The organism is Methylorubrum sp. B1-46 (assembly GCF_021117295.1).
In the GTDB taxonomy this organism is placed as follows: Bacteria; Pseudomonadota; Alphaproteobacteria; order Rhizobiales; family Beijerinckiaceae; genus Methylobacterium.
In genome coordinates this window covers 3,587,403-3,700,024 of sequence record NZ_CP088247.1, presented here as the reverse complement: position 1 = coordinate 3,700,024, position 112,622 = coordinate 3,587,403, and the positions used below count along the sequence as shown (strand labels likewise).

At 69.9% G+C, this 112,622-nt stretch carries 100 protein-coding genes, 1 tRNA gene and 1 pseudogene (1 of these 102 only partly in view); 40 read left to right on the top strand and 62 right to left on the bottom strand.

What is annotated here, in order from left to right:
* Positions 1–366 precede the first annotated feature (366 nt).
* From LPC10_RS17150 to LPC10_RS17135, 4 genes are all read left to right on the top strand, one after another.
* Positions 367–1,905, top strand: a complete 1,539-nt coding sequence (locus tag LPC10_RS17150) for a PAS domain-containing sensor histidine kinase (protein WP_231343651.1) — start codon at positions 367–369, stop codon at positions 1,903–1,905.
* 3 nt (positions 1,906–1,908) lie between these two features.
* Positions 1,909–2,535, top strand: a complete 627-nt coding sequence (gene fixJ, locus LPC10_RS17145) for a response regulator FixJ (RefSeq protein ID WP_231343650.1) — start codon at positions 1,909–1,911, stop codon at positions 2,533–2,535.
* Positions 2,536–2,710: 175 nt separating this feature from the next.
* A complete protein-coding gene (locus LPC10_RS17140; RefSeq protein ID WP_231343649.1) occupies positions 2,711–3,100 on the top strand; it encodes a response regulator transcription factor in 390 nt (129 codons plus the stop codon).
* A gap of 399 nt (positions 3,101–3,499) precedes the next feature.
* Positions 3,500–4,198: a helix-turn-helix domain-containing protein gene (locus tag LPC10_RS17135; protein ID WP_231343648.1), complete on the top strand. Its 699-nt coding sequence runs from the start codon at positions 3,500–3,502 to the stop codon at positions 4,196–4,198.
* 36 nt (positions 4,199–4,234) lie between these two features.
* Here LPC10_RS17135 and LPC10_RS17130 read toward each other — a convergent pair whose 3' ends face one another.
* Positions 4,235–5,095, bottom strand: a complete 861-nt coding sequence (locus tag LPC10_RS17130) for a universal stress protein (RefSeq protein WP_231343647.1) — start codon at positions 5,093–5,095, stop codon at positions 4,235–4,237.
* 282 nt (positions 5,096–5,377) lie between these two features.
* Between LPC10_RS17130 and LPC10_RS17125 the strand changes: the two genes are divergently transcribed.
* From LPC10_RS17125 to LPC10_RS17115, 3 genes are all read left to right on the top strand, one after another.
* Positions 5,378–5,614 (top strand): hypothetical protein, encoded by a 237-nt coding sequence (locus tag LPC10_RS17125; protein WP_231343646.1) that lies wholly within the window; start codon positions 5,378–5,380, stop codon positions 5,612–5,614.
* A 32-nt stretch (positions 5,615–5,646) separates the two neighbouring features.
* A complete protein-coding gene (locus tag LPC10_RS17120) occupies positions 5,647–6,291 on the top strand; it encodes a BON domain-containing protein (protein ID WP_231343645.1) in 645 nt (214 codons plus the stop codon).
* Between the two features lie 111 nt (positions 6,292–6,402).
* Positions 6,403–7,218: a universal stress protein gene (locus tag LPC10_RS17115; protein WP_231343644.1), complete on the top strand. Its 816-nt coding sequence runs from the start codon at positions 6,403–6,405 to the stop codon at positions 7,216–7,218.
* A gap of 22 nt (positions 7,219–7,240) precedes the next feature.
* Here LPC10_RS17115 and LPC10_RS17110 read toward each other — a convergent pair whose 3' ends face one another.
* From LPC10_RS17110 to LPC10_RS17095, 4 genes are all read right to left on the bottom strand, one after another.
* A complete protein-coding gene (locus LPC10_RS17110; protein ID WP_133090264.1) occupies positions 7,241–7,690 on the bottom strand; it encodes a host attachment protein in 450 nt (149 codons plus the stop codon).
* Positions 7,691–7,971: 281 nt separating this feature from the next.
* Entirely contained in the window at positions 7,972–8,784 is an 813-nt protein-coding gene (locus tag LPC10_RS17105; RefSeq protein WP_231343643.1) for a universal stress protein, read from the bottom strand.
* A gap of 241 nt (positions 8,785–9,025) precedes the next feature.
* Positions 9,026–9,502 (bottom strand): Hsp20/alpha crystallin family protein, encoded by a 477-nt coding sequence (locus LPC10_RS17100; protein ID WP_231343642.1) that lies wholly within the window; start codon positions 9,500–9,502, stop codon positions 9,026–9,028.
* Between the two features lie 256 nt (positions 9,503–9,758).
* Positions 9,759–10,691 (bottom strand): helix-turn-helix domain-containing protein, encoded by a 933-nt coding sequence (locus LPC10_RS17095; RefSeq protein ID WP_231343641.1) that lies wholly within the window; start codon positions 10,689–10,691, stop codon positions 9,759–9,761.
* A 683-nt stretch (positions 10,692–11,374) separates the two neighbouring features.
* Here LPC10_RS17095 and LPC10_RS17090 point away from each other — a divergent pair.
* Positions 11,375–15,718 (top strand): flagellin hook IN motif-containing protein, encoded by a 4,344-nt coding sequence (locus LPC10_RS17090; RefSeq protein ID WP_231343640.1) that lies wholly within the window; start codon positions 11,375–11,377, stop codon positions 15,716–15,718.
* A 342-nt stretch (positions 15,719–16,060) separates the two neighbouring features.
* On the opposite strand, the gene LPC10_RS17085 is transcribed toward LPC10_RS17090, so the two are convergent.
* The 3 genes from LPC10_RS17085 to LPC10_RS17075 all read right to left on the bottom strand — a co-directional run bounded on the left by LPC10_RS17085 (position 16,061) and on the right by LPC10_RS17075 (position 18,330).
* Positions 16,061–17,062: a hypothetical protein gene (locus LPC10_RS17085; protein ID WP_231343639.1), complete on the bottom strand. Its 1,002-nt coding sequence runs from the start codon at positions 17,060–17,062 to the stop codon at positions 16,061–16,063.
* A 409-nt stretch (positions 17,063–17,471) separates the two neighbouring features.
* Entirely contained in the window at positions 17,472–17,882 is a 411-nt protein-coding gene (locus LPC10_RS17080) for a hypothetical protein (protein ID WP_231343638.1), read from the bottom strand.
* 187 nt (positions 17,883–18,069) lie between these two features.
* A complete protein-coding gene (locus LPC10_RS17075) occupies positions 18,070–18,330 on the bottom strand; it encodes a hypothetical protein (protein WP_231343637.1) in 261 nt (86 codons plus the stop codon).
* 300 nt (positions 18,331–18,630) lie between these two features.
* Between LPC10_RS17075 and LPC10_RS17070 the strand changes: the two genes are divergently transcribed.
* A complete protein-coding gene (locus LPC10_RS17070; RefSeq protein WP_231343636.1) occupies positions 18,631–18,912 on the top strand; it encodes a hypothetical protein in 282 nt (93 codons plus the stop codon).
* A gap of 39 nt (positions 18,913–18,951) precedes the next feature.
* Here the strand turns inward: LPC10_RS17070 and LPC10_RS17065 are convergent, their stop codons facing one another.
* From LPC10_RS17065 to LPC10_RS17040, 6 genes are all read right to left on the bottom strand, one after another.
* The gene (locus LPC10_RS17065; RefSeq protein WP_231343635.1) at positions 18,952–19,701 is read right to left on the bottom strand and encodes a Crp/Fnr family transcriptional regulator; all 750 of its coding nucleotides are present in this window, start codon (positions 19,699–19,701) and stop codon (positions 18,952–18,954) included.
* Positions 19,702–20,368: 667 nt separating this feature from the next.
* Positions 20,369–20,845, bottom strand: a complete 477-nt coding sequence (locus tag LPC10_RS17060) for a four-helix bundle copper-binding protein (RefSeq protein WP_231343634.1) — start codon at positions 20,843–20,845, stop codon at positions 20,369–20,371.
* Positions 20,846–21,220: 375 nt separating this feature from the next.
* Positions 21,221–22,498 carry a DegT/DnrJ/EryC1/StrS aminotransferase family protein gene (locus tag LPC10_RS17055; RefSeq protein WP_305080612.1) on the bottom strand — a complete coding sequence of 426 codons (1,278 nt, stop codon included), beginning with the start codon at positions 22,496–22,498 and terminating at the stop codon, positions 21,221–21,223.
* 238 nt (positions 22,499–22,736) lie between these two features.
* Positions 22,737–22,811, bottom strand: a tRNA-Gly gene (locus LPC10_RS17050).
* Between the two features lie 116 nt (positions 22,812–22,927).
* Positions 22,928–23,404: an NUDIX domain-containing protein gene (locus LPC10_RS17045; RefSeq protein ID WP_231343633.1), complete on the bottom strand. Its 477-nt coding sequence runs from the start codon at positions 23,402–23,404 to the stop codon at positions 22,928–22,930.
* Positions 23,405–23,442: 38 nt separating this feature from the next.
* Entirely contained in the window at positions 23,443–24,138 is a 696-nt protein-coding gene (locus LPC10_RS17040) for a fumarylacetoacetate hydrolase family protein (RefSeq protein WP_231343632.1), read from the bottom strand.
* A gap of 196 nt (positions 24,139–24,334) precedes the next feature.
* Between LPC10_RS17040 and LPC10_RS17035 the strand changes: the two genes are divergently transcribed.
* The 3 genes and pseudogenes from LPC10_RS17035 to LPC10_RS17025 form a co-directional block, all read left to right on the top strand.
* A complete protein-coding gene (locus tag LPC10_RS17035; protein ID WP_231343631.1) occupies positions 24,335–25,789 on the top strand; it encodes an FAD-binding oxidoreductase in 1,455 nt (484 codons plus the stop codon).
* Positions 25,790–26,201: 412 nt separating this feature from the next.
* Complete coding sequence (locus LPC10_RS17030) at positions 26,202–26,495, top strand: DUF2218 domain-containing protein (RefSeq protein ID WP_231343630.1); 294 nt, start codon at positions 26,202–26,204, stop codon at positions 26,493–26,495.
* A 156-nt stretch (positions 26,496–26,651) separates the two neighbouring features.
* Positions 26,652–27,827 (top strand): annotated as a pseudogene (locus LPC10_RS17025) (aminopeptidase); the annotation flags it as partial.
* A 169-nt stretch (positions 27,828–27,996) separates the two neighbouring features.
* On the opposite strand, the gene LPC10_RS17020 reads toward LPC10_RS17025, so the two are convergent.
* The 3 genes from LPC10_RS17020 to LPC10_RS17010 form a co-directional block, all read right to left on the bottom strand.
* Positions 27,997–28,950, bottom strand: coding sequence for a lipid A biosynthesis lauroyl acyltransferase (locus tag LPC10_RS17020; RefSeq protein ID WP_231343628.1), 954 nt, complete (start codon positions 28,948–28,950; stop codon positions 27,997–27,999).
* Between the two features lie 152 nt (positions 28,951–29,102).
* Positions 29,103–29,831, bottom strand: a complete 729-nt coding sequence (gene phbB / locus LPC10_RS17015; protein WP_231343627.1) for an acetoacetyl-CoA reductase — start codon at positions 29,829–29,831, stop codon at positions 29,103–29,105.
* A 275-nt stretch (positions 29,832–30,106) separates the two neighbouring features.
* Entirely contained in the window at positions 30,107–31,291 is a 1,185-nt protein-coding gene (locus LPC10_RS17010) for an acetyl-CoA C-acetyltransferase (RefSeq protein ID WP_231343626.1), read from the bottom strand.
* 322 nt (positions 31,292–31,613) lie between these two features.
* On the opposite strand from LPC10_RS17010, the gene phaR reads away from it, so the two are divergent.
* Positions 31,614–32,225, top strand: a complete 612-nt coding sequence (gene phaR, locus LPC10_RS17005; RefSeq protein WP_231343625.1) for a polyhydroxyalkanoate synthesis repressor PhaR — start codon at positions 31,614–31,616, stop codon at positions 32,223–32,225.
* A gap of 610 nt (positions 32,226–32,835) precedes the next feature.
* Here the strand turns inward: phaR and rpmF are convergent.
* From rpmF to LPC10_RS16985, 4 genes are all read right to left on the bottom strand, one after another.
* Complete coding sequence (gene rpmF / locus LPC10_RS17000) at positions 32,836–33,024, bottom strand: 50S ribosomal protein L32 (RefSeq protein ID WP_003601373.1); 189 nt, start codon at positions 33,022–33,024, stop codon at positions 32,836–32,838.
* A 181-nt stretch (positions 33,025–33,205) separates the two neighbouring features.
* On the bottom strand, positions 33,206–34,105 hold the full coding sequence (locus LPC10_RS16995) for a transglycosylase SLT domain-containing protein (RefSeq protein ID WP_231343624.1): 900 nt from the start codon (positions 34,103–34,105) through the stop codon (positions 33,206–33,208).
* Between the two features lie 250 nt (positions 34,106–34,355).
* The gene (locus LPC10_RS16990; protein ID WP_231347081.1) at positions 34,356–35,159 is read right to left on the bottom strand and encodes a Cof-type HAD-IIB family hydrolase; all 804 of its coding nucleotides are present in this window, start codon (positions 35,157–35,159) and stop codon (positions 34,356–34,358) included.
* A 5-nt stretch (positions 35,160–35,164) separates the two neighbouring features.
* Positions 35,165–35,713, bottom strand: a complete 549-nt coding sequence (locus LPC10_RS16985) for a gluconokinase (RefSeq protein ID WP_231343623.1) — start codon at positions 35,711–35,713, stop codon at positions 35,165–35,167.
* Positions 35,714–36,014: 301 nt separating this feature from the next.
* On the opposite strand from LPC10_RS16985, the gene LPC10_RS16980 reads away from it, so the two are divergent.
* Both LPC10_RS16980 and LPC10_RS16975 read left to right on the top strand, forming a co-directional pair.
* Positions 36,015–37,181, top strand: a complete 1,167-nt coding sequence (locus LPC10_RS16980; RefSeq protein WP_231343622.1) for a polysaccharide biosynthesis/export family protein — start codon at positions 36,015–36,017, stop codon at positions 37,179–37,181.
* 30 nt (positions 37,182–37,211) lie between these two features.
* Positions 37,212–37,889 carry a phosphorylase gene (locus LPC10_RS16975; protein ID WP_231343621.1) on the top strand — a complete coding sequence of 226 codons (678 nt, stop codon included), beginning with the start codon at positions 37,212–37,214 and terminating at the stop codon, positions 37,887–37,889.
* A 176-nt stretch (positions 37,890–38,065) separates the two neighbouring features.
* Here LPC10_RS16975 and hpnH read toward each other — a convergent pair whose 3' ends face one another.
* A complete protein-coding gene (gene hpnH / locus LPC10_RS16970) occupies positions 38,066–39,229 on the bottom strand; it encodes an adenosyl-hopene transferase HpnH (RefSeq protein ID WP_108941242.1) in 1,164 nt (387 codons plus the stop codon).
* Between the two features lie 772 nt (positions 39,230–40,001).
* On the opposite strand from hpnH, the gene LPC10_RS16965 reads away from it, so the two are divergent.
* Positions 40,002–42,650, top strand: a complete 2,649-nt coding sequence (locus LPC10_RS16965) for an MMPL family transporter (RefSeq protein WP_231343620.1) — start codon at positions 40,002–40,004, stop codon at positions 42,648–42,650.
* A 22-nt stretch (positions 42,651–42,672) separates the two neighbouring features.
* Here LPC10_RS16965 and LPC10_RS16960 read toward each other — a convergent pair whose 3' ends face one another.
* From LPC10_RS16960 to LPC10_RS16935, 6 genes are all read right to left on the bottom strand, one after another.
* Positions 42,673–43,188: a hypothetical protein gene (locus LPC10_RS16960; RefSeq protein ID WP_231343619.1), complete on the bottom strand. Its 516-nt coding sequence runs from the start codon at positions 43,186–43,188 to the stop codon at positions 42,673–42,675.
* 267 nt (positions 43,189–43,455) lie between these two features.
* Entirely contained in the window at positions 43,456–44,298 is an 843-nt protein-coding gene (hpnK, locus tag LPC10_RS16955; RefSeq protein ID WP_231343618.1) for a hopanoid biosynthesis-associated protein HpnK, read from the bottom strand.
* A gap of 125 nt (positions 44,299–44,423) precedes the next feature.
* On the bottom strand, positions 44,424–45,848 hold the full coding sequence (gene hpnJ / locus LPC10_RS16950) for a hopanoid biosynthesis associated radical SAM protein HpnJ (RefSeq protein WP_231343617.1): 1,425 nt from the start codon (positions 45,846–45,848) through the stop codon (positions 44,424–44,426).
* A 58-nt stretch (positions 45,849–45,906) separates the two neighbouring features.
* Entirely contained in the window at positions 45,907–47,103 is a 1,197-nt protein-coding gene (gene hpnI, locus LPC10_RS16945; protein WP_231343616.1) for a bacteriohopanetetrol glucosamine biosynthesis glycosyltransferase HpnI, read from the bottom strand.
* A 255-nt stretch (positions 47,104–47,358) separates the two neighbouring features.
* Entirely contained in the window at positions 47,359–47,979 is a 621-nt protein-coding gene (locus tag LPC10_RS16940) for a phospholipid-binding protein MlaC (RefSeq protein ID WP_231343615.1), read from the bottom strand.
* Positions 47,970–49,103, bottom strand: coding sequence for an HpnL family protein (locus tag LPC10_RS16935; RefSeq protein ID WP_231343614.1), 1,134 nt, complete (start codon positions 49,101–49,103; stop codon positions 47,970–47,972). Before LPC10_RS16935 ends, LPC10_RS16940 begins: the two co-directional genes overlap by 10 nt.
* A gap of 211 nt (positions 49,104–49,314) precedes the next feature.
* On the opposite strand from LPC10_RS16935, the gene LPC10_RS16930 reads away from it, so the two are divergent.
* Positions 49,315–50,508 carry an amidinotransferase gene (locus LPC10_RS16930; protein WP_231343613.1) on the top strand — a complete coding sequence of 398 codons (1,194 nt, stop codon included), beginning with the start codon at positions 49,315–49,317 and terminating at the stop codon, positions 50,506–50,508.
* 234 nt (positions 50,509–50,742) lie between these two features.
* On the opposite strand, the gene LPC10_RS16925 is transcribed toward LPC10_RS16930, so the two are convergent.
* From LPC10_RS16925 to LPC10_RS16900, 6 genes are all read right to left on the bottom strand, one after another.
* Positions 50,743–50,955 carry a hypothetical protein gene (locus LPC10_RS16925; RefSeq protein WP_108941233.1) on the bottom strand — a complete coding sequence of 71 codons (213 nt, stop codon included), beginning with the start codon at positions 50,953–50,955 and terminating at the stop codon, positions 50,743–50,745.
* Positions 50,956–51,023: 68 nt separating this feature from the next.
* Positions 51,024–51,635 carry a glutathione S-transferase gene (locus tag LPC10_RS16920; RefSeq protein WP_231343612.1) on the bottom strand — a complete coding sequence of 204 codons (612 nt, stop codon included), beginning with the start codon at positions 51,633–51,635 and terminating at the stop codon, positions 51,024–51,026.
* Between the two features lie 43 nt (positions 51,636–51,678).
* Positions 51,679–52,821 (bottom strand): alpha/beta hydrolase fold domain-containing protein, encoded by a 1,143-nt coding sequence (locus LPC10_RS16915; protein ID WP_231343611.1) that lies wholly within the window; start codon positions 52,819–52,821, stop codon positions 51,679–51,681.
* A gap of 124 nt (positions 52,822–52,945) precedes the next feature.
* Positions 52,946–53,167, bottom strand: a complete 222-nt coding sequence (locus LPC10_RS16910) for a hypothetical protein (protein ID WP_133090985.1) — start codon at positions 53,165–53,167, stop codon at positions 52,946–52,948.
* 96 nt (positions 53,168–53,263) lie between these two features.
* The gene (locus LPC10_RS16905; protein WP_231343610.1) at positions 53,264–54,112 is read right to left on the bottom strand and encodes a metallophosphoesterase; all 849 of its coding nucleotides are present in this window, start codon (positions 54,110–54,112) and stop codon (positions 53,264–53,266) included.
* A gap of 35 nt (positions 54,113–54,147) precedes the next feature.
* The gene (locus LPC10_RS16900; RefSeq protein ID WP_231343609.1) at positions 54,148–54,768 is read right to left on the bottom strand and encodes a cation transporter; all 621 of its coding nucleotides are present in this window, start codon (positions 54,766–54,768) and stop codon (positions 54,148–54,150) included.
* Between the two features lie 218 nt (positions 54,769–54,986).
* On the opposite strand from LPC10_RS16900, the gene croR reads away from it, so the two are divergent.
* From croR to LPC10_RS16885, 3 genes are all read left to right on the top strand, one after another.
* Positions 54,987–55,460, top strand: coding sequence for a 3-hydroxybutyryl-CoA dehydratase (gene croR / locus LPC10_RS16895; RefSeq protein WP_056203233.1), 474 nt, complete (start codon positions 54,987–54,989; stop codon positions 55,458–55,460).
* 69 nt (positions 55,461–55,529) lie between these two features.
* Positions 55,530–56,345 (top strand): RNA methyltransferase, encoded by an 816-nt coding sequence (locus LPC10_RS16890; protein ID WP_231343608.1) that lies wholly within the window; start codon positions 55,530–55,532, stop codon positions 56,343–56,345.
* 112 nt (positions 56,346–56,457) lie between these two features.
* A complete protein-coding gene (locus LPC10_RS16885; protein ID WP_108941227.1) occupies positions 56,458–57,960 on the top strand; it encodes an ATP-binding protein in 1,503 nt (500 codons plus the stop codon).
* 17 nt (positions 57,961–57,977) lie between these two features.
* On the opposite strand, the gene LPC10_RS16880 is transcribed toward LPC10_RS16885, so the two are convergent.
* Positions 57,978–59,021 carry a suppressor of fused domain protein gene (locus tag LPC10_RS16880; RefSeq protein ID WP_231343607.1) on the bottom strand — a complete coding sequence of 348 codons (1,044 nt, stop codon included), beginning with the start codon at positions 59,019–59,021 and terminating at the stop codon, positions 57,978–57,980.
* 269 nt (positions 59,022–59,290) lie between these two features.
* Here LPC10_RS16880 and crtI point away from each other — a divergent pair, with 269 nt between their 5' ends.
* The 11 genes from crtI (at position 59,291) to LPC10_RS16825 (ending at position 72,091) form a co-directional block, all read left to right on the top strand.
* Complete coding sequence (crtI, locus tag LPC10_RS16875) at positions 59,291–60,883, top strand: phytoene desaturase family protein (protein ID WP_231343606.1); 1,593 nt, start codon at positions 59,291–59,293, stop codon at positions 60,881–60,883.
* Positions 60,883–61,311, top strand: a complete 429-nt coding sequence (locus tag LPC10_RS16870; RefSeq protein WP_231343605.1) for a DUF2141 domain-containing protein — start codon at positions 60,883–60,885, stop codon at positions 61,309–61,311. The genes crtI and LPC10_RS16870 overlap by 1 nt, the downstream gene beginning before the upstream one ends.
* 10 nt (positions 61,312–61,321) lie before the next feature.
* A complete protein-coding gene (locus LPC10_RS16865) occupies positions 61,322–62,287 on the top strand; it encodes an ABC transporter ATP-binding protein (protein WP_370644502.1) in 966 nt (321 codons plus the stop codon).
* The gene (locus tag LPC10_RS16860; RefSeq protein ID WP_231343604.1) at positions 62,284–63,495 is read left to right on the top strand and encodes an ABC transporter permease; all 1,212 of its coding nucleotides are present in this window, start codon (positions 62,284–62,286) and stop codon (positions 63,493–63,495) included. The genes LPC10_RS16865 and LPC10_RS16860 overlap by 4 nt, the downstream gene beginning before the upstream one ends.
* A gap of 99 nt (positions 63,496–63,594) precedes the next feature.
* Positions 63,595–64,482: a type 1 glutamine amidotransferase gene (locus LPC10_RS16855; RefSeq protein WP_231343603.1), complete on the top strand. Its 888-nt coding sequence runs from the start codon at positions 63,595–63,597 to the stop codon at positions 64,480–64,482.
* A 69-nt stretch (positions 64,483–64,551) separates the two neighbouring features.
* Entirely contained in the window at positions 64,552–66,090 is a 1,539-nt protein-coding gene (locus tag LPC10_RS16850; protein ID WP_133090995.1) for an NAD(P)/FAD-dependent oxidoreductase, read from the top strand.
* 11 nt (positions 66,091–66,101) lie between these two features.
* On the top strand, positions 66,102–66,914 hold the full coding sequence (locus tag LPC10_RS16845) for a lysophospholipid acyltransferase family protein (protein WP_231343602.1): 813 nt from the start codon (positions 66,102–66,104) through the stop codon (positions 66,912–66,914).
* Positions 66,911–68,083 (top strand): glycosyltransferase family 2 protein, encoded by a 1,173-nt coding sequence (locus tag LPC10_RS16840; protein ID WP_231343601.1) that lies wholly within the window; start codon positions 66,911–66,913, stop codon positions 68,081–68,083. Before LPC10_RS16845 ends, LPC10_RS16840 begins: the two co-directional genes overlap by 4 nt.
* Before the next feature lie 147 nt (positions 68,084–68,230).
* On the top strand, positions 68,231–69,358 hold the full coding sequence (locus LPC10_RS16835; RefSeq protein ID WP_108941218.1) for a Ppx/GppA phosphatase family protein: 1,128 nt from the start codon (positions 68,231–68,233) through the stop codon (positions 69,356–69,358).
* 122 nt (positions 69,359–69,480) lie between these two features.
* On the top strand, positions 69,481–70,197 hold the full coding sequence (locus LPC10_RS16830; protein ID WP_231343600.1) for an RlmE family RNA methyltransferase: 717 nt from the start codon (positions 69,481–69,483) through the stop codon (positions 70,195–70,197).
* A gap of 88 nt (positions 70,198–70,285) precedes the next feature.
* Positions 70,286–72,091, top strand: coding sequence for an adenine deaminase C-terminal domain-containing protein (locus tag LPC10_RS16825; protein WP_231343599.1), 1,806 nt, complete (start codon positions 70,286–70,288; stop codon positions 72,089–72,091).
* Positions 72,092–72,221: 130 nt separating this feature from the next.
* On the opposite strand, the gene LPC10_RS16820 is transcribed toward LPC10_RS16825, so the two are convergent.
* Positions 72,222–73,109 (bottom strand): DUF3313 domain-containing protein, encoded by an 888-nt coding sequence (locus LPC10_RS16820; protein WP_231343598.1) that lies wholly within the window; start codon positions 73,107–73,109, stop codon positions 72,222–72,224.
* Positions 73,110–73,399: 290 nt separating this feature from the next.
* On the opposite strand from LPC10_RS16820, the gene LPC10_RS16815 reads away from it, so the two are divergent.
* Positions 73,400–74,944, top strand: a complete 1,545-nt coding sequence (locus LPC10_RS16815; protein WP_231347079.1) for an MFS transporter — start codon at positions 73,400–73,402, stop codon at positions 74,942–74,944.
* On the opposite strand, the gene LPC10_RS16810 is transcribed toward LPC10_RS16815, so the two are convergent.
* Positions 74,901–75,422, bottom strand: coding sequence for a DoxX family protein (locus tag LPC10_RS16810; RefSeq protein ID WP_231343597.1), 522 nt, complete (start codon positions 75,420–75,422; stop codon positions 74,901–74,903). The two genes, LPC10_RS16815 and LPC10_RS16810, sit on opposite strands and share 44 nt — an antisense overlap.
* Before the next feature lie 385 nt (positions 75,423–75,807).
* Here LPC10_RS16810 and LPC10_RS16805 point away from each other — a divergent pair, with 385 nt between their 5' ends.
* Genes LPC10_RS16805 through LPC10_RS16795 form a run of 3 tightly spaced genes read left to right on the top strand, consistent with a single transcriptional unit; the run spans position 75,808 to position 78,888 of the window.
* Positions 75,808–76,059 carry an acyl carrier protein gene (locus tag LPC10_RS16805; RefSeq protein ID WP_096486293.1) on the top strand — a complete coding sequence of 84 codons (252 nt, stop codon included), beginning with the start codon at positions 75,808–75,810 and terminating at the stop codon, positions 76,057–76,059.
* Between the two features lie 19 nt (positions 76,060–76,078).
* A complete protein-coding gene (locus LPC10_RS16800; RefSeq protein ID WP_231343595.1) occupies positions 76,079–77,605 on the top strand; it encodes an AMP-binding protein in 1,527 nt (508 codons plus the stop codon).
* Positions 77,602–78,888: a type III PLP-dependent enzyme gene (locus LPC10_RS16795; RefSeq protein WP_231343594.1), complete on the top strand. Its 1,287-nt coding sequence runs from the start codon at positions 77,602–77,604 to the stop codon at positions 78,886–78,888. Before LPC10_RS16800 ends, LPC10_RS16795 begins: the two co-directional genes overlap by 4 nt.
* Positions 78,889–78,930: 42 nt before the next feature.
* On the opposite strand, the gene LPC10_RS16790 is transcribed toward LPC10_RS16795, so the two are convergent.
* Together LPC10_RS16790 and LPC10_RS16785 are read right to left on the bottom strand one after the other, a co-directional pair.
* Entirely contained in the window at positions 78,931–79,239 is a 309-nt protein-coding gene (locus LPC10_RS16790; protein ID WP_231343593.1) for a hypothetical protein, read from the bottom strand.
* Positions 79,240–79,278: 39 nt separating this feature from the next.
* Positions 79,279–80,094: a recombinase family protein gene (locus LPC10_RS16785; protein ID WP_231343592.1), complete on the bottom strand. Its 816-nt coding sequence runs from the start codon at positions 80,092–80,094 to the stop codon at positions 79,279–79,281.
* Between the two features lie 116 nt (positions 80,095–80,210).
* On the opposite strand from LPC10_RS16785, the gene LPC10_RS16780 reads away from it, so the two are divergent.
* On the top strand, positions 80,211–81,299 hold the full coding sequence (locus tag LPC10_RS16780; protein ID WP_231343591.1) for a substrate-binding domain-containing protein: 1,089 nt from the start codon (positions 80,211–80,213) through the stop codon (positions 81,297–81,299).
* Between the two features lie 205 nt (positions 81,300–81,504).
* On the opposite strand, the gene adh is transcribed toward LPC10_RS16780, so the two are convergent.
* Both adh and LPC10_RS16770 read right to left on the bottom strand, forming a co-directional pair.
* Positions 81,505–83,028 carry an aldehyde dehydrogenase gene (adh, locus tag LPC10_RS16775; protein ID WP_231343590.1) on the bottom strand — a complete coding sequence of 508 codons (1,524 nt, stop codon included), beginning with the start codon at positions 83,026–83,028 and terminating at the stop codon, positions 81,505–81,507.
* Positions 83,029–83,237: 209 nt separating this feature from the next.
* Positions 83,238–85,082 (bottom strand): serine hydrolase, encoded by a 1,845-nt coding sequence (locus tag LPC10_RS16770; RefSeq protein ID WP_231343589.1) that lies wholly within the window; start codon positions 85,080–85,082, stop codon positions 83,238–83,240.
* A gap of 211 nt (positions 85,083–85,293) precedes the next feature.
* Here LPC10_RS16770 and LPC10_RS16765 point away from each other — a divergent pair, with 211 nt between their 5' ends.
* Both LPC10_RS16765 and LPC10_RS16760 read left to right on the top strand, forming a co-directional pair.
* Complete coding sequence (locus LPC10_RS16765) at positions 85,294–85,887, top strand: hypothetical protein (protein ID WP_231343588.1); 594 nt, start codon at positions 85,294–85,296, stop codon at positions 85,885–85,887.
* Between the two features lie 244 nt (positions 85,888–86,131).
* Positions 86,132–87,298 carry a multidrug effflux MFS transporter gene (locus tag LPC10_RS16760; protein ID WP_231347078.1) on the top strand — a complete coding sequence of 389 codons (1,167 nt, stop codon included), beginning with the start codon at positions 86,132–86,134 and terminating at the stop codon, positions 87,296–87,298.
* A 10-nt stretch (positions 87,299–87,308) separates the two neighbouring features.
* Here LPC10_RS16760 and LPC10_RS16755 read toward each other — a convergent pair whose 3' ends face one another.
* From LPC10_RS16755 to LPC10_RS16745, 3 genes are read right to left on the bottom strand one after another with little or no spacing between them, the layout of a single operon-like run.
* Entirely contained in the window at positions 87,309–88,202 is an 894-nt protein-coding gene (locus tag LPC10_RS16755) for a transglutaminase family protein (protein ID WP_231343587.1), read from the bottom strand.
* Positions 88,199–90,739, bottom strand: coding sequence for a circularly permuted type 2 ATP-grasp protein (locus LPC10_RS16750; protein ID WP_231343586.1), 2,541 nt, complete (start codon positions 90,737–90,739; stop codon positions 88,199–88,201). Before LPC10_RS16750 ends, LPC10_RS16755 begins: the two co-directional genes overlap by 4 nt.
* The gene (locus LPC10_RS16745; protein WP_231343585.1) at positions 90,736–94,020 is read right to left on the bottom strand and encodes a DUF2126 domain-containing protein; all 3,285 of its coding nucleotides are present in this window, start codon (positions 94,018–94,020) and stop codon (positions 90,736–90,738) included. The genes LPC10_RS16750 and LPC10_RS16745 overlap by 4 nt, the downstream gene beginning before the upstream one ends.
* A 322-nt stretch (positions 94,021–94,342) precedes the next feature.
* Between LPC10_RS16745 and LPC10_RS16740 the strand changes: the two genes are divergently transcribed.
* On the top strand, positions 94,343–95,503 hold the full coding sequence (locus LPC10_RS16740) for a putative zinc-binding metallopeptidase (RefSeq protein WP_231343584.1): 1,161 nt from the start codon (positions 94,343–94,345) through the stop codon (positions 95,501–95,503).
* 158 nt (positions 95,504–95,661) lie between these two features.
* Here the strand turns inward: LPC10_RS16740 and LPC10_RS16735 are convergent, their stop codons facing one another.
* The 11 genes from LPC10_RS16735 to LPC10_RS16685 all read right to left on the bottom strand — a co-directional run bounded on the left by LPC10_RS16735 (position 95,662) and on the right by LPC10_RS16685 (position 105,464).
* Positions 95,662–96,351, bottom strand: a complete 690-nt coding sequence (locus LPC10_RS16735; protein ID WP_231343583.1) for a DUF2147 domain-containing protein — start codon at positions 96,349–96,351, stop codon at positions 95,662–95,664.
* Between the two features lie 237 nt (positions 96,352–96,588).
* A complete protein-coding gene (locus tag LPC10_RS16730) occupies positions 96,589–96,798 on the bottom strand; it encodes a hypothetical protein (protein WP_231343582.1) in 210 nt (69 codons plus the stop codon).
* 490 nt (positions 96,799–97,288) lie between these two features.
* A complete protein-coding gene (locus LPC10_RS16725; RefSeq protein WP_231343581.1) occupies positions 97,289–98,671 on the bottom strand; it encodes an FAD/NAD(P)-binding protein in 1,383 nt (460 codons plus the stop codon).
* 27 nt (positions 98,672–98,698) lie between these two features.
* The gene (locus LPC10_RS16720) at positions 98,699–99,661 is read right to left on the bottom strand and encodes an aliphatic sulfonate ABC transporter substrate-binding protein (protein WP_231343580.1); all 963 of its coding nucleotides are present in this window, start codon (positions 99,659–99,661) and stop codon (positions 98,699–98,701) included.
* Between the two features lie 142 nt (positions 99,662–99,803).
* Entirely contained in the window at positions 99,804–100,793 is a 990-nt protein-coding gene (locus LPC10_RS16715; RefSeq protein WP_231343579.1) for a sulfonate ABC transporter substrate-binding protein, read from the bottom strand.
* Positions 100,794–100,809: 16 nt separating this feature from the next.
* Positions 100,810–101,985 (bottom strand): FMNH2-dependent alkanesulfonate monooxygenase, encoded by a 1,176-nt coding sequence (gene ssuD / locus LPC10_RS16710; RefSeq protein WP_231343578.1) that lies wholly within the window; start codon positions 101,983–101,985, stop codon positions 100,810–100,812.
* A 29-nt stretch (positions 101,986–102,014) separates the two neighbouring features.
* Complete coding sequence (locus LPC10_RS16705; RefSeq protein ID WP_231343577.1) at positions 102,015–102,785, bottom strand: ATP-binding cassette domain-containing protein; 771 nt, start codon at positions 102,783–102,785, stop codon at positions 102,015–102,017.
* A 24-nt stretch (positions 102,786–102,809) separates the two neighbouring features.
* Positions 102,810–103,655 carry an ABC transporter permease subunit gene (locus LPC10_RS16700; protein WP_231343576.1) on the bottom strand — a complete coding sequence of 282 codons (846 nt, stop codon included), beginning with the start codon at positions 103,653–103,655 and terminating at the stop codon, positions 102,810–102,812.
* A gap of 8 nt (positions 103,656–103,663) precedes the next feature.
* Positions 103,664–104,641, bottom strand: coding sequence for an aliphatic sulfonate ABC transporter substrate-binding protein (locus LPC10_RS16695; RefSeq protein ID WP_231343575.1), 978 nt, complete (start codon positions 104,639–104,641; stop codon positions 103,664–103,666).
* Between the two features lie 7 nt (positions 104,642–104,648).
* Positions 104,649–105,227, bottom strand: coding sequence for an FMN reductase (gene msuE, locus LPC10_RS16690; RefSeq protein ID WP_231343574.1), 579 nt, complete (start codon positions 105,225–105,227; stop codon positions 104,649–104,651).
* A gap of 27 nt (positions 105,228–105,254) precedes the next feature.
* Positions 105,255–105,464 (bottom strand): hypothetical protein, encoded by a 210-nt coding sequence (locus LPC10_RS16685; RefSeq protein ID WP_231343573.1) that lies wholly within the window; start codon positions 105,462–105,464, stop codon positions 105,255–105,257.
* A 187-nt stretch (positions 105,465–105,651) separates the two neighbouring features.
* Here LPC10_RS16685 and LPC10_RS16680 point away from each other — a divergent pair, with 187 nt between their 5' ends.
* Positions 105,652–106,827 (top strand): MFS transporter, encoded by a 1,176-nt coding sequence (locus LPC10_RS16680; protein ID WP_231343572.1) that lies wholly within the window; start codon positions 105,652–105,654, stop codon positions 106,825–106,827.
* A 6-nt stretch (positions 106,828–106,833) separates the two neighbouring features.
* Here LPC10_RS16680 and LPC10_RS16675 read toward each other — a convergent pair whose 3' ends face one another.
* The 7 genes from LPC10_RS16675 to argS all read right to left on the bottom strand — a co-directional run.
* A complete protein-coding gene (locus LPC10_RS16675; protein ID WP_231343571.1) occupies positions 106,834–107,532 on the bottom strand; it encodes a metal ABC transporter permease in 699 nt (232 codons plus the stop codon).
* 161 nt (positions 107,533–107,693) lie between these two features.
* Complete coding sequence (tatC, locus tag LPC10_RS16670) at positions 107,694–108,494, bottom strand: twin-arginine translocase subunit TatC (protein WP_108941192.1); 801 nt, start codon at positions 108,492–108,494, stop codon at positions 107,694–107,696.
* Entirely contained in the window at positions 108,491–108,952 is a 462-nt protein-coding gene (gene tatB, locus LPC10_RS16665; protein ID WP_231343570.1) for a Sec-independent protein translocase protein TatB, read from the bottom strand. Before tatB ends, tatC begins: the two co-directional genes overlap by 4 nt.
* A gap of 118 nt (positions 108,953–109,070) precedes the next feature.
* Positions 109,071–109,358: a twin-arginine translocase TatA/TatE family subunit gene (locus LPC10_RS16660; protein WP_231343569.1), complete on the bottom strand. Its 288-nt coding sequence runs from the start codon at positions 109,356–109,358 to the stop codon at positions 109,071–109,073.
* A gap of 297 nt (positions 109,359–109,655) precedes the next feature.
* Positions 109,656–110,672 carry a beta-N-acetylhexosaminidase gene (gene nagZ / locus LPC10_RS16655; protein WP_231343568.1) on the bottom strand — a complete coding sequence of 339 codons (1,017 nt, stop codon included), beginning with the start codon at positions 110,670–110,672 and terminating at the stop codon, positions 109,656–109,658.
* A gap of 244 nt (positions 110,673–110,916) precedes the next feature.
* A complete protein-coding gene (locus LPC10_RS16650; protein ID WP_231343567.1) occupies positions 110,917–112,359 on the bottom strand; it encodes an SPOR domain-containing protein in 1,443 nt (480 codons plus the stop codon).
* Between the two features lie 29 nt (positions 112,360–112,388).
* Positions 112,389–112,622, bottom strand: partial view of an arginine--tRNA ligase gene (gene argS, locus LPC10_RS16645; protein WP_231343566.1) — the 3' portion only. The gene runs 1,536 nt beyond the window's last position; only the last 234 of its 1,770 coding nucleotides appear in the window; its start codon lies beyond the right edge, outside the window; its stop codon occupies positions 112,389–112,391.

Here is a 112,622-nt window from a genome sequence, read left to right as displayed (position 1 = left end):
GGCTGGGACTCCGATCTGAAGCGCTCCATCGTTGAATGGGCCGGAACCGGTCGGCCTTGATCCAGCGCAAGGGCGAACCGCGATCCGGGACCGGCTCGCTCCGCTGGCGCGTGCCGTCATCGCCAGTGCCTATTCACATAGCAAAAGTTGTGCTGAGACAATCTTTATCTGACATGGATGGCCGATTCTCCGCATATGGCGCCTTTCCATGCAAGCAAGAATTGCGTAAATTTTATCGATGAGCCTTCTGTTTTCATGGGTGATGAACGGAAGTGCTGACAGTACTTTATCAAATGACACGATTGGCTTTGGCTTCGTGTGGCAATGAGCTTTATGTTCCGTGCAGCGACTTCCGGGATGGAATCGATGACGCTCCCTCTTGCAGCGTCCGGTACGGCTCAGGTTGGCGACGAGGGGCTGACCGTCGAGGATTTCCGTCAGACCCTTCATGAGGTCGGCGTCTGCCTCTGGTCTCTGGATATCCCGACCGGCCGCGTCAGCGCCTCGCAGGGCTGTGCCTGCCTCTTCGGTGTCCCATCCGACCGACTGACGAGCTTCGCTGCCACCCAGGACCTGGTGCATCCGGACGATCGCCGCGCCCGCGCCGAGGCCATCGAGAGCGTGCTGCGGGCCGGCGGCAGCTACGAGGTCGATTACCGCGTCAGGCCGCCGAACGGGCGGGGCGGCTGGCTGCGCTCGCGGGGGCAGGTGCATCTCGATGCCGAGGGGCGGCCCCGTCGGCATCGGGGCGTCGTCTTCAGCATCGATGAGCAGAAGCAGGTGGAGGCGGAACTGCGCGCCCGCGAGGCGCATCTGCGCTCAATACTCGACACCGTGCCGGAGGCGATGGTGGTCATCGACGAGGCGGGCGTGATCCACTCCTTCAATCCGGCGGCCGAGCGACTGTTCGGCTACGCGGCCGACGAGGCGATCGGGCAGGATGTCGGCCTCCTGATGCCGGAATCGATGCGGGACCAGCACGATGCCGATCTCGCGCGCTATCGGCAGACGCGTCAGCGCCGCGTCGTCGGCACCACGCGGCAGGTGACGGGCCGGAGGCGCGACGGATCGACGTTTCCGATGGAGATGGCCATCGGCGAGATGAGTTCGGGAGAGCAGGTCTTCTTCACCGGCTTCATCAGCGATCTCACCGAGCAGCGGCGGACCGAGGCGCGGCTCCAGGAACTCCAGTCCGAACTGGGACACGTCTCCCGCCTGAGCGCCATGGGCGAGATGGCGACGACGCTCGCCCACGAACTGAACCAGCCGCTCGGCGCCATCAGCAACTATACCAACGGCTGCCGTCGCCTGCTGGCTCAGCCCGACCCCGAGACGATCGCCAGGGCGCAGGAGGTTCTCGACAAGGCGTCCCAGCAGGCGCTGCGGGCCAGGCAGATCATCTCCCGCCTGCGCGAGTTCGTCGCCCGCGGCGAGACCGAGAAGCGGGTCGAGCCGGTGGCGATGATGATCGAGGAGGCCGGCGCCCTGACCCTGCCGGGTGCCGGCGAGCAGGGGATCACGGCGCGCGTCGTGCTCGATCCGCGGGTCGGATCGGTGCTGGCCGACCGGGTGCAGGTGCAGCAGGTTTTGGTCAACCTGCTGCGCAACGCCCGCGAGGCGATGCAGAGCAGCAGCCGGCGCGAGCTGGCGGTCGAGACGCGGCGGGTCTCGCCGGAATGGGCCGAGATCGCGGTGTCGGATACCGGCACCGGCATTGCGGAGGAGGTGGCGGACCGTTTGTTCCAGCCCTTCGTCACCACCAAGGCCGCCGGGATGGGCGTCGGGCTCTCGATCTGCCGCACCATCGTCGAGGCGCATGGCGGCCGCCTCTGGGCCGAGGGCAATGCCGCCGGTGGCGCGACCTTCCGCCTGACGCTGCCCATCGCGCCCGAGGGAGAACCGTGATCGATGGCGCCTGCTCTCGCTCCCGCCCCCGTTCCCGCTCCAGCCCTTGTGCACGTGGTGGACGACGACCCTGCCATGCGGGACTCGGTCGCCTTCCTCCTCGACACGGCCGGCTTCGACGTGCGGCTCTACGAGGCAGGCGCGGTGCTGCTGAAGCGGCTCGCGCCGGCGGTCAGCGGCTGCATCCTGACCGATATCCGCATGCCCGGCCTCGACGGGCTGGAGCTGTTCCGCCGCCTGCGGTCGGCCGGCCACACGCATCCCGTCGTGATGATGACGGGGCACGGCGATGTGCCGCTCGCGGTGCAGGCGATGAAGCTCGGCGCCTGCGACTTCATCGAGAAGCCGTTCGACGGCGAGGCGCTGCACGCCGCCCTGGAGCGCGGCGGCCATAGCGGGACGGCCGACCCGACCCTTCAGGAATTCGTCCGGCGGCGGTCGACGCTGAGCGAACGAGAGCGTCAGGTTCTCGATCATCTGGTGGCCGGCGGCACCAGCAAGGAGATCGGACGCATGCTCGACATCTCTCCGCGAACCGTCGAGATTTACCGGGCCAAGGTCATGGCCAAGACGCGGGCGGGGAACCTGCAGGAACTGGTGCGCTGGGCAGTGCTGGCCGGTTGCGCGTAAGAGTCCCTCGCAAAGCTCCCGGCCACCGTCGTTCTTCTCCCGGCAACAACGGCGCGACGGGAGTTTTTCCCGAGAGACAGTCAGGCCGACTTGAGGTCGATCAAGGTGGACGGTGGGGCGGCGCCCATGATGGGGGCTCGACCCGCGTGATTCTCGCAGCCCCTCGGGCCGACCGATGCCGCTGTCTCTCCCAAGCCTCATCTACGTCGTGGACGACGACCCGGCCGTCCTGCACTCGACCTGCTTTCTCCTGGAGTGCGCGGGGCACCGGGCTGCGGCCTTCCCCAGCGGGGAGGCGTTGCTGACCGCCTTTCCCGGACCGAGCCCGGCTTTCGTGCTGCTCGATCAGGTCATGCCGGGCATGGACGGCATCGAGGTGTTCGGCCGCCTGCGGGACCTCGATGCCCGCGTGCCCGTCATCCTGATCACCGGGCATCCCAACCCGTCCATTCGCACGAGGGCCCGCGCGGTCGGGATTGCCCTGGTCGAGAAGCCGCTTGCCCTCGAGGATCTTCCGGGGCTGATCGCCGCCGGGAAGCGCTCGGGAGCAGCCATGGTCGACTGAGGCACAGCCCGCTGCGGGACTTCGCGGGCGCAGCGGCTTGCGCGGATCGGCCCAGGGCGCAACGTGGGGGGACACGGCGTGCGCCTTCCCTGATCCGGCTGATCGCGGAAGCTGACAGGCGGCGCGGCGCAGGGCGTTGATCTTGCGCAACCCATCCCGAGCGAGGTGCGGTCGCGCTCGGATTCTCCGGCGGAAGCGGGATGTCTCGTATCACCGCACCGGATAGGGCGCGCCCGGGATTGCGGCGGCGCAGGCTTACGGAGCAACGTCCGAGCCGAGCTCCTTCTGCACCTCTACGTAGTTGTGCGTAAGGGAAGCCACTTAAGAGAGTGCCCTGAATATCGTCGGCACGAGCGCGGGGCCACTCTTGCTCCATCGAGACGGACGAGGAGCGAACCGATGGGCATCAAAGCGACGCCGAGATCGACCCCTGCCGCCGCGCGCTCGCGCACGCCGCGGAGCATCCACGCGAGCGACCATCGAACCGGCCTCTTCGCCGATTGTCCCGACCTCATCGGCACGCCCTTCTCCTATGCCCGCGAGGAAGAGATCTACGGCGAGGGCGAGGAGGCCGAGTTCGTCTACCGTGTCGTCGAGGGGGCGGTGCGCTCCCACAAGGTGCTGAGCGACGGCCGGCGCCAGATCACCGGTTTCCACTTGGCCGGCAGCCTGTTCGGCTTCGAGCAGGGCGATGTCCACTGGCACACGGCGGAGGCCCTCTCGGACACAAGGGTGCTGATCTTCCAGCGCCGCCCGATCGAGCGGGCCGCCACCCGCAGCGCCGAGGTCGCCTGTCAGCTCTGGAGCATGGCCACGGCCAACCTGCGCGATGCCCAGGATCTGACGCTCCTGCTCGGTCGCCGTTCCGCCCAGGAACGCCTCGCCGCCTTCCTGATCGAGGTCGACGGACGCTTCGGCCGCACCGGGACTTTCGCCCTGCCGATGACCCGGCGCGACATCGCCGATTATCTCGGCCTCACCATCGAGACCGTGTCCCGGACCTTCTCGCAACTCGAAGAGGAGGGCGCGCTGCGGCGCGCGGGCGGCCGGCAGATCACCCTCCACCGGGCTCGCCTGCGCCACGTGGTCGAGGCCTGAGCGGCCCGGCGGCGTTTTCGGACGCCGCCGCGGCGGTCAATGAGCAAGGAACAGCGGCACCGGCGGGCGTGTCAGGAGGGCGTGCGTCACGCCGCCGAGGAACCACTCCTTCAGGCGCGAATGCCGGTAGGCGCCCATCACCAGCATCTCTGCCCTGAACAGGCCGACCTGCCGTCTCAGGGTCTCCGCGGCATCGCCCTCGACCGGCACATTGGTCACCGACACGGTCACGCCGTGGCGGGCGAGGTGCGGCGCGAACTCGGCGCCCGCGACCGTGGTCGAGAGATCCTTCTCGCCGACCACCGACACGATCTCGACCGCCTCGGCCGCGCGCAGGAACGGCAGCGCGTCATTGGCAGCCCGCGCGGCCTGGGCGCTGCCGTCCCAGGCTACGACGATCCGGCGGGCCGAGAACACGTCGCAGCCGGCGGGCACCACGAGGAGCGGCCGCCCGCTCCCGAACAGGACCCCGTCGATCAGGTCGCGGTCGAGATCGACCTCCCGCGCCTCGGCGTCCAGAATGGTCAGATCGCTGAGACGGGCGCGGGCGGTGAGCCGTCCGACGAGCTCCGGATAGACCAGCGCGGGCACCTCGATCGAGCAGGTCACACCCTCCAGCGTGGCCTCTGTCGCGGCGCGCTCGGCGATCGCCCGCGCACGGGCGCTGAGGCGCCGGTTCTCCTGTGCGACCAGATCGTTGACGAAGCCCCATCCCGAGCCGCCGACGAGGGTCAGGCGGCGGGCGGCCGATTGGACGGTGAGGTGGGCGCCGCTCATCCCGGCGAGCGATAGGGCGAGCCCGAGCGCACTCGCCGTCTCGTCGCCGCGGCCCTCTTCGGTCAGCCCGACGAGGATGTCGCGCAGGCCCGCGAGGGGGGCGGGCGGTGGGTTCGGCATTGTCTTCCTCCGAGGCGAGAACGGCCGGGAGAGTGCCGCACCGACGGCGGGTCGCCTTGATCCAGCGCAAGTCCGGCCTTCTGCGGCGAAGGTGGGGGAAGACCGGCGGAGGAGGCCGTCTTTCGCTGCGTCCGGCCCGGTCCTGCGGAGCCTCGATCCCTCGCTCGATCCTTCGGGCCGGCGATGCTGCCGCGGGTCGGCGCTTGCAGCCTTGAGGTGGATCAAGGCACCGCGTGCCGGGCGCGCCAGGATGCTCCTGTCATCCAAGGACGGGAGCGAACGATGAGTGTGGTGCTTCAATCCATCGACATCGAGACGGTGCGCATCGTGCGGGTTCCGGCCGGATCGGAGCCCCGCGACGAGGCGGCTTCCAGGCCCGGCGCCGGGCTTGCCGGTCCGTCCGCGGCGCGCGTCGTCACGAACATCGCACGCTACCACACCATCCCCAGCCTGCAGGCGCTCGCCCTGGCCGCTCTGGCCTCGGCGGTGACACCGGCGCTGATCTGGCTGGTGCTCTGACTCGTCGAGATCGTGTAGCGAGGAGGCGGGAGATGGACGACGTCACCGTGCGCCAGCACGTCCTCGACGAGCTGGAACTCGCGCCGATGATCGATGCGGCACAGATCGGGGTCGCGGTCGAGAACGGCATCGTGACCCTTAGCGGGCATGTGCGGAACTACGCCGAGAAGGGGATCGTCGAGCGGGTCGCCCTCCGGGTTCGCGGCGTCCGTGCCGTGGTCGAGCAGATCGAGGTCCGCTATCCGGACAATCCGCGGATCGGCGACGAGGCGCTGGCCGACCGCTGCGCGCGGGTGCTGGAATGGGACGTGCAGATCCCGGAGCGATCCGTCTCGCTCAAGGTCGAGCGCGGGTGCGTCACGCTCCAGGGCAGCGTGCCGCACTACTATCAGAAGGCGGCCGTGGACAAAGCCCTGCGCCGCCTCGCCGGCGTCACCGACATCGTCAACCTCATCGCCGTGACGCCGCCGGCCGAGGCCACCGAGGTCGAGGCCCGGATCCGCGCGGCGCTGAAGCGGAGCGCGAAGGCGCCCGACACGATTCGGGTCCGAGTCGAGGGCGGCAAGGTGATCCTCGACGGCTGCGTCGATGTCTGGCGCGAGCGTGAACTGGCCGAGCGGGCGGCGTGGTCGGTCCCCGGCGTGTCCGCGGTCGAGGACCGTCTGACGCTCGCCTGAGAGGACGCGCCGAGGCCGGCCCTCGCGATGCCTTGAGGTTCGATCCCCGGCGGCGAAGCAGGAGGCCGGCCGGACCGTGGCCCGCCGGCGGGGGCAATCGGGAGAGTGGTCATGACGATCCGCACCATCATGGTCTCGGTCGATCTCGGCGCCGCGGCGGCGGACCGGGTCCAACTCGCGGCGGGACTCGCCGAGCGCCTTCCGGCGCGGCTCATCGGGGTCGGTGCCTGCCGCGTCCCCGGCTTCCTGCCGGTGGGCGACATGCTGGCGGTCGAGCGGATCTACGAGGACGAGGAGCAGCGAGCGCGCGAGCAGCTCGAAGGGGCCAAGGCGCTGTTCGAGCGCGAGGCGGGCGCCCTGCCCCGAACCGAGTGGCGCTCGGCGCTGGCCGAGCCCCTCGCCTACCATGCCGAGCAGGCCCGCGAAGCCGACCTCGTGGTCGTCGGCCGGCAGGGACCGGCGGACGGCGATCCGGGGCCGATGGCGGTCCCGACCGGCGCCATGCTGATGGCGGTCGGCCGTCCCGTGCTGGTGGTGCCGCCCGGTCTCGAACGGCTCGGGCTCGGATGCGCCGTCGTGGCCTGGAAGGATACCCGCGAGGCGCGGCGGGCCGTGCGCGACGCCCTGCCGCTGCTGAGCCGGGCGGAACGGATCTGCGTCGCGGCTGTCGGCCCCGACGCGCATCACGAGGGCGCCGAGGGCGTGGCGGCCTACCTTGTGGGGCACGGCCTCACGGCCACGACGCACCTGCTGCCGGATCCGGTGATCGGCGCGGGCGACGCGCTGCTGCGCTTTGCCGGGCGCGAGGGCGCGGACCTCCTCGTGATGGGCGCCTACGGCCACAGCCGCCTGCGCGAGTGGATCTTCGGCGGGGCCACCCGCGACATCCTCCAGACGACGCCGATCTGCTGCCTGATGAGCCATTGAGGGGCTGCCCTGACCGGCGTCGTCATGCTCCGGTGAGGCGCTGGCCGATCTCCTCGATCGTCAGCTTGGTCAGATCCTTGTCGATCTCGGCGATGACGGCGCGCTTCAGACGGTCGGACAGTGCCTGCCGCAACGCGGCCAGCGTCCGCGGCGGCGCAACGACGACGAGGGCGGAGATCGCGGCGGCGACGCGGTCCAGCGCCGCCGCAACCTCCCCGGCGAAGCGCTGCTCGGCGATCTCGTGCCAGTCGGTCTGGGCGATGGCGCTGCGGTGCTCCCCCTGCCGGACGCGGGGCGGCCGGTCCGTTCCCTGTTCCCGCGTCGGCGGGTTGGGCGGGGCCTCGAACAGGTGCTGCACCTTCAAACTGAGATGCAGCGCGTGGCCCTCGTTGCGCAGCACCAGGGCCCGGCGGCCGTCGCCGACCAGGACGTATCCGCCGTGCGGGATCTTGAGGTTGAACGCCTCGGTCATCGGCGGACTCCGAGCTTAATGTGACTTCAGGCCAAGCGGATGGAATCCGATCTGCGACCGGATCCAGGCGTCCCTTCCGTGTGTCCGGCGGCCGCCCGCCGCCGGGGTCATCGACGATGCGTCAGCATCGTCGATCGGTCTCATCCCAAATCCGGTTGATCCCTTCGGGATGGCGGATTTGGCTTCGGCGGGATCCCGTCACGCCCGCGCGATGGGTGCGCGCCTCAAGCGCCGCGCGGGCTTGCCGATACGCGCTCCGCTCTGAGCAAGCGGCGACCGTCTCAGTGGCTCATCAGGCAGCAGATCGGCGCGCCGGCCAGCAGGTCGCGGGTGACGCCGCCGAAGACCCACTCGCGCAGGCGGCCGTGGCCGTAGGCGCCGAGGACGATCAGGTCGGCGGCCTGCTCGGACGCCGCCTCGATCAGCGCCTGGGAGGTCTCGGCACCGCCGGCCTCCCAACGCGTCGCCGTGGCGTCGATGTCGTGGGCCTGGAGGAACCCGACGACGTCCGCCGGGTCGTCCGTGCCCTGCCCTTCATCGATCGCCAGCACGACGACCCGCGAGGCCCGTGACAGGAAGGGCAGCGCGTCCCTGACCGCGCGGCGAGCCTCGCGGGTGTTCTTCCAACCGATCGCGACCCGCCGGGCGTCGAGGTGATCGACGCCGGGCGGCACCACCAGGATGGGCCGTCCGAGATGCATGACGAGATCGCCGGGATCGACCGAGAACAGCAGGGGACCGGGCGGGCCCTTGCGGCCGACGACCACGAGGTCGGCGGCTGCCGCCTGCCCGATCAGGAACGGCAGCGGAAAATCGAGGTTTGAACGCCATTCGATGCGGCTGCGCCCGCCCGCCGCCGCTTCGAAGACGGCGTGCGCCCGCTTGAGGTCGTTCAGGATGACCTCGTTGTTGGCGGCCAGCGCGTAGGCGCTCGCCGGGATCGGGCCGGCCGGCGCGATGGCGTAGGACGCCTCCTCCGCCGCGACGCCGATCAGCCGGGCGCGGAAGTCGTCGGCGAGGTGCCCGGCGAGGTGCACGCGCTCGCGCGCCTCGGCCGCGAGATCGACGGCGACCATGATGCTGGCATAGGACATGGGAGAACTCCTGCCGCACGCGGTTGCGGGTTGGCGGCCGCCGCAAGGCCGGTGTCTCGGCCTCGTGCCGTCCGATCCGAGGCGCGGCATCGTCCCGGAGGGCGGTCGCCCGCTGTCAGGGAAAAGACGATGCAGAGACAAGGGGATAGAGCATCGCCGCCGGCCGGACCTTGATCCAGCGCAAAAGGTCCGATCCGCGAAGGCCCGCCTCCCCGCGGCCGATGCGGTGTCCCGGCCGCTGTCAGGGGGCCTTGATGTCGATGCGCTTCGGCTCGCGCGGCGTCAGCGCAGCCTTGGGCAGCGTCACCGTCAGGACGCCCTTGTCCATGCTGGCCTGGATCTCCTCGGCCTTGATGCCCGCGGGCAGTTCCAGGCTGCGCACGAAGGCGCCGTAGCTGCGCTCCGTGACCTTGCGGGCGCCCTCGGTCTGCTCCTTCTCCTGCCGCTTCTCGCCGCTGATGACGAGGGTGTCGTCGGCGAATTCGACCCTGACGTCGTCACGCGCGAGCCCCGGCAGTTCGGCGGTGATCTCGACCTTGCCGTCCTTCTCGACGACATCCATGCGCGGCACCGCGCCGCCCTGGAAGAGCGGGAGGCCGAGGCGGAGGTCGCCGAGCATCGATTCCACGAGCGGATGCGAGGGGAGCGTGATGGCGCCCGGATCGGCCGAGGGGGTGTGGGAGCGGTGGCCGAGCGTGAGGAGCGATTTGAGATTCATGGATCATCTCCCGTCAGGCGGCTGCGTTCGGCCGCCCGGGAGAGTCTGCTGTCCTCGCGCCGTCTCGGCGTTGAGGTGGATCAAGCGCGAACGATCATGCCGTCGTGCCGGGACGTTTCGCGAGCCCGCCCTCGCGGGCCGGGCCAGGCCACCCCGAGAGCATCGTCCCGAAAGGTGACCGCCGGCTTTCGGAAAAAAGACGATGCTCTATTCCGCGCGGCGATGAGGCCGATCCAGCCCCCGCCGCGCCGTGCGGTCAGGCCGCCAGCTCCTTGAGCCAGGACTGGAGAACCGGCTGCGCGTCGGCGGTGCGGCCCCAGACGGTGGCGCCGACCTCGGTCTCCCGCGGCAGGAAGCCGAACCGGCGCTTGAAGGCGCGGCTGAAGGTCTTCTCGTCGGAGAAGCCGGTGGCGTAGGCCACCGTCGAGACGCGGGGCCGTCCCGTCGGGCCGGGTTGCGTCAGCATTTTCATCGCCCGGAGCAGGCGCCGCTCGCGGATGAAGCGCTGCACGCCGCCCTCCAAGGCGAATTGCCGGTAGAGGGTCGCGCGGGAAAGGCCGAACTGCTCCGCGAGCGTCTCGGCATCGAGACGCGGCGAGCCGAGTTCCTTCTCGATGTATTGCCGGATCGTGATGCTGAGCTGCAGCTCGCTCGCCGGCCGATCCGCGACCTGCCCGCGCAGGCAGGCGCTGCCGAGCATCGCGACGGCCTGGCTGACATGCGGAAGCTGATGAACGTCGAGGGCGTCGGCGCAGTCCACGAGTTCGCGCACGCAGGTGAAGAACAGACGGCTGATCCGGTCGGTCGCGTAATCGAAGGCGTGGCCGTGCAGCGACTCGAGATGGGGGACCTTCTCGGCGATGAGGGGGCGCGGCAGGAGGACGTTGGTCGCGTGGGCCGGCTCGGCGATGATGGTCGCCGGCTGGGCGAGGTCGAACAGAACGCAGGTGTTGGGGCCGACCTCCGTCTCGCCCCAGGCCACTTCGACCCGAGCGGTGCCGGAATGATAGAACTGGATCAACAGGTGGTCGAGACCCTGCTGCGCGACCATGCGCGGCGTCCGTTCCAGGATCTGCGCCGGCGCGCGAACTTCGCCGACAAGCAGATCACCGAGATGATAGTTGTCCATCATGACCGGCTCGGACAACAGGCGCCCGCTCGGCAGGGTCGCTTGAAAGACCGGTGACATCGCCGCGATCCACTCCGCACGGAGCGCGGCAGGATCCGCAGGTGCATCGAAGCGGTCTCGAAGAATCCTCGACATGGCTGGCAAGTCTCTGAGAAGGAACGTCGCGGATCGTTTCAAGTCTGCGGCCAGATGCCGACCGTGGCTCCGCGCCGAACTTCGGCACGGTGCGCAAACCGAAAAATACTGCTCCGATAGAGACAATAATACGCACTGGTATTTCTGTCTATATCAGCTGTGGTGCCAGGCTGGTATGGATATACCAGTCGTTCCCGGCGCTTCATTGGGCCTTTTAGGCACTACCGCCTGTCTCGGAATCGGACAATCGGGCGAGGGCGTCAAATTTTGCGACGATCTTCGCGGTCTCAGTCTCCGGTCGGGCGCGCCGGGCTCGACCCCGAACGGCATGCGCCGGTCAACGTCGCTGCGACGCTCATGGATGTGCCGGAGCGGGGTGCGGCCGGCAAATGCCGCGCGGTGGGACCGATTGGAATTCTGAGACGAAATGAGAGTTCTTTGATATGCTTTGCCTCATAAGCAAACTTTGAGACAAAATGCGACAATCTTGATATTATATGCGATGTAATCGATGGGTCATCGGGCAAATACTTAGATCGTCATCAATTGCGCCGGGCGCTTGATCCCCTCACCGCCGCCACGCCGGCTCCAGAGGATCGAGTCGCCCCATGTCTTCCAGCATCACGCTCTCGGCCGCGACGCGGCAGAACCTGCTCTCGCTCCAAGACACCGCGAGCCTGCTCGCGACGACGCAGAGCCGGCTCTCGACGGGCAAGAAGGTCAACTCGGCCCTCGACAACCCGATCAACTTCTTCACCGCCAACAATCTGAGCGGCCGCTCGACCGAGCTGTCGTCGCTGCTCGACGGTATCTCGAACGGCGTCCAGACGATCCAGGCGGCCAATACCGGCCTGTCCAAGCTCCAGAACCTGACGAGCCAGCTCAAGTCGACGGCGCAGCAGGCGCTCGCCGCCACCAGCGCCTTCACCTCGAAGGCTTCCACGGTCTCGACCGCGCTCAATGGGGCGACGGCCGCCAACCTGCTCTCCACCGGCCCGACCGTGGCGCGGGGCGACAAGGCGATCGGCACCCTCATCGGCGATCTCCCGCCCGCGGCGGCCGTGCCGGCGACGGTGGCGGGCAGCGTCGATTACAAGCCGACCGCCGCCCCGGCGACGATGCGCGGCACCACCTTCGCCGCGACGACGCCGACGGCGGCCAAGGCGACCGCGGCCTCCGCGTTCAGCGCGCCGGCCAGCGCCGTGGCCGGCACGGTCACGGGGGGCAATTTCACGACGTTGACCGGCGCAGCGACGATCTCGGTCACCGCCGGAACCGGCGCCGCGACGAACGTCACGCTTGCGGTCAACGACACCATCGACGACGCCGTCGTGAAGCTCAACGCCGCCCTCGGCAGCAAGGGCATCTCGGTCAAGAACGACGGCGGCAAGCTTGCTTTCACTGGCGCCTCAGACGGTTCGCTCCTGAAGGTCGAGACGACGTCTCAGACAAATGGCCAGACCGGCTTCACCACGGCGTCCGCCGTCGGCTCGACCAACAACGTCGCGGCGCAGACCCAGACCCTGAAGATCGGCAGCAGCACCATCACGATCTCGGGCGGCCGAGCGGGGGCCGATCCGGCCGACGTGCGGAAGGATGCGCTCAAGGCCATCAACGACGCCAATACGGGCCTCACGCCCACCGGCGTCTCCGCCACCTTCGAGCCGGACGGCAGTGGCGGCCAGCGGCTGGTGCTCGCCGGCGCTGCGAACGGCACAAACTTCACGGTCGAGGGCAGCGCCGGCAACACCCTCGGCTTCGCCTCGACCCCGCTCACCACGGCCAACGGCGCCGCGGCGGCGAGCCAGACGCTGACGATCAACGGCACCCAGATCACCGTCGCGGGCGGCGGCGACATCGACGCGGCGGTCACGGCGATCAACAATCAGAAGGGCACCACCGGCGTCGCCGCGAGCAAGGATCCGGCCGACCCGACCCGTCTGCTGCTGACCGGCAAGAGCGACGGCTCGGCCTTCACCGTCGCCTCCTCGAACCCCGCCTCCAGCGGCTTCTCGGCGACGCCGACCAGCACCAGCCTCGCCGCCACGGTGAGCGGCGTCTACACGCCCGACGGCACCCCCGCGACGACGACAGCCGGCAGCGCCTTCCGGGCGCCTGCCGGCGCGGCGGCCGGGACGCTGACGGCGACCTATTCCGCGCCGGCGGCGGCCGGCACGCGCCTCGCCGTCACCTCCGGCGCGGGTGGGGCCGAGAACACGTTCTCCGTCGATCTCGCGGCCGGCGATTCGATCGCCACCGCGGCCCGGAAGTTCAACGACGCGTTCGGCACCAGCGGCATCAAGGCGGCGGTGAGCGGCAGCGACCTCGTCTTCACCGGCAAGGCCGACGGCTCCGCACTGAGCATTGCCAGCGGTGGCGCCCTCGCCGGCTTCACCGCGGCGGCCGTGGGATCGACGAACAACGTCGCAACGGCCACGGCCGGAACCGTCAACGCCCCCGACGACTTCGGAACAATCGGTGCCGGAGGCACGTCGATCACCATCACCTCGGGCCCAGGTGGGATCGGGAACGTCTTTACGGTGAACCTCACGGCTGCTGACACTGATATCGCGAAGGCCGTTAAGACGATCAACGACCAGTTGACCGGAGCCGGGGGCATCAAGGTCGAGGCGGACGGCCAAAAGCTCAAGTTCACCGGCAAGACTGACGGCTCTGCGCTGAGCATCAGCAGCAACAACACCAACGCTGGTTTGACGGTCGCCGCCCTGAACGCGACGAACAACAAAGCCGTCACGGCCGGAACCGTGACAGGGCCAACAGACTACGCGCCTCCCGGCGGAGTCGGTGCTGCCTTCACGATTACCTCGGGGGCGGGTGGGGCCGGGAACGTCTTTACGGTAAACCTCACGGCTGCTGACACTGATATCGCGAAGGCCGTTAAGACGATCAACGACCAGTTGACCGGAGCCGGGGGCATCAAGGTCGAGGCGGACGGCCAAAAGCTCAAGTTCACTGGCAAGGCCGACGGCTCCGATCTGAAGGTCGCCAGCACCGCCCCCGGCGGCGGCTTCACCGCCACGCCGACGCTCTCGACCGGGCAGAAGGTCGCCGAGAGCCAGACGCTCACCATCGCGTCGGGCAACACCTCCGCGACCGTCGCGATCTCCGGCGGCGCCGCCGGCGACAGCGACGCGAAGGTGCAGGCCGCGGCCCTGAAGGCCATCAACGATGCCAGTTCCGGCACGGGCGGCACGGGTGTCACCGCCTCGGCCTCGTCCGACGGCCGGATCGTGCTCAAGGGCCCCGCGACCGGTGGCGCCTTCACGGTGACGGGTGGGCCCAACAGCTCGCTCGGCTTCGGGACAAGCCCGGTGACGGCGAATAACGGTGAGGCCTCCGCCGCCCAGACGCTGACGATCAACGGCACCGACATCACCATCCGCGCCGGCGCGACGCAGCAGCAGGCCATCGACGACATTAACACGGCGTCCGGCACTGCCAGGCTCGGCGTGATCGCCAGCGTCGATCCCGACAACGCCGGCAAGATCAAACTCACCGGCAAGGCCGACGGCTCCGCCTTCACCGTGCAGTCGAGCAATTCCGCCTCCAGCGGGTTCTCGGCCATCGCCCAGCGGATCAACAACAACCAGGGCGCGGCGCAGACCGTGACGGTGAACGGCACCGACATCGAGATCGCGGCCTCGGCCACGCTCGATCAGGTGATGGCCGCCATCAACGCCAAGAGTTCGACGACCGGGGTCACCGCCGGCAAGGACGGCAACAAGCTCACCTTCACGGGGAGCGCCGACGGCCAATCCTTCACGATCAAGGGCTCCGAGCACAACACGCTGGGGCTCGCGAGCACGGAGGCCTCCATCGCCGGCACCTTCGATCCGGGCCAGACCACGCTGATCTCGACGCTCGGCTTCAAGGGCGGCGACAGCTTCTCGGTCAACGGCCAGACGGTGAACCTTTCGGCGACCGACACCATCGGCTCGCTCGTCCAGAAGGTCGGCGCGGCGACCAACGGCGCCGTGACCGCGAGCTACGATGCGGCGACGAACAAGTTCAGCTTCACCGCCACCGACTCGAACACCGCGGTGCAGCTCGGCGACGGCTCGACCGCCACGTCGAAGGTGTCGAATTTCGGCTTCACCGCGACGAACTTCACGGCGGGCGGCGGGCAGCCCGAGTCGCAGAGCGCGCTTGCCGGCAAGTCGCTCACCGTCCAGGTCGGCAGCGGGGCGGCCATGAACACCGCCACCGTCACCTTCGGAAACGCGCCGGGCCAGATCTCGACGCTGGCCCAGCTCAACCAGGCGCTCGCCCCCGCCAACGCCCAGGCGACGATCGACTCGCTGACCGGCAAGATCTCGATCACCACCTCGAACGACGTCGGCGCCCAGAATCTGTCGGTCATCGCCAACGGGGCCGGCAACCCGTTCACCACCGGCAACGCCACGGCCAATCTCGGCGGCGACGGGCTCAATGCCCGCAACAACCTCGTGCAGACCTACAACGACCTGCTCAAGCAGATGGACCAACTCGCCTCGGATGCCGGGTTCAACGGCGTGAACCTGCTGTCCGGCGACAACCTCACGATCAACTTCAACGAGAAGGGTTCCTCCTCGCTGAAGGTCCAGGGCAGCGCCACCAACGCGGCCAGCCTCGGTCTCTCGGCGGTGGGCCAGACCAACTTCCAGGAGAGCAGTGCGATCAAGAAGATCGTCGATCAGATCAACAGCGCCAGCAGCCAGCTCCAGTCGCGGGCGGCCGCGCTCGGCTCGAACCTCGCGGTGGTGCAGAACCGGCAGGACTTCACCAAGCAGATCATCAACGTGCTCGACACGGGCGCGGCCAACCTGACGAGTGCCGACCTCAACGAGGAAGCGGCCAACTCCCAGGCGCTCTCGACCCGCAACTCGCTGGCGATCTCGGCGCTGTCGCTGGCCAACCAGTCGCAGCAGGGCATCCTGCAGCTTCTGCGCTAGAGCCTTTGTCGCTGCATCGTCCCGAAAGCCGGTGACCACCTTTCGGGACGATGCTCTGATACGGTCTTCCGCTTGATCGCTTCGGTGTCTCTTCGTCATTGCGAGGCGAAGCCGTGGCAATCCAGGGCTCCGCACTTTCCGGAAATGTCGCGCCCTGGATCGCTTCGGCTTCGCCTCGCGATGACGGCGTCGGGCAAAAACAGAAGCGATCAACCGACAACGGTATCAGGCGATCCGCGCCGGCCCCGGCGCGGTAGGACGGGAACGGGCCGGCTTCCTCCAGGGGGAGCCGGCCCGCTTCGTTCTGACCGGTGCGGGCGGCGCGCGGGTGGCGCTGTCGGATCAGGATGCCGTCCCCGCCGACCGGGCCGGTTCCGCCGCCAGGCTCGCCAGCGCCATGCGATAGGTCATGTCGTGGGAGGAGAGGGTATCCGCGATGAAGCGGTCCACGGCGGCCAGGCCGCGGGCCGTCGGGGCGAGATCCTTCAAGCCGCGGCCCCCCGATGTGAGGAGCCCGCCGGCCTCGGCCGCCGCCAGGATGTTGCGGACATGCGACCGGGATACCCCGAACCGCGCGACGATGTCGGAAAAGTCGCTCTCGCGGATGGCGGCCCGCGCATCCGCCTCCCGCAGCAGGATCACCCGCACCAGGACCTGGAAGCCCTGATACATCTGGAGGAAGGGGAGGATGTCGCCGTTCTGCGCGATGAACCGGCCGATGACGTCGAACGTGCCGACCGAGACCCGGCGGTGAGCCCAATGGAGGGCCGGATCGCACGCCACGGCGGGACCGTATCCGGGGTCCGGATAGAGGTCCTGCAGCACGCCGTAATAGGAGGACAGCAAGACCCGATCCCACGCGAGAAGTTTGTCCGTCGGCACCAGCAGGCGCAACCGGCCGTCGGCGGCGGGGCGCTCCAGGACGACGTGACCGGTCTCGACGAGGCGGGCGATGAGATCGTCGATCTGCCGCGGACTCGAGAGCCCGAAGGAGGCGCCCGCCTCCTTGAGCCGCGCGAGCGTCGGCCAGGTCGCCCGGTCCGCCGGGTCCCAGGCCGCATGGAGGCAGATGATCGCGCTGATGACGGCGACCCGGTAGGCCGCGCTCTGCCATCCGCCGGGGAAGGTCGCGATTTCGTAGCACGCCACCGTGGCGGCGATGTAGCGTGGGCGCATCCGGGCGTAGTCGGGATGGGTCAGGATCTCGCCGCTCGTCCGGTGCGCGATCTCGGGGAGGAAGCGCTCGAACTGCGACGGGTCCGGCGGACTCGGAACGAAGCGCCCCTCGCGAGCGACCGGGTCGTCCGTTCCCGCGTCCCGCGAGGAACCGCTCGTCTTCGGCATGGAGCTGTGTGTCTCGGCTGCGCCGCGAGGGCTGGACGCCCGAGCGGCGACTGCCGGTGCAGCGTCGCCCGTCTCGGCGCAGAGTCCTCGACGGCCTGTCCTTGGTCATCGATCTCGGCCCGTGAGGGCGAGACGGGTTTAATGACGATGCGGCCGATTGTGCAATGCAAGGCGAATTGCGTAGCGGCTCGTTCCGGCTGCCGCCTCGCAGACACCGCGCGATGCGACGGACCCCGTATCGAGGGGCCGGGCCGAGGATAGGGTGCCGGCGAGGTCGGGGAGTGGCGTCCCCTTCCTGCCGGCGAGATCGTGCCGCCATCGACACCGCCTGTCGGAGATCGTCCGCGTGGAGCGCGTGCCGACGACGGGGAGACCGGTTCAGCCAAGGAGCGCGCGACCGGACGAGGCTCTATTCGGGAAGCAGGTCCGAGTCCGGCGGGCTCTCGACATCGACGGATGCGGGAGCAGCGAGCGGCTTGGCCGCCGGGGCGGACGGCATCATCGCCGCGCCTGAGGCGACGAGCCCAGCCAGCATCCGCAGGTCAACCGGCTGGCGTGGATCGTCGGCCACGCGCGCGGCATCCACCTGGAGCCGCAGGTTGCAGGCCTTCGGAGCCAGCGCGCCGTCCGGCGTGCAGGCATCGTGGCGAGCGCAGGCCGCATCCAGCGCATCGACGGGTGCCGCCGGCCCGTTGTTGCCGGGCCCGCAATAATTGCCGTGCAGCAGCATCGGCGGACCCTCGACCGCCGCTGCGGTCTGCGTGAGTGCTGGCATCGCCAAGCCGGCGACCAGAAGCAGGGGAAGAATCGAACGGTTCATCGGAAGGCGTTTCTCCTGTCGTCGATCGTCTCCGGGCGCGTCGGCCGTCCGACCGCGCTGTGCGCATGGCGCCCGGTTCGAGGAGGCGCGACGGTCGACCGCCGCGTTCGAGCCCTTGATGCTCTCACCTCTTGCTTTCGCATCGTCTTTTTCCCGAAAGCCGGCGGCCACTTTTCGGGACGATGCTCTAGCGGAGGCTCGCGGAGCGCCGCCCGGCCGAGGAGGCCATCCCCTCGTCGAAGGCGGCCCGGCAACCGGGGCTGAGGCTCGTCCGCTGTGCCTTCATGCAACTCACGATGCGGCCGCGGTCCGGTATCGATGTCAGGCACAGCCGCATGACGTCGTCGCGGCAGAGAGCAGCCTGCTCCTCCTCACCGGCCCGCACGCTGGCCGTGCCGGTGGCGGAGAAGGCGATCAGAGCCAGCATTGTGCGGGGTCCGATCCTCATCATCAAGGTCTCCTGTCTCCTGCCCGCCGAGCAACCGCTTCAGCCAAAGCGCTCCAGCCAAGGTGCTCCAGCCAAGGACCGACGGTGAACGTCAGAAGATGTCGGCGCGTTCCGTGGACCCCTGACCGCAACGGCGGGAGGCCGGCGCGCCCTCCGCCGCGCCGGAACGGATTGCCAGCGATTTCGATGCTGCGATGTCTGTGTATATATAAGACAATATTAAAGGTGCCGACGGATTTTGTGCTGAAACATCGTGCCGGAGGGGGGTTCTATGGTGACATCACCATCGGGAGATTATCGATGCAAACGATTCGCATGGCGTGTTTTACTTCGCTTTTTCTGATCGGGGGGCTCGGTGCCGTGTCGGCAGGGGAGACGTCCGGCCAAACCGGGGCCCAGCAGCCGGCCGCGCCCTCCGGCACGTCGCGCGCCGGTACGGCGGGCGAGATGCAGAAGGGCGACGCGATGAAAGGTGGGGAGATGGGCGGCGGCTCGGGCAATACCGGTGTGCCGGGAACGTCCCCCGCTGCGGAGGGGAACAGGAACCAGGATTCGCGCACCACGAAGACACGCGACCGCTGAAGCTGGCACCCCCTTGGCCGGGACCGGACGGTTCCGGCCTCAGGCCGCGACCGGCACCTCGCGATGCAGGTAGTTCGGCCGGAACTCGGCCATGTCCATGAGGCCTGGCAGATCGCACAGCGTCAGGCGCTTGCCCTTGCGCTCGATCAGCCCCGCGCGCTTGAGTTCGCCGAGTGAGCGGTTCACGTGCACGCTGGTCATTCCGGTGGTGTCGGCAAGGTCGAGCTGCGTGATCGGCAGGTCGTAGCTGTTGCCGAAGGCCAGTCCTACCGCCCGCATGCGGACCAGCAACTCGCAGAACAGGTGGGCGAGCCGCTCCACGGCGGAACGTCGGCCGAGATTCATGATCCACTCGCGCAGGATCGCCTCATCGATGAGCGCGGCCGTGCGCAGGCTCCGCGCCAGGGCTGGGCGCGCGCGCAGATCCCGGGCGGCCTCGGGGGCGATCCGGGCGACGCGACAGGTGGAGAGGGTGCCGACCCCGTGATCCATCCGGTTCAGGACGGAGCTTTCGAAGTCGCAGACATCCCCCGGGATGAGATAGGCCATGATCTGGCGCGCCCCGTTCTCCCGCAGCTTGTAGCGGCAGGCGAATCCCTCGGTGATCGCGAGCATGCCTTCCGGCCGGTCGCCCTCGGAGATCAGGTCGGCTCCGGACGGGGCCAGCCGCGTTCCCAACTCGAAGAGGGCCAGGGCGGTGGCGTCCGTCTCGTCCAGCCGGCCGAATCCCTGCAGCTTGCGCAGGACGGGCCCGCCCGTCGCGGCGATGCCCCCCGGGACGACCTTCATCGGACCTGTTCCGCCTGAACCGCCCTTCCACCCGCCGCGGCGCTATCGTCGCGCGGCAAGGCCGGCTCGGCGGCGGGGCACCCCGCACCTGCCGGGGCATGCACCGAGGAATCCGTCACGGCGTCTGCCAGGTCCGGGCCGAGGACCGGGACGGCCTGAACGAAATCTCTCCGGCTCGGCCGTGTCATGATCGCTCCCCAAACGTGAAATCCCTAAACCGCCGTGAGAACGGGCGGCGCAGCTTCCCACGGTCCTCTCGCCGGCTGTCCGCCGCCCCCGCCTGGTCAAGGGGCGTGCGGCGAGAGACCGGGAAGGTTGCGGGACACGTTAAACGTCGATCCAGCGGCATGTAAGCCGCTCCCTCCTGTATGTGCGATATCCGACATTGCATTATTTGCCATGGGATGCGTGTTGAGCAAGAGCTCCGGCCATCGATGTCGGATCTCTTGTGAGGTGCCGCGGCTGGATAGGCTCACCTTCGGGGCAAAGTCTCCATTTCACCGACTTCGGAGGCGTTGCCGAAGGCTGCCCTCCAGCTTCACCCGTTTCCCTCCCTGATCGGGACGACGCATGCCGCCGGATCTTGAAAGGTCTGGCGCCCAGATACTGAGCGCGCCGGACGCGATCTGTCTGCCTGGCCCTTGCCCGTGCCGTTCGGGGCGAGCCCCTACACCGTCTTCCGGCACTCGGCGGCGCAGGTCCGGCACGCCTCGCGGCAGGCGCGGCAGGCCGCGATGTCGGGGAACTTGGCGCATTCGGTCTCGCAGGCGGTGCAGATATCGGCGACCGCCCGGGCCATGGCGCGGGTGTGGGGCGAGTCGACCGCCGCGAGCGTCTCCAGCGCCGCGCAGGCATGGACGAGATCGTAGGTCGCCTTCATGCAGGCGGCCATGCTCGTATCCTTCATCGCCAGCATGCCGAAGCAATGGCCCAGGCAGTCGTTGCCGGTGGCGACGCAGCGGGCGCTCGCCTCCTTCAGCGCCGCGAACGGTGCCGGATGGTCGGCATGCCCGCCGTGGTCGTGCCCATGCGCTTCGCCGTGAGCATGCCCATGGTCGGGGTCGGCCGCCTGGGCGCGAGCCGCAGCCAGCGAGGCCAAACCTGCCGCCGCGCCCAAGGCCGTCATGAAGTTCCGACGTTCCATCCCGCTCATCCCCCGTTCGCAGATCCGGCCGCGCCCCTCATCGGCCGTGGGCCGAGACGGGTATCCTACCGCTCCGCCGATGGCCGGCGAAACCGTTCTACAAAAGATGTGATCGGCAGCCGGAAAAGACCCGGCCGAGCGCGTCGCGCCCGGCGCTCTCGCTCCTCGTCTCGGCCATGCCGGGGCCTGCGGGCTAGCGCATCTGCCCGAAAGGTGGTCACCGGCCTTCGGAAAAGACGATGCATAAACAAGAGGATAGAGCACCGTCCCGAAATGTGGTTGCCGGTTTTCGGAAAAAGATGATGCAGAAACAGGGGGCTAAACCATCGTGCTGGATCGGATATCCAGCACGATGCTCCAGCGTGACGGGCGGGGTCAGGGCTGCGCGATCCGACGGACGATCCGGGCGACGGTCGCGGGGTCGAGGTCGGGGTAGATCGGCAGGCACAGCACCCGGTCGGCGGCGAGCGCTGCGACGGGCAGATCCTCGCGTCGGGCGCTCGGCAGCGTCCGATACATCGGGTGATCGGAGATCAGGGGGTGGAAGTAGCGCCGCGGATGGATCCCGTCGCGCTTGAGCGCATCGTAGAGTGCGTCGCGGCCGACCGGATAATCGGGGCCGACGAGGATCGGGAAGTAGGCGTAGTTGGCCGTCCCCTCCCCCAGGCGGTCGAGGCAGCGGATGCCGGGAACATCGCGCAATCCCTGCCGGTAGGCCTCGTCGATGGCCTGCCGACGCGCCAGCACCGTGTCGATGTACCGAAGCTGGACGAGGCCGAGGGCGGCATTCAACTCGCTCATCTTGCCGTTCAGGCCCACGCCGATGACCGAGGTCTCGTCGTCGAAGCCGAAATTCTTGAGCTTGTCGATCCGGTCCTTCATCGCCGGATCGGCGCAGACGATGGCGCCGCCCTCGAAGGTGTTGAACACCTTGGTGGCGTGGAAGCTGAGGACCGAGAGGTCGCCGTGGTTCAGCACGCTCCCGCCGCGATCCTGCACGCCGAAGGCGTGGGCGGCGTCGTAGATCACCTTGAGCCCGTGCCGGGTGGCGATCTCGGCGATGGCGTCCACGTCGCAGGGCTGGCCGTAGCAGTGGACCGGCAGGATCGCGCTGGTGCGAGGCGTGATCGCGGCCTCGATCCGGGCGGGATCGAGGTTGAGGGTCGTCGGATCGATGTCCACGAAGACGGGAGTCAGGCCGCTCCAGAGAAGGGCGTGCGAGGTCGCCACGAAGGAATAGGGCGTCGTGATCACCTCGCCGGTGAGATCGAGCGCTTGCAGGGCCATGATCAGGGCGGTGGTCGCGTTGTTGAACAAGGCGACCTGCGGCACGCCGAGATGATCGCCGAGGCGCGCCTCCAGCTCCTGGTGGAACGGGCCGCCATTGGTCAGGACCCGGGTCTGCCAGATCTGCCGCAGCAGCGGTTCGAACTCTTCGAGCGGTGGGAGGAACGGCCGGGTGACATAGACCGGCCCCGTTGCCGCCTCCGCGTCCAGGGCCATCTCCGGCGAAGTGTCGGAAGCGGCGTCGAGGACGCGCGCGAATTCCCGCTCCAGCCGTCGCAGGGTTTCCTGCACCGGCAGCGTGGGCGGCTGGGCGGATCGCGGGGAGAGGTCCGCCTCGGGGTTGGGATCAAGCGGCGCTGTTTGCATCGGTCCGGCGCCTCTCGAGGGGGCGTGCGGCGTCCGCGGCATATCCGGCGCGCACCCATCCGGCCGCGCACAGTCTGCGATGTTCGAACATGCCCGGCATCCTGCCCCGACCGGACGTTAGGAATTGTTTGGCTAACGGATCGTTAACGTTGCCATGGCGGCGTAATCCGACAGCCCAAAACGACGAAAGCCGCCCAAAGGCGGCTTCTCGTAGGTCGGTCAGTTCTTTTGAAGAAACTGGAGCGGGCGAAGGGATTCGAACCCTCGACCCCAACCTTGGCAAGGTTGTGCTCTACCCCTGAGCTACACCCGCTCTATTGTCCGTCCGTCCGGCGCCGTGGGCGCCCCCGTCGGTGGAGGTGTGTAAACACCATCCCGCCGCAGGATGCAAGCGCCAAGTTCGAGGGGCGTTCGAGATTTTTCCGCGGCTCACCAAAGCTCGGCCGGAGGCTGCCCCCCGCGGATCTCGGCGAGGCGGGCACGGGTGGCGCGGGTGGTGTCCGCCGGCAGCGCGTCGAGGGGGAAGAAGCCGGCCTCGGCAATCTCGCGGTCGGGCTGCTTCGGCCCCGTCACCGTGAAGGCCGGGACGACGTAGACGGCGATATGGTCGCGGCGCATCGCACCCGGATTGAGGAAGAAGCCGTGCAGCCGCAGGCTTGTCTCGGGCGCCACGACGATCTCGGCCTCCTCGCGGAATTCGCGGGCCATCGCGGCGGGCGCGCTCTCGCCCGGATCGATCCCGCCGCCGGGCAGATGCCAGCCGCCGACATAGGTGTGGCGTACGAGACAGACCCGTCCCTGCCCGTCGATGGCGACGCCGCGCACCCCCAAGGTCATGCCGCGCGTGAGGAGCGCGACGCGCAGGGACAAGCGGTGCAGCCAGGGGCGGTCGAGATTCAGGATCATGCTGGGTCTTGTAGACGGCGGCATCGCGCCCGTCCCGCTCACACGACCCGCAGCGCGATCGCGCCCACGCTCTCGATCCGCGCGCGCATGGTCTGCCCGCGCCGCACCGCCCCGACGCCCGACGGCGTGCCGGTGAAGATCAGGTCGCCGGGATGCAGCTCGAAATAGGTCGAGAGCAGCGCGACCTGCTCCGGCACCGACCAGATCATCTCGGACAGGTCGCCCCGCTGGCGTTCCTGCCCGTCGACGGAGAGCGTGATCGCGCCGGCGCGGGGATGGCCGATGACGCCCGCCGGCCGAAGCGGACCGATCGGGGCCGAAAAATCCGCGGCCTTCCCGAGTTCCCAGGGCCGCGCCTGCCGCTTGGCCTCGTCCTGCAGGTCGCGCCGGGTCATGTCGAGGCCCACCGCATAGCCGTAGACATGGGTGCCGGCGCTCTCCACCGGGATGTCGCGCCCGCCCCGGCCCAGGGCGGCCACCAGTTCCACCTCGAAATGATAGTTCTCGGTGCGCGGCGGGTAGGGATGCTCGACCGTCGCGCCCTCGGGTACGACCTGGAGCGTATCGGCGGGCTTGAGGAAGAAGAAGGGCGGGTCGCGCTCGTCGGCACCCATCTCGCGGGCATGGGCGCGGTAGTTGCGACCCACGCAATAGACCCTGCGCACAGGGAACAGGTCGGAGCAGCCCTGGATCGGCAGCGTGGCGCGCGACGGGTTCGGGATCACGGACAGCATGGCGCCTCAAGCCTCGTCTTTCGGTAAGCGGACGGAACGCGATGGATCGAGCGGCGATCCGCTGCGGGAGAGAAACCCGCAACGGCGCGCAGCGTGCCATCTCCCAATTCCGCCTTTCCCCGCCATCCACGGTCGTCGGTGCAATCTGCGTCCACCCGGCCTATCTGGAGCGGAGGATGCCCTCGCCTGCCCGCCGATGACCGACGCCCGCCTCTCTCATGACGGCCTTCTCGCCGCGCTTTCCGGCCGGCTCGGGGCGCGGCACGTCCGCACCGAGCCGGCCGAGATCGCACCGCACCTGGTCGAATCGCGCGGGCTCTATCGCGGCCATGCCCTCGCCGTGGTCGCGCCGGGCACGACCGAGGAGGTCGCCTTCACGATGCGGGCCTGCGCCGAGGCGCGAGTGCCGGTGGTGGCGCAGGGCGGCAATACCGGACTCGTCGGCGGCGGCGTGCCCTTCGGCGGGATCGTGCTGTCCCTGAACCGCCTCGCACGGCTGCGGGCGATCGATCCGCTGGGTGCCAGCATGACGGTGGAGGCCGGTATGATCCTCGCCGACGTCCAGGCGGCGGCGGCGGAGGCCGGGATGCTGTTTCCGCTCTCCTGGGCGGCGGAGGGCACGGCGCGGATCGGCGGCGGGATCGCCACCAATGCGGGGGGCCTCGCGGTACTGGCCTACGGCAATGCCCGCGACCTCGTGCTCGGGCTCGAAATCGTGCTCGCCGACGGGCGGGTCTGGAACGGGCTCAAGGCTTTGCGCAAGAACAACGCCGGCTACGACCTCAAGCACCTGTTCATCGGCTCGGAGGGCACCCTCGGCATCGTCACCGCCGCGACCCTGAAGCTGTTCCCCAGGCCGCTCTCGACCTGCGTCGGCTTCGTCGGGCTGCCCTCGGCACGGGCAGCGCTCGCCCTGTTCGCCCGGCTGCGGGCCGGCGCCGACCGGGGGCTGACCGCCTTCGAGTATATGCCCCGCTTCGGCCTGGAGATCGTCCTGAAGCACGGCATCGACGTGCGCCCGCCGCTCGCCGGCACTCATGCGGCCTATGCTCTCGTCGAATTGTCCTCGCCCCGTCCCGGCGCCGACACGCGTGCCGAGATGGAGGCGCAACTGGCGCAGGCGATGGAGGCGGGGCTGGTGGAGGATGCCGTGATCGGCGGCAGCGCCGCGCAGGATGCCGCCCTGTGGCGCTTACGCGAATTGCTGCCCGAGGTGCAGAAGGCGGAGGGCGGCTCGATCAAGCACGACGTCTCGCTGCCGCTCTCGCGGCTGGCCGATTTCCTGGAAGAGGCGAGTGCGGCCTGCGAGGCGGCGATGCCGGGCCTGCGCCCCTGTCCGTTCGGCCATTTCGGCGACGGCAACATCCACTTCAACCTGACCCAGCCCGTCGGCATGGAGAAGGCTGCGTTTCTGAGCCAGTGGAGCCGCTTCAACGCCATCGTCCACGGCATCGTCGAGCGGATGGACGGCTCCATCGCCGCCGAGCACGGCATCGGCCTGATCAAGCGCGACGAACTCGCCCGCACCGCCGATCCTGTCGGCCTCGACCTGATGCAGCGGCTCAAGCGCACTCTCGATCCGCACGACCTGCTCAATCCCGGCAAGGTCGTGGCCCTGTCCGAGGATCCGCCCCCGGCCCTCCCGGTGTGAGGATCCGCCCGGCATTCCTGCGACGGCGCGTGTGACGGGCTCTTGTGACGGCGCGCACATGGGAACGCGAACCGTCCTCCGGTGGTTGTTGTGCAGCGCACAAGAACGCGGCATGATGCTGGCCCAAGGGATGGGAAGCGGCCTTGTGCACAACCGGATTCGAGCCCCGGATGATGAGATCATTAACCCTTTCGCCCGGACAATCACCCTCTGCGGCGACCGGGTGTGAGGGGAGCCGCCTCGGTTTCGTCGCATGACGATTTTAGGCCCTCATCCCACATGTTGCATTGCGGCGCCGCTTCTTCGCAGAGCGATGCACCGCAGCGGCGGGCAGGAGACGCGCATCCGGGGCGGTTTTCGCCGCGTGCCCTACGTGCGTCCCCGCCCGCACCGACTTTGAAGGAGACCATTGATGCCCATCTCTCAGGCCCGGGTGCCGACTGCGGAAGCGAGCCGCTACCTCAAGCAGCTCTGCCGCCACTGGAGCCACAAGTTCCCCGTCGAGGAGAGCGGCGACAAGGGCCGCGTTCCGTTCGGCGAGGACCGCATCTGCACCTTCGAGGCGAGTTCCGAGGCTCTGCTGATGCAGGTTGCCACGCCCGACCCCGCCGGCCTGACACGGCTGGAGAATGTCGTCTCCGACCACCTCCTGCGCTTTGCCTTCCGCGAGAATCTGGGCGAGATCACGTGGTCGCGCGCGGCCTGAGCCGCGTGAGGGTCTGATGCCCGCATCTGAGCCGGGGGATCGCGCGCGGCAAAATAGCGTGAGGATCGCCCCATGAGCCAGATGCCGGGAACGGCCGCCCTCCCCTTCACCGAGCGCCTCGACCGGCTGGCGGAGGTCGCCGTGCGGGTCGGCCTCGGGCTGCGGCCGGGACAGGAATTGGTGATGACGGCACCCCTCGAAGCGGTGCCGCTCGCCCGCGCCATCACCGAACACGCCTACAAGGCCGGCGCCGCGCTGGTCACCACCTTCTACGCGGACGACGCCGCCACCCTCGCCCGCTTCGCCCACGCATCCGACGAGGCCTTCGACAAGGCCGCCGGCTGGCTCTACGCCGGCATGGCCGACGCCTACCGCAGCGGCGCGGCCCGCCTCGCCATCTCCGGCGACGACCCGTCCCTGCTGGCGGGTCAGGATCCGGCCAAGGTCGCCCGCGCCAATCGCTCGCGCTCCCAGGCCTACGTGCCGGCCCTGGAACTGATCGCGGGCTTCTCCACCAACTGGACCATCGTCTCGGCGGCGACGAAGCCCTGGGCCCGCACGGTCTTTCCCGACCTGCCCGAGGACGAGGCGGTCGCCCGGCTGTGGGACGCCGTGTTCTCCGCCTCGCGCATTGACGGGCCTGATCCGATTGCCGCCTGGGGCGCGCACAACCGCGACCTCGCCCGCCGCACCGAGCGGCTCAACGGGTCCCGCTTCTCGGCCCTGCACTTCCGCGGCCCCGGCACGGACCTGACGGTCGGCCTCGCCGACGATCACGAATGGTGCGGCGGTGCCACGACCGCCAAGAACGGCGTCGTCTGCAACGCCAACATCCCGACGGAGGAGGTGTTCACCACGCCGCACCGCCTGCGGGTGGAGGGCACTGTCGCCAGCACCAAGCCGCTCTCCTACCAGGGGACCCTGATCGACGAGATCCGCGTGCGCTTCTCGGAGGGGCGGATCGTCGAGGCGCATGCGCGCACCGGCAGCGACGTGCTCGCCAAGGTGCTCGACACCGATGAGGGCGCGGCCCGTCTCGGCGAGGTGGCGCTGGTGCCCGCCTCTTCGGCGATCTCGGCCTCGGGCCTCCTGTTCTACAATACGCTCTACGACGAGAACGCCGCGAGCCACATCGCGCTCGGACAGGCCTACTCGAAATGCTTCCGCAACGGCGGCGAGGGCCTGAGCGAAGCGGACCTCGCCGACCGCGGCGCCAACCGCAGCCTGATCCATATCGACTGGATGATCGGCTCGGCCGAGATCGACGTGGACGGGATCACGGCGTCCGGCGAGGCCGTGCCGGTGATGCGCCGCGGCGAGTGGGCCGACTGATCCGATTCAAGTCCGTCCTTGCGAGGCGAAACCGAAGCAATCCAGAGCGTCACTCTTCCGGAGAAGTCGCGCCTTGGATCGCTTCGCTGACGCTCGCGATGGCGGAGAGAGCGGAAAGCTGGGGCGTCGCCGCCGCGCCGCCCCCTCTGAACGATGGAATGGCGCGCTGTCAGGCGGTGTGCGTCGGTGTCCCTTTCGGCAGCATGTTGGGCCGCCAGCGGCGGTGCATCCACAGCCACTGGCCGGGATGCTCGCGCACCCATCCCTCGACCACGCGCGTCATCGCCTGCATCGCGCCTTGAACGTCGATGAGCCCGTCGGGGCCGCGGGGCAGGTCGAGGGGCGGCGTCAGTTCGAGCAGGAAGCGCCCGCCCGGCTTGCGCACCACCCGCGCGCCGTGGACCGGGCAATCGTGGTGCCGGGCGAGCTTGCCGAGCAGCGGGTTGGCGAGAACCGGGCGGCCGAAGAACTGAACCACCACGCCGCGGGTGAAGTGCTGGTCGATGAGCTGGCCGAGATGGCCGCCGCGCTCCACCACGCCCTGCATGGCGAAGACGGCACCGGGCCCGGAGGCGGCCAAGCCCCCCATGGTCTTGCGGCGCACCTCCTGCACCAGTTGGGCGGCGGCCGGATTGTTCGGCGGCCGGAACACCGCGGTGGTCTCCAGCCCGAATTTTTCCGCGCAGATCGCCGGCAATTCCCAGTTGGCGAGGTGGGCGGAGAAGATCAGCCCCGGCTGCCCGTCGTCGCGGATCGCGAAGAACTGCTCCAGCCCGCGCACCTCCATGCGCTGGGTGGCGAGGTTCTCGGGATCGAAGTCGAAGATCGTGTCGAGATGGGCGTATTCCGCGCCGGTGCGCCCGAGATTCTCCCAGGCCTCCCCTGCGATCGCCCGCAGGCGCGCCTCGTCCTCCTTCGGATAGGCTGCGCGGAGGTTGGCCATCGCCGTGCGGTGCGAGGGCAGGAACGGGCCGACGAGACGCGCGAGTCGGCCGCCGGCCGCACTCGCCCGGTCGGTGCCGAGCATCCGCGCGAGGAGGAACACCGCCCGGATCAGCGGGATGGTCGCGAGGCCCGCCAGCCGGGGCAGGTTCCGCCGCAGGATCAGCGCGAGGCGCAGCACAGCCGGTTCATCGATCGGAGGATTCGGGGAGGTGGAAACGCGGAATAAGGTATTTTTCTCGGGCAAGCGAGCATTCTGCCCGAAAATGGCGAAGGCCGCCGGCCCGTCGAGCGGACCGGCGGCCTTCGGAAGGCGCGGGACGAGGACGTCGATCAGACGAAGTGTTGGCCGCCGTTGATCGTCAGCGTCGAGCCGGTCACGAAGCCGGCCTCGTCGCTGGCGAGATACTCGACCGCGTGGGCGATCTCGTCGGCTTCGCCGAGGCGGCCGGTCGGGATCGTCGAGATGATCTTGTTGCGGATGTCCTCGGCCACCGCCATCACCATCTCGGTGGCGATGTAGCCGGGGGCCACCACGTTCACGGTGATGCCCTTGGAGGCGCTCTCCTGCGCCAGCGCCTTGGCGAAGCCGATCACGCCGGCCTTGGCGGCCGAGTAGTTGGTCTGGCCGGCTTGGCCCTTCTGGCCGTTGATCGACGAGATGATGATGATGCGCCCGAAATTGCGCGAGCGCATACCGTCGATCAGCGGACGGGTGCAGGTGAACATCGAGTCGAGGTTGGTCTTGATGACCGCCTGCCACTTCTCGAAGGACATCTTGTGGAAGGCGCCGTCGCGGGTGATGCCGGCGTTGTTCACCAGGACGTCGATCGGTCCGAGTTCTGCCTCGATCGCCTTGATGCCGGCTTCGCAGCTCGCGAGATCGCCGACGTCGAACTTGAACACCGGGATGCCGGTCTCGGCCTTGAAGGCGTTGGCGGCCTCGTCGTTGCCGCCGTAATTGGCAGCGACCTTGTAGCCCTTGTCCTTCAGGCGCTTCGAGATCGCGGCGCCGATGCCGCGCGTTCCGCCCGTGACGAGGGCGACGCGTTCCTGAGCCATGATTTCCTCCGTGCTCCCGTATCGGGTTGTTGTTAAGCTGGTTCGCGAAACACCCGCTAGGCGTGTGGCCAACAGGACAAGGATCCTGTCACCACCTTCGCGGGAGCGGGTCGCTGCGCCTTGCCCAGGCTGTGTAACCGGGCGACCGGACACTGGCACCGCATTTAAATTTCACAAACTCTCAAGCTGTTTTCGTCAAATTCAGCTTGAGGTCAGGGCAAGGCATTTCAGGGGAAGAGAGGGCAGCAGATGCCCTCCCCTCCAAGGCCGGTCACTCAGACCCGCTCGACGCACATCGCGACGCCCATGCCGCCGCCGATGCAGAGGGTGGCGAGGCCTCGCTTGGCATCGCGGCGCTTCAACTCGTGCAGCAGGGTGATGAGGACGCGGGCGCCCGAGGCGCCGATCGGGTGGCCGATGGCGATGGCGCCGCCATTGACGTTCACCTTCTCGTCGTCCCAGCCCATGTCCTTGTTCACGGCCAGTGCCTGGGCGGCGAAGGCCTCGTTTGCCTCGATCAGGTCGAGGTCGGCGGGCTTCCAGCCGGCCTTGTCCAGGGCCTTGCGCGAGGCCGGGATCGGGCCGGTGCCCATCACCTTGGGATCGACGCCCGCGGTTGCCCAGGACACGATCTTGGCCAGCGGCTTGATGCCCCGGCGCTCGGCCTCGGAGGCCGACATCAGCACGAGGGCGGCGGCGCCGTCGTTGAGGCCCGAGGCGTTGGCCGCGGTCACGGTGCCGTCCTTGGTGAAGGCGGGCTTGAGCTTGGCCATCGCCTCGACGGTCGCGCCGTCGCGGATGTACTCGTCGGTGTCGACGATCGTGTCGCCCTTCCGGCCCTTCACCGTGACGGGGACGATCTCCTCCTTGAACCGGCCCTCCTTGCGGGCGGCCTCGGCCTTGTTCTGCGAGCGGACCGCGAACTGGTCCTGCTGCTCGCGGGTGAGCTGGAAGGCCTGAGCCACGTTCTCGGCGGTCTGGCCCATGTGGTAGCCGTTGAAGGCGTCCCACAGGCCGTCCTTGATCATCGTATCGACGAGCTTGAGGTCACCCATCTTCTGGCCGCCGCGCAGGTACTGCGCATGGGGGGAGAGCGACATCGATTCCTGGCCGCCGGCCACGATCACCTTGGCGTCGCCGTTGGCGATCTGCTGCATGCCGACGGCGACGGTGCGCAGGCCTGAGCCACAGACTTGGTTGAGGCCCCAGGCCGTGGCCTTCTCCGGGATGCCGGCGGCGATGGCAGCTTGGCGCGCCGGGTTCTGGCCGGCGGCCGCCGTGAGCACCTGGCCGAAGATCACCTCGTCCACGTCGTCCGGCGAAACGCCCGCCCGCTCCAAAGCCGCCTTGATCGCCACCGCGCCGAGTTCGTGCGCGGGCACGGAGCCGAAGGCGCCGGCGAACGAACCCACCGGTGTGCGCGCCGCCCCGACAATGACGATATCTTCGCTGGCTGCCATCGTGACGTTCTCCTCGTTCGGCTGCGCGATATTTGGTAGACCAGAATGTCCGGTGCGCGACTTGCCGTTCACCGGATGAAGAGCGCAGCACTCGCGAAGTCAAGCGTGCTTTCGGACAAGATGGCCGGAACGTCGCACCCGCACAGACGCGTGCCGTCGGATTCTGCGGGGACAGAGATAAATTGCTGTTTTCGCCGCGTCGCGTAAGCCTTAAGGTCGGAGCTGACGAATGCAGGACCCGGCCTGCGCAGGCGGGCAGCCGATCATGGCGGAGCGTTGAGCTTTGCGCAGACTCATGACCGAAGCGGGAGGTGTCGCAACGATGGCCGAGAACGGCAGGGCGCATCAGACCGTCATCAAGAAATACGCCAATCGCCGGCTCTATCACACCGGCACATCCACCTACGTCACGCTCGAAGACCTCGCGACGATGGTGCAGAACGGCGAGGACTTCATCGTTTACGATGCGCGCTCGGGCGATGACATCACCCGCTCGGTCCTGACCCAGATCATCTTCGAGCAAGAAAACAAGGCCGGCGAGGACAACTTGCTGCCGGTGGCCTTCCTGCGGCAACTGATCCGCTTCTACGGCGACAGCATGCGCACGATGGTGCCGAGCTTCCTCGAATTCTCCATGGCGAACTTCGCCAAGGACCAGGACGGCCTTCGCGAGAAGATGGCTCAGAGCTTCGGCCCCTCCGCTTTCCAGCAGGCTCTGCAGGAGCAGGTGCGGGCCAACATGACCTTCTTCGGCGATGCGATGAAGATGTTCACCGGCGGCTTCGGCCCCCCTGCCCCGCCCTCGGGTTCGGGCGCCGCGCCCGCCTCGCCGCCGGCCGCCGTCCCTGCCGCCGGCGGAGGAAACGACCTCGACGAATTGAAAAAGCAGATGGCGGAGATGCAGGCCCGCCTGGAATTGCTGGCGCGCAAGTAGCGCTGCGGCATCTTCGCGGCGTCTTTCAGGGGGTATCGCTCGAGGGCGATGCCCCTTTTCTTCGTTCCACCACAACCTCCTGCGGTGGCCTCAGCAGCCTCGAGGGTCGCTCCGATCGACGTTCCTGCGGCTGTTCTTCCGGCTCTTCGGACATGCTCCGCGGGGCGTGTCCGTGTGTGACAGGCGGGGCCATCCCTGGTCGAGGATTCCTCGGATTCCGCACCTGCCGGGCGCGAGACAGTTCGTTAAGATCCGGTTAACGTCGGCCCAGGCCTTGCACGAGATCGCGTGCGGGGCCGGAGATGCGACGCGACATGGACCGTTCCAAGACCGATTGTGCCGATCAGGGCCACGCCGACTCAGGTGAGACCAGCGGTCCCGACGCCTCCTCGCGTGCTCTGGTGGCCCAGTCATCCGCCGGAGCCGGTCCCCGCCTCCGGGGCGGTCGCCCGATGGCGGATTTTCTGACCCAGTTGATCGTCAGCGCCGACCCTGCCCTGCGTCCGGCCCGCTTGGAACGCACGAAGGCCGCGGCCGCGCTCTACGCACGGGCCGCGGCCTCCAGATAACGGATCTGTGGCCGCCGGACAGTTCCGGCGGCTCTCAGTCCTTACGCCTCGGCGGACTTCACCTTCAGAACCTGACGGCCGCGATACATGCCGGTCTTCAGGTCGATGTGGTGCGGGCGGCGCAGCTCGCCCGAGTCCTTGTCCTCGACATAGGTCGGGGCCTTGAGGGCGTCGGCGGAGCGGCGCATGCCGCGGCGGGAGGGGGACGTCTTTCGCTTCGGAACGGCCATGGGATGTACCTCAGGCAAATAGGGCGCCCAAGGCCCATCCCCTTAATCGGGGGATCGCCGATGGCACCGCGTTGAGTGACGGAGATTCGAGGCGGGCTGTATAACCGCAGGAAGGGCGACTGGCTAGAGCGCCCGTTCCTCTATGGACAGGCGGCTGACGTGCGATAGGCGCACGACATGGTCACGGTGTGGCGGGGGCTGCCGAGGCCTCCCGGATCGGGGCGGGTTCGGCGGGCTTGCGAGCCACCACGATGGGGGCGCGGACGATCGCCGCGAGCGCGGTCTCGGAGGGGCGGCGCGGCGGCAGCGGCACTTCGACGGAATCGGACACGGCCGCGTGCTGTCCGGCGGCAGCCTGCGGACTCGGCTGAGGCTGGTTCGGTACTTGAAGCGTGGCTTGGGCTGCGGCCTGCGGCTGTGCGGCGGCCTGGGCGAGGCTTGCGACCTGCAGCGCCGGTTCGGCGGCGAGGGCAGCGGGCCGGCGCGGCGGGAGCGGCACCTCCACGGCGTCGGTTGGGCCCGGCCCCGGCGCGGCGTAGGCCAGCGCCTGCGGGGTGCCAGCCGCCGGTGCGTTGCCGCGAAGGGCGAATAGACCGTCGAAGCCGTTGGCCGAGCGAGCGCTCGTGCCGGCGGCCGGCGCGGCAGAGGCGACGGTCGTCGCCCCCGCATCGTCGGGCGGCGTGGCGTCGATGCCGAGGCGCTTGGCGGCGTAGTAGTAGCCGCGATTGTAGTAGCGGTAGGCCTGCTCCAGATCGCCCTTCGCGGCGCGGTAGGCGCCGGCGAGATAGGCGATGCCGTATTTCAGGTTGGTCTCGGGGTCGAACAGCCCGGCGGCGTCGCCGGTATAGCCGAGGCCCCGCGCGGTGGCGTGCTTGATCTGCATCAGGCCCAGCGCCGAGCCGCCCTTGGCGCGGGCGTTGTAGTTGCTCTCCCGTTTGACCACGCGATGGACGAACGCCTCGGGCACCTTGTTGGCCCGGGCCTGCTCGGCGATCAGTGCATCGATGTTGTCCCGCGCCGCCGCTTGAGCGAAGGCCGACGCCGGGGCGGCGGCAAGCAGGGCGGCGAGGAGAAGACGCATGGGGGACCCGGTCGTTTTTGGGTGCCTCGCTTCAGCCTCCCGTGGACCGGCAGCCCATCCCTGACGGGAAGCGGCTGCCGCGGGAGCCTCGCGAGGGGCACTCGTTACGGCTCAGTTTGTCTCACCTGGGTCGGGGCCAAATGAGGCGGGAACGTGGAGCCCGGGCAAATCCCTGCGGATGCCGGGGCGCGCGGCCCCGACCCTGTCGCAGAAGAGGCACAGCCGCCCGCCGCGGCCGGAGGCAGGGGCCTCAGGTGTCCCCGAACACGAACCGGTTGATCGCGCGGGCGAAACCGTCCTCGTTGTTGCTCGGTGCCACCACTGAAGCCGCCCGCTGCACGGTTGCGGCGGCGTTGCCCATGGCGATCGACAATCCGCTCTCGCGGAACAGGGCGATGTCGTTGGCGGCGTCACCCAGCGTGGCGATTCGCTGCCGCGGAAGGCCGAGCTGGCGCCCGAGATCGGCGACGAAGCTGCCTTTGTCGATGCCGGGCGGCGTCACGTCGAGGTAGTAGGGCTGTGAGCAATGGACGGCCGCCCGCCCGTCCAGCGCCGCCACGAGCGTCGCCTCCAGCCGCGCAAGGCCGGAATGGTCGCGGCTCACGCCGACGATCTTGGCTGCCCGTCCGAGCAGGGGCGACAGGTCCGGCATCACCGTCGGATCCGTTTGCAAGGTACGGCGCTCGAGATCGGTATAGGGCGCTTGCGCGTCACGCAGGTTCCAGGCGCCGTCGGCGAACACCCACAGGTCGATCCCGGCCGCGTCGAGGCGCGCGGCCGCCTCGCGGGCGACCGCCTCGGGGATCACCGCCTCCGAGATCGGCCGGAGGTCGGGGGCGCAGACGGTGCTGCCGTTGAAGGCGCCCATCGGCAGGCGCAGGTCGAGCCTCTCGGCGAGTGAGCGCAGGCCGACCGGCGGGCGGCTGGAGGCCAGGGTGAAGCCGATCCCTGCCGCGCCGAGCCGCCGCACCGCGTCGATCGCGGCCGGCGTGAGCCGCTTGTCGTCGGTGACGAGCGTTCCGTCGACGTCGGAGACGACGAGGGCGATGTCCATGCTGTTCATGACGATCCGCAGATGTCGCTGGCCGGGACGCCGAGCCGCGTGGCAACCGCCGCAACGATGGCGTCGGGGCCCTCCTCGATGCCGACGGTGATCGGGGCTTCGTCCGGTCCCGGCGGTTCGAGGGCGGCGAGCTGGCTGTCCAGAAGCGTGGCCGGCATGAAGTGGCCATGGCGCGCCCGAATCCGGCTTTGGATGAGCTCCCGGCTCCCCTCCAGGAAGACGAGGCGGATGCGGGGGGAAGCGCCGATCAGGGTCCGGCGATAGGCACGTTTCAGGGCCGAGCAGGCGACGACCGCGCTCTCTCCGGCTGCGAGTCGGGCCTCGATCCAGGCGCGGATGCGGCCGAGCCAGGGTTGGCGCGCCGCGTCGTCGAGAGGATGCCCGTCCCGCATGCGGGCGATGCTGTCGGGTGCGTGGAAGTCGTCGCCGTCGGCGAAGGTCCAGCCGAGCCTCTCGGCCAGCAGCGCGGCCACCGTGCTCTTGCCGGAGCCGGAGACGCCCATCACGACGAGAACGGTCGGGGCGGTGGGTCGAGAATCGGTCATCCGGCTCCTTGGACGAGCGATGGGGAGACGGGCCGAGCGCCTCGACCCGCCTGCGAGACGGTCGGCACCGGCGCGGCCGGAAGCGGACAGGTAGTGGATCGGAATCGCGGGACCATCCTCTCGGCCGGGTCTCGGTGTCCGCCGCGTCCAGGGCGGTCCTTCGGGAGGCGTGGGAGAGGTGTGGGCTTCGGGGAAAGGCGGACGCAATTCGTGCTGCCCCGCCCGGTGTGGCGGCCTCGCCACGGACAGCTTGGCCGCTTTCGGCTACCCACCCGATGAGAGAAACCGTCAGGCGACCTGAATGCGCGCTCCAGCCCTTGCCCTCCTCGCCGCCACGGCGGTGTCGGGGTGCTCGATCCTGCCGGCGGCGGGGCCGACCACCTCGGCGATCGAGAGCGGCGCCGATGTCGCCACCGCCGAGGGCCTGTTCGCTCGCTACGAGATCATCGACGTCACCCCCGCCCTCGTCGAGTCCCTGCGCACACGCCCCCTCGACAGTCTCCTCGTCACCTTCGGCGACAACCGGCCTGCTCTGGAGCCGGTGATCGGCGTCGGCGACTATGTCGCGGTTCAGGTCTGGGAAGCCGGCTCCGGCGGCCTGTTCTCCGGGCCGCTGGTCGCCGACCGCTTCTCCGCCGGTTCCAAGTCCGCCATGATCCCCGAGCAGGTGGTCGGGCCGGACGGCGGCATCACCGTGCCCTATGCCGGCCGCATCAAGGTCGTCGGACGCCGCACCCAGGACGTCCAGGCGCTGATCGAGACCGAACTCGCCGGCAAGGCGATCCAGCCGCAGGTGCTCGTCTCCGTCACCAAGCCGATCTCGCAATCGGCGACCGTCACCGGCGAGGGGGCGATGGGCATGCGCGTGCCGCTCTCGGGTCGCGGCGACCGGCTGCTCGACGTCATCGCCCAGGCCGGCGGCGTGCGCACGCCCGTGGCCGAGACCTTCGTGCGCCTGTCGCGCGGCAACCGCACCGTCACCGTGCCGATGAGCACGGTCGTGGCCAACCCGCGCGAAAACATCTTCGTGCGGCCGAACGATACGCTGACGCTGGTGCGCGACCCGCAGACCTTCCTGGCGGTGGGCGCGCTCGGCGCCACCACCGAGGTGCCGTTCTCGGCCGACGGTCTGACGCTGTCGCAGGCGCTGGCCCGCGCCTCCGGCCTGCGCGACTTCCAGGCCGATCCGGAAGGCGTGTTCATCTTCCGCTACGAGCCGGCGGCGGTGGTGCGGCGCCTGCGGCCGAACTCGCCGCTTCTGGCCTCGCCGCAGGTACCGGTGGTGTACCGGGTGAACCTGCGCGATCCGCAAGGCCTGTTCCTGACCCAGAGCTTCCGCATGCGCAACCGCGACCTCGTCTATGTCTCGAGCGCGCCGTTCGCCGAACTGGGCAAGGTGCTGAGCGTGTTCTCGACCGTGACGGCGCCGGTCGCCGCCGGCGCCTCGCTCTACACCGTCACGCGCTGATCCGGGGTCGCGGTTCGCGAGGGCGCGGGGATGGCAGGCGGCACGGTTCTGGCGGTGATGGGTCTGGCCCGCGAGGCCCGTATCGCCGCGGGCCCCGGCATCGAGACGATCCAGGCCGGCGGCAATCCCGCCCGTCTGAGGCGGGCACTCGACGAGCGTCCCTCGCACGGTCTGCGCGCGGTCGTCAGCTTCGGGATCGCCGGCGGCCTCGATCCTGCCCTGAGACCGGGTGACGTCGTCGTCGCTACGCATCTCGATGCGCAGACGCGGTTTCCGGCCGATCCCGCGATCGGCCGCCGCCTGTTCGAAGCCTTGCACGGGCTGCCGGGCCGCGTTGCCGCCGGCGGCCTCGCAGGCTCCGACGTCGCGGTCATGACGATTGCCGACAAGGGGAGCCTGCATGCGCGCACCGGCGCTCTGGCGGTCGATATGGAATCGCACGTGGCCGCCGCCTATGCGGCCCGCCACGCCCTCCCCTTCGCGGCGCTTCGGGTCGTCTGCGACCCGGCCGAGCGCGCCCTGCCCGCCTTCGCGGCTACGGCCCTCACGCCGGAGGGCGAGCCTGACATTCGGGCCGTGCTCGGCGCGCTGCTGCGAGGGCGCGCCCGGATCGGCGAGCTGATCCGGCTCGGCCGCGATTCCTCGGCGGCCTTCGCGTCGCTCGCCCGCTGCCGCACCCGGCTCGGACCCGATCTCGGGGTGGCGTGAACGGCCGCCTCGTCGCCGAGCGAGAATCCGGAAACGAGAAGACCCGCGCGGCCGGTACCACGCGGGTCTTCTTGCAGGCGATGGAGAGCTGGGCTCAGACTGCCTCACAAAACTCTCGCTCACTGACCGTTCTCGCTCTGGCGAGGACAGCGCAGCGGGAGTTTTGTGAGCGACACTCAGGCAGCGGTGCGCTTGCGGGCTTCCTGCTTGGTGTCGACGCCCGAGGCTTTGATCTCGGAGAGCTTCTGGGCGACGTTGCGCGAGAACACGAACTCGGCCGGGCGCTGGTTCTCGAGAGAGATCTCCGGCGCCATGTCGCCTTCGGTCTTGATGCCGCGGATCGCGTGCACCAGCGGCTTCCACGGCTTCTTGACCGAATCGACCACCGAGGAGGCCTCGTAGCCCGAGTGGACCATGCAGTCGGCGCACTTCTCGTAGTTGCCGGTGCCGTAGGCGTCCCAGTCGGTCTCCTCCATCAGCTCCTTGAAGGTCGCCGCGTAGCCTTCACCGAGCAGGTAGCAGGGCTTCTGCCAGCCGAACACGGTGCGGGTCGGGTTGCCCCACGGGGTGCAGTGGTAGGACTGGTTGCCGGCCAGGAAGTCGAGGAACAGGCCCGACTGCTGGAAGGTCCACTTCTCGCGGCCCTTCTCCTTGCCGTGCCGGAACACGCCGCGGAACAGGTCCTTGGTCGCCTTGCGGTTGAGGAAGTGCTTCTGGTCCGGCGCGCGCTCGTAGGCGTAGCCCGGCGAGACGGTGATGCCGTCGATGCCCATGCGGGTCACCGAATCGAAGAAGTCGGCGATCTTGTCGGCGGACGAGTTGTTGAAGAAAGTGCAGTTGATGGTGACCCGGAAGCCCATCTCCTTGGCCTTGGCGATGGCCGCCACCGCCTTGTCGTAGACGCCGCGCTGGCACACCGACTGGTCGTGCATCTCCTTGTCGCCGTCGAGATGGATCGACCAGGTGAAGTACGGGCTCGGCTTGTACTCCTTGATCTTCTTCTCAAGCAGCAGCGCGTTGGTGCAGACGATCGCGAACTTCTTCTGCGCGATGATGCCCTGCACGATCTGCGGCAGATCCTTGTGGAGGAGAGGCTCGCCGCCGGCGATCACGACCACGGGTGCGCCGCACTCGCGCACCGATTCCAGCGCCTCGTCCACCGGCAGGCGCTTGTTCAGGATCTCGTCGGGGTAATCGATCTTCCCGCAACCGGCACAGGCGAGATTGCAGCGGAACAGCGGCTCCATCATCATGACGAGCGGGTAGCGCTTCCGCCCCGTGATGTGCTGCTTGAGGATGTAGCCGCCGATCTTCGCGACGTACCGTATGGGGATTCCCAAGACGCGGCTCCTTAGATGCTGTGGTCCCGGACTTAGCCGGGCTGCTTAGCGTGAGAAGGACAGGAATTCCAGCGCATTAGGCTGGAACTGTTCCCAAAGGGCGCTTGTCAGGCGCGATTTCGAGGGGGTGTGGCCTGCCGGTGTCGCGGCCGTCCGCCGGCTTCTGAGATGAAGCCTGCGGCCGTGCGATCCGGAGCGGAATAACCTTCTGATTTCCGCCTTCTGCGGCGGATTTTTGACCTTTTCTCGCACATGGCAAACTGCGTAGGACCAGACGAGTTCACGATTTCTCGTGCATGCCTCGTGCCGGTTTCCGCGGCTCATCCCCGGCCGGCCCGAGCGGATCGTCACGGCGCCGCATCGAGTCGACATCAGCCGGAACGCTTGTGCGAAGCGATAATCCTGCGCAATCCGGGTGCAGTGCGCAATCGCACCCACCCCACCGGAGCGGACCGGTTTGCCGGGGCGCGTTGCATTCCCCCGCCGGGGCAAGTAGGTAGCGCGCCAACGACACGGATGATCGGGGTGGAGTCCGTTCACGTCTCCTCGCGTATTTCGTGTCCGCTGGACAAGGGGCTGCCGACCGGTAGTCCCCATCCGGATTTCTCGCTCGCGAGGGTCACGTCCCGCGGGCCATGACGAGGATCGATTCGGCGCGTCGCCGCCTGCTTGAGGACGCCGCGTCCTGTGTCGCGGGGAGGACGGGACTTCGAGTGTCCTGGCCCGTCGTCACGCGGGGACAGGCCGGATCGTTAGGCAGGCAGGGTTTTACGTGATCGAACGTCTCGTCGCGTTTTCCGTCAGGCGCCGCTGGCTGGTACTGGTGGCCGCGGCGCTCCTCACGGTGGCGGGCGCGGGCACCGCTGCCCACATGTTCCGCATCAACACCGATGTCGAGCGGCTGATCGAGCCGAGCGTTCCCTGGCGCCAGGACGAGATCGCCTTTGAGAAGGCATTCCCGCAGCGCACGAACCTCGTGGCCGCCGTCATCGACGGCGAGACGCCGGAGATCGCCGAAGAGGGGGCGGCGCGCTTCGCCGAGGCCCTGAAATCGCACCGCTCCGAGATCGAGACCGTCTACCGGCCCGATGGCGGCCCGTTCTTCGATCGCAACGGCCTCCTGCTGATGTCGCAGGAGGAGCTGGAGCAGACGACCCAGCGGCTGATCGAGCAGCAGGGCCTTCTCGGGCCGCTGGCCGCCGATCCGTCGTTGCGCGGCGTGATGCGCGTGCTCAGCCTCGGCGTGAAGGGCGTGAAGAGCGGCGACGCCAAGCTCGAAGACCTCGCCCAGCCGATGACGCAGATCGACGAGACGCTGCGCAAAGCCCTCGACGGGCAGCGCGCCCGCATGTCGTGGCAGACCCTGCTCGCGGGCGGGCGCAGCGAGACCACGGACAAGCGCAAGTTCGTGATGATCCAGCCGGTGCTGGACTACAATGCGCTGGAGCCGGGCCGCGAGGCGACCAAGCTGATCCGACGCGTGGCCGCCGAGCAGAACATCGACGCGGCCCACGGCCTGCGCATCCGCCTGACCGGCCCGGTGGCGGTGGCCGACGACGAGTTCGCCACGCTCGCCGACGACGCCTTCCTGAACTACTCGCTGACGACGGCGGCCATCGTCCTGTTCCTGTGGCTCGCCCTGCGCTCCGGCCCGCTCGTCGTGGCGGTCCTGATCACCACCTTCTCGGGACTCGTCGTCACGGCGGCCCTGGGCCTCCTCATGGTGGGCGAGCTGAACCCGATCTCGGTGGCCTTCGCCGCCCTGTTCGTGGGCCTCGGCATCGATTTCGGCATCCAGTTCGCCGTGCGCTACCGCGCCGACCGCTATGAACTCGGCGACGTCGATTCCGCGCTTCGCGGCGCGGCGCGGGGCGTCGGCTGGTCGCTGACGCTTGCGGCGATCTCGCTGCTCGCCGGCTTTTTCGCCTTCCTGCCCACGAAGTTCCGCGGCGTGTCCGAACTCGGCCTCATCGCCGGCGTCGGCATGATCGTAGCCTATCTGTTCTCGCTGACCCTGCTCCCGGCCCTGATCGCGGTGTTCAACCCGCGCGGCGAGAAGCGGGCGGTCGAGACGACGTGGATGGCGGGCGTCGATCACTGGATCATCGAGCACCGCAAGTGGGTGCTGATCTTCGTCGGCCTCATCACCGTCGCCGGCATCCCCCTGCTCCTGAAGCTGCCGTTCGATTCCAACCCGATGCACCTTCGCAGCCCGAAGGTGGAGTCGATCGCGACCTATCTCGACCTGATCAAGGATCCGGCGACCAGTCCGAACTCGATCGACGTGCTGGCCCCGAACGTCGATGCCGTGCCCGAACTGACCAAGCGCCTGGAGGGGCTTGAGGCGGTCGCCAAGGTGATCTCGATCGATACCTTCGTGCCGCGCGACCAGGACCAGAAGCTCGCCACCATCCAGGAGACGGCGCAGCTCCTCGGCCCGGCGCTCAACCCGGCCCGCAAGCCGCCGCCGCCGACGGATGCCGAGAACGTCAAGGCGCTGAAGGACACCGCCGCGGCGCTGAAGACCATCGCCGGCGGCGATTCGGCCGGCGCCAAGGCGGCGGACCGCCTCTCTGGCACCCTCGACACGCTGGCCGCCGCGCCCGCGGAAAAGCGCGAGGCGGCGAGCGTCGCGCTCACCACCGACCTGAAGACGCTGATGAGCCGCCTGGCCGGGCTGCTCGACCCGAAAAAGATCACCCTCGACAACCTGCCCAAGCCCCTCAAGGCCGAGTGGGTCACGAGCGACGGCCGCGCCCGCATCGAGGTTCACCCGAAGGGCGATTCGAACAACGACGAGGTGCTGCGCCGCTTCGCCAACGAGGTGCAGACGGTCGATCCCCACGCCACCGGCGCGCCGGTGGCGACGACGGAATCGAGCTACACCATCCTCGGCGCCTTCGTGCAGGCGGGCCTGACGGCGCTCGCGCTGATCTTCATCCTGCTCTCGGTCGCCCTGCGCAAACCCTGGGACGTAGCGATGACGCTGGGCCCGCTGGTGCTGGCGACCCTGTGGACGCTGATGGCGCTCAAGGTCATCGGCATGCCGCTGAACTTCGCCAACATCATCGCCCTGCCCCTGATGCTGGCAGTCGGTGTGGCCTTCCACATCTACTACGTCATCGCGTGGCGCGCCGGCGTCGTCGACATGCTCGCCTCCAGCCTGACGCGGGCGATCTTCTTCTCGGCGATGACCACGGGCACAGCCTTCGGCTCGCTGATCCTGTCGAGCCATCCCGGCACCGCCAGCATGGGCGAGTTGCTCGCGCTGTCGTTGTTCTTCACCCTGATCGCCGCGTTCTTCGTGGTGCCGGCCTTCCTCGGGCCGCCGCCGAAGCATCCGGATGCCGACCGTCCCGAAGGCACGGAAGCCGGCCGGTCGGCCGGTGAGGTGGCGCGCGAGCCCGCGGCGGTGAAGTAGAAGCTCGGTTGGGCGGGTGGCCTTAGTCGCCCGCCAGCCGCGCCTGGATCGCCTCCAGAATCCAGGCGTCGCGTGTCTTCCCCGCCTTGGCGGCGGCGGCATCGATCTGCAGCGACAGCGCCGGCCTGACCGGCAGGCTCAGGATGAACGCGGTCTCACCTTGGTTCGGTTCGGGAGGATCGTAGACGAGGCTCGTCAGCGTGGAAGCGAAGCGGCGGACCGCCTCGCGCTGGCGATCGAGCGTCAGGCTTCCGTCGCGGGCGACCAGCGGACAATAGGCGGCGACGGCACGGTCGACGATGACTGCACGGGGCACGCCCGCGCTGGTGAGGCGGCGGACCGCTGACGCGAGTGCCGCGCCCGCCTTCTCGTCGAGTTGCGGCGAGAGGATCGCCTGGGTCAGGACGGCATCGGCCTCCGGATGCGGCGCCGAGGGCGGACCGCAATCGAGGCCCGCGGATCGGGCGGGGGCGCCCGCCAACGCAACGGCCAGGCCCGCCGCGAGGCCGAGCGATCCGAGGGCGGCGCGTCGTCTCATGGATCTGGGTTCTCCCGGCCCTGGAGTGGTTCGCCCGGTCGTCGCCCCGGCGGATCCTGATGCCGTCGGCCTTCGGGCGTGGTTCTCCTCGCAGGATGCCTCCCGGCGCGTCGAACGGCGTTGATTTCGATCAGCGTTCGGAGGTTGCGCGCACCGGAGACGGCCACCCGTGTCGAGGCTAAGCCCGAGGTCAGGGCGCCCGATCACCTGCGGGCTCTCGCGCGAAGCCGCTTCACACCGATGCCGGCCGTCCCATCGCAATGAGGCTCAGGCGAGAAAATCCGAAAAGCCGCCCCGCTCGGCGCCGCTGCGCTCGGCGGCGTCCCGCGCCTGCGGTGCGACCAGGGCGTCGCGTTCGGCCGCGTAGAGGTAGCCACGCGCCTCGCCGGGGAAGCCGCCGGCCGTCGCGGGATGGGTGTAGAGTTCGGTCAGCCCGTCCGGCAGATGGCGCAACAGGGCGGTGACGCGCTCCGGCGTCATCGCACCCGACCATGCGAGGCCGAGCGTTCGGGCTGGGATCAGCAGGCCGGCATGCCGGGCGCGCAGGGCAAGCAGCGCCGCCCAGGGCGCGGTGTCGAAGGCGGGTTTCGGTTGGAAGCTGGGCTCGGCCCGCCGCAGCAGGTCGCGCGGCTCGCGCGGCACCCGCAACGCCCGCATCCCAAAATCGCGGCCGATGCGCAGCACGAGGCCGGCGATCAGCGGGTGGATGTGGAAATGCTTGTGCGCGTTGACGTGATCGAGCGGCAAGCCGGTCGCGCGGAACGCCTCGAACTGCGCCCGGATCTCGGTAGCGAGCTGCCGCCGGGCGGGCGCCTTCAGGGCGAGATCGAGGCCGAGGCGCTCCATGTCGCGCCGCATCAGCCCCTGCCCGTCCGTCAGGTCGGGCAGCTCTGCGGGCGGTAGGGTCGGCCAAGCCTCGACCAGGACGAGGTGCAGCCCGACCCGGAGGGACGGCGTGCGTCGCGCGCGGGCGGCGGCATCGGCCGCACCGGGTGCCGACACCATCAGGCTGGCGGCGGTGAGGATACCCTCGCGATGGGCCTGCTCCACGGCCTCGTTGACCTCACGGCTGAGGCCGAAATCGTCGGCGGTGACGACCAGTCGCTTCAAGCTCTGCCCCCTCTCTCGGGTGTCGAGAGGGCAAGCCCTCTCGGGGGTCCAGGGCGGAGCCCCGGAAACGGAAATGGCCGGGCCCAAGGCCCGGCCATTCCGGTTTTGAACGTCCCTGACCGGCGTTACGCGGCGGCCTTGCGGTCCCGCAGGAAGTGCCAGAACTCGACGCCCTCGCGGAGCCGCCGCTTCATCATCTCGGGTGAGCGGACCATCTCATTGACGATCGAGGCGATCTTCGGGGCGCGGAAGTAGAACTTCCGGTAGAACTCCTCGACCGCCGAGAAGATCTCCGAGTGCGACAGGTGCGGGTAGTGGAGCGGCGCGATCTGCACGCCGTTCTCATCGACCAGCTCGGCGTTCTCGACGTCGAGCCAGCCGTTCTCCACCGCCTGCTTGTAGAGGAAGGTGCCCGGGTAGGGCGCGGCCAGCGAGACCTGGATCGTGTGCGGATTGATGCGCTTGGCGAAGGCGATCGTCTCCTGGATCGTCTCCTTGGTCTCGCCGGGCAGGCCGACGATGAAGGTGCCGTGGATGGCGATGCCGAGATCGTGGCAGTCCTTGGTGAACTTCTCGGCCACCTCGACGCGCATGCCCTTCTTGATGTTGTTCAGGATCTTCTGGTTGCCGGACTCGTAGCCGACCAGAAGCAGGCGCAGGCCGTTCTCCTTGAGCACCTTCAGGGTCTCGCGCGGCACGTTGGCCTTGGCGTTGCACGACCACGTCACGCCGAGCTTGCCCAGCTCGCGGGCGATCTCTTCCGCACGCGGGAGGTTGTCCGTGAAGGTGTCGTCGTCGAAGAAAAACTCCTTCGTCTGCGGGAACTCCTTCATGCAGTACTTGATCTCTTCGATCACGTGGGCGACCGAACGGGTCCGGTAGGTGTGTCCACCCACGGTCTGCGGCCACAGGCAGAAGGTGCAGCGGCTCTTGCAGCCGCGGCCGGAGTAGAACGAGATGTAGGGATGCTTGAGGTACCCGATGAAGTACTTCTCCATCTCGAGGTCGCGCTTGTACACGCTCGTGACGAAGGGCAGCTGGTCCATATCCGTCATGATCTCGCGGTCCTCGTTGTGGACCACGACGCCGTTGGCATCACGATAGGACAGACCCTTGATTTCCGACATCGGCACGCCGTCGGCGACTTCCTTGACGGTGAAGTCGAACTCGTTGCGGGCGCAGAAATCGATGCACGGGGCCTGGGCCATGGCGCCGGCGGCGTCCACCGCGACCTTGGCGCCGATCAGGCCGGCGATCAGTCGGGGGTTCGCGGCCTTCAGAGCCTCGACGGTCTTCACGTCCGACTTGAAGGACGGGACCGAGGTGTGGAGCACCACGAGGTCAAAATCGTTGGCCTGGGCCACGATCTCGTCGAGCTTGATGTTGTGGGGTGGCGCGTCGATCAGCTTCGAGTTCGGCACCAGGGCGGCCGGCTGGGCCAGCCAGGTCGGGTACCAGAAGGACTTGATCTCGCGCTTGGCCTGGTAGCGCGAGCCGGCGCCGCCATCGAAGCCGTCGAAGGTGGGGGCCTGCAGGAAAAGCGTGCGCATGGGGTTCAAGGCCTCAAGGCTCGAGCGTTGGAATGTATAAGGGCGAATGGTTTGAAGCTTAGACCGAAGTCGCGCGCGACTCGCGACCGAGGCCGTGCTCCGGAATCAGCGTACCGTCCGCAACCACACGGTAATCGTGACCTTTCCATGTCACCGCACCCGAGACGAAGCTCCAGGTGAAGTTGACGAAGGAGAGCATGTCGCGAATCGGCAACAGCCAGTAGGCGTGGGGCGCGAGCCCGAAGGCGCGCTCGATGCGCAGGCAGAGCCCGATGCGGCAGGCGAGCGCCAGGGCGGCTACGGCCAGCGCACCGGTCCCGGCACCGGGGATCAGCGCGGCGAGCAGCGCCAGCGGGAAAGCGTGCGTGACCACCGAGCCGGCATAGCCCTTGGGATCGACGTTGCGGATGGTGCGGTTCCAGCGCAGCTCGTGCCGCCACAAGCCCGACAGCTCGGTATCGACGCAGGCATGTCCGATGGTCAGCGCGGGGATCGCCACCGTGCCGCCCTCACTGCGCAGGGCTTCGCCGATGGCGTAGTCGTCGGCAAGATCATCCTTGAAGGCGCGGAAGCCACCGATACGGGCGAGCGAGGCCGCCGTCATGGCGATGGTCGAGCCGAAGCAGGGCCGGGCAAGATCGAAGGTGGTGCCGAGGATGACGTTGGGCACGAACTGCACATCGATGGCGAGCGCCGCGAGCTGGGCGCAGACGCCGCGATCGCCCGGCACACCGTGATAGAGGCAGGTCACTCCGGAGACGCCCGGCTGCGACAGCGCAGCGACGACGCGCTCGAGGTAGTCGGGCCGTACCGACATGTCGCTGTCGGCCAGCACCACGATTTCGTGGGCGATCCGCTCCGACATGTTGATGAGGTTGGAGACCTTGCGGTTCGAGCCGTGCTGGCTCGCATCCACCACGAGATCGATCCGCAGGCCGGGATGGGCCTCGCGCAGGGGTTGCACCACACTGAGCGCCGGGTCAGAGGCGTTCTGGACGCCGAACACGACCTGCAGCGGGCCGGCATAATCCTGGCGGCAGAAGGTTTCGAGGTTCTCGAACAGGTCCGGCTCGAGGCCGCAGAGCGGCTTGAGGATCGTCACGCTCGGCCGCGGCGCGTCTTTTGCAAGAACGGGAGAGGCTTGGGCGGCGAAGCGGCCGACGAGAACGGCGGCGAGCAGGGCATAGACGCAGCCGGCGAGCGCCGTCAGCAGAAGCACGGGGGCGATCCAGGCCAGCAGCTCGTTCAGGTCCATGGCGCGGCGTTGCTCGCTGCTGTCGTGGGTCGGGGGCCGCGGGCGGCGGCCTGAATGGTCAAGGCCCGGATGCCGCCCCAACCGGGTCGCGGTCGGCTCCGGGCCTTTGTCCTGAGGTTCGCGTTGCCGCCGAAACGCTCGACGCTTCGGCGGCAGGAATGGCTTCTAAGAATGCCTCACAAAACGCCCGCTCGCTGACCGTTCTCGCTCAGGCGAAGGCAGCGCAGCGGGCGTTCTGTGAGAGACACTAAGCCCCTACTCTCGGGGCGAGACTTTGGCGGCGAGCATTCCGTCGGTGCGTTCGAGCATGAATTTCAACAGGCCGTCGGCGCCGCCCTTAAGCGGATCGGAGAAGCTCGCCCGCATCGAGGCGACCTCACTGACGTTGCCGTTGAGCAGCACGTCCTGCACCCGGTTGCTCGCGTTGACGACGTAATCGACGTCCGACTCGTCGCCGTCCTTGTTCGAGACGTGGGTGAAGACCACGCGGTTGGGACCGCGCGCTTCGCTCTGCGGCTTGACCTCGAACTTGCCGCCGGCCGCCTGCGAGAGGCGGTTGGCGTAGAGCGTGACGAAATACTTGCCGAAGGTCTCGGTCAGCGCGTCCTGCTGCTCGGGCTTGAAGGTCTTCCACTTCGGGCCGACGGCGGTGCGCACCATGGCGGGCGTGTCGAAGGTCGCGGCGAGCGTATCGCCGACGATGGCCAGCCGGCTTTTGAGGTCGCCCGCGCCGTTCTTCAGCGCCTCTTCGAACTTGGCGTAGAGGCGCTTGATCGGCTCGACCGCCGGATCCTCGGCGGCACGGACGATCTGCGGCGTCCCCGCAGCGGCGAGGATCGCGGCGGCGGCGAGGAGGGTGCGGCGGTTCAGGCGCACTTCTGGAGCGCTCCAGCTTCGTTGTCGGGGGAGAGGGTGGCCGGGTTCCGGGCGGCGGGAAAGCCGTAGGTCGGAGCGAGGGGAGCGGGCGCGAGGCGGCGGCCGAGCCGCGCCCGGATCGCGCCGAGTCCTTCGCGAACGGCCTCGGCGCCGGCGGGCTCGGGGGAGGCTGCAGTCTTGCGCTCCATCAGGTTCCACAGGGCGAGGCTCGGCAGGCCGACGGCAAGGTCGGCGACGCGCTTGACCAGCGACAGAGCGAGTGCGGCCTCCGGCGGGATGCCGAACAGGGCGCCGAGCGCGATCAATCCGCCTTCCTGGGCGCCGATGGCGCCGGGCACGACGAAGGCGGCGCCGCGCACGGCCTGGGCGAGGCTCTCGATCACCAGGGCATCGACGAAGCTGATGGAATAGCCCATGGCGTTCAGCGCGATCCACACCTCGACCGTGCCGGCGACCCAGCCGGCGAGGTGGATCAGCAGCGCCGCGCCGACGCGGGCGCGGTTGCCGTAGAGCCGGCGCAGGTTCTGGTAGAGCACGTCGATCGCGCCGAGCGCGCGCCACTCGCGGCCGGCGGCGAAGCGGCTGAGCGCCGCCTCGATCAGGCGGTGACCGCTGCGGCGCTGGATGACGTAGAAGGCGGCGAGCGCCGGGATCGCGAGAAGCACGCCGCCCGCGACGGTGCGGACCAGCGGCCCGTCGCCGGTGATCTGCATCAGCAGGAGGAGGCCGGCGATGGTGAAGACGAGCTGCGTGACCGCCTGGGTCATCAGGTCGACGAACATGCTGGCGCCGGCCATGCCGCCGGGCGTGCCGCGGCGGGTGAGCAGGCGCGCGCCGATGAAATCGCCGCCGACCTGCGCCACCGGCAGCAGCGTGTTGATGCCCTCGCGCACGAAGCGCAGCGAGATGCAGTCACGCAGGGTCGGCCCGGCGCCGCGGGGGAACACCGTGTGCCAGCCGAAACCGGCCCAGGCGACGGCGGCGAAGCGGGCCAGCACGACGGCGAGCGTTCCCCAGCCCGCGCTGACGACTGCGGCCGTGACATCGGACACGCCGGAAGACAGGAACAGCGCGAGCGCCGTGCCTAGTCCCACGATCGATGCCAGTGTTGTGAGACGCTTCATCAGCCTCTTTCGAGTGATCGCCAAGGCTTGTGTTGTCGAAATCCCACCCGAAGCGACCATCGAAGCTTAGCCGGTGGCGGGAAGCGTTCCGGCAGGTTGCAGCTTTGCCCAGCCCTGTCTATCACCCGATTGACACACCGGGGAGCAAAGCGGCGCCCGCGGTGGACGCTGGCGACGATTGTCGCGCGATGCCGCTTCTAGGGAGCCTCAAATGGATCGCGAGCCGCAGATCACGGCGGATTCCGCCCTGATCGACGACGCCTCGGCGAACGGTTTTTCGCAGGGCTACGAGGGCCGCCACGCGTTGGAAGGCCGCTCGCCCGCCACCCGCAGCCCGGTGATGGCCTGGAACGAGTGGGATCCGCTGGAGGAGGTGATCGTCGGCTCGCTCGACGGCGCCACGATCCCGACCCATCACCTCACCGTGATCTTCAACCTGCCGCGGGCGGCCCAGCCGTTCTACCGCTTCGCCTCCGGCTGGAAGTATCCGAAGTTCATGAAGAAGCTGGCTCAGCAGGAGCTGGACAACTTCATCTCGATCCTGGCCGGCGAGGGCGTGAAGGTGCGCCGTCCCGATCCGGTCGATTTCTCGAAGAAGTTCAAGGCGCCACGCTGGACCTCGCGTGGCTTCTGCGTCGCCTGCCCGCGCGACCCGTACCTCGTGATCGGTGATGAGATCATCGAGAGCCCGATGTGCTGGCGCTCGCGCTACTTCGAGAGCGATGCCTACCGCTCGCTGTTCAAGGAATACTTCCGCGCCGGCGCGCGCTGGACCTCGGCGCCGCGTCCGCAGCTCACCGACGACCTCTACAACTACGACTACCGGGTGCCGAACCTGAAGGCCGGCGAGCCGATGCAGTTCACGGTCAACGAGTTCGAGCCGGTGTTCGACGCCGCCGACTTCGTGCGCTGCGGCCGCGACCTGTTCGTGACCCGCTCGAACGTGACGAACCTGATGGGCATCGAGTGGCTGCGCCGCCATCTCGGCCCGGGCTTCCGCATCCACGAGATCGAGAGCCGCTGCCCGCAGCCGATGCACATCGATTCGTCGTTCATGCCGCTGGCGCCGGGCAAGGTGCTGGTCAACCCGGATTACATCGACGTCGAGAAGCTCCCGGCGGTGCTCAAGAAGTGGGACGTGCTGATCGCGCCGCGCCCCGACCCGGTCTCGGGTTTCATGAGCAAGATCTCGATGTGCTCGCCCTGGACCTCGATCAACGTGCTCGCCATCGACGAGAAGAAGATCGTCGTCGATCAGAGCCAGCCGACCCTGATCAAGGCCCTGAAGGATTGGGGCTTCGATCCGATCCCGGCCCCCTTCCTGTCCTACGGCCCGTTCGGCGGCTCGTTCCACTGCGCCACGCTCGACGTGCGCCGCCGCGGCGTGCTGAAGTCGTACTTCTGAGCGATCGCCCCGCCCGCGGGGTGGGGCTTTCATCGACTGGAGCCCGCCGCGAACGCCTCGCGGCGGGCTTCTTCATGTTCGGCCGCCGTCGTGCTCCCGGCTTGCTTCGGCTCCGCCTCAGGATGACGGCCTGGATCAACCGCCCCGTCATCGCGAGCGTCGGCGAAGTGATCCAGAAGTGCAACGTTTCAGGATAAGCCGCTTGGTTAGAAGAGTTTTACCCGCAGGCGCGGATCACTCGCCCAGCAGCCGGTCCGGCACCCGCGTCGCCCGCCGATAGGTCGTCCGCGCCAGCACCAGAGCGCCCCCGTATTGCAGAAACCCGTTCTCGGCGAGCCCGTCCGGTGCCAGATGGGCCTGGAGCGCGAGGCGGGTCAGCGCATTGAGCGCGATGACGGCAAGGCAGAAGACGGCGGATGCGAGCGCCGCGGCGACGAAATCGGGCATGACGGGCCTCCCGGATGGGACAGCCCAAGCTTAGCAAGGGGCGAGCCAGCCGGAAGACCCCCGATGGGCTAACCCACCGGCGGGCGCGTGGCCACCATGGCGGGCCGTTCCTCGAAGCGGGCGAACCACGCGGCGAGCTTCGGCGCGTCGTCGCGCCAGGCGATGTCGGAGAAGCGCAGGTCGAGGTAGCCGAGCGCGCAGGCGAGCGCGATGGTGCCGATGTCGACACGCTCATCCAAGCTTTCGGCATGCTCCTCGAACCATGCCAGTGCGCTCTCGATCTTGGCGGTCTGGCCCTCGATCCAGGCGGCCGAGCGCTCGGCTTCCGGCCGTGCGGTCAACTCGTAGCGGATCAGCAGGGCGGCATCGAGCACGCCGTCGGCGGTGGATTGCTCGTTGAGGGCCCGCCAGCGCGCGGCCCCCTCGGCCGGAAACAGGCGCCCGCCGCCGAGCACGTCGAGATACTCGCAGATCACCCGGCTGTCGGCGAGGCTCTCGCCGTCGTCGAGGATCAGGGTCGGCACTTGGGCGAGCGGGTGCTGCGCCAGCACCGAGCGGTCGCGCTTGACCGGGTGGACGGCGCTCGGCAGCAGCTCCAGCCGCTCGGCCAGGCCGAGTTCGTGGGCGACCACCATCACCTTCCGCACGAAGGGCGAGCTGTGCGAGTGGAACAGCTTCATCGGCGTCAAACAATCCTTTGCAGTTTCGAACGGGATGCGGTGCTCAGCGCTGCACGGCGGCCGGCGTTGCCGGCACCTTCGGCGTCTCGACGCCGAGGCGCTTCACCGGCCAGCCGTCGCCCCAGCGGCGCATGTCGCTGAAGGCGGGGTCGTTCTTCAGGCTCTGGGCGTCCTTGCCGGCGAAGGCGGCGGTCGCCGCCATGTCGAAGGTGCGCCAGAAGGCGAGGAAATCGAGGCTGTCGGCGCGGGCGTTGTTGATCTGCGAGACGAGCGTCGTCTGCTCGCCCGAGAGCGCCATGTCGGCCGACCAGCGGAAGGGCGGCGGCTTCTCTCCCGGCGGGTCGGGCGGCAGCTTGATCGCCCCGCTGTCATAGGCCGCGTCGAGCCCGGCGGGCGAGGCCAGCGTCGCGGTCAGCGCCGGGAAACCGTGATCGTCGGAGAGCGCCCGCACGAACAGTTTGCGCTCCGGCGGAACGGTATGGGCGTCGCGCAGGATGCGGCGGGCGGCAGCGTCGGCGGCGCGGGCATCCCGGTCGCCGATCACCGTCACGAGCAGGGTCTTGGGCGACATGCCGTCCAGGTCGCCGAGCGGGATGCCGCGGGATTTCGCGTCGCGGGCGATGCCGCCGGGCATCACGATGTAGACGAGCTTGGGCGCCGGCAGTCCCTCCTGTCCGGCCTCCGCCGCGAGGTGGGCGGCGAGCGGCGCGCCGGCCAGATGACCGATCAGGGCGAGGCGGCCGGTGTCGGGCTTGGCGTCGGCGTCGCTCGCCAGTTCGGCCAGCGCGGATTTGAGCAGGCGCGCGGCGATGGCCGGAGCGTCGGAGGGCCGGGTGCGGTTCACCTCCTGGAAGCGCGGGAACAGCACGAGCCAGCCGTGGCGGGCGAGGTGGTCGATCCAGGCGCCGTAGGCCTGCGGGTTCGGCGCGCCCCAGGCGTGCAGGAACACGGCCACCGGCCGTCCGCCCTCGGGCGCCGGACCCGCCTTGTAGAAGGCGTAGGTTGCCGCACTGGCCTTGCCGACCGCGCGCTTGGTGATCGTGGCAGCCTTGTCGCCGACGCCCCCCGGCCCTTCCGTCGGCTGGGCCGGCGGCGCGGCGGCGAGGGCCGGCCCGGTGACGGACAGGGCGGCCAGCAGGCCCAGGGCGGGCCAAGGCAGGGCAGCGAGTCCGGACTTCAGGCGCATCAGTCTCTCGACGATCGGCGAAAATCTGTGCCGGACCCGCCCGCTCATGCGGAATTCAGGACTCGGCCGCGCCTGAATAGCAGATTCCCGCGCGGAGGCGACGTCGGACGGGCAACGGTCCGCGCTATTCGCGTTGCTTCACCCGGCGGCACTCGGTCTTGAGGTAGCTCGTCTTGCCGACCTCGTCGCGCAGGTCGGTGCGGGCGATGATTTCCTGCCAGCCGCTGGTGCAGCCGAGTTCGTTCGCGACGCGCACCTTGCGCACCTCGCTCGCCCGCTCGTCGGTGCAATCCGGCTGCGGGATGCCGTTGGCGCAGACGAGCACGACGGCGATGAAGGCGTTCATGGCGAATCTCCCGGGTTTTCTTGTCGGTTTTGCCTGCTCGGCGGCGGCCCGGAGCTTACGCGCGATGTCGTCATCGGGTTGCGCCGATCGGGCGCGTCATCCCAGCTCGACGATGAGGTCGCTACGAAACGTCTTTCCTTCCACGGGGTTGGCGAGCCAGCGGGTGCGTCCGATCCGCATATCGTGACCGGCATGGAAGTGGCCGGAGATCCATAGATCGGGGCGGTCCGCATCGGGGAGATCGTCGAGGACGGTGGTGGCGTAGAAGGCCGGCACCCACCAAGGCACGCCGGGCGCGTTGCGGAACGCGTCCGCGGCGCGCGGGCTCGCAGGATGGTGCGTGACCGCGACCGTCGGACCCTCGTGCGGCCGGGCCAGGGCTTCGAGCAGCGCCGCCTTCTCGCGGGCATGCGCCTCCATCGCGTCCGCGGGCGACCAGGGCGCACCGTCGGCGCGGCGGATCGAGCCGCGATATTCCCGCGAGCCGGTGACCGGGTCGGTCATCCGCGCGGCGGCGAAGGCGACCGGATCGTCCGGCCGGTCGGGCGTGTCCTCGGTGAGCCAGCGCCCGGCGAGCGACCAGTCGCTCCACAACGTCGTGCCAACGAACCGCACACCGCCGATCACGACGGCCTGCCCGCCCTGGAGCAGGTGGATGCGGGCTCCCAGCCCGTTCAGCCGGGCGACCTCGCGCTCGAGCGCGGCGAGGAGTTCGGGCGCGCTGCGCCCGTCGCCGGTCGGGGCGTAGTGCTCGTGGTTGCCCGGCACCAGCACCACCGGCCGCCCGCCCGCGAGGGCCCGCACCGTGGCGAGCCCGGCCTCGGGCTGGCCCTCGTGCAGGTCGCCGGCGCAGACGAGCACGTCGAAGGGGGACGAAGGCGGCGGGATCATGTCCGGGCGCCGCCGTTCGAGATGCAGGTCGGAGAGGGGGAAGAGGCGCAGCACGGGGTCCGCAGGGTCGAAGGAAAGGGGAAGAAGGCTCAGGCACGGGCCTGCGACGCGGCGTCCTCGGCCGCGGCCCGCCATTCCCGGCGGGCGGCCTTGAGCACGTCGAAGGCGGAATCGGCGTTGAGGACGGCGATGCCGGCCGCCGCCACGAGATCCGGCCAGGGCGAGAGCGTCACTGCGGTGACGAGGCCGGCAGCGATGATCGCCACGTTGGCGGCGACGTCGTTGCGGGCGGAGAGGTAGGCCGCGCGTGTCAGGCTGCCGTGCCCGTCGCGGTGGCGGGCGAGCATCAGCGCGCAGGCGAGGTTGACCCCCAGCGCGCCGAGTCCGGTCAGCGTCAGCGGCACAGGGGCCGGCGCGGTGAAATCCGAAAATTTCTCGTAGGCCGCCCAGGCCGTGGCGAGGCCCGGCACCAGCAGGATGCCGGCGAGCAGGGTGCCGAGCCGCGCCCGGTTACGCACGCTCCAGCCGAGGCCTGCGAAGATCAGAAGGTTGATCGCCGCGTCCTCGAGAAAATCGAGGCTGTCGGCAATCAATGCCACCGAGCCGATGGCGAGTGCCACCGCGATCTCAATGCCGAAATAGCTCAGATTCAGCGCCGCCACGCGGGCGACGACCGGGCGCAGGCCCGGCGAGGGCGTCAGACGAGGCACCGAGGGGTTCCCGAAGGTGGAGCGCGCCGGTGATTGCCCGAAGCGCCGGGCGCTGTCGAGAACCCTTCCGAGAGCCCTTCCGAGAGCCCTTACCCCCGCAACCCCGCTCGGCCTTTTGTCCGTCTGGATTTGCGCGCGCGGCTGTGCAAGGCGAAGGGATTGCCAAAGGATAGCCAAGCCGCCCGTCGAGCGGCTTTCCGGACCGGGAGGCCTTGAGAATGTTGCCCGAACTGCGCGTGCTCTATTTCGAGGATCTCGAAGTCGGACTCACCGAGATCCTCCGCAAGGAGATCTCCTCCTCCGACGTGGTGGGCTTCGCCGAGATCACCGGCGACCGCAACCCGATCCACCTCTCCGAGCACTTCGCCGCGCGCACGCCCTTCGGCACCCGCATCGCCCACGGCCTCTACACCGCCGGCCTGATCTCGGCGGTGCTCGGCACCCGCTTGCCGGGGCCGGGCGCGGTCTACATCTCGCAGACCCTGAACTTCCGCGCGCCCGTGCGCATCGGCGACGTCGTCGAGGTGAAGGTCGAGGTGGCCGAACTGATTCCCGAGCGCCGCCGCGCCCGGCTCGCCTGCACCTGCTCCGTCGGCGACGAAGTGGTGCTCGATGGCGAGGCCCTGGTGAAGGTGCCGAAGAAGGAGGAGGCCGACCCCCTCGCCATGCGCATGGGCGGCGGCCGCGCCTGAAATATCGTCCCGAACGGTGGTTGCCGCCCTTCGGGACCGGACGATGCGAGAGCGAAAGTCGACCCGCGCGTGTTCGAGCCAGCCGCCATCGATGATCCGGACGATCCCCGGCTCGCCGCCTACCGGTTCGTGCGCGAGCGCGACCTCGTGGGGCGGCAGGGTCGCTTCATCGTCGAGGGCGAGGTGACCCTGCGGTTGCTGCTCTCCGGCAGTGCCCGCTTCGCGGCGGAATCGGTGCTGCTGGCGCCCGAGCGCTGGGCCGGCCTGTCCGACCTGTTCGCGCAGCGCGCAGGTCAGCTGCCGGTCTATCTCGCCGGCAAGGACGTGATGAGCGCGGTGGCGGGTTTCCCGATCCATCGCGGCGTGCTGGCGGTGGGGCTTCGCGGTGCGGAGCCCGCGCCCGAGGCGCTGATCCCGCCGGCCCCCGCCCCGGCCCTCGTCGTCGGGCTGGTGGGGCTGACCAACCACGACAATGTCGGCGGCCTGTTCCGCAACGCCGCCGCTTTCGGCGCCGATGCGGTCTGGCTCGACGCCGAGACCTGCGATCCGCTCTACCGCAAGGCGATCCGCGTCTCGGCGGGCGCGGCGCTGACCATGCCCTTCGCCCGCGCGGCGAGCGGAGCGGCGCTGCTGGCCCTCGCCGAGCGCCATGCCCTGACGCCGCTCGCACTGACCCCCGGCGGCGATGAGACCCTCGATGCGCTGGAGCCGCCGTCCCGCGCGCTGCTCCTGCTCGGCACCGAGGGGCCGGGCCTGCCGGAGGCGGTGATGGCGCGTGCCCGTCGCCTGCGCATCGCCATGGCGCCGGGCTTCGACTCGCTCAACGTCGCGACGGCGGGGGCGATCGCGCTGCATCATCTGGCAGGGCGGCAGCTCGCGGGCTGAAGGCAGGTTCTCGGGAGGCGCGTGCGGCCTCCCGCCTGTGGACGGCCCGCCCCGCCGCGGACCCCGCCCGTCCCGCGCATGTTAGAAGCTGCGGGCGCCAGCGAGGTACGGGATGGGTTACGAGATCGATCTGGGGCGGGCCGGCGACAGGCCCGGGACGATGGACCTCACCGAGCTGCTGGCGACGCGCCTCCTCGTTCAGGGCAATTCCGGTTCGGGCAAGTCGCACCTGCTGCGCCGCCTGCTGGAGCAGAGCGCGGGCCTCGTGCAGCAGGCGATCATCGATCCGGAGGGCGATTTCGTCACGCTGGCCGAGCGCTACGGCCACGTCGTGGTCGAGGCCGACGGCAACGAGGCCGAATTGTTGCGCATCGCCGCCCGGGTTCGCGAGCACCGGGTCTCCGTCGTGCTCTCGCTCGAAGGGCTCGACGCCGAGGACCAGATGCGTGCCGCCGCCGCCTTCCTCGGCGGCCTGTTCGATGCCGACCGTTCGCTCTGGTACCCAATGCTGGTGGTGGTGGACGAGGCGCAGCTCTTCGCCCCGGCCGCCGCGGGCGAGGTCTCCGACGAGGCCCGCCGCCTCTCGCTGGGCGCCATGACCAACCTGATGTGCCGCGGGCGAAAGCGCGGATTGGCCGGCATCATCGCCACGCAGCGGCTGGCCAAGCTCGCCAAGAACGTCGCGGCGGAAGCCTCGAACTTCCTGATGGGTCGCACCTTCCTCGACATCGACATGGCGCGAGCCGCCGACCTGCTCGGCCTCGACCGCCGCCAGGCCGAGACGTTCCGCGATCTCGCCCGCGGGCATTTCGTCGGCCTCGGACCCGCGATCTCGAAGCGCCCGCTTCCCATCGCCATCGGCCCGACGGTGACCGAGAGCCGCAATGCCGCCCCTGCCCTGCTGCCGCTGCCGACCATGGGCGAGGAGGCCCGCGCGCTGATCCTCACCGCCTCGCCGGAAGAGGAGGCGCGGCCCCTGCCCGCCCCGCGGCCGAAGCCGGTGCGGGCACCGGGCCCCGATGTGCTGGTCCAGCTCGCCAATTACCGCCCGCCGGTGCGCGAGGACCTGCCGGAGGAGGAGCCGATGGACCCGGCCGAGCGCGAGGCGGCGATGGCCGAAATCCTCGCCTCGGTTCTGGCGGATTCGGATGCCGCCGCCTGCACGCCGGCCACGCTCTACCAGGACTTCACCGTCCGTTGCCGCATCCGCCGGATCGGCGGCGAGGCGATGGGCCTGCCCGAGTTCAAGCGACGGCTCGCCGTGGCGCGGGCCGGGGTCCAGGGCGCGACCGCAGAGGGGCCGGGCTGGGAGAGGGCGCAGGAGATTGCGGCGTCTCTGCCCGAAGATCTCGCCGGGCTGTTCCTGCTCATCGCGCGCACGGCGCTCGAAGGCTCGCCCTGCCCGTCCGACGCAGCCCTGGCCGAGGCCTACGGAACGAGTTCGGCGGGCCGCGCCCGGCGGATGCTCGGCTATCTCGAAGAGCGCGGCGCCATCGTCATGCGCCGAGACCTGCGCGGCGCGCCGATCATCGCCGTGCCCGACCTCGACGCCGAGACCGGGCCGCAGATCGGCGCGGCGGCGGTGGTGCCCCTGCGCCGCCGAGGGCGGACCTGACGCCGCCGCTTCGGTTCTCATTTCGAATCGCGGCATTCCACGAGCCATCGGACCGCGTCGAAGCCCGGAACGGCGTAGGTTCCAGGCTCGGGTTTGAGCGTCGCGGACAGGGCACGCGCCGTCGGCTCGCTCAGGCGAAGGACCAGACCGTCGCTCTCCTCCGCGACGCTGGTCTCCTCGCCCGGTTCGAGCCGCACGAGGTTGCTGCCGAACAGAACGAGGTCGCGCCCGAAGGGCAGGCGCAGAGGAAGGATCGCGATCAGGTCGGCGATCGGGCTCGTGCCGATCGTGACGGTGTAGGTCGGGCGCCCCGTCGGCCCGTCGGCGCACGACCAGGACAGCTGCTCGACGAAGAGAAGCCCGCTCGACGAGCCGTCGCGGGCGATGCCCTCGTCGACGCTCCGCCGGATCTCCGGACGGCCGAGCAGGGACGGGCGCCGAAGATCCGTCACGAGCAGGGGGAGGACGGAACCGAAGATGTCGAGCAGCTTGCCGATGTGCCACCGCCGCGCCGCATCCGCCTCGTCTTCGGTCAGTCCGACGACCTGCAGGAAGGTCAGTCTCCCGAACGGCGTCGTGATCGGCGCCAGTTCGGGGTCGCGGGCGAAGGCGACATACGTCATCGCCGTTGGCTCGTCGCGAGCAATAGGGCCGTTGGCCGACATCTGCTCGCCCTCGCTGAACACGTTGCCACTCGAGAACACGTAGCGGGCCATGTTCTGGAAGAGGCCGAAGACCCAGGCAGGCGGTTCCACGTCCTCTGCATCGCAGCGCAGCCGAAGGGTGAGCTCGAACCCATAGCCGCTGGTCTGCGGCTCGTCGTTCTCCTTCGCGTAGAGTTCGGAGAAACCGTAGGTCAGGAAATGCCAGTGCGGGACCGGCGCGAGCCGCTTCCAAACGCTGAAGCCGTCGAGCGGATCGCGGCCGCCCATCATTGGCCGGCTGGTGAGCGGGGTGGCGTAGTGCTGCGGCTTCTCGTTCGGATAGAGCCGGGAGAGGGCCCCGTCGATCGCCTGCCATCCCGATGCCTCGTCGTCGTCGTCATCGTAGTCGTCGCTCAATCCCGGTCTCCTGGCTCGTCCCCGACCGAGGCCGTGGGGCGTCGAATCGCACGGTGCCTCGGAAAGCGAGCCTGCCCGCCTTGTCCCGGCAAGCGCCAGGATGGTGAGCCGGCGAGCGGCACCGGTGCGAGGCACCGAGGCCTGCCTGTCACCGCCAAGCCGCCGGGAATCTGTTGAGACCGGCGAAGCGCGACAATCCGCGCCCCTTGCCGCCTCGGCGCTTCCTGCCAAGATTGGCCGCACAATTTCAGGTCGGGAGTTTTGGGACGTTGCTGCAGTCGCGTGAAGGTTTGCGCACCCTCTCGGGCCGCCGCGTCGTCGTCGTCGGGGCGGGGCCGGGCGGGCTCGCCACGGCGCTGCTCCTGGCCAAGGCTGGACTGCACGTCACCGTCATCGAGCGCGACGAGGCTGTCGGCGGACGCACCAAGACCGTCGAGGCGCCGGGCGGCTATCGGTTCGACATCGGCCCGACCTTCTTCCTCTACCCGCAGATCCTCGCCGACATCTTCGAATCCTGCGGCGAGCGCCTGGAGGACCATGTCCGCCTGGAGCGGCTCGACCCGCAATACAATCTCGTCTTCGAGGGCGAGAACGGCATTTCAGGGCAGATCCGCGCCACGGGAGATGTGCCACGGCTCAAAGAGGAGATCGCCCGCCTCGCCCCCGAAGACGCGGAGAACGTCGAAAAGTTCTTCGAAGAGAACCGGACCAAGCTGAACTACTTCAAGCCGGTGCTGGAGCAGCCCTTCGACAACATCCTGTCGATGGCGAGCCCGGCCATGCTCGCCGCCCTCCCCCATCTCCATCCCGGCCGCAGCGTCGACCGGGACCTCCGGCGCTACTTCGCCGACCCGCGGGTGCGCCTCGCCTTCTCGTTCCAGACCAAATATCTCGGGATGAGCCCCTTCCGCTGCCCGAGCCTGTTCACGATCCTCTCGTTCCTCGAATACGAGCACGGTGTCTATCATCCGGTCGGCGGCTGCGGCGCAGTCTCGGAGGCGATGGCCGGGCTGGCCCGCCGCATGGGCGTCGATATCCGCCTCGGTCAGTCCGTCGATCGCGTACTGTTCGAGGGTAAGCGCGCCTGCGGCGTGGTGGTCGGCGGCGAGACGCTGAAGGCCGACGCGGTGGTCGTGAACGGCGACTTCGCCAAGGTGATCCGCGATCTGGTGCCCGAGGAGCGCCGCCCGCGCTGGCGCGATGCCAAGATCGGCAAGGCCCGCCTCTCCTGCTCGACCTACATGCTCTACCTCGGGATCGAGGGCAAAATGCCCGAGAGCCTCGGCCACCACACCATCCTGCTGTCCAAGGAGTACGAGCGCAACATCAACGAGATCACCGGCGGCACCCTGCCGATGCAGCCCTCGATCTACGTGCAGCATGCCGGCTTCACCGATGGCGGCATGGCGCCGCCCGGCCACACAGCGCTCTACGTGCTGGTGCCGGTGCCCAACCTCAAGTCGGGGATCGACTGGGAAGCGGTGGGGCCAAGCTACCGCAAGCTGGTGCTGGAGCGCCTGAAGCTCTTGGGCCTGCCCGATATCGAGAGCCGGATCCGCTACGAGCGCGTGATCGACCCCCGCGATTGGCAGGAGGAGTTCGCCGTCCATGAAGGCGCGACCTTCAACCTCGCCCACGACCTCATGCAGATGCTGTGGTTCAGACCCCACAACCGCTTCGGGCCGGGGCTCTACCTCGTCGGCGGCGGCACCCATCCGGGCTCGGGCCTGCCCGTCATCTACGAGGGCGCGCGCATCTCCGCCCGGCTCCTGATCGAGGACCTCGCCAAGGAGAAGGCGCCCGCGATCCTGGCGGACCTGCCGACGACCTCGCCGCTCGCCACACAGGGCGACCCGAGCTGATGCGGGCGGTCTTTGTTCCGGGTCTTGTCGTGCTGGCCGCGCTGGCGGGCCCGGCGCGGGCGGCGAGCCTGGAGGTCATCGTCGAGGGGGCCGAGCCGGGTCCGGGCGAACTCTACGTCACCCTGTGCCAGGGCGGGCTGAGCGAGGCCGCCTGCCCGATCGGCCGCAGCGTCCCGGCCCGCGGCGGTGCCGAGCGCTTCGTCTTCACCGACGTGCCTCCGGGCCTCTGGGCGGTCGCCGCCTTCCAGGACGAGAACGGCAATGGCCGCCTCGACCGGACGGGCCTCGGCTTGCCGCTCGAACCCTACGGCTTCTCCGGCACGGTCGGGCGGCGGACCCGGCCGGACTTCTCCAGCGCGAGCTTCGACCTGCGCGAGCCCGGCGCCGCGGTGCGGGTTCGCCTCGCCCGCCCCCTGCCGCGGCGCTGACGGACGGCTGATGCGCACCGAGGACACGCCCCTCGCCGCCGTCGAGGGGGCTGCCTTCGCCTATCGCGGCCGGGCAGCCCTGCGCGGACTCGATCTCACGCTTGTCCGCGGGACGACACTGGCGCTGCTTGGCCCGAACGGCGCCGGCAAGACCAGCCTGATCCGCCTGCTCGCCGGGCGGCTCCGGCCCGATGCCGGCTCCGTGCGCGTCCTGGGCGGCGATCCTCATGCGGATCGGGCGACGCGGCGAAGGATCGGCTTCGTGCCGCAGGAAATCGCGCTTTATCCGCGCCTCACCGTCGCGGAGAACCTCGACGTGTTTGCCCGGCTCGCCGGCCTGAAGCGGGGCGAGCGGCGCGGGGCGGTCGCCGCGGCGATCGGGCGATGCGCGCTGGCCGACGTGGCCGGGCGCGTCGTCGCCACGCTCTCGGGGGGCTATCAGCGCCGGGTCAACATCGCCGCGAGCCTGCTGGCCTCCCCCGACCTGATCCTGCTCGACGAGCCGACGCAGGGCGTCGATCTCGACGCGCGGGCGGCGATCCACGCGGTGCTGGCCGGTCTGCGCGCGGCTGGCGCTGGCCTCGTCGTCAGCACCCACGATTTTTCCGAGGCCGAGCGCCTCGCCGACCGCGTTGCCATCCTCGCCGACGGGCGGATCCGGCTCGTGGGCCCGCTCGCCGCGCTGATGTGCCCGCTCGAAGCCGCCCCGCCCGAGCACGAGGCGGTGCTGGAGGGGGCCCCCGATGCGGCGGCCGAGGCGGCCCTGCGCCGCTCCGGCTTTCTGCCGCTGCCCGGCGATGCGCAGATCTGGCGGGCCGATCACGGCGCGGCGGGCGGGCTCGACGGCGCTGCCCTCCTCGCGGCGCTCCGCGCGAACGGCGTGCCGGCCGCCGAGATCCGCGTCCGCCGCCCCGGCCTGGAAACCCTGTATCGGGATGCCCTCGCCGAGGGGCCGAGCCTGGAGACGGCAGCGTGATCGCGGCGGCCTTCCGGGTGATGTGGCTCTCGCTGCTGCGCGACCGCGCGGCGCTGACCATGGCCTTCGTGTTGCCGACCGTCATCTTCGCGATCTTCGCGGCGATCTTCTCCGGCGCGATCGGGGACCGAATCCGCATCCATCTCGGGCTCGCCGACCTCGCGGGCACCGCTACCACGCAGCGCCTCGTCGCCGCGCTGGAAGCCGAGCCTTCCTTACGCATCGAGCGCCTGAACGTGGCGGATGAGGCCGGCGCCCTCCGCGCCGTGCGCCGCGGCGAGGTCGATGTGGCCCTGGTGCTGCGCGGCGACCTCGCGGCACCAGTCGGCGCGGAGCAGGCAAAAGCGGCGGCGAGCCAGCCGGTTCTGCTGATCGAGAGCCCGTCCCGCGCACTCGCCACGCCGATCGCGCTGGGCCAGCTCCAGCGCGCCCTCAACGACGCCCTGCCCGACGTGGTGCTCTCGCGCATCGTCGCGGACGTGGAGCGCTCCGGCAAGATCGGCCCGGACGAGCGCGCCTTCCTCGACGAGGCGTTTGCCGAGCAGCGGGCGAAGAAGGAGCCGTTCTCCTTCACGCGTCTCGTCGAGACCCGCACCACCGCGAGCGGGCGCGGCAACGAGCGGGTGAGCTACTACGCGGGGGCCATCGCCGCCGTGTTCCTGCTGTTTGCGGCGATGCAGGGCGCGCTCTCCCTGGTGGACGAGCGCGAGGGCGGGCTGGCCGACCGCCTCGCTGCCGGCCCCGGCGGCCTGCCGGTGATCGTGCTGGGCAAATTCCTGTTCCTGCTCGGCCAGGGCGTGGTCCAGGCCGGCCTGATCTTCGCCGCCGCCGCCTTGCTGCACGGCGTCGATGTCTCCGGCCACTGGTTCGGCTGGATCGTCACCTCGATCCTCGTCTCCGCCATGGCCGCCGGCCTCGCGCTGGCCGCCTGCGCCCTCTCGGCGACCCGCCAGCAGGCGCATCTCGCCGCGACCTTCGGCGTGCTGTTGCTCTCGGCGGTGGGCGGCAGCATGGTGCCTCGCTTCCTCATGCCGCCCTGGCTGCAGCAGGCCGGCTGGCTCACCCCCAACGCCTGGGCGATCGAGGCCTATCAGGCGGCCCTCGGCGAGGGCGCGTCCGCCGCCTTGCCGGCCTGGGGTGTGCTGGCGGCGTTGGCGATGGCGGGGTTGGCGGTGGCGCTCACGGTTGTGGCGCGCAGGCGCATCTGAGGCGGATCGCCCCGCGGCGACCTGCGCTCGCGACCTGAGGGCTCGGATCAGGCAGAGGCAGCGCCCCCGTTCTGTCGCTGCCGGAACCGCCCGATTTCCATGACGAACCCGATGCTGCGCCTGCTGATCGCCGACGGCAACGACCGCGCCGGTCGCGCCAGGCGCGCGGAGGCGGTCGGCCAGACCACTTCGCAGGCCTTCGCCGCCGTGGTGGCCGATCTCGTGCCGGAGACGGCCTGTACGCTGGTGAATCCGGCCGACGCCGAGAGCATAAGCGGGGCCGATCTCGACGGGTTCGACGGCATGGTGCTCACCGGCTCCACCCTGCGGGTCGCCGAGGACGGGCCGGCGGTGCGGCGCCAGCTCGACCTGATGCGCGCGGCGCTGGAGGCCGGCCTGTCGGTCTTCGGCTCGTGCTGGGGCATGCAGGTCGCCGCGGCGGTGGCGGGTGGCGATGTGGGCGTCAATCCGCGTGGGCCGGAATACGGCTTCGCCCGACGCATCGCGCCGTCCGGCGAGGGGGCTGCACACCCCCTGCTTGCCGGCCGCGGCCTCGCCTGGGACGCGCCCGCGATCCATCTCGATGCCGTGCTCGGCCCCCCGCCCGGCGCGACGGTGCTGGCCGCCAACGCCGTCCTCGACGTGCAGGCGATGGAGATCCGTTACGGCCGAGGCCTGTTCTGGGGCACGCAGTACCACCCGGAGACCGATCTCGATGAACTCGCCGCGTTGCTGCGGCTGACCGCCGATGACGTCGTCTCCGCCGGCTTCGCCGAGGATCGTGCGGCCGTCGAGGCCTATTCGAGCGCCGTCGCGGACCTGGCCGACGACGACGGCCCCGCTCGCCGCCGACGGGCATGGTGTCTTGGGGTCGGCACCGATGTGCTCGAATCCGGGCAGCGGCGCCGGGAAATCGGCAACTTCCTGAGGGCTCTGTCCACAGCCCGCGGCCTCGAATGGCCGGAGCGCGACCGGGTGGCACGTTGACCCGCCCCCATCCACGTCTAGCTTTGCTGTGATGACCTTCCTTCGGGCATCGCGGGAGACGCGTTTTCAATGAGCCAGGGTTCTTCGGTCGCCGTCGTCGGCAGCGGGCTCGGCGGTCTGGCTTCCGCCTGCGTGGCGGCGGCCCGCGGGCATCGCGTCACGGTCTACGACAAGAACGACTGGATGGGCGGCAAGGCCGCGGTGCTGCACGAGGGCGGCTTCCGCTTCGATATGGGGCCGACCATCCTCACCGTACCCCGCGTGCTGGAGCGCATCTTCGCCGAGGCCGGCAAGAGCGTCCATGACTACATGGATCTGCGCCGTCTCGACCCGCAATGGCGCTGCTTCTTCGACGACAATTCCCGCATCGACCTGATCGAGGATGTCGACGCCATGGCTGCCTCCATGGACCGGTTCGCTCCGGGCCAAGGGGTGGGCGACGGCTACAGGAAGTTCATCGCCGTCTCCGAGCACCTGCACGGCGTCTCGGAGCGCTTCTTCTTCTGGAAGGCGGTGCAGGATCTGTTCGATACGATCGACATCCGCGCCAACATGAATCCCGGCACCCTGCGCGACGTGCTCAGCCTACGCATGCACGCCACCGTGGCGAGCACGATCCGCGGCAAGGTCAAGGATGCCCGCCTCGCGCAGATGCTCGATCACTTCGTGCAATATGTCGGCTCCTCGCCCTACGGCGCGCCCGCCGTGCTCTGCGCCATCGCCCATATGCAGACGGCGGAAGGCGTGTGGTACCCGATGGGCGGCACCCGCGCGGTGGCCGAGGGGCTGATGCGGCTCGCCACCGAACTCGGCGCCACGATGAAGCCTGCCGACGAGGTGCTCGGCCTCGATATCGCGGGGGGCCAACTCCGCGGCCTGCGCACCCGCGATGGGATCAGCGCCTACGACGCGGTGATCTCCAACATGGATTCGGTGCGCACCTACCGCGAACTCGTCGGCGGCGAGGTCGGCAAGGCCTACGAGAAGAAGAGCTTCGAGCCGGCCTGCTCCGGCGTGGTGCTCTATCTCGGCCTCAACAAGCGCTACGAGCACCTCGCCCACCACGACTTCGTCTTCTCCCGCGATCCGGAGGAGGAGTTCGACTTCATCTACCGCAAGGGCGAGCCGGCCCCCGATCCGACCGCCTACCTCGCCGCCCCCTCCTCCACCGATCCGAGCGTGGCGCCGGAAGGCGGCGAGGCGCTCTACGTCCTCGTGCACACGCCGTATCTGCGCCCGCACCACGACTGGTCGAAGATGTTCCCGGCCTATCGCCGGACGATCCTGGAGAAGCTGAAGCGCACCGGGGGCATGCCGGACATCGAGGAGCGCATCGTCGTCGAGCGCCACCTCACGCCGCAGGACATCCATGATCGCTACAAGGTTCTGAACGGCGCGATTTACGGGCTGGCCTCGCACGGGCGGATGATGGGGGCGTTCAAGCCCGGCAACCGCTCGCGGGAAGTGCGCGGCCTCTATCTCGCGGGCGGCGCCGCCCATCCGGGACCCGGCATGCCGATGGTGATGATGTCCGGCTGGATCGCCGCCGATGCCCTCGATCAGGATTTTCGCAGTCGCGCCGAGCCGGATCTGCGCAAAAGCGCCTGAGCGCCCCTGCCATGCCGCGGTCGATCAAGCCGCCCGAGCGCTCACCACGGTTCTGGCGGTTCATGGCGGCCTATTTCGACCGCTTCGTGCGGCGCCACCTGAACGCCCTGCGGCTCGCTCGCTGGGGCGTTCCGGCCAAGGTGACGGGCGCGGGGCCGCTGGTGATCTACGCCAACCACCCGGCGTGGTGGGACGCGGCGATCCTGATCGTCGCCGCCGACCGCCTGTTTCCCGAGCACGAGAGCTTCGCGCCGATCGACGCCGCGATGCTGGAGAAGTACGGCATCTTCCGGAAGATGGGCGCCTTCCCGGTCGATCTCGACAGCGCCCGGGGCGGTGCGCAGTTCCTCTCGGCCTCCCGTGCGATCCTGGGTCAGCCGAACCGTGCGATCTGGATCACCGCGCAGGGGCGCTTCGCCGACGTGCGCACGCGCCCCCTTGGGCTGAAGCCCGGCGTCGCCCGGCTTGCCGAGATCGCGCCGGAGGCGACATTCCTTCCGCTCGCCGTGGAATACGCCTTCTGGGACGAGCGCGGCGCGGAGGCCTTCCTCGCCTTCGGCCCTCCTCTTGACGCCGCCGAACTGCTGGCCCTGCCCCGCCCGGAGCGCCTCGCCCGGCTGGAAGCGGCGTTGACGGCGGCCCTCGACCGGCTCTCGGATGATGTGATGACCCGCGATCCCGCCCGGTTCGAGACGCTGCTGGCAGGTCGGCGCGGCGTCGGCGGCGTTTATGACGGCTGGCGGCGGCTCGCGGCCGCGCTGGCCGGCCGCCGCTTCGAGCCGGGACACCGGAACGGCGATCGTGCGGAGACGCGGACTCGATGACGCTGACGCTCCTCATCCTCGCCTTCGTCGCCCTGGCGCTGGCCCTGCTCCCGGCGGTGCTGGCGGCGGTCAACCTCGCGATCCTTCGCACGCCTGAGCCGACGCCGACCGATGCACTCGTCTCGATCCTGATTCCGGCCCGGAACGAGGCGGCGGTGATCGAGGGCACGGTGCGGGCCGCGCTGGCGAGCCGTGGTGTCCCGGTCGAGGTTCTGGTCGGCGACGACCACTCGACCGACGACACCGCGGGAATCGTCGCGCGCCTCGCGGCGAGCGATCCGCGCCTGCGGCTGATCTCGGTGCCCGCTCTGCCCGAGGGCTGGACCGGCAAGAACCACGCCTGCGCCAGCCTCGCCGCGGCGGCGCGGGGCGAGCGCCTGCTGTTTCTCGATGCCGACGTGACCCTGGCGCCGGAAGGCGCGGCGGCGCTCGCCGCGCACGCGAGCAAGAGCGGGGCCGATCTCGTCAGCGGCGTACCGCGGCAGGTGATGGAGACCCTGGGCGAGCGCCTCACCGTGCCGATGATCGACTTCCTGATGATCGGCTACCTGCCGATCGCCATGATGCGGGCATCGCCCCGGACCTCGCTCGGCGCCGCCTGCGGTCAGATGATCCTGATCACGCGCGAGGCCTACGCCGCCACCGGCGGGCACGGCGCGATCCGCACCTCGCTGCACGATGGCGTGCGCCTGCCGCGGCTCCTGCGCGTGCGCGGCTTTCGCACCGATCTCGTCGCCGGCCACGCGCTCGCCGCCTGCCGGATGTACCGCGATTTCGCGCAGTCCTGGGCCGGCTTCTCGAAGAACGCGCATGAGGGCATGGCGACGCCCACCGCCCTCCCCGTCTGGACGGCTCTGCTGTTCGGCGGCCACATCCTCCCCTGGCTGATCCTTGCTGCCGCCCTGGCGCTCGGCGCCGGCACGGCGGCGGCGGTCGCGGGCATCGCCGCCCTCGTCTCGCTCGCTACCCGTGCGGCGATCACCCTGCGGGTCGCCGAGCCGCCGGTGACGATCCTCCTCCACCCGCTCACGGTGGGCACGGCGCTGGCGATCCAGTGGAACGTGCTGCTGCGCCCGGCCCGCGCCGGGCGGGCGGTGTGGAAGGGCCGCAGCTACGCCGTCGGCGAGGCGGTTGGCGGGGCAGCCAAGCCGCAGCGGGAGCCGGGCTGATCCCTTTCAACGCGGGGTAATCCATGCGGCAAATCGTGTGAGGCCGCCCATCCAGCCTTTGCAGTTCCCGAACAACGCCTGTAGCCTTGGTGCCACGATGGCCCGGCGCCTTGCCGGGCCGCATCGCCAGGAAGTTCGGTCGCGTCGATGAGGGATGAGAGCGCCGCCGCCGTGTCGGCCCGCCCCACCGCCGACCCGCAGACATCGCGGGAGGGATCCCGCACGGTCACGGGCGGACGCCCGATCGAGAGCTACCCGTCCCGCTACGAGACCAGCCGCCACGGCCGCCGCGACGCCTACGCCGCGCTCGATCTCGGCACCAACAATTGCCGCCTGTTGATCGCCGAGCCGACCCCCAACGGTTTCCGCGTGATCGATGCCTTCTCCCGCATCGTCCGCCTCGGCGAGGGCCTCGGCAACTCGAACCGCCTCACCGAGGCGGCGATCGAGCGCACGGTGGAAGCCCTGCGCATCTGCCGGGGAAAGATGAAGTCCCGTGCGGTGGCCCGCTCCAAGGTGATCGCCACCGAGGCCTGCCGGCTCGCCGTCAACGGCGCCGAGTTCGTGGACCGCGTCCGCGCCGAGGTCGGGCTCGATCTTGAGATCGTGGACCGTCAGACGGAAGCTTATCTCGCGGTGACCGGCTGCGCCGCGCTCGCCGACCCGCGGGCGGAATCGGTGGTGATCTTCGATATCGGCGGCGGCTCGACCGAGATCGCGTGGCTCGACGGTGCTGCGGCCAACCCCTCGACCGACCCGACCTTGCGCATCCGCGCCTGGGATTCCCTGCCCGTCGGCGTGGTGACGCTGGCCGAGCGCCACGGCGGCACCGAGGTCACGCGCCGCACCTTCGAGGGCATGGTGGAGGAGGTCGGCGACCTGATCTCACCCTTCGCGATCCGCGCGGCGGCGGCGGCCACCGCGCCCTATTTCCACCTACTCGGCACCTCGGGCACCGTCACCACCCTCGCCGCCATGCACCTGCGCCTCGCCCGCTACGAGCGGCGCCGGGTCGACGGGCTCTGGATGAGCGACGGCGAGGTCGGCGACGCGATCGAGGATCTGCTCGACACCCGCCTCGAACAGCGCGCCGACAACCCCTGCATCGGCCGCGACCGGGCCGATCTCGTGCTGGCCGGCTGCGCCATCCTAGAGGCGATCCGCCGGGTCTTCCCCTCGGACCGCCTGCGCATCGCCGACCGCGGCCTGCGCGAAGGCCTCCTGATGAACATGATGCGCGAGGACGGCGTCTGGCGCCGCGGGCATTACCGCTAGATCATGTGCCGCCGAAGTGGTCGCCGGTTCGGCGTAAGACGATACGGCGGCATCAAAGCTCTCGCGCACTTCACGGACCGGGCGGGCCGGGATAGGGACGGGCCCGTGAAGGAATCGAGATCATGACCGACCGGCGAGGCGGAACGGGCGGCCTGCGCGGCGACCTGAAGCAGCGGGTGAAGACCGGCCGCGGGCGCACCCTCTCCCAGAAGCGCTGGCTGGAACGCCAACTCAACGACCCCTACGTCGCCCGCGCCAAGCGCGAGGGCTACCGTTCCCGCGCGGCGTTCAAGCTCATTGAAATCGACGAGCGCTTCAAGCTCGTGAAGCCCGGACAGCGGATCGTCGATCTCGGCGCCGCACCCGGCGGTTGGTCGCAGGTGGCGGCGAAGATCGTCGGCGAGAGCGGGCGCATCGTCGGCATCGACCTGCTCGACGTCGAGCCGATGGCGGGCGCCACTTTCATCACCCTCGACTTCCTCGACGACAGCGCCCCCGCGCGCCTGACCGAGCTGCTGGGAGGCAAGGCCGACCTCGTCCTGTCGGACATGGCCGCCAACACCACCGGCCACAAGAAGACCGACCACCTGCGCACCATCGGTCTTGCCGAATCCGCCGCCGCCTTCGCCGCCGAGATCCTGGCGCCGGGCGGCGCCTTCCTGGCCAAGGTGTTCCAGGGCGGCACCGAGGGGAGCCTGCTGGCCGACCTGAAGCGCGATTTCGCGACCGTGCGCCACGTCAAGCCGGCGGCGAGCCGGGCCGATTCGAGCGAACTCTACGTGCTCGCCACCGGATTCCGGGGGCCCTCCGGCGACGCTGCGGCGGACGACGCGGACTGACGCGTCGAGGGCGGCTGCACTCGGTCCGGCTTCCGTGGCACGATGCCGGCGGGGTCGCTTCCGACCAACGCGCGACGTGCAGGTTCCGATGACCGTCAAACCCCTCGACCGCTTCGCCGTCGCGCCGCTGGCGCAGATGACGCGGCGCCTCGCCGCGGTCGCCTCGGCCCGCGCCGAGCCCGATCTGGTCATCACCGGGGCGCGGGTGCTCTCGACCTATTCCGAGCGCATCCTGCCCGACCGCGAGATCTGGATCGCGGGCGGGCGCATCGCAGCGGTGAAGCCGGCGGGTCGGCATCGCGGCGCTGCTCCGCGCTACGATGCGCGCGGCGGGTTGATCGCGCCGGGTCTGGTCGATCCGCACCTGCATATCGAGAGCAGCATGGTCACGGCCTGCGCCTACGCCGAGGCCGCGCTCGTCAACGGCACCACCACCATCGTCTGCGACAGCCACGAGATCGGCAACGTCCTCGACGTGAACGGCGTCGAGTGGATGTTGGAGGACGCCCGCGCCGCGCCACTCAATATCTTCCTCACCGTGCCGAGCACCGTGCCCGCCACCACGCCGGACCTCGAGACCGCGGGCGGCGACCTGACGGCGGAGAAGATCGCCGGGCTGTTCGACGCGTGGCCCGAGGCGATCGGACTGGGCGAGAAGATGGATTTCGTCGCGGTGGCGAGCGGCGACGAGCGGGCGCACACCATCCTCCGCGCCGCCCTGGAGCGCGGACGCCCGGTCTCGGGCCACATCTACGGCCGCGACTTCGTGGCGCCGTATGCCGCGAGCGGCATCACCGACACCCACGAGGCCGTGGATGCCGACATCGCCGACGACCTCTTGGAGGCCGGGCTCTGGATCTTTCTGCGCGGCGGACCGCCGACGACGCCGTGGCACTCGCTGCCGAAGGCAATCGGCACCGTGACCGCGTACGGCGCGGCCTGGAAACGGGTCTGCGCCTGCACCGACGACCGCGACGCCGACGACCTTCTCGCCTTCGGCCTCGATTGGGTGGTGCGCGAGGCGGTGGCCCGCGGCATCCCGAAGCCCGCTGCCTGGGCGATGGGCTCGCTGCACGGCGCCACCCGCTACGGCCTCGACGGCGAGGTCGGCGGTATCGGCGGCGGGCGCCGGGCCGACCTCGTGCTCCTGAACGACGATCTCGTGCCGCGGGCGACGTGGTACGGCGGCGAACTCGTGGTGGAAGACCGCAAGCCGACCCCGCGGCTCGAAGAGGCGCTGGCCCGGCCCTACCGCTACCCGGCGCCGGCCTACGCCACGGTACGCCTGCCCGATCCCCTGCCCGCACTGATCCCGCCGCTGCCCGCCAGGCCCTGCACGGTCAACGCGATCCGCACCGCGCTGCCGGGGATCGAGCTGATCCACGAGCGCGTCGCGCTGGTCCCCGGCGCCGACTGGCCGGCGACGCTGTCCACGCACGATCTCTGCCACGTCGCGGTGATCGAGCGGCACAACCGCTCCGGCGGGATCGCCCACGGGCTGCTCTCCGCCTTCGGCCTGAAGCGCGGCGCGGTGGCGAGCAGCGTCGGTCACGACTCGCACAACCTCATCGTCGCCGGACGGAACGAGGCCGATATGCGGGTGGCGCTCGACGCCATCGCCGCCGGTCAGGGCGGGGTCTGCGTCGTCGAGGAGGGGCAGGTCGTCGCGATGGTGCCGCTGCCGGTGGCGGGGCTCCTCTCCGACCAGCGCGTCGGCGCGGTCGCGGAGGAGGTGAAGGCCCTGAAACGGGCCTGGGACCGGGCCGGCTGCAGCATCCCCTATATGGGCTTCAACCTGATCCCGCTCTCGGTGATCCCGCAGATCCGCATCACCGACAAGGGCCTGGTGCTGGTGCCGGAGATGCGGCAGGTGCCGCTGTTCGAGGCGGCTTGAATGGCTTCCGTCATTGCGAGGCGAAGCCGAAGCGATCCAGCGGCGCGACCTCTCCGGAGAGGTCGCGCCGCTGGATCGCTTCGCTGACGCTCGCGATGACGGGAAGTGGATGAGGCGATCGAGCCGAGATTCAGCGCGCTGCGGAGACGCCCGGCCCCTTGTCGGTCCATTCCGGCGGCAGGCCGATCATGTCGCCGAGCATGCCGTCGAAGCCGGGCGCCCGGCCGAAGGCCTCGCAATCCGGGTCGAGGGGCGCCTCACCCAGCGTGGTGATGCGGATGCGGTCGTAGGTGGGCAACTGCAACTCGCCCTTGAACGGGTCCTTGCCGGTGGCGAGGTAGGAGCCGAAATCCTGGCCGAACTCGCCCGCGAGGTCGTAGGCGTCGCCGGCCGCGGAGAAGCGGGCCTGGTTGGTGAAGGAATTGGCCGCGCCGGCCCAGATCATCGCCGCGCGCTGGCGGTTGCGGGCGTCGAGCGCCTCGGCCTCGATGGTCAGGCTGCCCAGCCCGATCGGCACCCGCGGCACCGGCACCTTGCCGATCGTGTTGGCGAATCCGACGCCGACCTGCGCGGCGACGGAAATCGCCGCCGAGGCGCCGATGGTCGCGCTCGCCCCCGGAACGTTGGTGACATCGACCCGCGTGATCGCCGAGCGCACCGTGAGGTCGGCGCGCCCCGAGGACACGATGTCGTAGCGCAGCGACAGGTCGTAGCAGAGCGCCCGGTCGGCGGCGTTGGCGATCACGCGCCGCTCGGCCGGCGTCAGGCCGGGGCCGGAGACGGCTTCGGTGAACACGGTCGGCACGATCCGCACGGTGCGCACGGTCTGCGGCAAGGTCGGGTCGATGAACAGCTTCGACTCGGAGGCGACCGCGTCGCTGGTCACGAACTGGTCGCGGCGCGAGAGGGAGCCGCCGTCGGTGAGCACGACGTCGCCGCAGCCGGCGAGCCCGGCGAGCAGGGACGCGGCGAGTGCGAGGCGGGAGAAGCCGGAACGATGATTCGACCGCAGGGGCATCAGGCTCTTTCGCGGGCTGTGGGGCCGGCGCCATCGGGCGCTCGGGGATGCGCGCCCTGCCGAGGCCGGACAGCATCGCTTTTCGGGCGGAAGCCTAGCCGTAAGGCGGCGGTCCCGGAAGGATCCGGCGGGCGTCGGCGCGCGTATCCTGCGAGCCTGTGACCGTTCCGCCACGGCGTTTCATCCGCCCCTGCGACGCGAGGTTTCAGCCCCGTATCCGCACAATTCCTCCGTCGCCCCTCCGATGCAGGGGCGCAACCCTTCGGCGCGTCGTGCGCTTCTTCCTGCCGATGCGTCCCGCCCAGATCGTCCCCCTCGTCGTCGCCACCGCGCTGTTCATGGAGAACACCGACTCGACGGTGATCGCCACGGCTCTGCCGGCGATCGCGGCGAGCCTCGGCGTGGACCCGATCGCCCTCAAGCTCGCGCTGACCGCCTACCTCGTCAGCCTGGCGATCTTTATTCCGGTCTCGGGCTGGGCGGCCGACCGCTACGGCGCCCGCAACGTCTTCCGAGCCGCTTTGTGCGTGTTCATGGCCGGATCGCTCGCTTGCGCCGCCGCGAACTCGCTCACCGGCTTCGTCGCCGCCCGCTTCGTCCAGGGGATCGGCGGGGCGATGATGGTGCCGGTCGGTCGCCTCGTGATCCTGCGCTCCGTGCCGAAATCCGAACTCGTCGGGGCGCTGGCCTACCTCACCATCCCCGCGCTGATCGGCCCGATCCTGGGGCCGCCGCTGGGCGGCTTCATCACGACCTACGCCGATTGGCGCTGGATCTTCTTCATCAACATCCCGATCGGGCTGGCTGGCATCGTGCTGGCGACCCTGTATTTCGGCGATATCCGCGAGGAGACGCGCCCGCCGCTGGATGTGACGGGCTTCCTGCTCTCGGGCGGCGGCCTCGCGCTCCTGATGCTCGGCTTCGCCTCGACCGGGCGCCATCTCCTGCCGGATGGCGTGTCCTGGGCCTGCATGGCCGGCGGGGGCCTCCTGGTCGCGCTCTACCTGCGCCACGCGCGGCGCACCGAACACCCGCTGATCCGCCTCGATCTCCTGAAGCACCAGACCTTCCGCGCGGCGGTGACGGGGGGCAGCCTATTCCGGATCGGGACGGGGGCGATCCCCTTCCTGCTGCCCCTGATGCTGCAGCTCGGCTTCGGGCTCGACCCGCTGCAGTCGGGCCTCATCACCTTCGCCGCCGCCGCCGGCGCGCTGCTCATCAAGATCATCGGCCCGCGCATCCTGCGCGCCCACGGGTTCCGCCGGGTGATGGTGATCAACGCCCTGCTCGCCTCGGCGTTTCTGGCCGCCAACGGGCTGTTCACGGCGCAGACCCCGCACTGGATCATCGTCAGCGTGCTGCTGCTCGGCGGCTGCGTGCGCTCGCTGCAATTCACCTGCGTCAACGCCATCGCTTATGCCGATCTCGAATCGCGCGAGATGAGCGCGGCGACGAGTCTGGCCAGCGTGGCGCAGCAGCTCTCGCTCAGCCTCGGCGTCTCCATCGGCGCCCTGGCTCTGGAGGGCGCCGCCGCCTGGCACGGCCATTCGGGAATCGAGGCGGGGGATTTCCCCCTCGCCTTCCTCGGGGTGGCGTTGATTTCGGCCGGCTCGTTCTTCGTGTTCCGGCGGCTCGACCCGGATGCCGGCGCCGAGGTCTCGGGTCAGCGACGGATCGCGGAGGCCGTGCCGACACCCGCCGACGGTTCACCTCAGAGCATCGTCCCGAAAGGCGGTTTCCGGCTTTCGGAAGGGGACGATGCGGCAACAAAGAGCGAGAGCCTCGCGCCGCTCAGGCCGCCGCCCGCGCCGGAGCCCGGCCGCCCGTCCGCTTGACGCTGCCGGATTTCGGCCGTGCCGGGGCCTTCGGTGCCGCCTTGACGCTTGCCGGCGCCGGCGCGCCGCCGGTGCGGAAAAAGCCCTGCCAGCCCCAGGCACCGGGGCCGGTCATCGCGTACATCAGGAAGGCGCCGGCCAGCCCGAGATCGGCCAGAAGGAAGCTGCGCTCGGTCACCGCCGCGGCCCCGGCATGGAGCCAGAACGGGTGCAGCAGGGCCGCCATGCCGGCCACGAAAGCGGCCATGGCGAGCCCGGTGATCCGCGGCATCACGCCGAGGATCACCGCGAGCGGCCCGAACACCTGCACGATCACCGCTGCGGTTGCGACCGCGTTCGGCGCGGGGCAACCGGCGCCGGCAAGCGTCACCGCGAAGCCGGAGACGTTGAGCGCCCGCGCGATGCCGGTCGGCAGCAGGGCCGAGGCCATGAGGAGGCGGGCGGCGAGAAGCACGCCGTTCTGGGCAGAACCGAACACGGGCCGAGGACTCCGGGAGAGAGGAATGCCGGGAAGCCTCGGGTTCCAGCGTGAATCGCGGGTTAAGCGGACCGCTCGAAGCGTCGGATGCCTGGGGATCGTCCAGAGCCATCGCTTGAGGCGATCGCTCTGGTTTTTCCCTGCCTCAGTCGCCGGCGCCCGCCTCCGCGGGCTTAGGCTTTCGCTCCGCTCCATGCATTTCAGGACAACCGTCCTGAAAAGCCCGCTGCGCGCGGCGCTCTTCGCGCCGGTGAGCGGCTCGCGCGGCTTCGGCAATCGCGAAGGGGTTCGGCCGGCCATGGACTTGCCCGCGCGATGGGCTTAAGCCCGCAAACCGAGACCAGCGCGGGACGGTTCGAGGGGTCGAGAAGCCGTGGTTCAGTCGATGGCCGACGTGCGGGAGGCGATCTTCGCCTTCATCGCGGCCCGCAACCCGGGCCTTCCCTCCGGCGCCGTCACCGGGGAGACCTCCCTCGTGACCAGCGACGCGCTCGACTCGATCGGCATCCTCGACCTGATGATGCATCTGGGCGATCGCTTCGGCGTCGAGATCGACGAGGACAGCTTCGACCTCGCCAATTTCGCCAGCGTCGACACGCTGGCCCATTTCATCGACGACCGGCGTTCCGACGTCTGATCCCCGCCTGATCCGTCCCATGGCCCCGACGCTGCTGCACCACCTGCTCGAAGGAGCCGGCGCGGACGATTCTCCCGCCATCGTCGAGGGGGGCGAGACCCTCACCTATGGCGGCTTCCGGGCTCGCGTCGCCACGTTGGCACAACGTCTGCGCGCCCTCGGGCTCGCGCCGGGCGACCGGGTCGCGATCCTGCTGCCGAAATCGATCCGCGAATGCGTCGCGATCTTCGCGGTCAGCGCGGCCGGCGGCGTGTTCGTGCCGATCCATCCCGCCTTACGCCCGCGCCAGGTCCACCACATCGCCGCCGACAGCGGCGCGCGGGTGCTGCTGACCGATCCCGTTCACGCCGCCGGGCTGGAGGGCGCGCTCAACGACCTTCCGGACCTGCGCGTCCTGACCGAGGAGGTGGGGGAGGACGGTGCCGCCCTCCGACCCGGCGAGCCGGCGCCCAACGGCCTGGCGGCGATCCTCTACACCTCGGGCTCGACCGGCCTGCCCAAGGGCGTGATGCTGTCCCACGCCAACCTGATCGCCGGCACCCGCATCGTGCGGACCTATCTCGGGATCCATCCCGCCGACCGCATCCTCTCGGTGCTGCCGTTCTCGTTCGATTACGGCCTCAACCAACTCCTTACCAGTGTGGAGCAGGGCGCGCGGATCGTGCTCCTCACGCCGCGGCTCGGCGACGACGTGGTGCGGGCGCTGGAGGCGCAGCGCATCACCCTGCTCGCGGGCGTGCCGACGCTGTGGACGCTGCTGACGCGCGCCGCGCCGCATCTGGCCAAGGCCGACCTCTCGGCGCTGCGCGCGATCACCAATTCCGGCGGCAGCCTCGCCCTGCCGACCATCGCGCGCCTGCGCGCCCGGCTGCCCCATACGGCGATCGTGCTGATGTACGGCCTCACGGAGGCCTTCCGCTCGACCTACCTCCCCCCGGAAGAGATCGACCGACGGCCGGATTCGATCGGCCGGGCCATCCCCGAGACCGAGATTTTCGCGCTCACCCCCGAGGGACGGCGGGCGCGGCCGAGCGAGCCCGGCATCCTGCACCATCGCGGCCCCACCGTCTCGATGGGGTACTGGAAGCGGCCGGAGGACACCGCCCGCGTGCTCGTCCCCGACCCCTTCCCGCCGCCTGGACGCGAACCGGGGCTCGTCTGCCGCTCCGGCGACCTCGTGGTGGAGGATGAGGACGGTTTCTTCCGCTTCATCGGCCGCGAGGACACGATGATCAAGACGCAAGGGTTCCGCGTCAGTCCAACCGAGGTCGAGGCGGCACTGATGGAAACCGGCGCCTTCCGCGCGGCCGCCGTGATCGGCCTGCCCGATCCGAGCCTCGGCCAGCGCATCCACGCGGTCACCGTGCCGGCCGAGGGAGCGCCGGGTACGGCCGACGTGCTGCAGCGCTTGCGCACGGCGCTGGCGCCCCACCTCGTGCCCCGCACCATCGAGGCGGTGGCCACGCTCCCGACCACGCCCAACGGCAAGGTCGATTACAAGCGCCTGACCGCCGAGCGCGCGGCGGCGGAAATCGAGCGCCGATGACCGACGCTCCCGACCTCGCCATCGCACTGGTCACCGAGAATTTTTCGCGCGATGCGAGCGGCGCTCTCCAGGTCGGTGGGCTGCCGCTGACCGACCTCGCCAGGGAATTCGGCACGCCGCTCTTCGTCTACGATGCCGAGGTGATGCGCCGGACCTACCGGGCGCTGCGCGCGACTTTGGCCGGCTTCGCCGAAATCGACTACTCCGTGAAGGCGAACCCGAACCCGGCCGTCATCCGCGTCTTCCACGAGGAGGGCGCGGGCGCCGAGATCGCCTCGGGCGCCGAGTTCGCGGCAGCCCTCGAAGCCGGCGTCCCGCCCGAAAAGATCCTGTTCGCGGGTCCGGGCAAGGGCGCGGCCGATCTCGACCGCGTCGTCGCCGGCGGCATCGGTGAGATCCACCTCGAAAACCGCGAGGAGATTCTTCGCGTCGCGGCGGCGGCGGAGCGCCACGGTGTCACTGTGCGGGTGGCCCTGCGGATCAATCCCGGTGCCACGGCTCAGGGCGGGGCGATGCGGATGGGCGGCAAGCCCTCCCCCTTCGGCTTCGACGAGGAGGAGATGGAGGCCGCCATCGATGCGGTGGAGGCGCAAGGCCCGCTTCGCCTCGTCGGGCTTCATCTCTTCGCGGGCACGCAGGGGCTGAAGGCCGAGACCCTGCTCGGTCAGTGGGCCTACGGCCTCGGCCTTGCCGCACGGATCGCGGGACGAATCGGCCGCCCGCTGCAGACGATCGACCTCGGCGGCGGCCTCGGCATCCCGTACTTTTCCGGCGACGCCGCCCTCGATCTCGGCGCACTCCGGGCCGGACTGCCCGACCTGATCGCCACGCTGCGGGCCGACCCGTCGCTGGCGGGCGCCCGCGTGGTGCTGGAACCCGGCCGCTACCTCGCCGGGCCGGCGGGGCTCTACGTGGCGCGGGTGCTGGCGGTGAAGGAATCCCGCGGCAGCCGCTTCGTCATCACCGATGGCGGCATGCATCACCACCTCGCGGCGAGCGGCAATCTCGGCCAGATCGTCAAGCGCGACTTCCCCCTGGCAGCCGTGACGGAGGCGGGCGGCGCGCGCGCGGCGACCGCCGTGGTCGGCCCGCTGTGTACCCCGCTCGACATGCTGGCCCGCGCTGCGCCCCTGCCGCCGCTCGCCGAGGGCGACCTGGTCACCGTGCTGCAATCGGGCGCCTACGGGCTGACCGCGAGTCCCACCGGCTTCCTGAGCCATCCGATGCCGGCCGAACTGCTGGTCGACGGGGGAGTGGCAACGGTGATCCGGCCGTCCGAATGATTCGTTCTCGCTGGGGCCTGGCCTCACGGGCGGCTCGGCGCTTCAGCGTGGGGCCGGTGGATCGGTTCGCGCTTTTTTGCTCACGGTCCGGGCCTTGCGCGCTCGCGCCAGCAGGATCGCCGTCTGAACCGCGGCCCGCTTCAGCAAGGGGTGGGTTCGCGGATTGGCCGCGACCCGGCTCGCCCAGCCATGTCCCGCGACGGCCGCGGCGAGATCGACGGTGTAGCCCTCCGCGATCGGATGGGCCGACGTCTCAGGCGCGACGAGGTACCGCTCGACCGCCGCATTCACCTGTTCATCGGTGACGGCCTTGGCCTTGAAGAGATCGCCGACGGTCAGAGAAGCAGCCATCCTTCCTGGATCCGGATCGATCCCGATTTCGCGGGGAAATCAGGCGTGAAGGGAGTGTTCGAACGAAGGGGGCATGGGCCGCATCGCATGGCCCTCGGCGGCCAGGCGCTTCTCGACCCGGGTCACCTGCATCGGATACCAGCGGTCTCCCCGCGCCGAGGGGACTCCGAGGGCGTTGAGTGCGTTGGCGACCTGCTCCAGCGTCAGCGCACCGGCGGCGCGGATCTCGCTCAGAATCGGCGCAACCTCCTCCGCCCGCCTTCGGCTGCGCTGCGCACTGACGGCCAAGCTGCCGGTTCCGAGGCCGCTTGCGGCTCGGCCGCGGCCGTCCGATGAGGCGCGCGGTCGAACCGTTGCGGTGGTCGCTGCGCCGCCTTTACCGGCTGTCGGCTGCGCCCGCCCTTCGGCGGTGATGCGCGCGTAGAACGCATGGCGGCGCGCCATGACCTCCGGGCTACGGTTCACGCCCCAGCGGTCTTCGGCCTCGGCCAGGGCCGCCATGATGCCGAGCGTCACTTCGCTGGCCTCGGGCCTGTCGGCGGCGGCAAAGCGCAGATCCAGGCGGCGCAGTTCGGCGCTGAGATTCTGCAGGAAGGCGGCGTCCTCGATGAAGGCGCTGAGATCGGCCATCAGCAGTGTCGCGCCGCAGCGGCGGCACAGGCTCAACGCTTCGCGCAGGCGCGGCCCGATCGGGCCCTGCCCTCCCTCACCGGTCTCGACGATCTCCGCGGCGAGCGGCCCGCGGCCGCGCCGATAGAGGGCGACTGCGGCGCGCTGGGCGACCAGGGGTGCGCCGGTGCGGCCGTCCCCGGACGGGCCGGCATGGAGATAGGCGACGAAGGGGGCTGAGAACATCGGAGGGGACCGTGATGCATCTCGGTGGCGACGCACGGGGATACCGGGCGCCGAGCCGCGACAGGTCTTCAACTTTTGGGCTATCTGATGTGCTCGACAATTGAGGACCCATCAATATGAACGAATTTGCCGATGGGGTGTCCGTTGCCGTGGCGGTCAGGCTTGGCGGTACGCTTCAGGTCGGTGCGAACAGGGTCGAGGTGCTCGATCTTCTGGTGGTGTTTGACGCCATTCAACGGACGGGCTCGATCAAGGGCCTAGCCGAAACGCTCGGCCTGTCCTATCGCGCGGCCTGGGCACGGCTGCAGGCGTATGAAGCGGCTCTCGGGCAGCCGCTCGTGCGCAAGACCCGCGGCCAGGGCTCTGAACTCACGGAGTTCGGAGCGGCTCTGGCGGAGTCGCTCACCTCCGCGATTCCGGGGCTCAATGCGAGCCTCGGGCGCGAGACCCGCGCCATCGAGCACCGTGTGCGGCGCCTGCTCACCGGCCGGGCCGGCGCGCTGAGGCTCGCAGCAAGCCATGACCCGCTGCTGATCGAGATCCTGCGCGAGATCCCGGCCGAGCAGGGCGCGATCGAACCGTCGGTGATGGGCAGCAGCGCGGCGGTGAAGCTTCTCCTCGACGGCGGGGTCGATGCGGCGGGCTTCCACTGCGGCGTGCTCGATCCCGAGCAGGCCGATGCGCCGTTCTCGGAGCTGGCAACGAGCGCCGGGCTCGTGACGCACAGGCTGTTCGAGCGCGAGCAGGGTCTGCTGCTCGCCCCCGGCAACCCCCTCGGCATCCGCACCCTCGCCGACCTGACGGCGGAGGGCGTGCGCTACGTCAACCGCCAGCGGGGATCGGGCACGCGCAACTGGTTCGACCGCATGCTGGCGGAGGCCGGCCTCTCGCCCGACGCGATCCACGGCTACGCGGTCGAGGAGTTCACGCATCAGGCCGTGGCGGCGGTGATCGCCTGCGGCGCGGCCGATGCCGGGCTCGGCGTGCGGGCGGCGGCCGAGAGGCTCGGTCTCGATTTCCTGTCGGTTGGCTGGGAGACGTACTACCTCGCCGCGAGCCGCGCCCTCGCCGGCTCGGCGTTCGACGCGTTGATCGCCGCCGTGAGGGCGCGTGCCGCGCGCACCTCCGGCTACCGGCCTGCCGGTCCGGAAGCGGCCGATGCCCTGGCGGTGTCCGCTTCACGCAGCGGACTTCCAGGCCGGTGAGATCACGGGGGCCGAGCGCTTCCGGGCCCGCCGCGCCCCCGGCGCAGGCCCATCCGATGAGACCGTTTCCGGTTGATCGCTTCGGTTTTTGCCCGATGCCGTCATCGCGAGGCGAAGCCGAAGCGATCAAGCGGAGACCGTATGAGACGAAAAAACCCCGGCCTTGCGGCCGGGGCTGAAGTTGGTCTCGAACTTAGCAAAAATCCTAGAAGAACCCGAGCTTCTTCGAGGAGTAGCTGACCAGCATGTTCTTGGTCTGCTGGTAGTGATCGAGCATCATCTTGTGGGTCTCGCGGCCGATGCCTGACTGCTTGTAGCCGCCGAAGGCCGCGTGCGCCGGATAGGCGTGATAGCAGTTCGTCCAGACGCGGCCGGCCTGGATCGCGCGGCCGAAGCGGTAGGCGCGGGTTCCGTCGCGGGTCCAGACGCCGGCGCCCAGGCCGTAGAGCGTGTCGTTGGCGATGGAGAGCGCCTCCTCGTCGTCCTTGAAGGTCGTGACCGAGAGGACGGGCCCGAAGATCTCCTCCTGGAAGATCCGCATCTTGTTGTGGCCCTTGAACACCGTCGGCTGCATGTAGAAGCCGTCGGCGAGATCGCCCTCGCGGGTGCCGCGGGCGCCGCCGGTGAGGCACTCGGCGCCTTCCTGCCTGCCGATATCGACGTAGCTCAGGATCTTCTCGAGTTGCTCGGAGGAGGCCTGGGCGCCGATCATCGTCGCCGGATCGAGGGGTGAGCCCTGCGTGATCGCCTCGACGCGCTTGATCGCGCGCTCGATGAAGCGGTCGTAGATCGACTCGTGCACCAGCGCGCGGCTGGGGCAGGTGCAGACCTCGCCCTGGTTGAGGGCGAACATGGTGAAGCCCTCGAGCGCCTTGTCGAAGAAGTCGTCGTCCTCGTTGGCGACGTCCCCGAAGAAGATGTTCGGCGACTTGCCGCCCAATTCCAGCGTCACCGGGATCAGGTTCTGCGAGGCGTACTGCATGATGAGGCGGCCGGTGGTCGTCTCACCGGTGAACGCGATCTTGGCGATGCGGGGCGAGGAGGCCAGCGGCTTGCCGGCCTCCAGGCCGAAGCCGTTGACGACGTTGATCACGCCCGGCGGCAGCAGGTCGCCGATCAGTTCCATGACCACGAGGATCGAGGCCGGGGTCTGCTCGGCGGGCTTGAGCACCACGCAGTTGCCGGCGGCGAGCGCGGGGGCCAGCTTCCACACCGCCATCAAGATCGGGAAGTTCCACGGGATGATCTGGCCGACGACGCCGAGCGGCTCGTGGAAGTGGTAGGCCACCGTGTCGTGGTCGATCTCGGAGATCGCGCCTTCCTGCGCCCGCACGCAGCTCGCGAAGTAGCGCCAGTGGTCGATGGCCAGCGGGATGTCGGCGGCGGTGGTCTCGCGGATCGGCTTGCCGTTGTCCCAGGTCTCGGCGAGCGCGATCAGATCGAGGTTCTCCTCCATCCGGTCGGCGATCTTGTTGAGGATGCGCGCGCGCTCGGCCGGCGCGGTGCGGCCCCAGGCGTCCTTGGCGGCGTGCGCGGCGTCGAGCGCCTTGTCGATGTCCTGCGCGTCGGAACGGGCGACCTCGCAGATCACCTTGCCAGTGATGGGGGAAGTATTTTCGAAGTAGCGGCCGCCGGCGGGGGGGACCCACTGGCCGCCGATGAAGTTGTCGTAACGCGCCGAGAACGGCGACTTGGTCTTGGCGTCGGCCAGGAATTCGGGCTTGTTCATCGCGTTTCCTCCATTGCGCTCGTTCGTCGACCGCACTGCCGCGTTATCGCGGGAGACAAGAGCAGCCGCTCCGTCTGATCAAGCTGGACTTTGGGCCAACGCGGCTTCTGGCGGCCGCCGACTTGATCGTTTTCGCAACACTTTTCGCAATTGTTGTCTCTTGCCGCCGGGGGGCGGGAAGACCGCCGGTGCGCGTGGCGGCATGTCCTTCAGTTAGACCCTTTCGGGTTTGGTGGCGACCCCGCCCTTGGTCCAAGGCGCGAGGCCGGGCTGCTCTCTTCGGGCAGACGAGGCGCCTCGGTCTCGAGGCCGTTCTGGTGCAGGATCAGGCCGGTGATGCGGCCCGTATCGTCGGTGGTGAAGGTGATCTCCGCATCGAGCGTGCGCAGGAAGAAGGCGCGCTCGCCCTCCGGGACGAGCTCGTGGCGCGGCTGCCGCGTGCCTTGCGCGAAGAGCCGCCCGTCCTCGACGCTCACCGCGATCTCGGAGCCCGGCGCCAGGGCGTAGCGGCCGGCCAAAGCGGGAAGGCCTGAGCGGTCGATGGCGACCTCGCGGTGTTCCCGCGGCGGCGCGGCGAGCACGGAACGGGCCTCCGCTTCGCTCACCCGCGGCCCGGTCCGGTCGCGGTGGTCGCGGTGCAGGATCACCCCGGTAGGAATGCCGTCGGGCTCGGTCTCGAAGGTGAGGCGCATGTCGGCGACCGGCGAGACGAAGGTGCGGTCGCTCTCGGGCACGAAGGGAAAGGCGGGTTCGCGCAGCCCGGGCCCGTCGAGCCGCGCGCTCAGGCCCTTGCCTGCGCGGGCGACGGTGAGGACGGCGCGTGGACCGAGGCGATAGGTGCCGGGGTAGCGGTCGAGGATCACGTCCTCCAAGACGATCTCTTCGGGCGCCTCGTAATGGCCGAGATGGAGCGCGGCGAGGTCGCGGGCGATCTTCTGGGCCGGGGCGGTCTCGGTGTTCGAGAGCACGATCACCGTGAGCCGGTCGTCGGGATAGACGTCGTTGATCGAGAGGAAGCCGGGGATCGAGCCGGCATGGCCGACGATGCGGTGGCCGCTCGCGGGGTCGCCGGGCTTGCCGAAGACGCGGGAAACGAACCAGCCGAGGGCGTAGCCGGTGCCGTTGTCGGCAAACATCGCCGCGCGCGAGGCCTCCGAGAGCAGGCGCGGGCCGGCGAGCGCCTCGTCCCAGGCGAGCAGGTCGTCGACGGTGGAGTAGAGCGCGCCCGCGGCATAGGCCGAACTCGCCGCCATCGGCACGGCGTTGCGCCACTGTGCCCGCCCCCGCCGGTAGCCGGCCGCCCGCCGCGGCAGGATCACGGTCAGGTCGTCGTAGCCGGTCTGCTTCAGTCCCAGCGGCGCCAGGATGGTTTCGCGCAACGTGGCTTCGTAGGATTGGCCCGAGGCGGCCTCGATCACCATGCCGAGCAGCACGTAGTTGGTGTTGCTGTACTCGAAGCGCTCGCCCGGCGGGAACAGCAGCGGGTCGCCTGTCGTCAGGGCCACGATCTGCGCGGGCGTGTGATCGACGCGCGCGATCTGGTCGTAGTAGTTCGGCAGCGCCGTGAAGTTGATGATGCCGGAGCGGAGCTGGAGCAGGTGGCGCAGGCTCACCCCGGCCCAGGCCTCCGGCACGATGGGGACCCAGCGGCGGACGGAATCGTCGAGCCCGAGCCGGCCCGCCTCTGCGAGCTTCAGAACGGCGGCCGCGGTGAAGGCCTTGGTCAGCGAGCCGATGCGGAAATGGGTCTGCGGTGTGTTGGGGATCTCCCATTCGCGGTCGGCCAGCCCATAGGCGCGGCGAAAGACCGGCTGCCCGTCCTTCGCCACGAGGATGACACCCGAGAACAGGCCGGCCTCGATATAGGGCGTGACGAGGGCGTGGGCCCGCTCGGCGAAGTCCTCGGCGCGCACCGGGGCTAGCGCCCCGTGCGTGAGGGCAGCGAGCAGGGCGGCGAGCCAAACGGCGAGGCGAAACAGCGCGCGGTGCGGGCGGGCGCTGGGCCATCGGCATTCCGGTCTCCAAGAGGTTTGGCTCACGGAGGTCTGGCTCACGGGGCTCTTGTCTCCTCTCGGCAGGCGAAGCGAGCAGAGGCGGCCTTTGCGGCCGGGGCGTGGCCCGTCCCCGTGCTGCGGGTGGGGGCGGGCCTGCGATCACGGTTTCGCCGCGACCCGTTGCAAGAAGCGCGCAGCCCGAGGCCGGAGCCGCATCCCGCGTGCGGAACGAGGCCCGGTGCAGCCGACGCGTCATCAGAGGCCGACGATCATGACGATCCTTTCGCGCGCCGTTCGCGCCGCTTCCCTCTCCGCCCTCCTCGCCGGGGCCGTCCTCGCCCCCGCAGCCGCGCTCGCCCAGGCGAAGCCCCCCGCCGCGGCGCCGGATCGCACACCGGCCGGGGCACCGGAGCCGGGCAAGGAGATCGCGCTGACGCAAGCGCAGATCGACGGTCTCCTCGCCGCGCAGCCCGAACTGGCCAAACTGTCCGGCGGCGCGCCCGACAAGCTCGATGCGAAGGCCGAGGCGCAAGCCCAGGGCGAGGCGGAGGCGATCGTGAAGCGGAACGGCTTCGAGAGTCTCGAAGCGTTCCAGGATGCCAGCGACACCGTCGATGCGGTGCTCGGGGGGATCGATCCCGAGACCAAGAGCTATGTTGGCCCCACGGCGCTCCTGAAGAAGCAGCTCGCTGCGGTCCAGGCCGACAAGGGGATGCCCGCCGGGGAGAAGGCCGAGGCGGTCAAGGAGATCGAGGCGGCGCTGGCCGCGGGTGAGCCGGCCAAGCCTTCGCAGGGCAACATCGCGCTGGTGACGAAGAACTACGCGCAGCTCAGCGCGGCGATGGGGGACACGCCGCAGAAATAGGTGCGCCTCTCCGAAAGCCCCTCTCCCGCCGAGGGGAGAGGGAAGCGCGACTGACGAGACACAGCCACATCCCGGGATCGTTGCCGCCCGATCCCGGCCGGCACCATCCCTGAAAGCATCCCCGACCGTGACACCCTCCCCTCGGCCCACCTCCGGCAGCCCTGCCCCCGAGGCCGCATCCTCCGGTGCGCCCGTCTGGGCCGGGCCGGGCTTTGCCGAGTTCGTCGGCATCGTCGCCCTGATGATGGCGGTCACCGCCATGTCGATCGACAACCTGCTGCCGGCCTTCCCCGCCATCCAGGAGCGGTTCGCGGTCGCCGACCCCAACAGCCTGCAACTGCTCGTCTACGTCTACATGATCGGCTTCGGCGTAGCGCAGATCGTCTACGGGCCGGTCTCGGACGCGCTCGGACGGCGCCCGACCCTCTTGATCAGCCTCGGCATCTACACCGCGGGCTGCATCCTCTCGATGCTGGCGCCGAGCTACGAGTGGCTGCTCGCCTCCCGCGTCATCCAGGGCATGGGCGCGGCGGGCGGGCGGGTGCTTTCCACCGCGATCGTGCGCGACCGCTTCTCGGGTCGCGAGATGGCGAGCGTGATGTCGCTCATCATGATGGTGTTCCTGATCGTGCCGATGCTCGGGCCGGCGATCGGCGCGACCATGCTGCTGCTCGGCTCGTGGATCTACGTGTTCGTGTCGATGCTGGCCCTCGGCGGCGTGCTGACCCTCTGGTTCGCCCTGCGCATGCCCGAGACGCTGCATCCCGAATACCGCCGCCCGCTCTCGCTACGCGCCACGGGGCAGGCCCTGCTGACCGTGTTACGCACCCGCGCGGCCATCGGCTACGCCACGGCGCTCGGCCTGCTGACCGGCTGCATCATGGGCTATGTCGGCTCGGCCCAGCAGGTGTTCGACACCGGGCTCTACCATCTCGGCGGTCTGTTCCCGGTCGCCTTCGGCGTGGTGGCCGGGGCCATGGGCGCGGCGACGCTGATCAATTCCCGCCTCGTGCGCCGGCTCGGGATGCGCACGCTCTCGCATGCCGGCGTCACCGCCTTCACGGCCGTGGGTGTGATCCAGGTCGGCATCGGCCTGCACTACCAGGGGCATCCGTCCCTGGTGCTGTTCCTCTCGGTGCTGGCGCTCAACCAGTTCCTGATCAGCTTCGCCCTGCCGAACTTCAACGCGCTCGCGCTGCAGCCGCTCGGCGCGATCGCCGGCACGGCCTCGTCGTTCCTCGGCTTCTACACCACGATCCTGGGCGCCTTCTGCGGCTTCCTGATCGGGCACGCCTTCGACGGCACGGTGATGCCCGTGGCCTACGGCTACGCCGTGCTGGGCGCCCTCGCCCTCGCCACCGTCGCCTGGACCGAGCGCGGGCGACTCTATCGCGCGGGCGTCTCGGGCTGATCGGCGGCCCTCAGGCCGCCTCGTCCTCCGGGATGACGTCGACCTCGACGGTCAGCTTCTGCGCCCCGGCCGAGGCGACGATCCCGTCGATCGGCGCCACGTCGGCGTAGTCGCGGGCGCGGGCCACGACGATGTGGTCGTCGCGCACGATGCAGGCATTGGTCGGGTCGAGGCCGATCCAGCCGCCCTCCCCTGCATTGGGTCCGCACCACAGGGCGACCCAGGCGTGGCTGGCATCGGCTCCACGCAGGCGCGGGCGGCCGGGCGGCGGCCGGGTGCGCAGGTAGCCGCTGACATAGGCCGCCGGCAGGCCGAGGCCGCGAAGGCCGGCGATCATCACGTGGGCGAAGTCCTGGCAGACGCCCGCGCGCAGGGTGAAGGCCTCCGCCAGCGGCGTCGAGACGGTGGTGGCCTTGGCGTCAAAACGGAAATCGTCGCGGATGCGGTGCATCAGCTCGACCGCCCCCCCCAGGGCGCCGCGCCCCGGCGAGAAGCTCTTGCGGGCGTAGTCCGTCACCTCGGGGATGAGGGGCACCCGCTGGCTCGGGAACTGGAAATGCGCCGGCGCGTCCGATCCGAGGGACGGCAACGCCAGGGCGGCCTCCCGCACCCGCTCCCAGGCGAGTCCGGATTCGGACGGCGGGGCGGCCCGCTCCACCACGACGCGGGAGACGGCCTCGACCGCGAATTCGCGGTGGGGTTCGTCCAGCGTCAGGGTCAGCGTGTCGAGGCCGAAGAAGTCGCGCCGCTCCAGGCGGTGGGTCGGCTCGGGGGCGACGTGCAGCGCGCTCTCCAGCACCCGCTGCCCCTCGCCGTCGCGGGGGCGCAGGCGCAGGTTGCACCGGGCGAAGCGGACGGTCCGCGCGTAGCGGTAGGTCGTCAGGTGACGCAGGGTGTAAATCACGCGAGGCCCGTGAGCTTCTCGGGCCTGAGGGCATCGGGACCGTTGGGGAAGTAGCGGCCGGCGATTCCGTCGGCGAGGCCCTCTAGATCGGTCTCGAACCGCTCCAGGGTCTCGGCGTCGAGGGCGGCGGCCTCGGCCGTCTGGAGCGTGCTGGCCAGCGCCAGCGCCCGGCGACGATGCGGCTCGGGCAGCCCGTCGGCGGCGAGCGCCGGCAGGGCGTCGAGATGGGCGGTGATGGCCTGGAGCTGGTAGGCCACTGAGCGGGGGTTGTTGGGGTCGAGCACCGCCATGTCGCAGACCGCGTCGCGGCTCACGCCGACGAGGTAGCGCGCCCCGTAGGCGATCTGCGAATCGGCCAGCGAGAGCATCACGCCGAGATCCTCGGCGCCGGCATCCGGTGCACAGAAGCGCAGGCCGAAGCCGCAGGTGTTGATCGCCCGCTCGATGCGCCGGCCCATATCGGCGAAGCGCCAGCCGGCGGCGTGGCCCATATTCTCGTGGATCAGGCCGGACAGAGCGGCAAGGTGGCCCAGGGCCCGCTCGGCCTTGCCGAAGAGCTGCGCCTCGTTCGGCGCCCAGGCCTCCGTGTAGACCAGGGTGTCGCGCAGGTCGGCCAGCGCCCGCCAGGATTCCGTCGGCAGCCGCTCGCGCAGGGAGGCGGCGATGCGGCGGGCCTCCAGCACGTGGGAGAGGGCCGAGCCGTAGACGACCTTGCCCGACAGAGCCTCCCCGGCGAGCGCGGCGGGGCTGAGATCGGCGGCGCTGACCGAGCCCCAATCCTTGAGCAGCGCGCGGATGGCGAGCGCGGTCGGCGCGCCCTCCTCGCCGGAGGCATCGGCGGCCACCGCCTCGCTGAACACGCCGAGATGGGCCTGGACGAGGCGGATCACCGCCTCCGCCCGCTCGAGGTAGCGCCCGAACCAGAACAGGTTGTCGGCCGCTCGCGACGGCAGGTGGCCGGCGATGCGGCGGATGCGCGGCGTGCTCGCGTGCACCAAAGTCGGCGTGTCGACGGGCGTGTCGGACAGGACCCAGACATCGGCCGAGCGGATGCCGGCGCGCATCTCGCTCGGGTCGGCGCCCTCGCGCTCGGCCACGCGGCAGAAGGCGCTCGGCAGCACGCGCCAGCCCTCCGGCGTGGCGGCGGCGAAGACGCGCATCACAAAGGGACGGGCTGCCAAGCGCCCGTCCTGCCATGCCGGCATGGTCGAGAGGGGCGCCGCCTCCTGCGCCACCCAGTCGAACGGGCGCTCGCGCAAGGCGGCCACGGCCTGGGCGCGGGCGGCGTCGAGGGCGGGGCCGGCGAGCATCGCATCGCGCTCCGGCCCGCGCAGAGGGGTCGCGGCGGGGCGCAGCGTGAGGCTGTCGAGGTTGGCCAGCGCGTGATTGAGCCCGTCGGGATCGCCGCACCACCACGTGCGGGGGCCGGTGAGCCGCAGCTCCTCGCCGGTGAGCCGTCGGGCGATGGCCGGCAGGTAGGGGCCGAGCGCGGCCGATTCGAGCACGCCCGAGCCCGGCATGTTGCCGACGACCGTGCCGCCCCGGCGCAGCACCTGGAGGATGCCGGGCACGCCGAGGCGCGAATCCGAGCGCAGCTCCATCGGGTCGAGATAGTCGGCGTCGATCCTCCGCCAGACCGCGTCGGTGCGCTTGAGCCCGGCGATGGTGCGAACGTGCAGGAGCCCGTCGCGCACCACGAGGTCGTCGCCCTCGACCAGCAGGAAGCCGAGATAGCGGGCGAGCGCGGCCTGCTCGACATAGGTGCTGCTGTAAGGGCCGGAGGTGAGCAGGCAGATGCGCGGGTCGCTGCGCTCGCACGCCGCGGCCACACCGGCGCGGAAGGCTTGGAAGAAGCCGGGCAGGCGCTCGACGTGGAGGTCGGAAAACAGGTCCGGGAAGGCGCGGGCGAGCACCATCCGGTTTTCCAGCGCGTAGCCGAGGCCCGAGGGCGCCTGGGTTCGGTCGGCCAGCACCTGCCAGCGCCCGTCGGGGCCGCGTCCGACATCCGCCGCGTAGATCGGCAGCCAGCGCCCGCCGGGGGGCGCGATGCCGTGAACGGGCCGCAGGAACTCGGGATGGCCGGCCACGACGCCCGCGGGCAGGAAGCCTTCCGCGACGAGCCGGCCCGGCCCGTAGAGGTCGGCGACGATGCGCTCCATCAGGCCGGCGCGCTGGACGATGCCGGCGGACAGCTCCGCCCAGTCGGCGGCGTCGATGACGAGCGGCAGCGAGCCCAGCGGCCAGGGATGCTCGCGCCCGTCGCCGTAGACCCGGTAGGAGATGCCCGCGTCGCGGATATGCCGCTCGGCGGAGAGGAAGCGGGCGGCGACCTCGCGGTCGTCGAGCCGGGCGAGGCGCTCGAGAAAGCGCGGCCAGCCGCCGCGCAGGTTGCCCCCCGCATCGATCAATTCGTCGGCGAGGCCGGGGCGGGGGGCGTAGCCCTCCGTCCAGCGGCGCATGCGTGTCGCCGGGTCGTCGGCCGCCCAGGCGGAGGCGTCGGGCGGTGGCCCGTCCGCGAGGGCGGCCAAAGATGTCATCGGGGTGCGGGCATGCGCAGGTCGAGGGTCAGGGGGAAGTCGCCCGTGCGCTCCTCGGCCGGCATGGCGACGCGGCCGGGGGTGTGCCCCATGGCCTCGAAGCGGGCGAGGCGGCGCCCCTCGGCCTCGTAGGCGTTGACCGGGAAGCTGTCGTAGTTGCGCCCGCCCGGATGGCTGACATGGTAGCGGCAGCCGCCAAGCGATCGGCCGCTCCAGGCGTCCAGGATGTCGAAGGTCAACGGCCCGTGCGGCGGGATCGTCGGGTGCAGCGAGGAGGCGGGCTGCCACGCCTTGAAGCGCAGGCCCGCGACCGCCTCGCCGCTGGCGCCGGTCGGCGTCATCGGCAGGCGCCGGCCGTTGCAGGCGATCACGTGCCGGCCGGGGACATAGCCCTCGACCTTCACCTGAAGCCGTTCGACGGATGCGTCCACGAAGCGCACGGTTCCCCCGGCGGTCCCCTCTTCGCCCAGCACGTGCCAGGGCTCCAGCGCCTGGCGCAGTTCCAGGCTCACGCCGCCCTGCTCCACCCGGCCGAAGACGGGGAAGCGGAACGCGGCCTGTGCCGCGAAGGCCTGAGGGTCGAAGTCGTAGCCGCCGGCGCGCAGGTCTTCCAGCACCGAGAGGAAGTCGGCCCAGAGGAAATGCGGCAGCATGAAGCGATCGTGCAGGGCCGTGCCCCAGCGGACACAGCCGCCGGTCTGCGGCTCGCGCCAGAGCCAGGCGACGATGGCGCGCAGCAGGACTTGTTGCGCGAGACTCATGCGCGCGTCCGGCGGCATCTCGAAGGAGCGGAATTCGAGGAGGCCCAGGCGCCCCGTCGGCCCGTCGGGCGAGAACAGCTTGTCGATGCAGATCTCGGCCCGGTGGGTGTTGCCGGTGACGTCGGCGAGGATGTTGCGGAACAGACGGTCGACGAGCCAGTGCGGGATGTTGGCCTCCCCCGGTCCCGGCACCTGGGCCAGTGCGATCTCCAACTCGTAGAGCCCGTCATGGCGCGCCTCGTCCATGCGCGGGGCCTGGCTCGTCGGGCCGACATAGAGGCCGGCGAACAGGTAGGACAGGCAGGGATGCCGCTGCCAGAACAGCACGAGGCTCTTCAACAGGTCGGGCCGGCGCAGGAACGGCGAGTCGGCAGGGGTCGCGCCGCCGAGCACGACGTGGTTGCCGCCGCCGGTGCCGGTGTGGCGCCCGTCGATCATGAACTTTTCGGCGCCGAGCCGCGTCTGGCGGGCCTCCTCGTAGAGGCCGGCGGTGATGTCCACCGCCTCGCGCCAGGAGGCGGCGGGGTGGACGTTGACCTCGATCACGCCGGGATCGGGGGTGACCTTGATCACCGAGAGGCGCGGATCGTAGGGCGGCTCGTAGCCCTCGATGTGGATCGGCTGGCCGATCGCCTCCGCCGCGCGCTCCAGATGCCCGACGAGGTCGAGATACTCGTCTGCCCGCTCCAGCGGCGGCATGAACACGCAGAGCACGCCGTCGCGGGGCTCCACAGCCAGCGCGGTGCGCACCGCCACGCCCTCAATGCCGGCACCGTTGGCGCGGTCCGCGCCCTTCGCCAGCGGGGCATCCTTCGGGCCGCCGGGCTCGGCGGGCAGGTCGCCGCGGGCCTCCATCGGGTCCTGCGGATGGTAGTAGGGGTAGGAATCCGGCGGCACATAGGGAAGCGAGCCGAGCGGCAGGCGGAAGCCCAGCGGCGAGTCGCCGGGGTTGAGATAGGCGCCGCCGCGGCGGAAGGCCCAGGCTTCCGAGATCCAGGCACGGCCCTCCTCCACGGCGAGGTTGGCAAGCGGCAGCACGTAGCCGACGGGCGTGTCGAGGCCGCGGCCGAACACGCGGCTGAACCGGGCATCGGTCTCCGGGCTGCCGGTCTGCGGCGCCGTGGGCGTGACGTTGACCGGCAACTCGCTCTCGCGCGCCCGCCAGTAGACCGCGTCCTCGTAGGCCGGAAAGACGAAGCGGGGGAGTCCGAGCCGCTCGGCCAGCGCTCCGATCAGCCGCTCGGCATCCTTGATGGTCGCCGTCTTCGGTCCATCCTCCACCGCGATCAGGTCGGCGTTCTTCCAGACCGGTACGCCGTCCTTGCGCCAGTAGAGGGCGAAGGCCCAGCGCGGCAGACTCTCGCCGGGATACCACTTGCCCTGGCCGTAATGCAGCATGCCGCCGGGCGCGAAGCGGTCGCGCAGGCGCCGGACCAGCGTGTCGGCGAGGCCCCGCTTGGTCGGGCCGACCGCGGCGACGTTCCATTCGGGCGACTCGAAATCGTCCACCGAGACGAAGGTCGGCTCGCCGCCCATGGTCAGGCGCACATCCTGGGCAGCGAGATCGGCGTCGATGCGCTCGCCGAGTTGATCCATTGCCGCCCAGATCTCGTCGGAGAACGGCTTGGTGATGCGCGGCGCCTCGGCCACGCGGCTGATCGTCATTTCGTAGGCGAACTCGACCTTGGCCGGCTCTGCGAGCCCGGAGATCGGCGCGGCGGCGTTGTAGTGCGCCGTGGCGACCAGCGGGATGTGCCCCTCGCCGGTGAGGAGACCGGAGGTGGCGTCGAAGCCGATCCAGCCGGCACCGGGCAGGTAGACCTCGGCCCAGGCGTGCAGGTCGGTGAAGTCGGTGGTGGTGCCGGCCGGGCCGTCGATGGCGGTGGTGTCGGGCACGAGCTGGATCAGGTAGCCCGAGACGAAGCGTGCGGCGAAGCCGAGCCGGCGCAGCACCTGTACCAGCAGCCACGCGGAATCCCGGCAGGAGCCGCTCTTGAGCGTCAGCGTCTCGGCCGCCGTCTGCACGCCGGGCTCCATCCGGACGCCGTAGGCGACATGCGCGCGCACCCGCTCGTTGAGGGCCACGAGGAAGCTGACCGTATGCGTCTCGTCGGGCAATTCGGCGAGGAAGGCGTCGATTTCCTCTCCCTGCGCGTCGTCGAGGACGAGGTAGGGCGCGAGCGCGACCTTCAGATCCGCCTCGTAGTCGAACGGGCGGCGCTCGGCATAGGGCTCGACGAAGAAGTCGAACGGGTTGATGACCGCGAGATCGGCGGTGAGATCGACTTCGACGCGGAACTCCGTGGTCTTCTCCGGAAAGACGAGCCGGGCGAGCCAGTTGCCGGCCGGATCCTGCTGCCAATTGATGAAGTGGTTCTCCGGCGTCACCTTGAGCGCGTATGCCGGCACCTTTGTCCGGGCATGCGGCGCCGGACGAAGCCGGATGGTCTGCGGCCCCAGCGCGATCGGCCGGTCGTAGCGGTAATGCGTGACGTGGTGCAGGGCGGCTTGGATCGACACGGAGGCTCCGGACTTATTCGCGGTCTCTCGACGCGATGGGGGCGGCGCGCTCTGCCGCCGGTTGCGCGCGTTAGAGTGCCTCACAAAACGCCCGGTCTCCGACCGTCGTCACCGGGCAATGACGGCGCAGCGGGAGTTTTGTGAGAGACACCTATACATCCCGCTGATCGGAATGGAGCGATCGAAAAAGCAAGAACCATGCAGCCGTCCGGTGGTGCGCGCAGCGGTGCGGCCCTGCGGAACCTCACCCGGCTCACGACCCTTGGTCTGGCTGCGGCCCGGTTCTTGTCTGGTCCCCGCCGCGGCCGGAGCGGGGCGTTCCATGAAGATCTTCCAGTGTCAGGCCTGCGACCAGCCGGTCTCCTTCGAGAGCACGGTCTGCGAGAGCTGCGAGCGCCGGCTCGGCTATGTCTGCGACCGGCACGAGGTCTCGGCCCTGGAGCCCTGCGGCGAGGATGCCCGCGGCCCGCTCTTCCGCGCCTACGCCCATCCCGGTCGCAAGTACCGTCTCTGCGCCAACGCGGCCCATGATGCCTGCAACTGGATGGTGCCGGAGGATTCGCCCGAGACCTACTGCGTCACCTGCCGCCACAACCGGGTGGTGCCGGACCTCGGCGTGGCGGCCAACCTCGACCGCTGGCGCCAGATCGAGGCGGCCAAGCACCGGCTGTTCTACTCGCTGCTGCGCCTCGACCTGCCGCTGGTGACGCGAGCGCAGTATTCCGACGGACTCGCCTTCGATTTCCTCGCCGAGTCGGCCGGGCCGCCGGTGATGACGGGCCATCTCGACGGGCTCATCACCCTGTCGATCGCCGAGGCCGATGACGTCGAGCGCGAGCGCCGCCGCAAGATGTTCGGCGAGTATTACCGCACCCTGCTCGGCCACTTCCGCCACGAGATCGGGCACTATTTCTGGAACCTGCTGGTGCGCTTCGATCCGAGCTTGCCGATGTTCCGCGTGCTGTTCGGCGACGAGACCCTCGATTACGGCGCCGCGCTCCAGCGTCACCACAGCGAGGGACCGCCCTCCGATTGGCAGGACTCCTTCGTCTCGTCCTACGCCACCGCGCATCCGTGGGAGGATTTCGCCGAGACCTTCGCCCACTACCTGCACATCATCGACACGCTGGAGACCGGCAGCGCTTTTGAGATCCGCATCAAGCCGAAGCTGCGCGTGGCGACCGAGCCGGAGGCGCCCTCGACCTGCGTCGATTTCGACCCCTACGAGACGCCGGATTTCGAGCGGGTGGTCGAGGCGTGGATCCCGCTCACCTACGCGGTGAACTCGCTCAGCCGCTCCATGGGCCAGCCGCCGCTCTACCCGTTCAAGCTGACGCCCGCGGTGATCGCCAAGCTCGCCTTCGTGCACGAGCGGATCTACGCCGCGCGCACGCCCGGCAGCCTCTCGGACGAGGCGAGCGCCGAGATGCTGAAGGCGGTGATCGCGGGGTTGCGCCAGAGGGTGGCGGCACCGACGGCGTGATTTTTTTCAGGCCCTCCAGGCCCCACCACCGTCATTCCGGGTTCGCCTTTGGCGACCCGGAATGACGGGCATGGGGTGGTCCGAAAGGGGCGCTGCGTTCAGAAAGCGCGTCCCGTGAATCGGACTTCGCAGCCCTGATCCCGGGAGAAACAGGCCGTTTACTGCGCCGGGGCGGGGGCGGCCGGGGCCTTCGGTGCGGCGGGCTTCGGAGCCGGCTTGGCGGCGGACGCCTGGCCGGCGGTGCCGGTGGCTGCCGGGCCGTTGGCGGTCGCGCCCTTGGGCGCCCACTCCGCGTCGGCGCGGGGACCGTTCGGACCGTTGGTTGGGCCGGTGAGCTGGCCCGGCAGCGCGTCGCTCACTCGCTTCCAGCTCTGCGACTGGCACAGGAAGGCGATCAGGCAACCCTTGACCGTGAGTTCCTCCGGCTCGTCCGACCAGATCGTCACGTCGTAGAACTTGCCGTCCTCGGCGTTGTAGATCTTGCCCTCGTAATGAGCCTCGTCGTTCAGCTTGAGGCCGAGGATGAGCTGGTGGCCGAGCGAGGCGCGGGTGCGCTTCTTCGGATCGGGGTTGCGGAAGTCGACCCGCGGCTTGCCCTCGTCGTTGAGCGGCGTCTTCAGCCACACCGCGTAGCCGCACAGGTTCTTCTCCTGCGGGCCGCATTTCTCGACGCGGATGCGCGCCTTGCCGTCCTGCGTCAGCCACGTGCCGCTCGGGTCATGCGCGGGCGCGGCTGCCGAGGCGGGAGCCGCCAACAGGGCAGCCAGGCCGGCGAGACCGGCGGCGAGGGCCGCGGCGCGGCCGGTGCGGAGGAAAGGCGCGCCTGCACCGATCGGTCCGAAGATCATGCAATCATCCCCACTCGGGCGCGGCTGCACGTGCAGGCCACGCCGTTCAACCTGATGGCTGGGCCGTCCGCTGACGGACCGTTGCCGCTTCGCCGCAGCCATCGAATCGGAAGGTGACCGGATCATGACCGCCGCAGGGCGGTTCCGGCGCAATTCGCCGGTGTTTGCGCGGCGCATGCAAAAAGGGCCGGTGCACGCGGCACCGGCCCTCTCGCATGACGTCCGTCGAACCGCGCCTTACTCGGCCGGGGTCAGGTCGGCGGTGAAGTGGCCGCACCAATCCTTGGAGGCGACGACAGGCCACAGGCCCTGGCTCTGCGGATCGGGCTGGCTCACCGGCGGGTTGAAGCGGCACAGGCCCTGGTCGCCCGCAGCCTGGGCGCCGTTGGTCTTGTGATCGTCGAAGAAGCGGCAGCTCTGGCAGGCGGCGTTGCTTGAGGTGGCCATGATCTCTCTCCGTTTCGCTTGGTCGTCGCGGGTCGGCGGTTCCTGATCCAGAGCCCTCAGCTCCGGTGTACCGCCCTCACGGCTCTTAATTAGAACAGCTCCAAACTTTCGTCCAGCTCTTTAGAACGATTCCTATTTGTGAGACGGCAACGGAAGGCGCTGCGGCATCCGGGTGCGAAAGGGCAAAGAAGGCAGCCACTTAGCTTTCGCCCTTCACCGGGCGCCGGAGCTGCCGCTACGATCTGGGGTTGTCACGAATGCGTGAAGCGGCGGAGAGCCGGGCTCTCCGCCGCTTCGGGACGCCGCCTGATACGGCTTACGGCTGTTCTTTTCGGGTCGGCCCAATCTCCTCCGTCCTTGCGAGGCGAAGCCGAAGTGATCCAGCGCGCGACATCTCCGGTAGAGGCCTGCCCTGGATCGCCACGGCTTCGCCTCGCGATGACGCAAGAGAAATCGAAGGGATCAGCCGGAAAGAGTTTGAAAGGCTGGATCAGGCCGCGGCGGCGCGATCCAGGTCGGCGGCGATGAGGCCGGCCAGTTCCGCCGCCTCGTTGCGGATGTCGGGCACCGCGGTGCATTCCCACAGGACGCCGCGCAGGAGCGGCCCGAGGATCCAGAGCGGTCCCCCACCCTCCCCGGCCGCTCCGCCGACGGCCCGGTAATCCGCGCCGGCATCGAGGCCGAGTCCGAACGGGCCGGGGCGCACGAAACCCCGTTCCAGCAGGCGCCGCAGCAGCGGATCGCGGTTTTCCCTCAGGTGCCCGAAGCCGGTGGCGTCGATCATCGCCTGGACCGCGAGTCGCTCCGGCCGCTCGGCGCCGCGCAGGCGCAGCGTCACCACCGCCTGCGCCGCCTCGTCCTCGATCGCGATCACGCGCCCGGCCCGCACGGTGAGCGCGCCGCGGGCGATCTCCTCGGCGATCGTCCGGGCGGCGGGCGGTGCCGTGCGGTGGCGGTGCACGTCCCAGAACGGGCGCAGGTGGCGCTGGAACCGGGCCTGCTCGCGCGGCGGCAGGCTGCGCCAGATCGTGTCGGTGAGCGGACGCAGAGCATCGATGACGCCGTGCCAGCCGATCCCCGCTCGCGCCGCCCGCACCACCTCCCCGCGGATGCGGGAGACGAGCCGCCTCAGGGAGGCGAGGTCGGCCGGTGTCAGATCCGGAGCGGGCCAGGGCGCGGCGGGGGCATGGGCGTTCGGCAGCAGGCCGCGGCGCGACAAGGCGAGGATGGCGCCGGCAAAGCCCTGCGCCCGCAGGCTCGCCACCGCGTCGAGCATGGTCAGGCCGGTCCCGACGATGAGGACCGGTGCGTGAGGGTGAAGGCGCCCGAAGCGCTCGGGCGCCCAAGGGTTGAGGCTGTGGCGGCTCCTGCGGGCCGCTGAGGCGAGGTTGCCCATGGCGAGCACGGCGCCGGCGACCCGGTGGATCTGCCCGCCCTCGGTGCGCAGCACGAAGCCGCCGCCGCGCGGCTCCAGATCGACCACCGCGTCGTGGACGAGGCGCAGGCGCGGCACGCCGGGCCCGGTGACGGCTGCGGTCAGAAGATCGGTGAGGTAGCTGCCGTAATGGCCCCGCGCCACGAAGGTGCCGGCCGGAGTCCTCACCACGCCCTCGCCGAGATCGGCGCCTGAGAGCCATTCCTCGAAATGGCCCGGCCGGTCGGGGAAGGCGCTCATGTTGGCCGCGCGCACGTTGAGGAGATGGGCCGGATTGCCGGTGCCGTAGGCGAGCCCGCGTGCGAAGCTGCCCGACCGCTCGCAGAGCAGGACCGGGCGTTCCGGCGGCAGCACGGACAGGAGTTGGAGCGCGGCCATGGTGCCGCTGAACCCCGCGCCGATCACCGCGATGGGGGGCAGGCTCGCCTGACGGGTCATCGTGAAGGTCCTCAAGCTCCGTCTTCCTCAGCGCGACGGCGGATCCCAGACCGGCAGCGCCGCGGCATCGACGGCGCGCGGCAGCAGCCCCTCGGCACGGAAGGCGTCGGCGATGGTCTGTTGCTCGGACAGCCCCGCGCGGCTCACCGGCTCGACCCGGTAGGAGCGGCGGGCATTAGCCCGCTTCACGACCTCGGGCTCGATCTTCCATAGGGCGGCGAGCCGCGCGGCCGCCGCGTCGGGATTGGCCTTCACCCAAGTCCCGGCCTCGCGCAGCCGGGCGACCAGCAAGGTCAGGACGTCGGCGCGTTTTTCCGCGTAGGCGTCGGAGGCGAGATAGTAGCGCTTGTAGGCCGAGAGCCCGGTGCCGTCCCTCAGGATGCGGGCGCCGGCCTGGATCTGCGCGGCGGAAAGGAACGGGTCCCAGGCCACCCAGGCATCGACGCTGCCGCCGGCGAGCGCGCTGCGCCCGTCCGCCGGAGTGAGATAGGCCGGAGTGATGCTCTTGAACGGCAGCCCCTCGGCCTTGAGCGCGGCGAGGAGCAGGTAGTGGCTGCCCGCGCCCTTGGTCACGGCGACCTTGCGGCCCTTGAGATCCGCCACGGTCTTCAGTGGGGAATCGCCCGGTACCAGGATCGCCTGCGCTTCCGGTGAGGCCGCCTCCTGGGCGATGTAGGTGATCTTGGCGCCCGCTCCCTGTGCGAAGACCGGAACCGTGTCGGCGACATCCGCCGAGACGTCGATGCGCCCGACGTTGAGTGCCTCCATGATCGGCAGGCCGCTGGTGAATTCGTGCCAGGAGACGGTGACGCCGAGCGGCTTCAGGGCCGCTTCCAGGGTCGCGTCCTCGCGCAGGAGCGAGATCAGCGCGGAGGAGCGCTGATAACCGATGCGCAGGGTGGATTCTTCCGCACCGGCCGGGCTGAGGCCGAAGGCGGAACTGAGCGCAAGGCCAGCAAGGACGAGGCGGGCGGCGGACCGGCGGTTCATGGTGGGCTTTCGATGGCTCTCGGACGATGTCCCCTCCCCCTTGCAGGCAGAGACCAGGGGTGGGGGTGGTTCAGGATGAGGGATGGGGTGCCTTCAACTCCTCGCCGCGGGGGAGAGGACAGATCGGGGGCGGAGCACCCGCTCAGCTTCCCGGCTTGCGCACGGCGCCGGCGATATCGACGGTCTTCGGCACGAGCTTGAGCCAGTGGAAGGTGTCGGCGATGCGCTGCTGTTCCCGTATCACCGCCTCGTCGAGCGGGCGGATGCCGTAGGTCTGGCGCTTAAGGGCGACGCTGAGGATCGGCGCCGGGATGCCGACCGAGGGACTCAGCTCCTTGGCCACCGCGTCGGTGTTGTCCTTCGCCCAGGCCTCGACCTCGGCCACCGCCGCGACGATGGCGTCGAGCGCCGCGCCGTTCTCGGCCGCGAAGCTCTTGGACGAGAGGTAGAACTGGTGGTTCGGCACGAGGCCGGTGCCGTCGGCGAGCACCCGGGCGTTGCCGCCGGCTTCGGCCGCGGCGAAGTACGGGTCCCAGATCACCCAGGCATCGACCGCGCCGCGCTCGAACGCCGCTCGCGCATCGGCGGGCGCGAGGTAGACGGGGGTGATGTCGGCGAGCGTCAGGCCCGCCGCCTCGAGGGCGCGCACCAGCAGGTAGTGGACGTTCGAGCCCTTGTTCAGCGCGACCTTCTTGCCGCGCAGATCGGCCACCGACTGAATCGGGCTTGCCTTGGGGACCAGGATCGCCTCGCCCTTCGGCGCGGCGGGCTCGTGGGCGACGTAAGTCAGCGCGTCGCTCGCGGCCTGGGCGAAGATCGGCGGAGTCTCGCCCGCCGAGCCGAAATCGACGGCGCCCGCGTTCAAGGCCTCCATCAGCGGCGGGCCGGAGGGAAATTCCGACCAGAGCACCCGGTAGCCCAGCGCCTTCAGCTTCGGTTCCAGGGTGCCGCGGCCCTTGAGCAGGACCAGCGTGCCGTATTTCTGGTAGCCGACCCGCACAACCCGTTCCGTCTGTCGGCCTTCTTGCGCGTGGGCGGCGAGCGTCAGGCTGGCGAAGATCAGCGCGGCGAGTGCCAGCCACAGGCGGGGCAACAGCGAGGGTGCGAGGAAGGCGCGGGCGCGAGCAGGCATCGAACGTCCCTCTGGCTCAATGGGCGCCGACGCGGCGGGTCGGGACGATGTCGTTGGCGATGACCTCGCCGAACGGGCCGTTGTTGCGCGCCGTGCTCGGGGCGGTGCCGGTGGTCGCGCGAAGCGGCAGCTTCGGGAAGACCAGTTCGGCGAAGCGGTAGGCCTCCTCCAGATGCGGGTAGCCGGACAGGATGAAGCGATCGATGCCGAGATCGATGTATTCCTTCATCCGGTCGGCGACCTGATCGGCCGAGCCGACCAGAGCCGTGCCCGCCCCGCCCCGCACGAGGCCGACGCCGGCCCAGAGGTTGGGCGAGACGACGAGTTTGTTTCGGTCGCCGCCGTGCAGGGCCATCATCCGGCTCTGGCCCACGGAATCCTGGCGCTTCAGGGTGGCCTGGGCCTGGGCGATGGTGTCGTCGTCGAGCCGCGAGATCAGCCGGTCGGCCGCCTCCCAGGCCTCGGCCTCGGTCTCGCGCACGATCACGTGCAGGCGGATGCCGTAGGAGAATTTTTTGCCTTTTTTCTCCGCCGCCTCGCGCGCCTTGGCGATCTTCTCGGCGACGCCGGCCGGGGGCTCGCCCCAGGTGAGGTAGACCTCGCAATGCTCGGCCGCGACCTCGATGCCGGCGGGCGAGGAGCCGCCGAAATAGAGCGGCGGATAGGGCGCCTGGACGGGTCGGAAGATCACCCGGCCGTTCTCGGTGCGCAGGTGCTGACCCTCGAAGTTCACGGTCTCGCCGGCCATCAGCCCGCGCCAGATGTGCAGGAACTCGTCGGTGACGCGGTAGCGCTCGTCATGGTCGAGGAAGACGCCATCGCCCTTCAACTCCACCGGATCCCCCCCGGTCACGACGTTGATGAGGAGGCGCCCGTCGGAGATCCGGTCGAGCGTCGCTGCCATGCGCGCGGCGACGGAGGGCTCCTGCAGGCCGGGGCGCACGGCGACGAGGAAGCGCAGGCGCTGCGTCAGGGGCGCCAGAGCCGAGGCCACCACCCAGGAATCCTCGCAGGAGCGGCCGGTCGGCAGCAGCACGCCGTAATAGCCAAGGTCGTCCGCCGCCTGCGCGATCTGGCGCAGATAGGGCAGCGAGACGTCGCGGGCCCCTTCCGAGGCGCCGAGATAGCGGCCGTCGCCGTGAGTGGGCAGGAACCAGAGAACGTCGGTCTTGCCGTCGGTCTGTACGCTCATGGAAATACGCTCCGAAGAAATGCAGAAATTCAGGCGTGATGGCCGAGGAGGCGCTCGAGGATGCGGCCTTCGAGTTCGGCCAGCGCCGGGTCGCCGCGGCGGCGCGGGCGCGGCACGTCGACATCGACGTCGAGCGCGACGGCGCCCTGCTCGACCACGAGGATCCGGTCGGCCATGGCCACCGCCTCGCCGACATCGTGGGTGACGAGGATCGCGGTGAAGCCCTGGTCCTGCCAGATGCGCTCGATCATCGCCTGCATCTCGATGCGGGTGAGCGCGTCGAGCGCGCCGAGCGGCTCGTCCAGCGCCAGCAGGGCCGGGCGGCTGACGAGCGCGCGGGCGAGTGCCACCCGCTGGCGCTGGCCGCCCGACAGCGTCGCGGGCCAGTGGCCGGCCTTCTCCGCCAGCCCGACCTCGTCGAGGACGGCGAGCGCCCGTCTGCGCCGCTCGGCGCGGGGCGTGTCGCGCCCGAGCCCGACCGCGACGTTGTCGGCGACCCGCGCCCAGGGCAGCAGCCGCGGCTCCTGGAACATGATTCTTTTCGACGACCGATCGCCGTTGATCGTCACGCGGCCGGCGCTCGGCTCCTCGAGGCCGAGGATCAGGCGCAGCAGGGTGCTCTTGCCGCAGCCCGAGCGGCCGACCACGGCCACGAACTGGCCGGCGGGGATGTGCAGGTCGAGCCCGCGGATGACGGGGGCGCCCCCCTCGAAGCTTTTCGACAGGCCGCGCAGGGTGATGGCGAGGCCGGCGTCGCGGTCTCTCGCGGATGCGTCTTCGACGCGCAGGGCAGCGGACATGGGGGTCACTCGCGGGACAAGAAATCAGGCGTTGCGGTAGGCCGGGTTCCAGGCGAGGCAGGTGCGTTCCAGCGCCCGCGTCAGGCTGTCGGCGAGCTTGCCCAGCGCGGCGTAGATCAGGATCGCCAGCACCACGACGTCGACCAGCATGAACTCGCGGGCCTGCATCGCCATGTAGCCGAGGCCGGAATTGGCCGAGATCGTCTCGGCGACGATGAGCGTCAGCCACATGATGCCGAGCGCGTAGCGGATGCCGACGAAGATCGAGGGCAGCGCGCCCGGCAGCACCACGCGCCAGAACAGTTCGCGCCGGTTCATGCCGTAGACCCGGCCCATCTCGATCAGTTGCGGATCGACCGAGCGGATGCCGTGCAGGGTGTTGGCGTAGACGGGGAAGAACACGCCGAGCGCCACGAGGAACAGCTTGGCGCCCTCGTCGATGCCGAACCACAGGATCACGAGCGGGATCAGCGACAGGTGGGGCACGTTGCGCACCATCTGCAGCGTGGTGTCGGTGAGCTTTTCGGACAGGTTCGACAGCCCGTTGGCGAGCCCGAAGAACAGGCCGATGCCGCCGCCGATGAGGAAGCCGGCGGCCGCGCGGGCGAAGCTCACCCAGAGGTTCTCCCAGAGTTCCCCGGTCTGCGCGAGGCGCCAGCCGGCGGCGGCGACGTCGAGCGGCGCCGGCATGAACCGGGTCGAGACGAGCCCGAGCGAGGCCGCTGCCTGCCAGCCGGCGATGACGAGGGTCGGCAGGAGCCAGGGCAGGAGCTTCGCCGTCGGCAGGCGCAGGGGCTTGCGTTGCGGTGCGGCGGCCTCGGCGCGGTGCGCGCGGCCGGGGAGCGATCGGATCGCGGCGGAATCGGCCATGGCTCGGCTCACCCGTTGTTCTGGGTCTTGGTCGGGATTTCGGTCGGCGCCCAGACGATGTCGGACACCCGCACCGGGCGGGGGATCACGCCGATGGCGTGAAAACGGTCGGCGATCCGCTGCTGCTCGGCGATCACCGCCGCATCCATCGGCGCGATGACGAAGCGGATACGGTCCACGGCGCGGCGCGTGGCAGCGAGCGGCACGCCGGTGATCTTCGACAGGCTCGCCGCCACGCTCGGGTGATTTCCCTCGCACCAGACCGCAACCGTGCCGAGCGCGGCGATGGCCGCCCTCAGCACGTCGGGCCGCTCTTCGGCGAAAGCGCGGTTCGCCAGGAAGAAGTTGTTGGTGGGGGTGATCTCCGAGGCCTGCACGAGGATGCGCGCGCCCTGCCCCTCCTCGGCGATGGCGAAGTAGGGATCCCACACCGTCCAGGCGTCGATCGTGCCCCCGGCGAACGCCGCCGCGCCATCGGCCGGCGCCAGCAGGACCGGAGTGATGTCGCGGTAGGTGAGGCCCGCTGTCTCCAGCGCCGCGACGATGAGGTTGTGCGCGCTCGATCCCTTGGCGAAGGCGACGCGCTTGCCCTTGAGATCGGCGAGCGAGGCGATGGGGGAGCCCTTCGGCAGCAGGATCGCCGAACCCGAGCCGCCCTTCGGCTGCGCCGCCGCGTAGACAAGGTTGGCCCCCGCGGCCTGGGCGAAGATCGGCGGGGCGTCGCCGGACTGGCCGAAATCGATCGCGCCGAGGTTCAGCGCCTCCAGGAGCGGCGGCCCGAACGAGAACTCGACCCAGCGCACCGCCACGCCCTGCGGCTTCAGCGCGGCCTCGATCGCCGCCTGCTCGCGGGCAACGGCCAGAATGCCGTTCTTCTGGTAGCCGATGCGGATCACGCCCGGCTCGCTCGCGCCGGCGCGGCGGAGGGGGAGCGCGGTGCCGGCCGCGGCGAGGCCGGCGGCGAGAAAGTGGCGGCGGTCGAGCATCGCGGCCTCAGCGGGCGGCGGCGGTCGCCAGCGGCGCGGCGGATAGGCCGGCGCCCTGGGCGACATCGAGGAGACGGGCGAGTTCGGCCGCGGCCTGGGCAACGCGGGCCCGCACGACCGCATCGGCGACGCGGCCCTCGCTGATCTCGGTATCGCCGGCATAGACGGCGGTCGGCGCGGTCTGCGCCGAGAAGAAGCCGAAGAGCGGGCGCAGGGAATGCTCGACCACCAGCGCGTGGCGCGGGCCGCCGCCGGTGGCGGTCAGCACCACCGGCTTTCCGATCAGTGCCTCGGGGGAGACGAAGTCGATCAGGTGCTTGAACAGCCCGGCATAGCTGCCCTTGTAGACCGGCGAGCCGACGATCAGCGCGTCGGCCGTCTCGATCGCCTCGACGATCCGCGCAGCCGGCAGCGGCAGGGCCGAGCGGCTCGCCACCGCGATGCCGGTGCCGGCATCGACCAGATCGTAGACCTTGAGGTCGATCGGCCGCTGGCGCGACAATTCGGCAGCCACCGCCTCGACCAGGGTGCGGGTGCGGGACGGGCGGTGCGTGTTGCCGGAAAAGGCAACGATCCGTGCGGGCATTGCGAGAGATCCGAGGCAGGACCGCAGTCACGAAGGACCGATGTCCGAAATCTCCGGCAGGAGCACTTCGAAACTTCGATATTCGATGATCTGAGGCGTGTTGTTGGGGCGTTGTTGCTCTGAAATGTAGAGACCTAAGATGGGGCAAATCAACGGATTGTTTTTGCGTTGTTTTTGTAATGCGGAGGATGGTTCTGCCGTTGCGCTCGCTGGCACAGGGAAAATCTTTTCGAGCACGAACGACGCTCCCGGTTGGCCTCAATCACCGGCTCAGGCGCGCTGCCGAGGCGGAGGCCCGCGCCGCACGGCCTGACCTGAGCGCAGACCTGCCTCCCGGTCACGCGGCTGTCGCGCATTCCGCGGATGACCATGGTGCGGCGCTCATCTTGCAGCGCAGCAACCGCGCCGCCCCGGAGCATCCTGCATGGTATCCCTGCCGATCCTCGCGCTGGCCGTCGCCTCCTTCGGCATCGGTACGACCGAGTTCGTCATCATGGGGCTTCTGCCCGAGGTGGCGCGCGATTTCGGCGTCAGCATCCCGCAGGCGGGCCACCTCGTCTCCGGCTACGCACTCGGCGTGGTGGTCGGGGCGCCGATCGTGGCGATGGCCACCGCCCCCTTGCCGCGCAAGGCGGCCCTGCTCGCCCTGATGGCGGTGTTCACGCTGGGCAACCTCGCTTGCGCCCTGGCGTCGAGTTACGAGTGGCTGATGGCCGCGCGGGTCGCCACCGCCTTCGCGCACGGCGCCTTCTTCGGCATCGGCGCCATCGTCGCCCGCAACCTCGTGCCGCGGGAGAAGCGCACGCAAGCGGTCTCGCTGATGTTCGCCGGCCTGACGCTCGCCAACGTGCTCGGCGTGCCGCTGGGCACCGCGCTCGGCCAGGCGTTCGGCTGGCGCTCGACCTTCTGGGCGGTGGTCGTCATCGGGCTCGCGGCGGGGGCGGCCATCGCGCTCGCCCTGCCGGGCGGGATGCCGGGTACGCGCGGCGGGCTCGCGCGGGAATTCCGGGCCCTCGGGCGCTGGCCGGTGCTGCGGCCGATGCTGGTCTCGACCCTGGCCTCGGTCAGCTTCTTCACCGTCTTCACCTACATCGCGCCGTTCCTGCTCACCGTGACGCATCTGACGCCCGGCGGCGTGACGGGGGCGCTGTTCGCGGCGGGCCTCGGGCTAACCGTCGGCAACCTCGCCGGCGGCTGGCTCGCCGACCGCAGCCTGATGCGCACCGTGCTCGGCAGCTTCGCCGGGCTGATCGCGGTGCTCGTCGCCTTCGCCCTGGTCGCGCCCTTCCCCGTGCTGGCGCTCGCGGTGCTGGTGCTGTGGAGCGGACTCGCCTTCGCCCTGGTCTCGCCGCTCCAGGTCTGGGTGGTGGAGGCAGCGAGCGAGGCGCCGAACCTCGCCTCGACCCTCAACCAGGGCGCGTTCAACCTCGGCAACGCGATGGGCGCGTGGCTCGGCGGCACGGCGCTGATGCTCGGCGCGGGCTATGCAGAGTTGCCGGCTTTGGCTGCCGTCGTCTCGCTGCTCGGGCTCGGCCTCGCCGCCACGGCGGCGGCGCGGCCGCTCTGGCCGTCCCTGACGGCGAGCCAGGGACGGTCGTGAGGCCATCTACATCGGCGGGGTGAGGCCGTCCTTGCCCACCGCGACGAGCTTGCCTTCGAGCTTAGCCCCATCCTTTGCCGCGACCACGAAGATCTTGCCGCCCGGCGTCAGGATCGCCTTGTCGGCGGGCTCGAAGGCGACGATCGGCGCTTTGGCTGGCACCACGATCGTCTTCGAGCCGTCCTTGTCGTAGGTCACGGTGAGCGTGCGCTCGCCGCTATTTCCGGAACTGGCGGTGCTGCTGGCCACGGTGGCGTTGGTCATCGAACTCTTGACCTTGGGCGCGCCGCCCGCACCGCCGGCGGCCTTCACGGTGCCGTTGGTCATGGAACTCTTCACCACCGGGCCGCCGCCCGCCGTGTGGTCGGGGATCGCGTCCCAGCCGTAATGTCCCTCGGCCGTGCCGCGCATGGATTCGGGAAACAGCACCACTTCGAGCGCCGTCATCGGGTTCTCGCCCTTGGTGGCGGTGCCGATGAAGGTGCCGTCCTTGATCTGGTCGAGGCTCGACTTCACCACCCAGACGAACTTGGCGCCGCCGAGCTGCACCGTTTCCGTCGTGCCGTCGGTGGCCTTGATCGTGACGGTGCCGGCGTCGCTGTTCTCGATCGTGCCGCGCACCCGCTGGAGGTCCGCGGCCTGAGCCGTGCCCGCCAGCGTCATTAGGGCGGCGACCGCGACGGCGGTCTGCATCGTGCGAAACATGGGATCTCTCCGTGTTGAGGTCGGAGAATCCTGGGGCCGCGCGACCCGCTTTCAAGGTTGCGCACAAGATGGTGATGCGCAACCTTTCTTCTATTCCCCTCAGCCGCTCGCGCCTGCGAGGCGGCGTGAGGAACACCGCTGGATCAGCCCTCGATCATTTCTCAGTCCTCGATCCCTGCCGCCCGGCGCCGGGCCGCGCGGATCTTCTCCATGCGGGCGACCGAGAACACGGAGGCCTCGTAGAGAAGCAGCATCGGGATCGCGAGCGAGAGCTGCGAGATCACGTCCGGCGGCGTCAGGATCGCGGCGGCGACGAAGACGAGCACGATGGCGTAGCGCCGCTTCTCCCGCAGGAAGGCCGCGTCGATTACGCCGATCTGTCCCAGAAGCGTCAGGATGACCGGCATCTGGAACGCGAGCCCGAAGGCGAAGATCAGCGTCATGATCAGCGAGAGATACTCGTCGACCTTCGGCAGCAGCCGGATCGTCGCCTCGCCGGGCTGCCCGATCTGCTGCAGCGAGACCGAGAACTGGATCAGCAGCGGCATCGCCAGGAAGTAGACGACCAGCGCGCCGAGCAGGAAGAAGACCGGCGTGGCGACGAGGTAGGGCAGGAAGGCTTGCCGCTCGTTGCGGTAGAGGCCCGGCGCGACGAAGGCGTAGACCTGCGTGGCGATGACCGGAAAGGCGAGGAAGCCCGCGCCGAACACGCTGAGCTTGATGTTGGTGAAGACCTGTTCGAGGAAGTGGGTCGCGATCAGCTCGGCGTTCTGCGGCCCCACGATCGAGACGTAGGGGTGCACGAGCACGTTGTAGATCTGCTTCGAGAAGAAGAAGCAGCCGAAGAACATCACGATGAACGCGAGCAGCGACTTGATCAGTCGCGACCGCAGTTCGATCAGGTGCTCCAGAAGGGGTGCCCGCGAGGCCTCGATCTCGGCCTCATCGCGCTCGTCGCTCATGGAGTCGGGCCTGTCTCGGTCTTGGTGCCGGGGGTGGTGGGAGATGCCTCGGCGGCGGAAGACGCCGAAGCGCCGTGCATCTGCGCCGCCTGCTGTTCGGGCGTCGGCCGCGGCACGTCGAAGCTGCCGGTATCCTTCACCCCGGCGTCCTTCGAGCCGGCGCCGGGACGGCTCTCGACCGCGCTGCGGATCTCGTTGCGGATGGTGTCCACGGGATTGAAGGTTGGGCGCGCGGCATCGACGGTACGCTTGACGCCCTCGACGTCACGGCGGACCTCTTCCAGCTCCGCCTCGCGGATCGCTTCGTTGAACTGCGACTGGAACTCGCCGGCCATGCGCCGGACCTTGGTGGTGATCTGGCCGAGGGTCCGCAGGGCCTTCGGCAGATCCTTGGGTCCGATGACGATCAGGGCGACGCCACCGATCAGCATCACCTCGCCCCAACTCATGTCCAGCATTGCGTCGTCCGTCCCGCGGGGCCGCGCCTGATGAGGACGGGCGCGCGGCCCGCGCTATCCTGCCCGGAGCCGATCTTCAACCGTGCCCGACCACCGTTCAGCCGTTGCGTGCCGTCGTTCAGACGGCCTTGTGATCGCCTGCCGGAACGTGCGGCTGGACATGCGTCGACTGCGGGGCGGTGCCCGGCGCACCCTGGTGCGGAAGCGTGCGGACAGGATCGTTCGGACCCACCGGCGGGACGGCCGTCGTCGTGCTCGGCTGGGTCTCGTCGTCGGCCATGCCCTTCTTGAAGGCCTTGATGCCCTTGGCGACGTCGCCCATCAGCTCCGACACCTTGCCGCGGCCGAACAGCAGCATGACGACGACCGCAACGATGACCCAGTGCCAGACACTCATGCTGCCCATGGCAACCTCCTGCACCGCACGAACTCCGGCGGCGCCTCCACGTGAATTGGGGCGAACCTAGGGATCGAGTGGCGCGAACACAAGCAGCGCGGGGCGCGCAGGCGGGCAAAGGCCGCGCAAGCCTTGCCCTTCTTTGTCGCATTCCGCCTCGTGACTGGGCGCGTCACCGGCCTATGGGCGCGAAGAGCGCCCTGCGGAGCGGGCCTCGGCTCCGCCGAGGCGTCGAGGGAAGCGAAAGCCAGGGCCGCGGAGGCAGCCGCCGGCGCTTGAGGCCACAAAGAGGCGGCGTGATCGCTGTTATGCGATCGCGTCGAAAGCGGCCTCGAAACGGGCACGGCCCTCGGCGATGTCGAAGGCAACCGACGGGGCGAGACGGGCGAGTGCGGCGTCGGCACGGCGTGCCCCCTCCCCCGTCAGGTCGGGGGTCGCCTCGGCCACTGCCCGCATCTCGTCCATGCGTCCGTTGCAATGGAGAACCACGTCGATGCCGGCGCGGTAGGCCGCCTCGGCGCGCTCACGGAACGGCCCCCGGAGCGCCTGCATCGACAGGTCGTCGGTCATCAGCAGGCCGTCGAAGCCGATCTCGCCGCGCACGATCTCGCGGATGACGCGCTCCGACAGGGTGGCGGGCCGCTCCGCGTCGAGGGCGGTGAAGACCACGTGCGCGCTCATGGCGAGCGGCAGGTCGGCGAGGGCCCGGAACGGGCGGAAGTCGCTCGCGCCCAGGCTCGCCCGGTCGGCCTCGACCACCGGCAGGTCGAGATGGCTGTCGCAGGTTGCCCGGCCGTGACCAGGAATGTGCTTGATGACCGGCAGCACGCCGCCCGCCATCAATCCTTCGGCCACCGCGCGGCCGAGTTCGATCACCCGCTCCGGCGTGTCGCCGTAGGCCCGGTCGCCGATGATGTTGTCCGAGCCCGCCACGGGCACGTCGAGCATCGGCGCGCAATCGACGTTGATGCCGACTTGCGCCAGATCGTAGGCCATCAGCCGGGCGCCGAGCCGGGCGATGTCCGCGCCCTCCTTCCCGAAGGCATCGAAGCGTCCGCCGGCGGGGTATTTCGGCCAGTGCGGCGGGCCCATGCGCTGCACCCGACCGCCCTCCTGATCGATCAGGATCGGCGCATCCGCCCGGCCGAGCGTGTCGCGCAGCGCGGCCGTCAGCGCGCGCACCGCGTCCGGCGTGCCGATGTTGCGCTTGAACAGGATGAAGCCCCACGGCCGCAGATCGCGGAAGAAGGCCGTTTCCTCAGGTGTCAGCACCGTGCCGGAACAGCCGAGGATGACGGCGCGGGGCGGGGAGGCTGAGGTCATGGGACCGGCATTCCACGGATGGGCAGGACGGAAGAGGATGACGTGCAGTCATCACAAGGGCAGAGCATGGATTCGATCCCATTCACGCCCTCATCCTGAGGTGCCGCGAAGCGGCCTCGAAGGATCCTCCAGATCCCGAGTAATGGCTGGAGGATCCTTCGAGGCCCGCTGACGCGGACACCTCAGGATGAGGGATCGAATGGGACGGTCGAAGTCGAGCCGGCGAATGCGGCGGGGTCCCGCCTCAGTTCTTGGCGACGAAGCACTGGCCGCCCGCGCCCTGGAGCGCGCTGCACAGGCTCGCGGCCTCGGTCTTGGCCAGCGGCCCGACGCGGACGCGGAACAGGGTCTTGCCGTTGACCTCGGCCTGCCGGATCAGCTCGGGCTTGCCGGCGAGCTGGCTGTACTTGCCCTGCATCTCACGGAAGGCGGCTCGCGCCTCGCTCTCGCTGCCGCGCACGCCGAGCTGCACGGAGTAGCCGCTGACCGGCGCCGTGAGCGAGGCGGCGGCGGGCGCCGGCTCGGCGGTGCTGGCGGTGGTCTCGGGCGAGACGGAGGCGACGCGCTGCGCGGCCTTCGGGCGCGCGGCGGGCGCGGCCGGCGGCTCCGGAGGCGCCTCGGCGACGGGCGCTGCCGGAGCCGGGTTCGAGGCCAGGGTGCGCGAGGGCAGCGCGGCGGGCTTGCGGGGCTCCGCCGCCGGCGTGGTGCCACCGGAGGGATCGGGCATCGTCATGGTCGGGATCGGCGAGGCCGGCGCCTGGGCTTGAGCCTGCTCGGCCTGATGCACCGGCATATCCGGCTTGACCGAGACGGTGCGCACCCGGCGCGGCTCCCCGAACAACTGGTCGGAGGGCGTGCTGCCCTGGCCGGGGGTCGCCCCGCCCTGCCCCGGCTCCGCACCTTCGCTGCGCGCAGCGGCGGTGCGGGCGGCCTGGTTGACGTCGAGGGGCTGCTCCTCGCGGTTCACGATCTTGATCTGACCGTCCTTGGCATTGCGGTCGTAGATCTGCTTGTTCTGGTCGGGAATCTCGACGCCGTCGGTGGCCGTCGGCTGCACCTTCAGCGGCGTCTTGTCGGCGAGCACGGTGATCGGGCCGCTGCTGCCGCCGATGCCGTGGGTACCGCGCCAGGCCAGGGCGCCGCCGACGCAGACAGCCACCACCGCGAGGCCCGCCCCGACCTGCACGAGGCGGTTGCGGGCGCGCGGACGCTCTGCCCGGCCCGTGCGATAGCCCTCGTCGGACTGGGCAAAGGCGGCCGGATCGGCCGGGCCCTCGGCGTACATGCCCTGCTCGACGGAGGCGAGATACTGGTCGAAGGCGTCCGCCGGACTCTGGGATGGGTGCTGGGACGAGCCCTGCGGCGGAGCCTGGATCTGCCCGTGTGCTGCGTGCGCATCCACGAAGGTCGGCTCGACCCGGGCCGGACGGCCCGTCTCGGCTGCGCGTGGCGCCGGAGCGGGGTGCGCCGGTTGGGCCGGCGCGTCCTGGGCCGCGTTCTTCTCCCGCGCCTCCAGCAGGGCGCGGAAGGGATCGTCCTGCCCGACGATGCGGGCCAGTTCGGCGAGCGGGTCGCCCTTGGGGGCTCCCTGCGGCGCCTTCGCCCGGATCGCCTCCTGCGACGTCTGACGCAGCTCACGCTCGAAGGCGTCGAAATCGACCGTCGCGCGCGAAGCGTGTCCCGTCATGGCCTCATCCTCTCAACAGCCGTCCTCGGTCACCGCATCTCGTCGGGTGCGGAGACGCCCAAAACCGCGAGGCCGGAGGCAAGAACGCCGCCCAAGGCCTCCACGAGGGCCAAGCGGGCCCGGCTGGACTTTCTGTCGGTTGGATTAACAATCCGTAATTGCGGCAAGTCTTTGCCCTTGTTCCAGAAACTATGAAGCGAACTGGCCGTTTCATAGAGGTAGAACGCGATTCGGTGAGGTTCGTGCGCCGCCGCCGCTGATTC

Bases quoted from the DNA above. Each gene is read 5' to 3' on its own strand.
- LPC10_RS16780 (WP_231343591.1), top strand. From the start codon at position 80,211: ATGAACGAATTTGCCGATGGGGTGTCCGTTGCCGTGGCGGTCAGGCTT.
- fixJ (WP_231343650.1), top strand. From the start codon at position 1,909: ATGGCGCCTGCTCTCGCTCCCGCCCCCGTTCCCGCTCCAGCCCTTGTG.
- LPC10_RS16990 (WP_231347081.1), bottom strand. From the start codon at position 35,159: ATGGACATCGCCCTCGTCGTCTCCGACGTCGACGGAACGCTCGTCACC.
- LPC10_RS16870 (WP_231343605.1), top strand. From the start codon at position 60,883: ATGCGGGCGGTCTTTGTTCCGGGTCTTGTCGTGCTGGCCGCGCTGGCG.
- LPC10_RS16960 (WP_231343619.1), bottom strand. From the start codon at position 43,188: ATGAGACGACGCGCCGCCCTCGGATCGCTCGGCCTCGCGGCGGGCCTG.
- tatC (WP_108941192.1), bottom strand. From the start codon at position 108,494: ATGAGCGACGAGCGCGATGAGGCCGAGATCGAGGCCTCGCGGGCACCC.
- LPC10_RS17115 (WP_231343644.1), top strand. From the start codon at position 6,403: ATGACGATCCGCACCATCATGGTCTCGGTCGATCTCGGCGCCGCGGCG.
- LPC10_RS16975 (WP_231343621.1), top strand. From the start codon at position 37,212: ATGGCAGGCGGCACGGTTCTGGCGGTGATGGGTCTGGCCCGCGAGGCC.
- LPC10_RS16935 (WP_231343614.1), bottom strand. From the start codon at position 49,103: ATGAAGCGTCTCACAACACTGGCATCGATCGTGGGACTAGGCACGGCG.
- LPC10_RS17040 (WP_231343632.1), bottom strand. From the start codon at position 24,138: ATGCTGTCCGTGATCCCGAACCCGTCGCGCGCCACGCTGCCGATCCAG.
- LPC10_RS16985 (WP_231343623.1), bottom strand. From the start codon at position 35,713: ATGACCGATTCTCGACCCACCGCCCCGACCGTTCTCGTCGTGATGGGC.
- LPC10_RS16730 (WP_231343582.1), bottom strand. From the start codon at position 96,798: ATGGCCACCTCAAGCAACGCCGCCTGCCAGAGCTGCCGCTTCTTCGAC.
- LPC10_RS16825 (WP_231343599.1), top strand. From the start codon at position 70,286: ATGACCGTCAAACCCCTCGACCGCTTCGCCGTCGCGCCGCTGGCGCAG.
- LPC10_RS17150 (WP_231343651.1), top strand. From the start codon at position 367: ATGACGCTCCCTCTTGCAGCGTCCGGTACGGCTCAGGTTGGCGACGAG.
- LPC10_RS17075 (WP_231343637.1), bottom strand. From the start codon at position 18,330: ATGAGGATCGGACCCCGCACAATGCTGGCTCTGATCGCCTTCTCCGCC.
- LPC10_RS16995 (WP_231343624.1), bottom strand. From the start codon at position 34,105: ATGCGTCTTCTCCTCGCCGCCCTGCTTGCCGCCGCCCCGGCGTCGGCC.
- LPC10_RS16865 (WP_370644502.1), top strand. From the start codon at position 61,322: ATGCGCACCGAGGACACGCCCCTCGCCGCCGTCGAGGGGGCTGCCTTC.
- nagZ (WP_231343568.1), bottom strand. From the start codon at position 110,672: ATGACCTCAGCCTCCCCGCCCCGCGCCGTCATCCTCGGCTGTTCCGGC.
- rpmF (WP_003601373.1), bottom strand. From the start codon at position 33,024: ATGGCCGTTCCGAAGCGAAAGACGTCCCCCTCCCGCCGCGGCATGCGC.
- LPC10_RS17035 (WP_231343631.1), top strand. From the start codon at position 24,335: ATGACCGACGCCCGCCTCTCTCATGACGGCCTTCTCGCCGCGCTTTCC.
- LPC10_RS16830 (WP_231343600.1), top strand. From the start codon at position 69,481: ATGACCGACCGGCGAGGCGGAACGGGCGGCCTGCGCGGCGACCTGAAG.
- phbB (WP_231343627.1), bottom strand. From the start codon at position 29,831: ATGGCTCAGGAACGCGTCGCCCTCGTCACGGGCGGAACGCGCGGCATC.
- LPC10_RS16845 (WP_231343602.1), top strand. From the start codon at position 66,102: ATGCCGCGGTCGATCAAGCCGCCCGAGCGCTCACCACGGTTCTGGCGG.
- LPC10_RS17085 (WP_231343639.1), bottom strand. From the start codon at position 17,062: ATGCCGAAGACGAGCGGTTCCTCGCGGGACGCGGGAACGGACGACCCG.
- LPC10_RS16725 (WP_231343581.1), bottom strand. From the start codon at position 98,671: ATGACCCGTCAGGCGAGCCTGCCCCCCATCGCGGTGATCGGCGCGGGG.
- LPC10_RS16930 (WP_231343613.1), top strand. From the start codon at position 49,315: ATGGATCGCGAGCCGCAGATCACGGCGGATTCCGCCCTGATCGACGAC.
- LPC10_RS17060 (WP_231343634.1), bottom strand. From the start codon at position 20,845: ATGGAACGTCGGAACTTCATGACGGCCTTGGGCGCGGCGGCAGGTTTG.
- LPC10_RS16680 (WP_231343572.1), top strand. From the start codon at position 105,652: ATGGTATCCCTGCCGATCCTCGCGCTGGCCGTCGCCTCCTTCGGCATC.
- LPC10_RS17120 (WP_231343645.1), top strand. From the start codon at position 5,647: ATGGACGACGTCACCGTGCGCCAGCACGTCCTCGACGAGCTGGAACTC.
- LPC10_RS17130 (WP_231343647.1), bottom strand. From the start codon at position 5,095: ATGCCGAACCCACCGCCCGCCCCCCTCGCGGGCCTGCGCGACATCCTC.
- LPC10_RS16750 (WP_231343586.1), bottom strand. From the start codon at position 90,739: ATGACATCTTTGGCCGCCCTCGCGGACGGGCCACCGCCCGACGCCTCC.
- LPC10_RS16980 (WP_231343622.1), top strand. From the start codon at position 36,015: ATGCGCGCTCCAGCCCTTGCCCTCCTCGCCGCCACGGCGGTGTCGGGG.
- LPC10_RS17010 (WP_231343626.1), bottom strand. From the start codon at position 31,291: ATGGCAGCCAGCGAAGATATCGTCATTGTCGGGGCGGCGCGCACACCG.
- adh (WP_231343590.1), bottom strand. From the start codon at position 83,028: ATGAACAAGCCCGAATTCCTGGCCGACGCCAAGACCAAGTCGCCGTTC.
- LPC10_RS17100 (WP_231343642.1), bottom strand. From the start codon at position 9,502: ATGAATCTCAAATCGCTCCTCACGCTCGGCCACCGCTCCCACACCCCC.
- LPC10_RS16735 (WP_231343583.1), bottom strand. From the start codon at position 96,351: ATGATCTTCGGACCGATCGGTGCAGGCGCGCCTTTCCTCCGCACCGGC.
- LPC10_RS16855 (WP_231343603.1), top strand. From the start codon at position 63,595: ATGACGAACCCGATGCTGCGCCTGCTGATCGCCGACGGCAACGACCGC.
- LPC10_RS16760 (WP_231347078.1), top strand. From the start codon at position 86,132: ATGGCGGTCACCGCCATGTCGATCGACAACCTGCTGCCGGCCTTCCCC.
- tatB (WP_231343570.1), bottom strand. From the start codon at position 108,952: ATGCTGGACATGAGTTGGGGCGAGGTGATGCTGATCGGTGGCGTCGCC.
- LPC10_RS16785 (WP_231343592.1), bottom strand. From the start codon at position 80,094: ATGTTCTCAGCCCCCTTCGTCGCCTATCTCCATGCCGGCCCGTCCGGG.
- LPC10_RS16925 (WP_108941233.1), bottom strand. From the start codon at position 50,955: ATGCCCGATTTCGTCGCCGCGGCGCTCGCATCCGCCGTCTTCTGCCTT.
- hpnI (WP_231343616.1), bottom strand. From the start codon at position 47,103: ATGGACCTGAACGAGCTGCTGGCCTGGATCGCCCCCGTGCTTCTGCTG.
- LPC10_RS17125 (WP_231343646.1), top strand. From the start codon at position 5,378: ATGAGTGTGGTGCTTCAATCCATCGACATCGAGACGGTGCGCATCGTG.
- LPC10_RS16765 (WP_231343588.1), top strand. From the start codon at position 85,294: ATGACGATCCTTTCGCGCGCCGTTCGCGCCGCTTCCCTCTCCGCCCTC.
- LPC10_RS17070 (WP_231343636.1), top strand. From the start codon at position 18,631: ATGCAAACGATTCGCATGGCGTGTTTTACTTCGCTTTTTCTGATCGGG.
- LPC10_RS17065 (WP_231343635.1), bottom strand. From the start codon at position 19,701: ATGAAGGTCGTCCCGGGGGGCATCGCCGCGACGGGCGGGCCCGTCCTG.
- LPC10_RS16650 (WP_231343567.1), bottom strand. From the start codon at position 112,359: ATGACGGGACACGCTTCGCGCGCGACGGTCGATTTCGACGCCTTCGAG.
- LPC10_RS16820 (WP_231343598.1), bottom strand. From the start codon at position 73,109: ATGCCCCTGCGGTCGAATCATCGTTCCGGCTTCTCCCGCCTCGCACTC.
- LPC10_RS16715 (WP_231343579.1), bottom strand. From the start codon at position 100,793: ATGCCTGCTCGCGCCCGCGCCTTCCTCGCACCCTCGCTGTTGCCCCGC.
- LPC10_RS17090 (WP_231343640.1), top strand. From the start codon at position 11,375: ATGTCTTCCAGCATCACGCTCTCGGCCGCGACGCGGCAGAACCTGCTC.
- LPC10_RS16800 (WP_231343595.1), top strand. From the start codon at position 76,079: ATGGCCCCGACGCTGCTGCACCACCTGCTCGAAGGAGCCGGCGCGGAC.
- hpnJ (WP_231343617.1), bottom strand. From the start codon at position 45,848: ATGCGCACGCTTTTCCTGCAGGCCCCCACCTTCGACGGCTTCGATGGC.
- LPC10_RS17095 (WP_231343641.1), bottom strand. From the start codon at position 10,691: ATGTCACCGGTCTTTCAAGCGACCCTGCCGAGCGGGCGCCTGTTGTCC.
- LPC10_RS16700 (WP_231343576.1), bottom strand. From the start codon at position 103,655: ATGGCCGATTCCGCCGCGATCCGATCGCTCCCCGGCCGCGCGCACCGC.
- msuE (WP_231343574.1), bottom strand. From the start codon at position 105,227: ATGCCCGCACGGATCGTTGCCTTTTCCGGCAACACGCACCGCCCGTCC.
- ssuD (WP_231343578.1), bottom strand. From the start codon at position 101,985: ATGAGCGTACAGACCGACGGCAAGACCGACGTTCTCTGGTTCCTGCCC.
- LPC10_RS17135 (WP_231343648.1), top strand. From the start codon at position 3,500: ATGGGCATCAAAGCGACGCCGAGATCGACCCCTGCCGCCGCGCGCTCG.
- LPC10_RS16660 (WP_231343569.1), bottom strand. From the start codon at position 109,358: ATGGGCAGCATGAGTGTCTGGCACTGGGTCATCGTTGCGGTCGTCGTC.
- LPC10_RS16815 (WP_231347079.1), top strand. From the start codon at position 73,400: ATGCGTCCCGCCCAGATCGTCCCCCTCGTCGTCGCCACCGCGCTGTTC.
- LPC10_RS16910 (WP_133090985.1), bottom strand. From the start codon at position 53,167: ATGAACGCCTTCATCGCCGTCGTGCTCGTCTGCGCCAACGGCATCCCG.
- LPC10_RS16915 (WP_231343611.1), bottom strand. From the start codon at position 52,821: ATGCGCCTGAAGTCCGGACTCGCTGCCCTGCCTTGGCCCGCCCTGGGC.
- LPC10_RS17105 (WP_231343643.1), bottom strand. From the start codon at position 8,784: ATGTCCTATGCCAGCATCATGGTCGCCGTCGATCTCGCGGCCGAGGCG.
- LPC10_RS16885 (WP_108941227.1), top strand. From the start codon at position 56,458: ATGGGTTACGAGATCGATCTGGGGCGGGCCGGCGACAGGCCCGGGACG.
- LPC10_RS16920 (WP_231343612.1), bottom strand. From the start codon at position 51,635: ATGAAGCTGTTCCACTCGCACAGCTCGCCCTTCGTGCGGAAGGTGATG.
- phaR (WP_231343625.1), top strand. From the start codon at position 31,614: ATGGCCGAGAACGGCAGGGCGCATCAGACCGTCATCAAGAAATACGCC.
- LPC10_RS16695 (WP_231343575.1), bottom strand. From the start codon at position 104,641: ATGCTCGACCGCCGCCACTTTCTCGCCGCCGGCCTCGCCGCGGCCGGC.
- LPC10_RS17080 (WP_231343638.1), bottom strand. From the start codon at position 17,882: ATGAACCGTTCGATTCTTCCCCTGCTTCTGGTCGCCGGCTTGGCGATG.
- LPC10_RS17110 (WP_133090264.1), bottom strand. From the start codon at position 7,690: ATGACCGAGGCGTTCAACCTCAAGATCCCGCACGGCGGATACGTCCTG.
- LPC10_RS16705 (WP_231343577.1), bottom strand. From the start codon at position 102,785: ATGTCCGCTGCCCTGCGCGTCGAAGACGCATCCGCGAGAGACCGCGAC.
- LPC10_RS17140 (WP_231343649.1), top strand. From the start codon at position 2,711: ATGCCGCTGTCTCTCCCAAGCCTCATCTACGTCGTGGACGACGACCCG.
- LPC10_RS17045 (WP_231343633.1), bottom strand. From the start codon at position 23,404: ATGATCCTGAATCTCGACCGCCCCTGGCTGCACCGCTTGTCCCTGCGC.
- LPC10_RS16675 (WP_231343571.1), bottom strand. From the start codon at position 107,532: ATGTTTCGCACGATGCAGACCGCCGTCGCGGTCGCCGCCCTAATGACG.
- LPC10_RS16790 (WP_231343593.1), bottom strand. From the start codon at position 79,239: ATGGCTGCTTCTCTGACCGTCGGCGATCTCTTCAAGGCCAAGGCCGTC.
- croR (WP_056203233.1), top strand. From the start codon at position 54,987: ATGTTGCCCGAACTGCGCGTGCTCTATTTCGAGGATCTCGAAGTCGGA.
- LPC10_RS16795 (WP_231343594.1), top strand. From the start codon at position 77,602: ATGACCGACGCTCCCGACCTCGCCATCGCACTGGTCACCGAGAATTTT.
- LPC10_RS16805 (WP_096486293.1), top strand. From the start codon at position 75,808: ATGGCCGACGTGCGGGAGGCGATCTTCGCCTTCATCGCGGCCCGCAAC.
- LPC10_RS16720 (WP_231343580.1), bottom strand. From the start codon at position 99,661: ATGAACCGCCGGTCCGCCGCCCGCCTCGTCCTTGCTGGCCTTGCGCTC.
- LPC10_RS17055 (WP_305080612.1), bottom strand. From the start codon at position 22,498: ATGCAAACAGCGCCGCTTGATCCCAACCCCGAGGCGGACCTCTCCCCG.
- LPC10_RS17030 (WP_231343630.1), top strand. From the start codon at position 26,202: ATGCCCATCTCTCAGGCCCGGGTGCCGACTGCGGAAGCGAGCCGCTAC.
- LPC10_RS16850 (WP_133090995.1), top strand. From the start codon at position 64,552: ATGAGCCAGGGTTCTTCGGTCGCCGTCGTCGGCAGCGGGCTCGGCGGT.
- LPC10_RS16740 (WP_231343584.1), top strand. From the start codon at position 94,343: ATGAAGATCTTCCAGTGTCAGGCCTGCGACCAGCCGGTCTCCTTCGAG.
- LPC10_RS16840 (WP_231343601.1), top strand. From the start codon at position 66,911: ATGACGCTGACGCTCCTCATCCTCGCCTTCGTCGCCCTGGCGCTGGCC.
- LPC10_RS16835 (WP_108941218.1), top strand. From the start codon at position 68,231: ATGAGGGATGAGAGCGCCGCCGCCGTGTCGGCCCGCCCCACCGCCGAC.